Source organism: Clostridium aestuarii, assembly GCF_026735135.1.
Taxonomy (GTDB): Bacteria; Bacillota; Clostridia; order Clostridiales; family Clostridiaceae; genus Clostridium_H; species Clostridium_H aestuarii.
The window spans coordinates 230686-346028 of record NZ_JAPQER010000003.1 but is presented as its reverse complement, the minus strand read 5'-3'; the positions used below and the strand labels follow the sequence as shown (position 1 = coordinate 346028).

Annotated in this window: 96 protein-coding genes, 2 pseudogenes, 1 riboswitch and 1 other annotated feature (2 of these 100 only partly in view); of the genes and pseudogenes, 27 read left to right on the top strand and 71 right to left on the bottom strand. The window is 28.8% G+C overall.

The genetic code is table 11. From position 1 onward, the window contains the following. Together OW763_RS09815 and OW763_RS09810 are read right to left on the bottom strand one after the other, a co-directional pair. On the bottom strand, positions 1 to 1723 hold the 5' portion of the coding sequence (locus OW763_RS09815) for an ATP-binding protein (RefSeq protein WP_268040940.1). Its footprint begins 1136 nt before the window's first position; only the first 1723 of its 2859 coding nucleotides appear in the window; its start codon is at positions 1721 to 1723; the stop codon falls past the left edge of the window. Between the two features lie 2 nt (positions 1724 to 1725). After that, positions 1726 to 3084, bottom strand: a complete 1359-nt coding sequence (locus tag OW763_RS09810) for a metallophosphoesterase family protein (RefSeq protein ID WP_268040939.1) — start codon at positions 3082 to 3084, stop codon at positions 1726 to 1728. Positions 3085 to 3392: 308 nt separating this feature from the next. Here OW763_RS09810 and OW763_RS09805 point away from each other — a divergent pair, with 308 nt between their 5' ends. Beyond that, positions 3393 to 4025: a DUF4397 domain-containing protein gene (locus tag OW763_RS09805; RefSeq protein ID WP_268040938.1), complete on the top strand. Its 633-nt coding sequence runs from the start codon at positions 3393 to 3395 to the stop codon at positions 4023 to 4025. 61 nt (positions 4026 to 4086) lie between these two features. Here the strand turns inward: OW763_RS09805 and OW763_RS09800 are convergent, their stop codons facing one another. From OW763_RS09800 to gltX, 5 genes are all read right to left on the bottom strand, one after another. Next, positions 4087 to 4605, bottom strand: coding sequence for a folate family ECF transporter S component (locus OW763_RS09800; RefSeq protein WP_268040937.1), 519 nt, complete (start codon positions 4603 to 4605; stop codon positions 4087 to 4089). A gap of 234 nt (positions 4606 to 4839) precedes the next feature. Then, complete coding sequence (locus tag OW763_RS09795) at positions 4840 to 6006, bottom strand: UxaA family hydrolase (RefSeq protein WP_268040936.1); 1167 nt, start codon at positions 6004 to 6006, stop codon at positions 4840 to 4842. Further along, positions 6007 to 6321 (bottom strand): UxaA family hydrolase, encoded by a 315-nt coding sequence (locus OW763_RS09790; protein ID WP_268040935.1) that lies wholly within the window; start codon positions 6319 to 6321, stop codon positions 6007 to 6009. Between the two features lie 39 nt (positions 6322 to 6360). Continuing rightward, positions 6361 to 7632: a nickel-dependent lactate racemase gene (gene larA, locus OW763_RS09785; RefSeq protein ID WP_268040934.1), complete on the bottom strand. Its 1272-nt coding sequence runs from the start codon at positions 7630 to 7632 to the stop codon at positions 6361 to 6363. 391 nt (positions 7633 to 8023) lie between these two features. Next, positions 8024 to 9490, bottom strand: coding sequence for a glutamate--tRNA ligase (gene gltX, locus OW763_RS09780; protein WP_268040933.1), 1467 nt, complete (start codon positions 9488 to 9490; stop codon positions 8024 to 8026). A gap of 215 nt (positions 9491 to 9705) precedes the next feature. On the opposite strand from gltX, the gene OW763_RS09775 reads away from it, so the two are divergent. The 5 genes from OW763_RS09775 to OW763_RS09755 all read left to right on the top strand — a co-directional run bounded on the left by OW763_RS09775 (position 9706) and on the right by OW763_RS09755 (position 13356). Then, positions 9706 to 9894 (top strand): hypothetical protein, encoded by a 189-nt coding sequence (locus OW763_RS09775; protein WP_268040932.1) that lies wholly within the window; start codon positions 9706 to 9708, stop codon positions 9892 to 9894. A gap of 220 nt (positions 9895 to 10114) precedes the next feature. After that, the gene (locus OW763_RS09770; protein WP_268040931.1) at positions 10115 to 10576 is read left to right on the top strand and encodes a MarR family winged helix-turn-helix transcriptional regulator; all 462 of its coding nucleotides are present in this window, start codon (positions 10115 to 10117) and stop codon (positions 10574 to 10576) included. 125 nt (positions 10577 to 10701) lie between these two features. Continuing rightward, positions 10702 to 11514: a DUF169 domain-containing protein gene (locus tag OW763_RS09765; RefSeq protein WP_268040930.1), complete on the top strand. Its 813-nt coding sequence runs from the start codon at positions 10702 to 10704 to the stop codon at positions 11512 to 11514. 171 nt (positions 11515 to 11685) lie between these two features. Further along, positions 11686 to 12105: a hypothetical protein gene (locus tag OW763_RS09760; RefSeq protein WP_268040929.1), complete on the top strand. Its 420-nt coding sequence runs from the start codon at positions 11686 to 11688 to the stop codon at positions 12103 to 12105. 87 nt (positions 12106 to 12192) lie between these two features. Further along, on the top strand, positions 12193 to 13356 hold the full coding sequence (locus tag OW763_RS09755; protein ID WP_268040928.1) for an MFS transporter: 1164 nt from the start codon (positions 12193 to 12195) through the stop codon (positions 13354 to 13356). Here the strand turns inward: OW763_RS09755 and OW763_RS09750 are convergent, their stop codons facing one another. The 9 genes from OW763_RS09750 to OW763_RS09710 form a co-directional block, all read right to left on the bottom strand. Continuing rightward, entirely contained in the window at positions 13357 to 13593 is a 237-nt protein-coding gene (locus tag OW763_RS09750; RefSeq protein WP_268040927.1) for a hypothetical protein, read from the bottom strand. A gap of 400 nt (positions 13594 to 13993) precedes the next feature. Further along, positions 13994 to 14677 (bottom strand): urease accessory protein UreH domain-containing protein, encoded by a 684-nt coding sequence (locus tag OW763_RS09745; RefSeq protein ID WP_268040926.1) that lies wholly within the window; start codon positions 14675 to 14677, stop codon positions 13994 to 13996. Between the two features lie 2 nt (positions 14678 to 14679). Next, on the bottom strand, positions 14680 to 15471 hold the full coding sequence (locus OW763_RS09740; RefSeq protein ID WP_268040925.1) for an acyl-CoA dehydratase activase: 792 nt from the start codon (positions 15469 to 15471) through the stop codon (positions 14680 to 14682). A gap of 13 nt (positions 15472 to 15484) precedes the next feature. Then, positions 15485 to 16741: a 2-hydroxyacyl-CoA dehydratase family protein gene (locus OW763_RS09735; protein WP_268040924.1), complete on the bottom strand. Its 1257-nt coding sequence runs from the start codon at positions 16739 to 16741 to the stop codon at positions 15485 to 15487. A 36-nt stretch (positions 16742 to 16777) separates the two neighbouring features. Then, positions 16778 to 17647, bottom strand: a complete 870-nt coding sequence (locus tag OW763_RS09730) for a 4Fe-4S binding protein (protein ID WP_268040923.1) — start codon at positions 17645 to 17647, stop codon at positions 16778 to 16780. 19 nt (positions 17648 to 17666) lie between these two features. Beyond that, the gene (locus tag OW763_RS09725) at positions 17667 to 18050 is read right to left on the bottom strand and encodes a hypothetical protein (protein ID WP_268040922.1); all 384 of its coding nucleotides are present in this window, start codon (positions 18048 to 18050) and stop codon (positions 17667 to 17669) included. Positions 18051 to 18082: 32 nt separating this feature from the next. Beyond that, positions 18083 to 19285, bottom strand: coding sequence for a 2-hydroxyacyl-CoA dehydratase family protein (locus OW763_RS09720; protein WP_268040920.1), 1203 nt, complete (start codon positions 19283 to 19285; stop codon positions 18083 to 18085). A 313-nt stretch (positions 19286 to 19598) separates the two neighbouring features. Beyond that, positions 19599 to 20975 carry a sensor histidine kinase gene (locus OW763_RS09715; protein ID WP_268040919.1) on the bottom strand — a complete coding sequence of 459 codons (1377 nt, stop codon included), beginning with the start codon at positions 20973 to 20975 and terminating at the stop codon, positions 19599 to 19601. Beyond that, a complete protein-coding gene (locus OW763_RS09710; protein ID WP_418921801.1) occupies positions 20968 to 21654 on the bottom strand; it encodes a response regulator transcription factor in 687 nt (228 codons plus the stop codon). The genes OW763_RS09715 and OW763_RS09710 overlap by 8 nt, the downstream gene beginning before the upstream one ends. Before the next feature lie 319 nt (positions 21655 to 21973). Between OW763_RS09710 and OW763_RS09705 the strand changes: the two genes are divergently transcribed. The 3 genes from OW763_RS09705 (at position 21974) to ilvN (ending at position 25533) form a co-directional block, all read left to right on the top strand. Beyond that, on the top strand, positions 21974 to 23311 hold the full coding sequence (locus tag OW763_RS09705) for a M48 family metallopeptidase (protein ID WP_268040916.1): 1338 nt from the start codon (positions 21974 to 21976) through the stop codon (positions 23309 to 23311). A gap of 105 nt (positions 23312 to 23416) precedes the next feature. After that, the gene (ilvB, locus tag OW763_RS09700; protein WP_268040915.1) at positions 23417 to 25027 is read left to right on the top strand and encodes a biosynthetic-type acetolactate synthase large subunit; all 1611 of its coding nucleotides are present in this window, start codon (positions 23417 to 23419) and stop codon (positions 25025 to 25027) included. A 14-nt stretch (positions 25028 to 25041) separates the two neighbouring features. After that, the gene (gene ilvN, locus OW763_RS09695) at positions 25042 to 25533 is read left to right on the top strand and encodes an acetolactate synthase small subunit (RefSeq protein ID WP_268041076.1); all 492 of its coding nucleotides are present in this window, start codon (positions 25042 to 25044) and stop codon (positions 25531 to 25533) included. A gap of 43 nt (positions 25534 to 25576) precedes the next feature. On the opposite strand, the gene OW763_RS09690 is transcribed toward ilvN, so the two are convergent. The 35 genes and pseudogenes from OW763_RS09690 to OW763_RS09520 form a co-directional block, all read right to left on the bottom strand. Further along, positions 25577 to 26257: a GntR family transcriptional regulator gene (locus OW763_RS09690; protein WP_268040914.1), complete on the bottom strand. Its 681-nt coding sequence runs from the start codon at positions 26255 to 26257 to the stop codon at positions 25577 to 25579. Between the two features lie 116 nt (positions 26258 to 26373). Continuing rightward, positions 26374 to 27120: a nickel pincer cofactor biosynthesis protein LarB gene (gene larB / locus OW763_RS09685; RefSeq protein ID WP_268040913.1), complete on the bottom strand. Its 747-nt coding sequence runs from the start codon at positions 27118 to 27120 to the stop codon at positions 26374 to 26376. A 52-nt stretch (positions 27121 to 27172) separates the two neighbouring features. Next, complete coding sequence (larE, locus tag OW763_RS09680) at positions 27173 to 27985, bottom strand: ATP-dependent sacrificial sulfur transferase LarE (RefSeq protein ID WP_268040912.1); 813 nt, start codon at positions 27983 to 27985, stop codon at positions 27173 to 27175. Between the two features lie 8 nt (positions 27986 to 27993). Further along, positions 27994 to 29204, bottom strand: a pseudogene (gene larC, locus OW763_RS09675) (nickel pincer cofactor biosynthesis protein LarC). Positions 29205 to 29225: 21 nt separating this feature from the next. Then, positions 29226 to 29951 carry an energy-coupling factor ABC transporter ATP-binding protein gene (locus OW763_RS09670; RefSeq protein WP_268040911.1) on the bottom strand — a complete coding sequence of 242 codons (726 nt, stop codon included), beginning with the start codon at positions 29949 to 29951 and terminating at the stop codon, positions 29226 to 29228. Positions 29952 to 29972: 21 nt separating this feature from the next. Next, positions 29973 to 30770: an energy-coupling factor transporter transmembrane component T family protein gene (locus OW763_RS09665; protein ID WP_268040910.1), complete on the bottom strand. Its 798-nt coding sequence runs from the start codon at positions 30768 to 30770 to the stop codon at positions 29973 to 29975. 32 nt (positions 30771 to 30802) lie between these two features. Next, the gene (gene cbiM, locus OW763_RS09660) at positions 30803 to 31771 is read right to left on the bottom strand and encodes a cobalt transporter CbiM (RefSeq protein ID WP_268040909.1); all 969 of its coding nucleotides are present in this window, start codon (positions 31769 to 31771) and stop codon (positions 30803 to 30805) included. A gap of 289 nt (positions 31772 to 32060) precedes the next feature. Beyond that, positions 32061 to 33887, bottom strand: a complete 1827-nt coding sequence (locus tag OW763_RS09655) for an Ig-like domain-containing domain (RefSeq protein WP_268040908.1) — start codon at positions 33885 to 33887, stop codon at positions 32061 to 32063. A gap of 321 nt (positions 33888 to 34208) precedes the next feature. Then, entirely contained in the window at positions 34209 to 35867 is a 1659-nt protein-coding gene (locus OW763_RS09650; protein ID WP_268040907.1) for an L-lactate permease, read from the bottom strand. A 218-nt stretch (positions 35868 to 36085) separates the two neighbouring features. After that, positions 36086 to 37228 carry an acyl-CoA dehydrogenase gene (locus OW763_RS09645; protein ID WP_268040906.1) on the bottom strand — a complete coding sequence of 381 codons (1143 nt, stop codon included), beginning with the start codon at positions 37226 to 37228 and terminating at the stop codon, positions 36086 to 36088. A 72-nt stretch (positions 37229 to 37300) separates the two neighbouring features. Then, positions 37301 to 38734 carry an FAD-binding oxidoreductase gene (locus tag OW763_RS09640; protein WP_268040905.1) on the bottom strand — a complete coding sequence of 478 codons (1434 nt, stop codon included), beginning with the start codon at positions 38732 to 38734 and terminating at the stop codon, positions 37301 to 37303. Between the two features lie 110 nt (positions 38735 to 38844). Continuing rightward, a complete protein-coding gene (locus OW763_RS09635; RefSeq protein ID WP_268040904.1) occupies positions 38845 to 39783 on the bottom strand; it encodes an electron transfer flavoprotein subunit alpha/FixB family protein in 939 nt (312 codons plus the stop codon). 20 nt (positions 39784 to 39803) lie between these two features. Further along, positions 39804 to 40589 carry an electron transfer flavoprotein subunit beta/FixA family protein gene (locus OW763_RS09630; protein WP_268040903.1) on the bottom strand — a complete coding sequence of 262 codons (786 nt, stop codon included), beginning with the start codon at positions 40587 to 40589 and terminating at the stop codon, positions 39804 to 39806. A gap of 446 nt (positions 40590 to 41035) precedes the next feature. Then, positions 41036 to 41356 (bottom strand): annotated as a pseudogene (locus OW763_RS09625) (FAD-linked oxidase C-terminal domain-containing protein); the annotation flags it as partial. A 300-nt stretch (positions 41357 to 41656) separates the two neighbouring features. Further along, positions 41657 to 42799, bottom strand: coding sequence for an acyl-CoA dehydrogenase (locus tag OW763_RS09620; protein ID WP_268040902.1), 1143 nt, complete (start codon positions 42797 to 42799; stop codon positions 41657 to 41659). Positions 42800 to 42861: 62 nt separating this feature from the next. Next, a complete protein-coding gene (locus OW763_RS09615) occupies positions 42862 to 44295 on the bottom strand; it encodes an FAD-binding oxidoreductase (protein ID WP_268040901.1) in 1434 nt (477 codons plus the stop codon). Positions 44296 to 44370: 75 nt separating this feature from the next. Next, positions 44371 to 45309: an electron transfer flavoprotein subunit alpha/FixB family protein gene (locus OW763_RS09610; protein WP_268040900.1), complete on the bottom strand. Its 939-nt coding sequence runs from the start codon at positions 45307 to 45309 to the stop codon at positions 44371 to 44373. Between the two features lie 20 nt (positions 45310 to 45329). Beyond that, positions 45330 to 46115 (bottom strand): electron transfer flavoprotein subunit beta/FixA family protein, encoded by a 786-nt coding sequence (locus OW763_RS09605; RefSeq protein ID WP_268040899.1) that lies wholly within the window; start codon positions 46113 to 46115, stop codon positions 45330 to 45332. Positions 46116 to 46810: 695 nt separating this feature from the next. Next, a complete protein-coding gene (locus tag OW763_RS09600) occupies positions 46811 to 48211 on the bottom strand; it encodes an FAD-binding oxidoreductase (protein WP_268040898.1) in 1401 nt (466 codons plus the stop codon). Positions 48212 to 48302: 91 nt separating this feature from the next. Further along, the gene (locus OW763_RS09595; protein ID WP_268040897.1) at positions 48303 to 49526 is read right to left on the bottom strand and encodes an electron transfer flavoprotein subunit alpha/FixB family protein; all 1224 of its coding nucleotides are present in this window, start codon (positions 49524 to 49526) and stop codon (positions 48303 to 48305) included. Between the two features lie 63 nt (positions 49527 to 49589). Beyond that, positions 49590 to 50378, bottom strand: coding sequence for an electron transfer flavoprotein subunit beta/FixA family protein (locus OW763_RS09590; protein ID WP_268040896.1), 789 nt, complete (start codon positions 50376 to 50378; stop codon positions 49590 to 49592). Between the two features lie 879 nt (positions 50379 to 51257). Further along, positions 51258 to 52916, bottom strand: a complete 1659-nt coding sequence (locus tag OW763_RS09585) for an L-lactate permease (RefSeq protein ID WP_268040895.1) — start codon at positions 52914 to 52916, stop codon at positions 51258 to 51260. Positions 52917 to 53397: 481 nt separating this feature from the next. Continuing rightward, entirely contained in the window at positions 53398 to 54108 is a 711-nt protein-coding gene (locus tag OW763_RS09580; RefSeq protein ID WP_268040894.1) for a FadR/GntR family transcriptional regulator, read from the bottom strand. A 100-nt stretch (positions 54109 to 54208) separates the two neighbouring features. Beyond that, positions 54209 to 54967 carry a prepilin peptidase gene (locus OW763_RS09575; protein WP_268040893.1) on the bottom strand — a complete coding sequence of 253 codons (759 nt, stop codon included), beginning with the start codon at positions 54965 to 54967 and terminating at the stop codon, positions 54209 to 54211. 109 nt (positions 54968 to 55076) lie between these two features. Next, positions 55077 to 61013 (bottom strand): VWA domain-containing protein, encoded by a 5937-nt coding sequence (locus tag OW763_RS09570; protein WP_268040892.1) that lies wholly within the window; start codon positions 61011 to 61013, stop codon positions 55077 to 55079. Between the two features lie 20 nt (positions 61014 to 61033). Next, positions 61034 to 61567, bottom strand: coding sequence for a PilW family protein (locus tag OW763_RS09565; protein WP_268040891.1), 534 nt, complete (start codon positions 61565 to 61567; stop codon positions 61034 to 61036). Then, positions 61549 to 63825 (bottom strand): hypothetical protein, encoded by a 2277-nt coding sequence (locus OW763_RS09560; protein WP_268040890.1) that lies wholly within the window; start codon positions 63823 to 63825, stop codon positions 61549 to 61551. The genes OW763_RS09565 and OW763_RS09560 overlap by 19 nt, the downstream gene beginning before the upstream one ends. 11 nt (positions 63826 to 63836) lie before the next feature. Then, positions 63837 to 64649 carry a type II secretion system protein gene (locus OW763_RS09555; RefSeq protein ID WP_268040889.1) on the bottom strand — a complete coding sequence of 271 codons (813 nt, stop codon included), beginning with the start codon at positions 64647 to 64649 and terminating at the stop codon, positions 63837 to 63839. Between the two features lie 28 nt (positions 64650 to 64677). Continuing rightward, positions 64678 to 65925 carry a hypothetical protein gene (locus OW763_RS09550; RefSeq protein WP_268040888.1) on the bottom strand — a complete coding sequence of 416 codons (1248 nt, stop codon included), beginning with the start codon at positions 65923 to 65925 and terminating at the stop codon, positions 64678 to 64680. Continuing rightward, positions 65912 to 66499 (bottom strand): PilN domain-containing protein, encoded by a 588-nt coding sequence (locus OW763_RS09545; RefSeq protein ID WP_268040887.1) that lies wholly within the window; start codon positions 66497 to 66499, stop codon positions 65912 to 65914. The genes OW763_RS09550 and OW763_RS09545 overlap by 14 nt, the downstream gene beginning before the upstream one ends. Before the next feature lie 8 nt (positions 66500 to 66507). After that, positions 66508 to 67578, bottom strand: a complete 1071-nt coding sequence (gene pilM, locus OW763_RS09540; protein WP_268040886.1) for a type IV pilus assembly protein PilM — start codon at positions 67576 to 67578, stop codon at positions 66508 to 66510. 92 nt (positions 67579 to 67670) lie between these two features. Then, complete coding sequence (locus tag OW763_RS16820) at positions 67671 to 68027, bottom strand: type II secretion system protein (RefSeq protein WP_272507400.1); 357 nt, start codon at positions 68025 to 68027, stop codon at positions 67671 to 67673. 103 nt (positions 68028 to 68130) lie between these two features. Then, positions 68131 to 69339, bottom strand: a complete 1209-nt coding sequence (locus OW763_RS09530; protein WP_268040885.1) for a type II secretion system F family protein — start codon at positions 69337 to 69339, stop codon at positions 68131 to 68133. A 134-nt stretch (positions 69340 to 69473) separates the two neighbouring features. After that, positions 69474 to 69557, bottom strand: a riboswitch (cyclic di-GMP riboswitch). A gap of 7 nt (positions 69558 to 69564) precedes the next feature. Continuing rightward, positions 69565 to 71250, bottom strand: a complete 1686-nt coding sequence (locus OW763_RS09525) for a GspE/PulE family protein (protein ID WP_268040884.1) — start codon at positions 71248 to 71250, stop codon at positions 69565 to 69567. 177 nt (positions 71251 to 71427) lie between these two features. Further along, positions 71428 to 72102 carry a ribonuclease H-like domain-containing protein gene (locus OW763_RS09520; RefSeq protein ID WP_268040883.1) on the bottom strand — a complete coding sequence of 225 codons (675 nt, stop codon included), beginning with the start codon at positions 72100 to 72102 and terminating at the stop codon, positions 71428 to 71430. Positions 72103 to 72336: 234 nt separating this feature from the next. On the opposite strand from OW763_RS09520, the gene OW763_RS09515 reads away from it, so the two are divergent. From OW763_RS09515 to OW763_RS09485, 7 genes are all read left to right on the top strand, one after another. Further along, positions 72337 to 72579, top strand: coding sequence for a FeoA family protein (locus OW763_RS09515; RefSeq protein WP_268040882.1), 243 nt, complete (start codon positions 72337 to 72339; stop codon positions 72577 to 72579). A 21-nt stretch (positions 72580 to 72600) separates the two neighbouring features. Next, positions 72601 to 74364: a ferrous iron transport protein B gene (feoB, locus tag OW763_RS09510; protein WP_268040881.1), complete on the top strand. Its 1764-nt coding sequence runs from the start codon at positions 72601 to 72603 to the stop codon at positions 74362 to 74364. 82 nt (positions 74365 to 74446) lie between these two features. Beyond that, a complete protein-coding gene (locus OW763_RS09505) occupies positions 74447 to 74602 on the top strand; it encodes a FeoB-associated Cys-rich membrane protein (protein ID WP_268040880.1) in 156 nt (51 codons plus the stop codon). A 186-nt stretch (positions 74603 to 74788) separates the two neighbouring features. After that, positions 74789 to 75427, top strand: a complete 639-nt coding sequence (locus tag OW763_RS09500; protein ID WP_268040879.1) for an ABC transporter permease — start codon at positions 74789 to 74791, stop codon at positions 75425 to 75427. A gap of 7 nt (positions 75428 to 75434) precedes the next feature. Continuing rightward, complete coding sequence (locus OW763_RS09495; protein WP_268040878.1) at positions 75435 to 76334, top strand: glycine betaine ABC transporter substrate-binding protein; 900 nt, start codon at positions 75435 to 75437, stop codon at positions 76332 to 76334. Positions 76335 to 76387: 53 nt separating this feature from the next. Beyond that, a complete protein-coding gene (locus OW763_RS09490) occupies positions 76388 to 77164 on the top strand; it encodes an ABC transporter ATP-binding protein (protein WP_268040877.1) in 777 nt (258 codons plus the stop codon). Between the two features lie 108 nt (positions 77165 to 77272). After that, positions 77273 to 77902: an ABC transporter permease gene (locus tag OW763_RS09485; RefSeq protein ID WP_268040876.1), complete on the top strand. Its 630-nt coding sequence runs from the start codon at positions 77273 to 77275 to the stop codon at positions 77900 to 77902. Positions 77903 to 77925: 23 nt separating this feature from the next. On the opposite strand, the gene argS is transcribed toward OW763_RS09485, so the two are convergent. Beyond that, positions 77926 to 79617, bottom strand: a complete 1692-nt coding sequence (argS, locus tag OW763_RS09480; protein ID WP_268040875.1) for an arginine--tRNA ligase — start codon at positions 79615 to 79617, stop codon at positions 77926 to 77928. Between the two features lie 380 nt (positions 79618 to 79997). After that, positions 79998 to 80218: a binding site (T-box leader), on the bottom strand. Between the two features lie 279 nt (positions 80219 to 80497). Between argS and OW763_RS09475 the strand changes: the two genes are divergently transcribed. Together OW763_RS09475 and larAH10 are read left to right on the top strand one after the other, a co-directional pair. Then, positions 80498 to 82495: a methyl-accepting chemotaxis protein gene (locus OW763_RS09475; protein WP_268040874.1), complete on the top strand. Its 1998-nt coding sequence runs from the start codon at positions 80498 to 80500 to the stop codon at positions 82493 to 82495. A gap of 341 nt (positions 82496 to 82836) precedes the next feature. Next, positions 82837 to 84108 carry an NPN-dependent 2-hydroxyacid racemase, LarAH10 family gene (gene larAH10 / locus OW763_RS09470; protein WP_268040873.1) on the top strand — a complete coding sequence of 424 codons (1272 nt, stop codon included), beginning with the start codon at positions 82837 to 82839 and terminating at the stop codon, positions 84106 to 84108. A 155-nt stretch (positions 84109 to 84263) separates the two neighbouring features. Here larAH10 and OW763_RS09465 read toward each other — a convergent pair whose 3' ends face one another. After that, complete coding sequence (locus tag OW763_RS09465; protein ID WP_268040872.1) at positions 84264 to 86318, bottom strand: thioredoxin domain-containing protein; 2055 nt, start codon at positions 86316 to 86318, stop codon at positions 84264 to 84266. A gap of 167 nt (positions 86319 to 86485) precedes the next feature. On the opposite strand from OW763_RS09465, the gene OW763_RS09460 reads away from it, so the two are divergent. After that, positions 86486 to 86623 (top strand): zf-HC2 domain-containing protein, encoded by a 138-nt coding sequence (locus OW763_RS09460; protein WP_268040871.1) that lies wholly within the window; start codon positions 86486 to 86488, stop codon positions 86621 to 86623. Positions 86624 to 86686: 63 nt separating this feature from the next. Here the strand turns inward: OW763_RS09460 and OW763_RS09455 are convergent, their stop codons facing one another. Then, a complete protein-coding gene (locus OW763_RS09455; protein ID WP_268040870.1) occupies positions 86687 to 87853 on the bottom strand; it encodes an iron-containing alcohol dehydrogenase in 1167 nt (388 codons plus the stop codon). A gap of 257 nt (positions 87854 to 88110) precedes the next feature. On the opposite strand from OW763_RS09455, the gene OW763_RS09450 reads away from it, so the two are divergent. Both OW763_RS09450 and OW763_RS09445 read left to right on the top strand, forming a co-directional pair. Further along, positions 88111 to 88476: a winged helix-turn-helix transcriptional regulator gene (locus tag OW763_RS09450; protein ID WP_268040869.1), complete on the top strand. Its 366-nt coding sequence runs from the start codon at positions 88111 to 88113 to the stop codon at positions 88474 to 88476. 138 nt (positions 88477 to 88614) lie between these two features. Further along, positions 88615 to 89184: a non-canonical purine NTP pyrophosphatase gene (locus tag OW763_RS09445; RefSeq protein WP_268040868.1), complete on the top strand. Its 570-nt coding sequence runs from the start codon at positions 88615 to 88617 to the stop codon at positions 89182 to 89184. Between the two features lie 295 nt (positions 89185 to 89479). Here the strand turns inward: OW763_RS09445 and OW763_RS09440 are convergent, their stop codons facing one another. Further along, the gene (locus tag OW763_RS09440) at positions 89480 to 89941 is read right to left on the bottom strand and encodes a spore coat protein (protein WP_268040867.1); all 462 of its coding nucleotides are present in this window, start codon (positions 89939 to 89941) and stop codon (positions 89480 to 89482) included. Positions 89942 to 90119: 178 nt separating this feature from the next. On the opposite strand from OW763_RS09440, the gene OW763_RS09435 reads away from it, so the two are divergent. After that, entirely contained in the window at positions 90120 to 90440 is a 321-nt protein-coding gene (locus tag OW763_RS09435) for a hypothetical protein (RefSeq protein WP_268040866.1), read from the top strand. Between the two features lie 44 nt (positions 90441 to 90484). Here the strand turns inward: OW763_RS09435 and OW763_RS09430 are convergent, their stop codons facing one another. Genes OW763_RS09430 through rsxC form a run of 6 tightly spaced genes read right to left on the bottom strand, consistent with a single transcriptional unit; the run spans position 90485 to position 95414 of the window. Then, a complete protein-coding gene (locus OW763_RS09430; RefSeq protein ID WP_268040865.1) occupies positions 90485 to 91309 on the bottom strand; it encodes an RnfABCDGE type electron transport complex subunit B in 825 nt (274 codons plus the stop codon). A 12-nt stretch (positions 91310 to 91321) separates the two neighbouring features. Further along, on the bottom strand, positions 91322 to 91900 hold the full coding sequence (gene rsxA, locus OW763_RS09425; protein ID WP_268040864.1) for an electron transport complex subunit RsxA: 579 nt from the start codon (positions 91898 to 91900) through the stop codon (positions 91322 to 91324). A 29-nt stretch (positions 91901 to 91929) separates the two neighbouring features. Further along, positions 91930 to 92535: an electron transport complex subunit RsxE gene (gene rsxE, locus OW763_RS09420; protein ID WP_268040863.1), complete on the bottom strand. Its 606-nt coding sequence runs from the start codon at positions 92533 to 92535 to the stop codon at positions 91930 to 91932. Next, positions 92535 to 93122: an RnfABCDGE type electron transport complex subunit G gene (locus OW763_RS09415; protein ID WP_268040862.1), complete on the bottom strand. Its 588-nt coding sequence runs from the start codon at positions 93120 to 93122 to the stop codon at positions 92535 to 92537. Before OW763_RS09415 ends, rsxE begins: the two co-directional genes overlap by 1 nt. Further along, positions 93115 to 94077 (bottom strand): RnfABCDGE type electron transport complex subunit D, encoded by a 963-nt coding sequence (locus tag OW763_RS09410; protein WP_268040861.1) that lies wholly within the window; start codon positions 94075 to 94077, stop codon positions 93115 to 93117. The genes OW763_RS09415 and OW763_RS09410 overlap by 8 nt, the downstream gene beginning before the upstream one ends. Positions 94078 to 94094: 17 nt before the next feature. After that, positions 94095 to 95414 carry an electron transport complex subunit RsxC gene (gene rsxC / locus OW763_RS09405; RefSeq protein ID WP_268040860.1) on the bottom strand — a complete coding sequence of 440 codons (1320 nt, stop codon included), beginning with the start codon at positions 95412 to 95414 and terminating at the stop codon, positions 94095 to 94097. Between the two features lie 1092 nt (positions 95415 to 96506). Here rsxC and OW763_RS09400 point away from each other — a divergent pair. After that, on the top strand, positions 96507 to 97358 hold the full coding sequence (locus OW763_RS09400) for a YitT family protein (protein ID WP_268040859.1): 852 nt from the start codon (positions 96507 to 96509) through the stop codon (positions 97356 to 97358). 23 nt (positions 97359 to 97381) lie between these two features. Here OW763_RS09400 and OW763_RS09395 read toward each other — a convergent pair whose 3' ends face one another. Then, positions 97382 to 99067 (bottom strand): tetratricopeptide repeat protein, encoded by a 1686-nt coding sequence (locus OW763_RS09395; RefSeq protein ID WP_268040858.1) that lies wholly within the window; start codon positions 99065 to 99067, stop codon positions 97382 to 97384. A gap of 191 nt (positions 99068 to 99258) precedes the next feature. Between OW763_RS09395 and OW763_RS09390 the strand changes: the two genes are divergently transcribed. From OW763_RS09390 to OW763_RS09380, 3 genes are all read left to right on the top strand, one after another. Next, positions 99259 to 100455, top strand: a complete 1197-nt coding sequence (locus OW763_RS09390) for a CapA family protein (RefSeq protein ID WP_268040856.1) — start codon at positions 99259 to 99261, stop codon at positions 100453 to 100455. A 315-nt stretch (positions 100456 to 100770) separates the two neighbouring features. Next, entirely contained in the window at positions 100771 to 102075 is a 1305-nt protein-coding gene (locus OW763_RS09385; protein ID WP_268040854.1) for a MurT ligase domain-containing protein, read from the top strand. A 13-nt stretch (positions 102076 to 102088) separates the two neighbouring features. Further along, positions 102089 to 102829 carry a type 1 glutamine amidotransferase gene (locus OW763_RS09380; RefSeq protein ID WP_268040853.1) on the top strand — a complete coding sequence of 247 codons (741 nt, stop codon included), beginning with the start codon at positions 102089 to 102091 and terminating at the stop codon, positions 102827 to 102829. Positions 102830 to 102894: 65 nt separating this feature from the next. Here the strand turns inward: OW763_RS09380 and OW763_RS09375 are convergent, their stop codons facing one another. The 7 genes from OW763_RS09375 to OW763_RS09345 form a co-directional block, all read right to left on the bottom strand. Next, positions 102895 to 103704: a polysaccharide deacetylase family protein gene (locus OW763_RS09375; protein WP_268040852.1), complete on the bottom strand. Its 810-nt coding sequence runs from the start codon at positions 103702 to 103704 to the stop codon at positions 102895 to 102897. A gap of 117 nt (positions 103705 to 103821) precedes the next feature. Further along, positions 103822 to 106425 (bottom strand): ATP-dependent chaperone ClpB, encoded by a 2604-nt coding sequence (clpB, locus tag OW763_RS09370; RefSeq protein ID WP_268040851.1) that lies wholly within the window; start codon positions 106423 to 106425, stop codon positions 103822 to 103824. A 169-nt stretch (positions 106426 to 106594) separates the two neighbouring features. After that, positions 106595 to 107854: a helix-turn-helix domain-containing protein gene (locus OW763_RS09365; RefSeq protein ID WP_268040850.1), complete on the bottom strand. Its 1260-nt coding sequence runs from the start codon at positions 107852 to 107854 to the stop codon at positions 106595 to 106597. A 24-nt stretch (positions 107855 to 107878) separates the two neighbouring features. Next, positions 107879 to 109177, bottom strand: coding sequence for a helix-turn-helix transcriptional regulator (locus OW763_RS09360; protein ID WP_268040849.1), 1299 nt, complete (start codon positions 109175 to 109177; stop codon positions 107879 to 107881). A 189-nt stretch (positions 109178 to 109366) separates the two neighbouring features. Continuing rightward, positions 109367 to 109543, bottom strand: a complete 177-nt coding sequence (locus OW763_RS09355) for a YtxH domain-containing protein (protein ID WP_268040848.1) — start codon at positions 109541 to 109543, stop codon at positions 109367 to 109369. A gap of 102 nt (positions 109544 to 109645) precedes the next feature. Then, entirely contained in the window at positions 109646 to 110578 is a 933-nt protein-coding gene (locus OW763_RS09350; protein WP_268040847.1) for a ribonuclease H family protein, read from the bottom strand. Beyond that, positions 110554 to 111582 (bottom strand): YkvA family protein, encoded by a 1029-nt coding sequence (locus tag OW763_RS09345; RefSeq protein ID WP_268040845.1) that lies wholly within the window; start codon positions 111580 to 111582, stop codon positions 110554 to 110556. Before OW763_RS09345 ends, OW763_RS09350 begins: the two co-directional genes overlap by 25 nt. 218 nt (positions 111583 to 111800) lie before the next feature. On the opposite strand from OW763_RS09345, the gene OW763_RS09340 reads away from it, so the two are divergent. Next, the gene (locus OW763_RS09340) at positions 111801 to 113543 is read left to right on the top strand and encodes an ATP-dependent metallopeptidase FtsH/Yme1/Tma family protein (RefSeq protein WP_268040844.1); all 1743 of its coding nucleotides are present in this window, start codon (positions 111801 to 111803) and stop codon (positions 113541 to 113543) included. A gap of 66 nt (positions 113544 to 113609) precedes the next feature. Here OW763_RS09340 and OW763_RS09335 read toward each other — a convergent pair whose 3' ends face one another. Continuing rightward, entirely contained in the window at positions 113610 to 114584 is a 975-nt protein-coding gene (locus tag OW763_RS09335; RefSeq protein ID WP_268040843.1) for a rhomboid family intramembrane serine protease, read from the bottom strand. Positions 114585 to 114697: 113 nt separating this feature from the next. Continuing rightward, on the bottom strand, positions 114698 to 115343 hold the 3' portion of the coding sequence (locus OW763_RS09330) for an HD-GYP domain-containing protein (RefSeq protein ID WP_268040842.1). It continues 413 nt past the right edge of the window; only the last 646 of its 1059 coding nucleotides appear in the window; its start codon lies beyond the right edge, outside the window; its stop codon occupies positions 114698 to 114700.

Sequence of the window (115343 nt, the reverse complement as noted above, 5' to 3'; positions counted from 1 at the left end):
AATCATACATAAGAATTAACTTGCTTTGAATTTCTTTAAGCATGTTATTTGATTTTTTTACATCATATTCAAGCTCTGATATTCTATTTTTTAGTTCTCTGACATTTTTAAAGTAATCTTTAATTATTTCTCCTGAGACCATATCATCTAGTTTTAATATTTCTCTATACTTTTGTATTCTCTTTTCATTAGCTTCTAATTTTTTATTTATGCTTTCAATTGTTTTATTTTTTTCTTCTATTTGCATATTAGCTCTATTAAATTGTAATAATAAATCTTCCTTATCATTTGTCTTTTCATTTTGCAATAAATATTTTATTACTGTATATACTCCACCTAAAATTGCCCCAGATAATATAAAAACAACTCCATATTTGGAATAATTAATTATTGATAATAATATCCCACAAGCAATAATTACTAATGAAAAGTAAAAATACTTTTCTAGAATTTTATTAAAATTTGATGTATTATTTTTCAAAGCATTTTTTTCAAATACATCTTTATTTAATTTTAAATTTTCTAACTCACTATTTATCAATTTGCTTTCATGAAAAATTTCTTTATACTCATTTATAGTATTATTTAATTGTTCAAGCCTTATAGAATCTGTATTAATACTTAAAATCTTATTGATATCACCTTTCCACTCTTCATTAATATTGAACATTTCCTTAACTATTTCTTGTTTTTCCTTTATACAATTAGTTTTTAACTCTCTATAGTTATTTATCTTTTCAATAGTACCTGAAATATTATTATAACAATATTGCAGCTTGCTTTTTTGTTTAATAAGTTTATCTTTTATATCTTCGTTTTCTCCAACATTTTTTCTAAATTCATACCTTTGGTTATTATACTCCTGTAAAATATCTTCATATTCTTCTTTTAACCTAATTGCCTTTTCCATTAGTCCCTCATCATAAGTTTTTGCTGCATTTTTAAGTTCCTTATTATCTAATCTTATTTCTAAAGCTTTTAATTCTTCATGTAAATTAAAATTACTTTTTAATATTTCTAGAAATTCAGCTTTATTTTTTATACTATTTAATTTTTGTTTGTTTTTTTCTATACTATTTTCAATTTTTTCTAACTCATTATAGTTTTTATAATAAGTTTCTAACTGTTGACTAGCTCTTTCTCTACGGTAAATCCCTTCTTTTATTTCTTTATTATATTGTTTGAATTGTGAAGTTGATGGATTACCATTTTTTCCACCTATTTTTTTAGCTTCTTTTTCCATATCTTTTATTATTTTTGGTATTTCTATAATTTCTCTAAAACCTGCTCCTAAAAAGATTGCTTGTATGCTGTTAATTTCTTTTGAGTTTTTTAAGGATACATTATTTAATTCATCTAAACTTATTGTAAAAAGTTGCTTATACGTTAAGTAATCTATATTTCCATACAATTTTTCAATCTGAATATCTTTATCAATATTTAAGCCCTTTACAAGTGGTATTTTATTTCCACTTATACTTACATTAAATATATCTCCTTCTTTAGTTTCAATATCATAATCTACTGCATACTCAACATTAGGTGGTGGAATTTCTTTATCATTACCTTGAAATCCAAATCCCAAATGTCTTAAAAGTTTCATAAAAGTAGTTTTACCAGCTCTATTTTTTCCTCCTATTACTACTATTTGACTAAAAATATCATCTAATTTTTCGTCTCTAAAAATTCCAAAATCCTTTATATATATCCTTTTTAATTTCAAAATCACTCACCTTTTTCTAATAATTTTTCTATAACAAGAAGTTTTGCAGAATTTATTATTTCTTCAATCATATTTTCATCTAGTTGAATTTTTTCTTCATTCATCTCTTCTTGCTGCCACTTCTTTTCAAATACACTTCCAAAATTAATTACAACCTTTTTTCTTATCTCTTTATCGCTTAAAGTAGCCTGTACGATTTTATCAACTTCTTTAAACACTTCATTGTTTTCTTTTAAATAATCAAGGTTTGGAATTTTCTTTTGTGTATTGATATATACATAATCTGTATATAAAAATGGTTTTTCATTTAAAAAACGTCTATTCAAAATCTCTTTTAAATATTCTTGTACATTTTCTTCATCTTCTCTTAAAATTTCATCAATTTCACCTTTACCTTCTATATTCCATTGAATTGTATAGCCTTGAACTATTTGAGATGTTGGATATAAGCACTCTAATTTATCAGGTGACTTTAAGTTGTTTTTTTCTAAAAACTCTTCAGCCTTTTCTATAAAAAGTTCTTCTATATCACTTAAATTTCTAATATTAAATTTATCCTGACTAATATCAATATTAATTTTTTTCCACACAACAGAAGCTGTAGGTATAAATTTTATTGTTTCAAAAAAATCATTGTCAACTTCTACCAGCAAACAGCCTCTTATACCTTCTTCACCTATATCTCTACCTTGAGCATTTCCTGAATACACTATAACAGGATTTCTATGATTTACTATTTCACATTTATGAATATGCCCAAGTGCCCAATAATTAATATTTTTTTTAGATTTCAAATCTTCTACACTACATGGAACATAATTTTTATTTTTGGGTTCCAATTGTGTATGGAGCAACCCAATGTTATACACGGAATTATCAATTGCTTCATAATCTTTTGTAATGTTCCTTCCTTCAGCCTTTCTTCTATATGACTGTCCTAAAATTCTAGCTACTACCTTTTCCTTTTTTACCACTTCCAAAGCTTGTACTTTTTCACTATCTAAAGTAAAAACATTATCTGGCAAATAAAATAACTCCTTATCATTTCCTAATGGATCATGATTTCCTCTGATTACATATATATGTATATCTTCTTTTTCTAATCTTTTACACTGATTATAAAAAAAGCTTCTTGCTTTAACAGTTCTAAGCTCTTTATCATATACATCTCCAGACAAAATAATAAAGTCTACTTTATAACACAATGCAACCTCACAAATTTGCTGAAAAGAATTATATACAGCTTCTTTAAATAAATTATTAATTTCTTTTGTTCCTTCATTATTCACGTGCAAAACACTTCCTAAATGAATATCTGAGGCATGAATAAATCTAATTAATTTATTGCTCATATTCTCCATTTAACTTCTCCTTTTATATAAAATCAGATAGGTATATAGCCTTATACCTATCTGATTTTTATTTTATCTTAAATTAATAAATTTTTACTATTTTTTAATTAAGTTATACAATTATAATTTTAATCTTTTTGGATAACATTTACAAGTTCTACATTGATTTATTCTTTATGAAAACACCCTTTAAACCACATTCGTTAACTTTTAGTTTTTCTTCCTCTATGCAAAAATTTAACTATATTTTTTCACTCTTTCCTACCCAATTTCATATTCTATTTATGTAGAAAAATTTTTGAAAGGTGATTATATATATGTTTTCTCCTCTATTTTTTAGGACACCTATGACAGCATTTGTAAGAGTATTTCATGCTTCTCCAGATGCACCACCAGTAGATATTTATGCAAATGGAAAAATACTTGTAAAAAATCTTAAGTACAAATATTTTACTGAATATCTAAAAATACCAGCTGGTAATTATAATATAAAAGTTTTTCCTGCTGGCAAAACAACCAATCCGGTTATAGATACTTATCTAAGTATTAAACCTGAAACAATTTATACTGTAGCTGCTACTGGAATGCTTAAAGATATTAAGCTTCTTCCTTTTATAGATCCAATTCTTCCTATGGAAGATGGTAAAACTTACGTTAGATTTGGTCATTTATCACCTAATACCCCTCGAGTAGATATAACTCTTCCTGATGGAACAATTCTATTTGATGATGTAGGCTTTGAAGAAATAACAGATTATATACCTGTAGCCCCTAAAACTTACACTATACAAGCTCGAGAGGCTGGAACATCTAATATTGCACTAACAATACCTAATATAAAATTAAAACCTAATAGATTCTATACTATATATGCCGTAGGACTACTAGGTAAGAAACCTCCACTACAAGTTTTGATACCATTAGATGGAAATTCATATATAGACTTCTAAAAAAGCGGCTAATACCGCTTTTTTTCATTTATCTCATTCTATCATCACTTAAGAATCCTCTTTATGTAAATACCTCATTATTACTTAAATAATGTACTAGGGTTTTCATTACTATTAATTTTACAGGTATCATAATTAAATCCCTTGATACTCTTGGTATTAGAGCGACTATAAAAGCTTTATCCGTTAATAAACTTATCCAATATGTATTTATAATCAAATTAATCACAATAATTTTTAATATTATTGCCTTAAGAAGACTTTTAGAATTTATATCTTTTTCATAAAGAAACATTCCATAAATAATTCCTGCTATGGAAGCACTCATTGTAAAACCTGGGAAATAAGGACCTACTGGAAATATTATAGAACTAATAAAATCTATAGTTCCATTTATTAATGCTCCCATTAATGGACCAAATACAATAGCAGCCAACATACTTGGAACAAATCCAAATCCCATTTTTAAAATTGGAAGCTTAATAGTAAAAAAACAGTTAGCTATTATTCCTATACAAATAATTACACCACTATAAACTATTCTCTTAGTTCTATTTTCTTCCTTTATCTTAATTCTCAATTTATTACCCCCGTTTTGACTTTATTTTCCATATAATTCTTTATCTAATCACAAAGCCTATTATAATACTACATAAGTATAATGTAAAAATATATTTTATACTACCAATAATTCACTGTAAATTATTTTATCATATAAAAAAATAGATCCAAGTTTAAAGCTAAATACAACACAATATAGCTCTTTAAACCTGCATCTAAAAAATATTTATGAAAATCTTCCATCAGTTATCAACTAAATTACCGGACCTAATGTATATATTTCCATAGAACTTGTATATTTTATTTCTTCTCCTTTTGTAACTTCTCCTGAAAGCACCCTTAAAAGTTTAGTAAAAGCTTCTTCTCCTACCTCTTCTAAAGATTTTTCACCTGTTATAATTTTTCCAGCATTGATATCCATATCATTACACATTCTATCATAAGTTATTGGATTACCACAAATTTTAACTACTGGAACTACTGGAAATCCCTGTGGTGCTCCACGTCCAGTTGAAAAACAAATTGTTTGAGCTCCACCTATCGCCATAGCAGTTAATACTTCTATTTCTCTTCCTGGTGTGTCTTTCACCCATAATCCTTTTTCTTTTGGTTTTTCTACATAACTAAGAACGCCCTCAATGGTTTTAGTTCCTGATTTAACAATAGCTCCTAAAGATTTTTCTTCAATAGAACTTAATCCACCTTTTATATTACCTGGAGTAGGTTGTCCTTTTCTCATATCAACCCCAATAGCTTTTGCTCTATCTTCCATTTCCTTTACAATTCTATATATGTCTTCTGCAACTTCCGGAGTTTTAGCTCTTTTAGCAAGTATATGTTCTGCCCCTATAAACTCAGTAGTTTCACCAAAAATAACAGTACCACCAGCATCAACAACTTTATCAGCGATATAACCAATTACTGGATTAGATGAAAGTCCTGAAGTTGTATCTGAAGCTCCACATTTTATTCCAAGTGTAAAATGTGATAAATCCACCTGTTCTCTTTGAATTCCTGATATTTCAATAGCAAGCTTTTGAGCTAAGTCTATTCCATTTTGTATAGCTTTACTTGTCCCACCTATTTCTTGAATATTTACTCTTTCAACAGGCTTTCCTGACTTTCCTATTTCTTCAACTACTCTATCTGTATCTGTACCTTCACATCCTAGACTTACAACCAATACAGCTCCTATATTAGGATTTTGTCCAATTTTTATCAAAGCTTCAGTTGTAAGTTCAAGATCTGGAGGTAATTGGCAGCATCCTTTATGATGAAGTATTCCTGTTGTTCCTGTTGTTTGTCTTACTATACTCTCTACTACTTCATTAGCACAAACAACACTTGGCATTATTGCTACATAGTTTCTTGCACCAACATCTCCATTTTTTCTTACATAGCCATTAAAAAAATGTTTCATTTATTTTCCCTCCTTCTTTTTCCAATCACCTCTACCTCTTATACTTTCAAGATTATGAATATGTACATAATCTCCTATTTCTATATTTTGTGTGGCAACTCCAATTTCTTCACCATATTTAGTTATTTGCTCACCCTTTTTAGTAAATTTAACTGCAATTTTGTGTCCAAACGGAATATCTGCCAAAGTCTTAATTAGTTTCTTATTTCCCTTTTTATCAATAACTTCAACTATAGCTTCTTTTTTAGTATCCTGAAACACTGTAGCCACATTATCTAAGTCATTAACTTGAAGTCCAACTATTTTTTCTGACATATAATCATCCTCCTATTTTATTAATTGAACTAATGTTTATTAATGAACAATAACCGATACTCCATCAGGAATAACAGTTACTGATGCATTATTTCCTTTTATACTATATGCAATTTTCATTGCTTCATCTAAGTTTGAAGCTGGTATCATATTCATCTTTCTGATAAGTTCATGATCTAAATAATTTGTAACAAGTATTAACTTATACTCTTGTAATATATAAGCAAATTTTTGAACACACCACTGTTGAGATATTGTTTCTTTATCAGGTATTTTCAATAAAATATCTATCAGTTCATCAGGGCTACCTTTTAACATTAGTCGCTCAAAATTAGTACCACCTACACCGTCAATACATGATGCAACCATTACTATAACTCCATCTTTTCCTAAACATTCTACAGCGCTTGCAATAGCTTTAGGTGCTTGATACAAATTTTGATCAAGTGGATACCCTCCGTTACTTGTTATAACAATATCTGCTGTAACCCTTTCAGCTTTTGATAATTCATCTACAAATTTACATCCTTTTCTATGAGCATCGTTTACATCGCCCGCAAAAGCTGCTATTATGTCTTTTTCTTCATTAAGAGCAACATTCAATATAAAATCAACGCCTACTGCTTTAGCAGCATATATCATATCTTCATGTATAGGATTTCCATCTAATATTCCTGTTTTTGCTAGAGGATGTGCTATAGCCCTTGAGGAATGATTAGCATTTACCGTTTCTCTTGATGATATTCCTGGTAGTATACTTTTTCTTCCTCCAGAAAATCCAGCAAAAAAATGAGGTTCAATAAAACCTTCTGTTACTAACAAATCTGCTTCTACTGCTAAACGGTTAACTGAAAATTCTTCCCCTGACGGTAATTTACCAATATACTGCATTTCCTCTGTTTTATTAACATCATGAACTATAATATTTTCATTTTCTACTATATCTTTACCAAACATATTAACCATTTCTTCTTTAGTAGTAGATCTATGCAATCCTGTAGCTACTAATATTATAATCTTAGCTTGTGAGTTTCCCTCTCTTACTTCCTTTAAAATTAAAGGTAAAGTGATTTTACTAGGTACTGCTCTAGTATGGTCGCTGGTAACGATTACAACCTTTTCTTTGCCTTTAGCTAACTTTTTTAAAGATTCAGAATTTATAGGATTTTTCAATGCATTTATTACTAATTCTTTTTCACTGTATTTAGGTTTATAGCTTTTTCCATTAGATGTAAGAACAGCTTTAAGATTATTTTGTGAAACTTTTAAATCCAAATAATTTTTATAGTAAGGTATCTTTATATTTATCATTTTAACTATCCCCCCTATTTAAATAGTATCATGTATACATTATACAATTTCATTGTATCTTTTAAAACCATATTTTGTCAATACGCTTTTCAAATATTGTATACTGTATTAATAATACAATATATGTAATATACTTTATTATTATTTATATATTCTTTAACTTTATATTATTGTTGTATAAAAATATATATCCTTGCTATTAACAATTTTAATAAATTGGATAATTAAGAATTTTCTTATATGCTTTTAGAAAAAAGGTGATTTATGAATTAGAAATAAATTTTTTCTTATAACAAAGCTGCAAAATAAAAAATTGACCATAATATAGGCAACGCCTGTATTATGATCAATTTTTTATTTAAATTTTTATATTTTTTAAGTTTAAACATTATTATATTTCATTTTTTAACTTTTCAATTCCAACTCTAATTCTTCTTAATGATTCTTCTTTGCCTAAGATTTCAGCTAATTCAAAAGCTCCACCTGGAGTAGATTTTTCACCTGAAAGTACTGTTCTTATAGGCCATAAAACCACACCATTTTTAACTTCCATTTCTTTTATTAAATCAAATATTGTATTGTGTATTGAATCCAAAGACCAATCCTCTAATTTTTCAAGTACTGGTAAAACTCTTTCTAAAGTAGGCAATGAATTTTCAGGGTTAGTCTTCATTCTTTTATGAATATACAGTGAAATATCATACTCTGGTACTGATTCAAAGAAAGTAATTTTTTCTGGAATTTCATTTAAAACTTCAACTCTTGTTTGAAGAAGTTCACTTATTTTTAATAGATCAATTTTTTCCATAGTTTCTTTTGAAAAAACTTGTTCATAATAAGATAATGCTCTTTTATGAAAATCTTCAAGAGGAAGTTTTTTAATATATTCTCCATTCATCCATTTTAATTTAACATCATCAAAGATTGCAGGAGATTTATTTATATGTCTATAATCAAATTTTTCTATTAATTCTTCAAGAGTAAAAATTTCTTGATCTGTTCCTGAACTCCATCCAAGTAATGCTATAAAGTTTACTACAGCCTCTTTTAAATATCCTTTAGCTAATAAATCTTCAAAAGACGCGTCTCCATTTCTTTTACTTAACTTATTGTGAGCATCTTTCATTATTGGAGGACAATGTACATAAGTTGGTACAGGCCATCCAAAAGCACTATATAAACGATTGTATTTTGGTGCTGAAGACAGATATTCATTACCACGAACTATATGAGTAATTTCCATTAAATGATCATCAACAACATTAGCAAAATTATATGTTGGAAGACCATCAGATTTTATAAGTATCATATCTTCAAGTTCTAAATTATCAACTTTAATTGTTCCATAAATTTCATCTTCAAAAACAGTTACCCCTTCAGATGGATTTTTTTGTCTAATAACATAAGAAATCCCTGAAACTAGTTTTTCTTCTATTTCTTCTTTAGTCATTGAATGATATTGTGCATTATATTTATATGGTTTCTTTTCTTTTTCGCTTATTTCAGCTACCACATCAGGTTTATCGCTAAAAACGTAATAAGCTTCCCCTTTTTCTACTAATTGTTTAGCATAGCCAAGATATGTTCCTTTACGTTCACTTTGAATATAAGGACCTACAGGGCCTCCAACATCTGGACCTTCATCATGATTTAAGCCTGTCATTTTAAGCGTTCTATAAATAACATCAACTGCTCCTTCTACATATCTTTCTTGGTCAGTATCTTCAATTCTTAATATGAATTTTCCATCTTCATGCTTAGCTATTAAATAAGTATAAAGAGCCGTTCTTAAATTTCCTATATGCATGTAACCAGTTGGGCTAGGTGCAAATCTAGTTCTAACTTCTCTTTCTCCCATGTTTTTCACTCCTATTATGTAAATATTTTAAAATGCCTCTCATCCGCATCCTAGGATGAAAGGCATACTTTAGACACTATTTTTATCATATACCAAAGGAAAGATGGTGTCAATATATAATGATATTGCGAAATCAGTCTTATTATAGTTGACGTTCATATACCCTAAATGGGATAGGAGGTACAGGAAAAGAAAAAGAAAAGAGACACCCTAATATGGGGAATATTTATATATCTTCTAGAAGTAAAATTAGAGTTAATACAGTAGTATTAAAAGATACAGCTTATCATTCTACTGCTGTTAGAATTCCTGCTAGGATAATAAATAAAAAGCCTACAAGTATTATTGAAATAAAAGACTATAAAGGTGAAAAGAAAAATTTTTATAATGAAATGGTTATTTAATAAATTAGCAGAGATTGTAAGTTAAGCATTTATAATTTCTGCTGATTTAAGTTTAATATATTATTTAAAAGTACAAATTGTATTCAACCCTAAAAATAATCTACTTTTAACTAAAACAAATATATAAACTATTCTTGACACAACTTTTGTTTTTTTTACTATTATATTATAATAATTAATGACAATGACTCTATATAAAAGGATAAAGGAAGTGAATTAATTGGAAATTGATTTTATTACAGAACATGATTCTATCGGAAAATACATAGATATAATTTCTAGATATTTATTTTATTATATTTTTAAACAAGTAGAACCGTATAATTTACAAAAGCATCAATACAAAGTTTTAATAGAACTATATAATAATCAAGGAATATGTCAACAAGAGCTTGTAGACTTATTAAAACTTAGAAAAGCTGATGTTGCAAAGGCAATAAAAAAACTAATTGATATTGGATATATTTATAAAAAAAAGGATTCTAGAGATAAGAGAATTCATCATCTTTATGTTACAGAAAAAGGAATAGAAATTAAAAATGATATTATATTTATACTTAGTGAAAGTAGTAAAATACTTTCTCAAAACATATCAAAAAAAGAACTAGAAATAACAAAAAAGGTTATGAAACAAATGGCAGAAAATATATTCTCAGCCTCTAATAATTTGGAAAATAAATAATAATCATGGTGCTGTTGACAATAAATAATTGTTAACAGCTTTATTTTTATAATAAACCATTGATTTTTACTCTAAACTGATGTAATATAGTTTCATAATGAAACTATATTACAGGAGGTATTTTAATGAAAAGTTTAATTATCGAGTCCTTAAAACCACACTTAGAACCAATGGTTCTTTTAAGAAGTAATCAAAAACCAGAGGGTGCACTGCAACCTTTGCCTGATAAATATGTATGTATAATGTCTTTCTATGCACAAGTTGCTGCTAAAGGTAAAACTGCAGTTTTTGATAGAGAAACATATGGCTGTTCTGGTGCTAGAGCAGGTTTAGGATTTGGATCAGCTTATGGTGATGAAATGGGAGGATATGATACTTTTGCAGCCTTTTTCTCAAAAGGACTTAAAGAGGCAAAAGATAAAGAAAAATATAAAGAAATAGCTAATAAGGTAAACCCTCATGTTAGAAGAAAGCTTATTAAGGGTGAAAGATTTCATACTTCAAGAAAAAAAGCTTATAAATGGCTAACTAAAGATTTACCTATATACGATTTTCCTGAAAAATACGTTATTCTAAAACCACTAAAGGATTTAAAGGAAAATGAAATACCTCAATCAGTTATATTTAATGTGAATCCTCTTCAATTAACAGCACTTATGACTCTTGCAGGCTCTATAAGAGAAGGCATAAATGATACAGTTACTCCTCAAGGCGCAGCTTGTCAAATGATCGGTGCTTATGTTTTTCATGAAGCAGAATCAGACAACCCTAGAGCTGTTTTAGGAATGATAGATCTTGCAGCAAGAAAAAATATTAAAGGAATTCTACCTAATGACACTTTAACTTATGCTGTTCCATGGAAGTTATTTCTTGATCTTGAAGAGGAAGCAAAGGAAGGAATATTTAAATCACCTCTTTGGCTTGATATTGTTGAATAATAATTAAAAATATTTAATACACAATATGATTTAAAGTAAATCTAAGATTCAAATCTTAGCTATCAAAGTATATATTTTCTTAGAATATCAACATTTGTTAATTGTTAGATTAAATTTTTATTCATGTTATCTAGAAATTTAATATTATTTTATTTAAGGAGTGTTACAAAAATGGACTATTTGAACAACTTAGAAAAAATCCTAAATACAATTTGTAAAGATTGTAATGAACATTGTATACCTAACAAATGTCTAATAGGTTTTACTTTATCACTTATTAATAATTTTAAAAATGAATCTATATACGTAGTAGAAAACGGTAGAAATCTTATTCCTAATAAAGATACACATTATTACGAAAAAGAAATAGTAGCAGATGCTATCGCAAACATATGCAAATTATGCAAACAATGTAAAAGAAATCATACTAAAAATTGCATAATTTCATTAATTAAAGATTCATTAGAATTGACTCAACTAGCAAAACCTATTTCTTACGGCGGAAATATAATTACATATTTTAATAATATTTCTAACCAAGATACTGAACTTGCATCATTAATTCATTCTAAATATATACATTTAGAATGAATTATTTAATTCTAAAATAAATTATATAAATTAAAATACATTTTTAAAATTATAAAAAATCAAACTAAATATAGAAAGGATTAATTTATGAGAAAAAAAATTGCAATACTATCAATTTCTATTTTATTAATTATGTCTGGAGCAGCTATTTCTCCTGCTCTTGGAAGCATTAGTGAAACTTTTAATGATGTTAATGAATTACTTATAAAAATGATTCTAACATTATCTTCTATGTTAATAATTCCAGCTAGCATCATATCTGGGAAATTAGCAATGAAAGTAAAAAAACGTTCACTATTAATTACCGGAATGTGTATATATCTAATAGGTGGTGTTGGAGGCGGCTTTGCCACAAATATATATATTTTGTTAATGTTTAGAGCCTTATTGGGTATAGGTGTCGGTTTAATACTTCCTCTTTCTACAGGGCTAATAGTGGATTTTTTTAATGGTGAAGAAAGAAAAAAAATGATGGGATATTCAACAGCTGTAAACAATTTAGGAGCAGTAATAGCTATTGTATTATCTGGTATGCTTTCATCTATAAACTGGCATTTTGCTTTTGGTGTTTATTTAATAGGATTTGTGTCATTATTCTTAGTTATTTTTCTATTACCAGAACCAGAAAATAAGGTGTCAGTACAAAAATCTCATTCTCCATTAAATAAAGAAGTATATAAACTTATGTTATCTATAGCAGTAGTTAATATTGTGTTTTACTCTGTACCAACAAATATTGCTATACTTATTAAAACTCAACAATTAGGAAGTACTAGTATATCTGGATTTGTAATAGCTACATTAAATTTAACTTCCTTTATTGCTGGTATGTTTTTCAATAAAATCTCAGCTTTTTTTAAAAAATATACTTCCATTTTTGCATTATTGATGATGTTTGTTGGATATGCAATATTATCACTTTCAAAATCCTTAATACAAATGGAAATTGCGTTATTTTTCATTGGTCTAGGACTTGGAATAATTCTTCCACTAATATTTATAGCAACAGGCAAAAGTGTGCCTCTTAAGGATAGTACCTTTGCAATGGCTTTAGTAAACAGCAGTATGTACTTAGGTCAGTTCTTGTCTCCTATATTAGTTAGTTCTGCTGCTAGTTATTTGGGATCTACTTCAATAAAATTCCCATTTCAATTTTCTGCTGCATTAATGCTAATTTCATTATTAGTTACAGCCTATATTGTTAATGCTCAGAAAGTTAATACTACAACCTCTTTATACTTATATTTTTAGCTAAATATTAAATTTACTAATAATGTTTTGAAGTTCTAGTGCAAGCTGTGCTAAGCTCTCACTAGAAGCTGTAAGCTCTTCCATAGAAGCTGTTTGTTCTTCTGCTTCTAATGAAATATTCTGTATTTGCATGGATACATCTTTACTTGTTTCTTCTATTTTATTTGTAGAACAAACAAGCTCCTGACTTCCTTTTGCTACTTGATCAATAGATTCAGTAATAGTCTTAATTTGCATATTTACCTTACCAATTGAAGTAGCTATATTTCCAAAGGTTTTCTCTGATATTTTTACTACATCAATTTCCTTATCTACTTCTTTTGCTGCCTCTTTTAATAAAGCTAATTTATCCTCAATGCTATTTTCTTGATTAGTTATCCTGTCCCTACTAGCTATTCCTTATAAAAAAACAAACCTTGTTGCTACCGTTTTCTCTATTATTTCCCCAACATCCTCAGCCTTTTGTATTAAGACTTTTTATGCTTCACTACTTACAGCATTAGATGTTGTATTATATGAAAACATTCCAACTGCGGTGCATATTAATAAAATTAAAATAGAGAAATATATTATTAATTTACTTCCTATGCTTTTCAATTAAATTCCCCTGTGTCTATTAAATAAATATTTCCAAAAATCACCTAATGAATAATTTAATAACTGAATTTATGCCCAAATAAATCAGCATACCGCCAGCTAAAATAGAAACATAACGTACTTTATCTGATAAATCCTTTATCATTCGTGGTGCAATCATGCCAGCAATTATACTTTGTATAATAACTGGAGAAATACATGTCACAACTCCAAAGAATCCTAACAACATCATACCTTCCCAAACTGGAAGACCTACGGCTATTAAAAGCATACTCCCTAAAGGAACACATGGTGTCATACCATATATTATTCCAGTAACAAAGAGCATAATGTTTTCTTTATTTTTTAATGACTGATTTTTAGGTACTTCTATTGTAGGAGTTCCCTTACAATGACTTCCACAACTCCTACAAGATTTCTTTTTTCTCACATTCTTTATAATTATCATAGATCCTAATAAAACTGAAATAGCATTAAAAATAAGTTTTACATCTAAACCAAATAAATTTTTAGTTTCACTTATAAGAGCTTGACCAATATACGCTGATATTCCACCTAAAAGTATCATAATCAATATTTTACCAAGTGAGAATATTAAAGTTGCTTTTAAACTTTCTTTCAAATCTTTTCTTTTTCCTATTACATATGCTGTTAGAAAAGGAGTGGCTACACTACCACAACCAATTCCACATCCTAATCCCATTGCTAATGCTAAAGTATACATAATTACAGTCCTTTATTAGCCATGTATCTTGAATATACTGCCGCTCCTATGGCTCCATTAAATTGAGGATGATTAGCTACAAAAACATCTGTCATAAGTTCATCTTCAAAAGCTTCCACTAATCCTGAGTTTTTTGCTCCACCGCCAGTCATAACAATATCACTATCATATTCAAATTTACGTCCCATTTTACCAATTCTTTTTGCCATAGATTGGTGCATACCTGCCAAAATATCTTCTCTCTTTTTCTTTCGTGCAATCAATGAAATTACCTCAGTTTGAGCAAAAACCACACAAGTACTGTTAATGTCACAAGGTGATAAGCTTTCTTTTGACAATGGTCCAACCTTATCTATGGTTGTATCTAAAATTTGTGCAATAACTTCAATAAATTTACCTGTTCCAGCCGCACATTTATCATTCATTACAAAGTTTTTTACTAGTCCATCATTATTTAAGCAAATAACCTTACTATCTTGACCACCGATGTCAATTATTAAGCCTGGTTTAATCCCTTCTGGACTTGTTAGTTGAACTCCAAAAGCATGAGCAGTTATCTCTGATACATTATCCTTTGCAATATCTAAACTTCTCCTACTATATCCTGTAGACATAATACATCCAAGATCATCAATTTTTATTCTAGCTTTTTCACAAAGCATATTAATTAAATTTGTTGCATTTTCATTATTAGAAATCCCTGAATTCTCAACTCCAGTTGCAATAACCTCATTATCTTTAATAAGCGCTGCTTTCAAATAAGTTGACCCTGCGTCTAATCCTGCATAATACATAAATACATTCCTCCTATTTCATTTTTAACATTTCTACAAAAGCTTCCAAACGAATCTTTAATTGTTCAACATCCTCTGTATTATAATCCGTCTCTATTCTAACTACTGGAATTCCTAGACTTTCAGATAATTTTTCTACATTTCTTACCTCAAAGTCATAGGGCAAACAGCCTCTCAATACATTGTATATAATACCGTCAATTTCATAATCTTTTACCATCTGTTTTAACCTATACATACGTTCTTCATTATAAGCAAAGGTAGGGCAAGAACAAGGAAGTACATATTTAACAGCTAATGATCTCACCATACCTTCAACAGTTTCATCGCTAATATATACTGGATCAGCAAGCATTCTATCACCTGCACAAGTTTCATCAGCTGCAACTACTGCACCTAACTCTTCCAAAATAATTGGTAACTTTAAATTTGGGAAAATAACTGGAGACCCAGTCATTAAAATTCTTGGTGCCTTTTCAGAAATAAACTCTTTCCTTTTTACCTTTTCTTCTAATTCTTTATTTAAGGAAATTAGTTGATTAAGAAACTCTTCCCTTGTACTATATTGATAAGTATTCATTACTGATAATACATGACTTCCATAAATTACAGATGGTTTCATTTTTTTAAATGATATAAGTTTATATGCTTCTTTATTTATCTGTTGATTGATTTCAATTGCTTGTTTAAATTTTTTAGCAGTTAATTTTTCATCTGTTACTTTTTCTATTTCAGATATTAAACCATAAAATATTGGTGTTAAACTCTCAAAAGATTCCTCATCTTTAACAGCTGGTATATGTAGCGGTAAAGTAGGTGTATAATTAGCTAAAACTTCTGCCATTTTCTTCTTACCATCACAAGATGTTGGTACAATAGCTAATTGACACTCCTCATATATTGGTAGTAATTTCATATCAAAACTACCTACTACCGATTTAACAACAGGACAGCTATCTCTAGGTGCATTTTCATCACCTGCTAATTGAGCTGTGTAATTACCACCACATAACCTTATGGGCTGTGCACCACAGGCAGAAATGATTTCTTCAGGTACCATAGCACAAAAAGTGCCTATAATAGGTTTAGATGATATATCCCACATCTCTTGCTTTACAAACGATGATTCCAATCTATCAAAGAAAAAGTCCATACTCTCCACTTTGTGATCTAATTCTTTCAATTGTTCCAGACTTTTATTTGAAACTCTTTTAAAATTTCTATCAAATCTTTCTTTTCTCTTTCTTTTCCTAATATCTATCTTTCTCACCTCTTTTTACTTTAATTACTTCTTAGTTTGACTAATTTATTTTTTCATACGCTTAACATTATTTTTACAATAATTTTCTCTACTTGATCTATAAATTGTCTTACCTGCAAAAGTAAGTTTAAGTGCATCTTTTTCCGGACAATTATCAATACATTTATTACACATTATACATTCATCACAAGTTACATCATCTTTTTCACGTTCAGTGTAAATTTCCCTAATATCCATAGGACATGCTTCATAGCATATTCCACATTCTGTACAAGCAGTACAATCTTTTTTAATTTTTATAGGACTAAACTTGTGGAATAGCCCTATAAATGTACCTAAAGGACATATTCTACAGAAAAATCTTTCACTTCTAAAACTAATACCTAATACAATAATTGCAATTACAAGCCCAAATTCAAATCTAGTAGCAATTCCATTCAAAGGTGGTATTACAAATCGCACCGGACATATTTCACAGAATCCTACGCCTATTACAAATAATACTAGTAACCCCCATCTTAATAATTTTAAATTTTTACGAGTTTGTTGACTTAGAGTATATTTTCTTATGTTCAATTTCTCTTTAATTTTATAAAGTACATCCTGAACAAATCCAAAAGGACATACATACCCACACCACAATCTTCCTAACAATAGTATTGCAATAAAAGTTCCACCATATATCATCAATATTTTTCCCATTTGAGCAAAAGAAAAACCTTCTGCAAGATAATCAGTCCATTCAGTTATGTATAGACATGAACCTTCAATGAATGTTTTAGTATTATATGGACATGAAAATACAGGTAATTTTAATAATCCAACATTTAAATTAAACAACCTTCCACCATAAACTAACAATATAAAACTTAATATTAATATTGCCCATCGTATTTTAGGCCCAAGCTTCCTCATATTCACCCTCCATTTTTTATTATTTTTTCGCTTCTTCCTTATTTCCTAATATCACATGCTTCACTGACTTCATCTCTTTAGGCTTAATGCACACTGTAAGTACACCAATTCCTCCAACAACTATAGCAAGTTGTAATGCAGAACTAAAAAAATCCTCTCTCGCTCCATGTTTCCTAGTAAATCTGCCATTTGCACCTAAACCACCATCGGAGCCTTCACCATATCCATCAAATTCTCCATTATTAAATTTTCTTTCAACCTCATTTTCCCTTCTAAAATACTCCGTTCCATCACCTCTTCCATCAAAGAAACTATCCATTAAACCAAAGCTTAATACAGCTATAATCAATGCTGCTATTCCAAGCTTTTGTTTTTTATCTAACTGCTTTAATTTCTCCAACATCTTATCACCTCTCAATGCAAAATTTAATTAATCTAAGTTAATTTACTATGTCTCAACATTTCAATAAATGCTTCAATTCTAATTTTTAACTGTTCTTTATCTTCAGGGCTATAATCTGTTTCAATTCTAAATACTGGAATTTCTTTTTCCTTAAAAAGCTTTTCTAACTTTAATAATTCATAATCATATACAACTTCACCTTTTAATATGTGAAACAACACGCCTTGAGTACCTAATACTTCCATATTCAAACTTTTCTGCTCTATTATATTTAATGGCATATAATTCCGTTTATAATAACAATTACAAATTTCTTCTATCATATCATTCAAAGATTCTCCTCCTTGAATTTCATTAACCTCAAAGAACATTGAAATTTCGTTATTATAAAACTTCATTTCAGCGCCAAGTTCTTCAATCATAGATATAATCTTATTATTTGGAAAAAACATAGGTGATCCAATTACTAATAACTGAGGTTTATCCACAACTGCTTGATTTTGTCTTGCATACATCTCTTTAATAACCTTTTTTACCTGTTTCTCGTACTCTTTTAGATTTGGAGTTGAATAGTAGGCTGACATAATTAAAAATAGTACTTCTGCTGATAGTAAATTAGGTTTTTCATTATTTAACTGAATCAACTCAAATATAGCAGCTTTTGCACTATTTATTTCTCTTTGTGCAGCAAACAATTTATAAGCCTTTAACTCACGTTTATATGTATTTTCTAAATCTTTGATTAGTTTGTTAACATTATTTTTGTATACTTCTGATAAAACATTCATATCCTTAATAGATGGTAAATCAAATTCATGAACCACAGTACCTTCTGTTTTCATAATCCAGGATAGTTTTCTAAAACTATCGTTTTGATAAGGTATAATTGCATTTAAAGTATTTTTTGTTTCTTGAACTATTGCTTTATACATACCATAAGCTGAGCGTACAACAGGGTCTACATCTCTTGGCAGAGTATCACTTACACTAGTTCCCATATGAAAACTCCCCCCTAATACCCATAATGGATTTAAGTCCAGTGCTCTAATAAATTCCTCCGGTATACTTACTCCAAAAATACAAATATCATTTTTAGAAATGTTCTTAAATCTAACATGATGATCTATAAGTAGTTGAGTAAAATAATCAATATTCCTAGCAGCAGTTTTATCTAATTTTACTTTTTCAATGAACTTTTTTATATTTTCTTCATGTTTTATCATTGATATATCCATAAATCCTCCCCCTTTCCTTTCTTACATTAAAGCTATATTTAATTATAATAAATATTAAATTAGCTCTTTACTTTCAAGTTAATAACTGTCTTGTAATATTTATACCTAAATATTTTTTGACACTTTATGTTTTAATTATATATAACTAAAATTAATAACTACTTAAACAAAGATTAGAATTTGATTAAAATTCAATATATAAGTATTAAATAGTATTAAATAATAATTCACATCAAAAAAGAGCTTTAGATTATCTAAAGCTCTTTTTCTTAAATTCTAAACTTTCCATATAAATTTTTGTCAATAAAATACATCAATACATATTTATAGGTAATTTTATAATTATCTGTGTCCCTTTTCCAAGTTCACTTTCTACTTTTATAGCTCCCAAATGTTTTTTAACTATCCATTTTGCAATAGCTAAACCCACTCCGCTGCCTCCTGTATCTTTTGATCTCGATTTATCAACCCTGTAAAATCTATCAAATATATATGGCTGTTCTTCTTTTGGTATGCCTATACCTGTGTCTTTAACTCTAATTTCTACATAGTCATTTTGCTTTTCAGATTCAATAAAGATATCACCATGATCTGCTGTATATTTTATACTATTATCAATAATTATTCTTAATACTTGCTTTATAGCGTCAAAATCAGCATTAATTATTACTTTGCCATTCACATTATTAATTATAGTATGCTTATTATCTATCATTTTTGTTTCATTGACTATGTCGTCAATTAATTCATTTAGATAAAACTCACTATAGTTCAATTTATATTTTTTATTGTCTCCTCTAGCTAAAAATAAAAGTTGTTCTATAAGCTTTTTCATATTAAAAGTTTCGTTTTTAATTTCTAAAATAGATTCTTCCAAAACTTCTTTATCATCTTTACCCCATCTATCTAGTATATCAATATATCCTTGAATAACTGATATAGGTGTTCTTAGTTCGTGAGAAGCATCTGATACAAACTGTTTTTCTCTTTCAAATGACTCCTGTAATCGATCTATCATATCATTAAAGGTTTCACCAAGTTCCTTCAGTTCATCATCGGCACCATGTACATTAATTCTCTCATCCAAATCATGAATACTAATACTTTTAGCAGTATTTGTAATCCACTCTATTGGCTTTAATATTTTTCTACTTAAATAAATACCTGATATAACTGCAATTATAACTCCAAAAATATTCATTATTACCAAAATAACATATAAAGTTTCTAAAAACGCATCGTAAGCATCTAATTTTTTAGCCACTTGAACATAATATTTTTTATTTTCTTTAAATACTACCTTATTTAAGTATAGAATCTCCATTCTACTATCATCAGCTAAATCAATCAAGTCTAACTCATTATATTCCTTTATATTAATTTCAATTGTATCTAACTTATTTTGAAAAATAAGACTTTCATCTTCTCCAAAGATTTTCAAATGAATACCATCCTTCAGTGTTACTTCCTGCAGTATATCTTTATTTATTTCTTTTCCAGATTTAATGTATTTCTTAACGTCTTCAGTTACTTTTTTAATTTCACTTTTATACTCTTTCATTAAAACTCGCTCTACGATATTAATCGTTAGAATACTAATAATTAAAAGTATTATAGAAAGAATCACCGCATGTATAGCTGTTAATCTTAAAGAAATAGAAATTCTTCTGTTCTTATAAAATTTATTCATCTTTAATTACATACCCCACCCCTCTGACTGTATGAATGAGTTTTCCATCATAATTGGAATCAATTTTCATTCTTAGATATCTTATATAAACATCAACAATATTAGTATCTGCTATATAATCATATCCCCAAATTGACTGTAATATCTGATCTCTTGTTAAAACAATTTGTTTATTTTTAAGAAGATATTCTAATAGTTCATACTCACGTTTTGTTAAATCAACAATCTCATTATTAATTTTAACTTCATAAGTATCTGTATTCATTATTAAATTTTTGATAAAAATTATATTTGTATTTTTTACTGGTATTTCAGCCCTCCTAAAAACCCCTCTTACTCTAGCTAAGAGTTCCTCGATTGCAAATGGTTTTGTAACATAATCGTTTGCGCCTAAATCTAATCCCATTACTTTATCTGTTATATCATCTTTAGCTGTTAACATAATAATAGGGGTATCTGTAAATTGTCTTACCCTTCTACACACCTCCATACCATTAAGTCCAGGAAGCATAATATCTAATAAAACTAGATCATAATCTCCTGTCTCTATACTATTCAATCCGCTTCTCCCATCATATTCTATATCAACTTTATATCCTTCATGCTTTAAATCCAATTCAATAAATCTAGCTATCTTTTTTTCATCTTCTATAATGAGTATCTTCTTCTGATTATTCACCATCAATCCTCCTTATGTACATTCTAACATTAATCATTGTTTAAACAATTTACATCATTAAACTTATTTTATTATACTATTATTTTCTTAGAATAAACTAAGCATAAAATTAAAATTTGATTAAAATTATATTATTTAATCTTACTTCTAATAAGCATTTGTAGTTTTGCATTAGCAAAACCTCTACTTTTTAACTGCTCATATCAGTAGCTGATATAACACGTCAACTAAAAAAGCCTTTCTCACTTTTCTATAATTTTTTTATAAATTAAGAGTATAATTAACTATAGAAAAGTAATGATTAAGGGAGTTGTATTTATTGATATTAAAAAGAAAGTATAGTATAAAAATAATATTATTTACTCTTTTTTTTATGTTGGCATTTAACAATTTTGTAAAAGATAATATAGTATTTGGAACGCAAAATATTAGTCAAGTTAGTACACAAATTAGTAAAGAAAAAGTAACAACTCACATTCTAAATTTGGATAATGAAAATACCACTATAGGACAGGAGTATTATAAAAGCGATAGAATTTTACAGCTTTTGAAGGTAATATTTAGTTTCCTGATTCCAATCGTAATTTTATTCACAGGATTTTCTGCAAAACTTAGAGATTTATCTAGTAATATAGGAAAAAATTTATTTTTAACAGCTGGTATTTATGGTGTTCTATATAATCTCATTGATAGTGTTTTAAACTTTCCACTAAGGTATTATGGAGGATATCTACAAAGTCATATATTTGGATTATCTCATCAGCCTTTTATTTCTTGGCTTAAAAATTATTCTATTAGTTTAATTATGAGCAGTATAGAAATATTTCTAGTGCTTTTTATACCTTATGTTTTCATAAAAAAAAGTCCTAAAAAATGGTGGATATATACTGGTGTTATAACCATACCGATAACTCTCATTATGTATTTAGCACAACCTATATTTATTGATCCTTTATTTAATGAATTTAAACCTGTAGAAAACAAACAAGTTGAAAACAGTCTTATGGAATTAACAAAAAAAGCTAAGATAGAAAATTGCAAGATTCTTAAAGTTAATAAAAGTAAAGAAACTTCAATGATTAATGCATATATGACAGGAATAGGGAGTTCTAAAAGAATAGTTTTATGGGACACAGCTATAGATAAACTCAACATAAGAGAATTAAACTTTGTTATGGCTCATGAAATTGGACACTATGTATTACGGCATAATAAAAAATTCATTTTTATTGATATTTTAATTACATTTATTGTTTTATACATTATAAATGCACTGGCTCCTTCTATTATATATAAATTTAAGAAAAATTTTAAATTTACTAGCCTTAGTAATGTAGCTTCATTTCCACTAATAATACTAATACTAAATTTTTGCTTTTTATTTATAACACCATCTTTAAATGCTTATTCTTGTTATATTGAGCGTCAAGCAGATACTTTCGCAATAGAAATTACTAAAGATAATGAAGCAGCAGTTTCTTCTTTTGAGAAATTATCCAAAAATGGAATTGTAATTGAAAAACCAGATACATTATATAGAATATGGACATATGATCATCCTCCTATAAAAGACCGCATAACATTTTTTAAAACATATGCACCTTGGCAAAAAGGGGAAAAACTAAAATACAATAAGTATATAAATGAAAAAAAATAATTTTAGAATATTTTATATTGTTTGAAATTTAAGTCGATTTTTGTTATAATACTAAAAATATCATTAATTTAAAATGGGTTTTTCATGCAAGAAAGGGGCGTTTGTATGAAAGTAGGAGAAGTTATAATAAAATGCTTAGAAAAAGAAAATGTAGAAGTAATATTTGGCTATCCTGGTGGAGCTGTATTACCTATATATGAAGCATTAAGGAAATCTAAGATTAAACATGTATTAGTTAGACAAGAGCAGGCAGCAGCGCATAATGCAAATGGTTATGCAAGAGCAATGGGGGGCGTTGGTGTTTGCGTATCTACTTCAGGACCAGGAGCTACAAATTTAATTACAGGAATAGCTACTGCATATATGGACTCTATTCCTATGGTTATTTTTACTGGGCAAGTAGCAACAACAGTTATTGGGAAAGATGTATTCCAAGAGGCAGATATAACAGGAGCTACCGAACCTTTTACCAAACATAATTATTTGGTAAAAGATGCTGAGCAACTACCAAGAATAATTAAAGAAGCTTTTTATATTGCATCAACAGGAAGAAAAGGTCCAGTACTAATAGATATTCCAATGGACATACAAGATCAGGAAATTAAATTTAGATATCCTGATAAAATCGATATTCGAGGATACAAACCAACAACAACCGGTCACCCTGGACAGATAAAAAAAGCATTAAAGGAATTAAAAAACAGCAAAAGACCTTTAATCTTAGTTGGTGGTGGAATAATCTCATCTTGTGCTAAAGAGGAATTAAAAATTTTTTCAGAAAAATATAATATTCCCGTAGTACATACATTAATGGGAATAGGAGCTTTACCTGTAGATTCTCCTCAATATATTGGTATGGTGGGATTTCATGGTAAAAGTTATGCTAGTGAAGCTATTAAAAGATCAGATTTATTAATAGTTATAGGTTCAAGAATAGCAAATAGAGCCAAAGCAAACTATAACTTTGCAAATAAAAAAATTATACATCTTGATATTGATCCAGCAGAAATAGGAAAAAATATAGATACCACTATTCCTCTTGTTGGAGATGCAAAAATTATATTAAAACAATTTATAGAATATTCTCCACAGCTTAAGACAGCTGAATGGATAGATGAAATTAATTTAATAAAAAATTCTTATAAAGAAATTTGTTATGAATGTCAATATGTTAATCCTAAAAATGTGTTAAAAATCATTTCAGATATTGTTGATAATGATACCATAGTAACTGCTGATGTAGGACAAAATCAAATTTGGGCAGCTCATAATTATGAAATTAAAGGTAATAGGCAGTATTTTACTTCAGGAGGACTTGGAACAATGGGTTATAGTGTTCCAGCAGGAATAGGTGCTAAATTGGCATCACCAAAACAAAGAGTTATTTCTATTGTTGGAGATGGTGGAATACAAATGCATTTAGGTGAATTAGGAACATTATCCGAAAATAATCTTAATAACATTATTATACTTTTTAATAATTGTAAACTTGGTATGGTTAGAGAACTTCAAGATGGTTATGCCGGTAAAGGAAAATATTGTGGAATTGATTTTGGAGTAAATCCTGATTTTGTTAAAATAGCAGAAGCATATGGTATTTGGAGTAAAAAAGTTACTTCCGATATAGACTTTAAAGAGGTTTTTAAAGAAGCTTTAGATAGTAATAAACCATGCCTCATAGAATGTATAGTAGATTGGACGTTTGGGACTATGTAGAGGAGGGGATTAACATTAATACTCATGTATTATCTGTATTGGTTGAAAACAACTCAGGAGTTCTTAGTCGGATTGCAGGATTATTTAGCCGTAGAGGATATAATATAGACAGTTTGTCTGTTGGCGAAACTGAAAATCCAGCGATTTCTAGAATGACTATACGAATTACCTGTGATGAACAGATATTAGAACAAATAAAGAAGCAATTAAATAAGCTTATTCCTGTTATTAAAGTACTAGAATTAAAAGCTCAGAGATCAATTTATAGAGAATTAATACTAGTGAAAGTAAACGCAACTGAAAGCAATAGAACAGCAATTATTGAGCTAGTTAACTTATTTAGAGCCAAAATAATTGATGTTGCCACTAAAAGTGTTACCATAGAATTAACGGGAACCGAAGACAAGATTTCAGCTTTTGTTGATGTTTTAAAACAGTATGGAATAATAGAATTAGTTCGTACTGGATTCACAGGACTTGAAAGAGGAAGTTTTCAAGTAAGTTAATAAAATAATAGAAATAGCCAATAGAACCAAAAGTTCTATTGGCTTATTTATTATTTTCTTGCTCTTTTATATATTTTAAGATTTCATTTTTTGCAAGAGTTAAATGTGTTTTATTAAAACCCCATGCTTTTTCAAAATTTCGTTCTTTAATTCCATCAATTATACCTTTATGCTCTATTAATGATTCTTTAAATCTTTGTTCTCCTCTTAAAGATATAATTCTAAAAGGCTGCATCATTGAAAAAGTATTTTTATTAACCTTATAAGCAACCATATTATCACTTAAATAAAAAAACATATTATGAAGTTCTGTATCTACTTTACAATATTCACTGGCATTGTTATTAATGAAATTTTCTTCAAGTTTAGTGTAAATATCATCAAATACAGATAACTTTTCAGTAGTAATAAGTTCTATAGTTTTTTTTATAGCATATTTTTCTAAGGTTAATCTCAATTCAAAGATATCAATAATATCTTTTTTGCTTAAAGTTCTAACAAATACTCCTTTATTTGGTATATTCTCTAAAATCCCTTCTCCAACTAACTGTTTAAGTGCTTCTCTAACAGGTGATCTGCTAACATTTAATTCATTTGCAAGTTTTGTTTCTTGAAGCCACTCTCCCGGTTTTGCTTTTCCACTCAATATAAGTTCTTTTATAATATCATAAACCTGTTCTTTAATGGTTACTATCTTATTGGGATTGTTTAATGAGTCAAACATCTATAACTTCCTTTCTGTTATTACTAAAAACTTCAATTAGACACCCCTATACAGAATAATTATATTATAATAATACCTTTAATACAAACTAACTTACCTAAAAACAGAAGTTACTTTTAGAGCTTATTTATCATACTTGCAAGATATCCTGCTCCAAATCCATTATCTATATTAACTACACTTGTACCACTTGAACAGCTATTTAACATAGATAAAAGTGCCGAAAGCCCTCCAAAATTAGCTCCATATCCTACACTCGTAGGTACTGCTATTACAGGCTTATCTACAAGTCCACCAATTACGCTGGCAAGTGCCCCTTCCATACCTGCAACTGCAACTACCACCTTAGCTCCTGTGATTAAATCCAGTTTACTAAATAGTCTATGTATTCCCGCAACTCCTACATCACTAATTCTTTCCACCCTGTTTCCAAATATCTCTGCTGTTACAGCAACTTCCTCAGCTACAGGTAAATCCGATGTTCCTGCAGTAACTACAGCTATATATGTATCTGTAAGTTTCATATCATTTTTTCTTACAGTTATAGTACGTGCTAATTCATTATAATATGCATTAGGACATGTTTCTTTCACAGCCTCATACATCTCTCTTGCAGCTCTAGTAGCTAAAATATTGTTATCCCTAGTATTCATAAACTCTATAATACCCTTTACTTGTTCCACTGTTTTCCCTTCACAATATATAACTTCTGGATATCCAACCCTAATTTCTCTATGATTATCAATCAATGCATATCCTAAATCTTTAAAAGGCAAATCACTAAGCTTCTCAGCTCCTTCATCCACTGACACATTACCATTTTTCACTTCTTTTAATAGTTTTTTTACACTCTCTATATTCATTTCGTATCACCTCTTGCCTTAATCTTTTGTGCTACTCATAATCTCAAACTAGCTAAATTATAGGTTGCTTTTTAATACTCTCATTAAGACTTCCAATCCTATATCCTTCCATATCCAAAGATACATACTTAAATCCAAATTCTTTAAGCCTATATGAAATTTCATCTAATAAATTCTCTTGAAACAACTTACACCTTTCTTCTTTTGGCACTTCAACTCTTGCCAACTCTTTATGACATCTGACACGAACTGCTTTAAAGCCAATACTCATTAAATATTTTTCTGATTTCTCTATTCTTTCCAGTTCTTCTATTTTTATTTCATTGCCATATGGAACTCTTGAAAGCAAACAAGCATATGCTGGTTTATTCCAGCTTTCTAATTTTAGTTCCTTTGATAAATCTCTTATTTCTTGTTTTGTTAATTGATTTTCCAATAATGGACTTTTAATATTAAGTTCTTTTAATGCTTTTCTTCCTGGTCTATAGTCTCTAGTATCATCTAAATTAGTACCATCAACTACATACCTATACCCTTTTTTCAATGCAAAACCTTTTATTAAATTAAAAATAGATTTCTTACATAAATAGCATCTGTCCTCTGGATTAAATTTGATTTCATCTATAATAGGAACTTCTATAAATTCATGCTTTACTCCTAATTTATTTGTAATTGTTCTTGCCTCTTCTACTTCCCATTTGGGTATATATGGAGATATTACAGTAACAGCTAAAACTTTATCTCCTAATGCTTGCTTTGCTGCTTTTAATAAAAAAGTACTATCTACTCCTCCAGAAAAAGCAACAACTATACTATCTAACTCTTTTAAATAATTTAAAAGTTTTGTATACTTTTCATTCTTCATAAGTTTACCTACTCCTTTATATTTTTTAAAACTTCATTATACACTTCTCTAATTGGAACATCATTTTCTTCGGCTAATTTTTTACATTCATCATATTCTGGTTTACATTTAATTTTTTTACCTTCAAAATATGCATTTTTAACAGTAACTTCTCCAAAACGCGTATTAACTTCAGAAAAATCTCGTCTTAACATAGTTCTTTCAACTTTATATTCTCTTATTCCTAATGTAGTAGTTTCTTTTAAAAGTATTTTTTTTAAAGTATCTTTATTTTCCTTTTTACAAATAACACTTAATTTTACAGCCATCCTATCCTTTTTCATCATAATAGGTGTTTTATATACATCTAAAGCTTTACTTTTAAAGAGTTTTTCCATAATATAATTATATATTTCAGGATTCATATCATCTATATTACATTCTAAAACACAATTTTCTCCATGTAAGCAATCTTTAAAACTTACTTTTTTACTTTTTTTTTACCTATATATACTCTAAGTACATTAGGTATTTCTGTATCACGTCCACCTATACCATATCCTATTTTTTCTATAACAAACTCCTTCATATCTGTAAACTCCTCTACATTAGCCGCCAAAATTGCTGCACCTGTAGGAGTAGTTGTTTCAAAAGGTACTATTCCTGATTTTACTGGTATTCCCTTTAATATTTCTACAGTAGCTGGTGCTGGCACAGGAATTAAACCATGAGCACATTTTACAAAACCACCCCCAAGCTCTATAGAAGATGCCATTATCTTATCTACTTTTAAATAGTCTAAACATATAGCAGCTCCTACAATATCAACTATTGAATCCACAGCTCCAACTTCATGAAAATGAACTTCATATAAAGATTTTCCATGAACCTTAGCTTCAGCCTCACCAACCTTAATAAATATATCCAAGCTTATTTTCTTTACACTTTGACTTAAGTTACTTGTATTTATAATTTCTTCAATATTTTTTAGATTTCTATGATCATGCTCGTGCTTATGTTCATGTTTACATTCATTATTATGCTTTAAGATAACTTCTACTCTTGTTCCCTCAATTCCTTTTCTACTGTCTCTTCCTACTTTTATTGCATATTCATGTTCTAAATTCAATTTTGAAAGTTCCTTAGTTAAATAATCTTTATCTACTCCTAAATCAATCATAGCTCCTAAATTCATATCTCCACTTATTCCTGAAAAACAATCATAATAAAGTATTTTCATATATGTCACTCCTTTTAATTTTTACTTTATGTTATTTCTAATTAAAAATTCTTCATCTTGTATAACCTTTTCATATTCATCATCACGTATTATTTCATGGTCTTGGGAAAATACAATAGCTCTTTTAAAAATTCCTTTTATATATTCAAAATCATGAGTAGAACAAATAAGAGTTTTTCCAGAAGCATTAAGCTTTTTCATAAGTTCTCTTAAAAATTTTTTCCCCTTAGGATCAATTCCGTTCATAGGCTCATCTAAAGTTATAACTTCTGGATTTATAGAAAGTATACTGGCAATAGCCACCTTCTTTTTTTCTCCTCCACTTAAATTATAAGGAGCCTCATGCTTTAGTTTTTCTATGTTTAAAAGTTCTAAGCAATCATATACTCTTTTATTAACTTCTTCCTGCGAAAATCCCATTTGCCTAAGTCCAAAAGCTATTTCTTCATAAACTGTAGAACAAAAAAGTTGTGTATCAGAATTTTGAAATACAAATCCTATTTTTTTATGAAAAAGCTTTGAAAAAATATTATTATTTAGTTTTTGTTCTGTAATTTTTTCTCCATCAAAAATATACTCTCCCTTTTTATGAAAAACAATTCCATTTAAAAGCTTCAAAAAAGTAGACTTTCCACTTCCATTAGGACCAATCAGAGCAACTGATTCTCCTTCATTTATATTAATTGATATATTTTTAAGCGCATTTCTTTCTTTATAACTATAAGTTACATTTTTTACTTCAATCATCCGTTCTCCTTCCTAGAATTTTCACATCCTTGTTAGTATAAATATTGCTACAAAAATTAAATTAATTACACTATATAAAATATCATTTTTACTTAACTTAAAAATAATAGGTACAGTATATTCTCCAGTAAATCCTCTACATTCCATAGCAGAAAACATTTCTTCTCCCATTTCTTTAGATTTTAAAAATAAATTACCCATAATTCTAGATAAAGAATTATATTTCCTACTATTTTTCCCTACTGATCTCAGTTTTAAGGCATGTAATAATTCAATAGAGTATTCTCCTAAAAGAACAATATATTTAATGGTTATTTCCATAACCCATATAAACAAATCAGGAATAAATAAAAGCTTTAGAGCTTTTGTTACATTATCCCACTTAGTTGTATGGGATAATAAATTCACAGAAATTATGGTTGCCACTATCTTAATTAAAATAAGTAAACTGTTTTTTACATTACCAGTTAATAATGATGGAATTAACATTATTATTGTACATACAGGAACTACCATACTAATAATTAAAATATTTTTTCTTTCTTCACTCTCTAAAGTCAATACAACTATTAAAAGCCATAAGTCTACTAATAAAACATACATAAAACTTCTAGATAACGCTATTAAAACAATATTCAAAAATGTAAAAAGTACTTTTAGAGTTGAATTTAGTTTATATATGAATTTATCACTGTATATTCCTCTTCTTTTAATTCTAGAAAGTACCTTTAAAATAGAAATAATACTTTTATCCAAAAATCGCTGGTGATCCTTTTGGGGTATATATTCATCTTTTTTAAAAAGCCAATCTGCTGCCATTTGTACACCTACTTTATAATCTTTTAAAATCCCTAACCTATATTATTTTTCTTCTTTAATACAAATTTTAAAAAAATTAAGATAAATCCAACTCCAACTACTGCTGAAAAAATATACCCTAAAGCCTCTGGAACCCCAGAAATAGCATAATCAGGCATTAGCGTTTCAATTTTAAATCCATTTTTCATTCCCTTTGGAATAAATCCAATCATATTTTTTATCTCATTTTCTCCCCATTCTCCCCATGCTGTGCCCGTAGCTAACAATCCTATTGGTACTAGTAAAACCATCGCTACAATTAATCCATAAATAGGTTTCATTCTTGTTGAATCACCTTTATAAATTACAGATGATACAGTTTTTTTAACATAAGCATATACAGTTGTAGTAACTATTCCTTCAATTACTCCTGCTATCAATAAATGTGGTATTAACATAGCTGGTATTGATATTTCAAATCCATAAGGGCAATATAACGGCATACCTACTGCATCTTTGAATAAAACTGGTTGAATTCCAAACTCTAAAGCTGTAAAAAACGCTGCTATATTTAAAGATAAATATGCTCCAATAAAACTAGCAATATATTCACCTTTTTCTCCTTTTAATTTATCTCTTACAAATTTGTAAATATAATACCCTGTAAAAGGCATAATAAATGCCATATTAAAGCAATTAGCTCCAATAGCTAAAATACCACCATCCCCAAAAAATAATGCTTGAATAACAAGCGCAATAGTGACTGAAATAGCAGCTGCATAAGGGCCTAGAAGTATTGCTGCTAAGACAGCTCCTACTGCATGTCCTGTAGTTCCCCCTGGAAGTGGTACATTAAACATCATTATAAGAAATGAAAAAGCTGCACATATACCAAGAAGCGGTATCTTTTTCCTAGATAATTCTTGTTTTACTTTTACTGCTGCATTATTCCATATTGGAATCATAACTGCACCCATTACAGCACAAGTAGATGGACTTAAATAATTGTCTGGAATATGCATTATGTTTCCCCCCTTTTGATTAACTTTTTAAATCTTCTATTTTATTTATTATTATTTTAAAGCAATAATTATACCAATCTACAACTATCATAATTCGAGGATTTATGGGTATATAAAAACGTTTATTCTCATTTTGATATTATTTATTCTCAAAATGAGATAATCTTTTATATATTCTCATTTTGATATTTTACATTTCCTAAAATTCTTCATAAAAAAACAAATCCCTATGTTTTTACATAAGAATTTGTTCCATATAATTAAATATATTATAAAAATGCTACATTATTTATTTTTCTATTTTCCAAATTCCATCATATTTTTTTGCATTCAACTTAATATTTCTTGTATCTTTAATTACATTTTCATCTTTTTTATTTAATATTTCTGTACTAAATAATACATATGCTGTATCATCTTCAATTTTAAAATCTTTAATTGCAACTTTTGCAACTTTTGTAGTAACACCACTTATTTCAGCATCTTTTTCTACTGAATTTTTCCATTCATTGATTATAAAATCAATAAAACTCTTCTCTCTATTTTCTAAATTTTCGGGTTCCACTAGTTCAAACTTAACATTTAATTCAGAACTATCTACTATATTTTCATTTTTCTCCTCTACCGTATTTTCTTTTTTAGTATCTTCATTTTCATCTTTAATATTTTCTTGATTTTTATTTTCACTCTCATCTTCTTTTATATTTTCTTTATTTTTGTTTTCACCAGTTGTTTTTGTGCTGAATTTCACCAATACAGGCTTATCTAAATTGTTGCCTGCTAACGCTTTAACTGTTTCTTTTATAATTATATAATAGTCTTGTCCATTTTTATAATCTTCCTTTGGAACTATAATAATAGTACGGCTATCTCTTTCTAAATATATTTTAACATTCTGCTTTACCCCATATTCATCAATCACAAGAATATTATTTTCATTTACAGATTGACTATCTAATTCTGTATTAAATTTAATTTTCCATTTTTTATCAATTGAAACTTCTTTTTCAATTACGCTATTACTATTGTTTGATGGCATAGACGATGGTTCCTTTTGTAAATCTGTATTAGAATCTCTACTGCTGTCTTTGATACTATCATCATAACAAATAATCCCTTCATTATAAGTTCCTATGTATATTTTTCCATCAGCTCCTGTAATCATACTTGTAATATGGTCATTTGGTGCTACATCATAAGCACATTTAAAATATTCCTCACCTGCTTCTTTTATATAAAGCATATTAGATCCAATCCATAGAACTAACTTTCCAGCCTTAGTCTTTTTTAGTTCATTTATTGCGCTGTAAGCTTCCATCATACTTGAACCTTGATTATTAAATTTCATATCCTTTTCCATCATATTGTTTTCATCAAGTTTATATACCATATAATCATTTTCATCATCATAATATACAAATTCTAATTCATCATTTTCATTAAGAAATATATTTACTGGTTCCCTTCCATCCTTTAATCTGAAATTCACCTGTCTACAATTCTGATTATCTAATTTAAACAGCTTTACTTTTTTCTCCCAAGTTCTACTAACTAAATATATTATGCCACTATTATCTTTTAATAATTTATTGTTTCTTATTTCTTCATTCAAATTCATTTCTAGTATATTTATTCTATGTATATTTTTATCTGTATCTATAACATAAATAACATTATTACCTAAAATGTATAGATTACCATTATTATCAAATTTAATATCTATTAATTGTTTAATTCCATCGTCATAATCATTACTAGATATTTTCACATACTCTTCCAAATTATTATCTTTAAACTTATATACTGAGTTTTTACTTAAAAAATACAATTCATTATTGTATAATGCTGCTTCTTTATAGTTTCCAGCAATCCCATTATTAATAACCTTCAATTCTCCATCTTTTAATAAAGATTCAGAAACATGACCTTCTTTATTGCTAAATATTCTTACACCCTTATTATCATCCTTTAATAATAATACAGATTTTCTATCTTTCATAAAATAAGATACATTACTTTCAACAGCTTGTACTTTTTGCGCTAAAAAACTAAATGGGGATACTGGAACAGATAAAAAACAAATTAGCAACAAGCTAAAAATCTTCTTTTTATTCATCTTATTACCTCCGATACTAATATTTATACTACTTTTATTATACTATAACCCCCTAACTAATTTAAGTGTAAATAATAAACTCTTTATAATAAAAGAAAAGTGTATAGCACTTTTCTTAGTTTATATCAAATATTTTGCCTGGATTCATTATATTATATGGTAAATATTCACATGAAATTTTTACAGATAATTTATCCATGATTTCATCTATTAACGTAGCGTAATAGCTACTTTAACATTAATAAAACTTAATCTTAAAGTTTAATTTTAAGATTAAGTTTTATTTGAATGTTTAGACTATTTAAAATAAATTTATCGATTCTAGAACAATGTCGGCATAAATAGCTTTACAATTATAAATGCAAAAATTCCACATAATATTCCATAGCCCAATGCAATTTTTATATTATTTTTAATTACTTTACCTTCTTTACCAACCAGTCCCACCGTAGTTAAAGCTGCAACAACATTGTGTATACATATCATATTCCCTGCTGCTCCACCTATACCTTGTAAACCTAAACTTGCAATTACAGGTATACCAGCTTGCTGAGCTGCACTAAATTGTAATCCTCCAAACATAATATCCGACACTGTACAACTTCCAGAAATAAATGCACCCAATATACCAACTATTGGAGCAACTAAATACCATCCAGCACCAACTGCTCCTGCTGCTGTCTTAGCTATAACTATTAACATTGAATCACTACCTGCTGCTGCACCTGAATTCATCATTATATAAGTTAACCCTAATGCAAAAAACAATGCTATTGCAGTAGCTTTAATTTGTTTTAATGTAGCTCCCCAAACTTTAAAAGCTTCTTTTCTATTAAGTCCATGCATTGAAGGAATTATTAATGCAACTAGCATAAATGGAATAACCCCTGGATTATATAGTGGCTTTATTCCTCTGCTTATAGAAGTACCTAAAATATTATTCCATGATATATCCCACATTTTAAGAATTGGTGTTACATGCAACCACTTCAAACGTCCGATTAATAATAAAATTCCTATTAATACATATGGTGCCCATGCTTTAGCAGCACTCATTAAAGGTTTATTTTCATCTCTATTACTACTACCAGCCTTTATAGAACCTTCCCAATCTTCTTCCCACTCATCATGTGGCTTAAAGTCCCAATTATTTTTTGGTACCAAATGCCCTCTTTTTATTACACTAACAAATATTGGTATAGAAATTAAAGAGCCTAGTAATGATGGAAGTTCTGGTCCAACAAAATTTGCAATCAAAACTTCTGGAACTGTAAATACTAGTCCTCCAAATAATGCTAGTTTCCATACTTCTAGCCCTTTTTTTATACTGTGATCAATTAGCAATGTCATACTACAAACCATTGCTAGTGGTACAAAAGTCCCAACTAAAAAATGTAGTATTCCTGCGAATGCACCAATTTGACTCAAAAACATTGATAAATCTCCCGTATATCCACCTGCTATAGCTATATCCTTTAAATTTGAAAATCCTCCTATAATAGGTGTTCCAACTCCACCAAATGTAACTGGTGCACTATTACCAATTAATGCAATTGTTGCTGATACTAACGGTGGAAAACCTAACCCTACCAACAATGGTGCTGCTACCGCTGCTGGAGTTCCAAATCCTGCTGCTCCTTCAAAAAAAGCTTCCATTAAGAAACCTATTACAATCACTTGAACTCTTCTATCAGTAGATACGGTAGCCATAGAATGAGATATTCCATCAACTCCACCACTTTTTCTTATTGTTCCTAGAATAAGCAATGCACCATATATAATTAATAAAATATCAATAGTATTTATTGCTCCACATATTGTTGCTGCAGCAATCCATTTTCCTGGCATTTTCCAAAACACAGCAGCTACTATCAATGTACTAATAAAACCCACTGGCATAGCCTTTGTTGATGGCCATTCTTTAGCTATCATTAAAATTCCAACAATAAGAATAGGCAAAAAAGCTATTAAAGCTAACATTTGTTGATCCCCCCTCATATTTTAATATTACATTACTACTTTTATTTAATATTATTGTTATTATTTTAAGATTATTCCTGCAAGTACAAATAAAAGTATAAACAAAATTTGTTTATACTTTTATTTGTATAGCACTTATAGATATAATACCTATAAATATAGCACCTATTTAAATAATAGGTGCTATTAAAACTAATATATTTAATTTTAGGTGCCTATTATTTAACACCCATCCATCCAGAAATTACCATCATTTGAACTTCTGATGTTCCTTCATAAATTTCTGTTATTTTTGCATCACGCATCATTCTTTCAATTGGATAATCATTTACAAATCCATAACCACCAAATAATTGTAAACAACGTCTTGTTACATCGCTAGCATTTCTAGCAGCAACCAATTTTGCCATAGCAGCTAAATGTGTAAATCTTTGATGATCATCCTTTGCACATGCAGCTTGATATACTAAAAGTTTTGCAGCTTCTGTATTTGCACGCATTTGAGCAAGTTCAAATTGTGTATTTTGGAATTTTGAAATAGAACGTCCAAACTGAACACGTTCCTTAACATATTTTAAAGTCTCTTCTATTGCACCTTCTGCAATACCAAGAGCTTGTGCAGCAACACCAATACGTCCTCCATCAAGAGTTGCCATTGCAATGTTAAATCCTCTACCTTCTTCTCCTAAAAGATTTTCCTTTGGAACTATACAATTATCAAAGAATAATTCACATGTAGAAGATGCACGGATTCCCATCTTTATTTCATGACTTCCAACAGAAAAACCAGGGAAATCTTTTTCAACGATAAATGCTGAAATACCCTTTGTTCCCTTACTCTTATCTGTCATAGCTAAAATAATATATACGTCTGCATATCCTGCATTAGTAATAAATATCTTGCTACCATTTAATACATAATGGTCTCCTTCTAATACAGCTGTTGTCTTTTGCATAGAAGCATCAGTTCCAGCAGAAGGTTCTGTTAATCCAAAGGCACCTAACTTTTCACCTGAAGCAAGTGGTTTTAAATATTTTATTTTTTGTTCATCTGTACCATATGTGTAAATTGGTGTTGCACAAAGACTTGTATGTGCTGAAACAATAACACCTGTTGTTGCACAACATTTAGATAATTCTTCTACACATTGTATATAACTTAATGTATCCATTCCAGCTCCACCATATTCTTCTGGGAATGGAATTCCAAGTAAACCCATTTCAGCCATTTTCGCTACATTTTCTTCTGGGAAACGCATGCTTTCATCAATTTCTTTTGCAATTGGTTTTACCTCATTTTCTGCAAAATCACGATACATTTCTTGTAATTGTTGATGATTTTCATTTAGTTTAAAATCCATATCAATTTCCTACCTTTCTTTTTTTATATTTGTATTTTATTTGTATTTTAATTATATTTTAATTGTGTTTTATTAGTTGTTGCCATCTAATAAGCAACATACTTTACCTGGATTCATAATAGAATTCGGGTCAAACACTTCTTTAATGCCTTTCATTAAGTTTATGTTTACTTCTCCAACACTATCTACTAAATATTTAATCTTTCCACTACCAATTCCATGTTCTCCTGAAACAAGTCCACCACATTTTGTTGCTTCTGGGTAAATAAGATTGAAGAACTTACCAACTCTAGTTTTAAATTCTGCTTCTTCTAAATCATTACTGCATTGGTATATATGAAGATTTCCATCTCCTGCATGTCCAAAACTCTTAACAGTAAGTCCACATTCTTCACCAGCTTTATTTACAAATTCAAGATAAGAAGGAATCTTATTTACAGGAACTACGACATCACATTCATCAAATAATTTTGTTTCTGCTATAATTGCCTCTAAGAAGCTAGAACGAGCTGCCCATGCATCTTTCATCTTTGAAGGTGTATCAGCTATAAGAACATCAATTGCTCCTGCTTCCAATACTAGTTCACTAGCTTGCTCGATAAGGTCATCTAACTCATTTTCACTACTTGCATCTAAAGTAACAAGCAAATAAGCATTTGCAGTTGTTCCATCAATTACTTGTGGGAATACACTTTTTCCAAGATATCTTTCACTAGAAAGAACAATTTCTCTTTCCATAAATTCCAATGCTTGTGGATTTATGTTTGCCATTTTAAGTTTAGGAACAGTAGAAATACAATCATTCAAATTTTCGAAAGGAACAATCAAACTAGCAACTACCTTTGGTGCTGGTATAATTTTTAAAGTAAGTTCTGTGATAATTCCAAGTGTACCTTCAGATCCAATCATCAAATTCAAAAGGCTATAACCTGAACTTGTTTTTGATACTGTAGCTCCAAATTGAGTAATTTCTCCTGTTGGAAGAACAACTTTCATTTCACGTACATAATCACGTGTTGCACCATATTTAACAGCTCTCATTCCACCAGCATTTGTTGAAACATTTCCACCTAAGCAAGCAAACTTTTCACCTGGATCTGGGGCATATAATAACCCTTGTTTTATACAATCCTCTGCAAGATCATTTAACAAAACACCAGATTGAACATGAACAACAAAATTTTCTAAATCATAAGAAAGTATTTTATTCATCTTTGTAATATCAATTAAAACGCCACCTAAAAGTGGAACTGCTCCACCTGCAAGTCCTGTTCCTGCTCCTCTTGGAGTTACTGGTATCTTATGTTCATTACATATTTTTACTACTGCAGCAACTTCTTCTGTAGAATGTGCCATAAATACAACTTTTGGAGCTGATTTTCCATAAATAGGCATTTCATCGTGAGAATAATCTTCATTGATATCATTACCTGTTAAAATATGTCCTGGAGCTGCCTCCTGTAATTTTGAGATCAGTTCTTCTGTCAATTTATTATACTCAGCCATAATACTCATTCCTTTCTATTTTTTTATTAACTTCATTACAAATATACATAAAATTAAATTAAATTATACATAATTTTGTTTTGATTCCTAACCTAAAGAACAGAAAACTTTTACTCTGCTTTTACTTTCTTCATTTCTTCAATCATAACTGGAAGAACCTCAGTTACATTTCCAACAATACCTATATCGGCGATTTCAAAAATTGGAGCCTCTTCATCTTTATTAATTGCCACAATATAATTAGAACCTGACATTCCAGATGTATGTTGTGTTGCTCCAGAAATACCACATGCAATATAAAGTTTTGGTGCTACAATCTTTCCTGATTGTCCAACTTGATGTGCACGAGAAATCCATTTATCTTCAATTGGTGGTCTTGTTGCACCTACTACACCACCAAGTACACGTGCTAATTCTTCAACAAGTTTGAAATTTTCTACATTTCCCATTCCACGTCCACCAGAAACAATAACTTGTGCTTCTTCTAAATTAACAGATTCAGAAATTTCTTTTACTGTATCAACAATTTTTGCCTTAACAGCACCAGCTGGAATTTCTACTTTTTTCTCTGTAACACCTGCATTTGAAGCAAGCTCTGGCTTTGAAAAACTTCCGTTTCTAACTGTAACTACGGCTGTGCCTTCTACTTCGATATTTTCTAAAATTGTACCACCATAAGCTGGTCTAGTATATATAACTTTATCATCAGTTTTACTCATTCCTATTACATCACTTACACATCCTAAACACATACGTCCTGCAATACGTGGTGCAATATCTTTAACCAATGTTGTATTAGCTAATAAAATCATATCTGGATTTTGTTCCTTAACAGTTTCTGATAATACTTCTGTCAAAGTATCACAGTCTGTAGCAGCATCTGCAAAAATAACTGGAATTCCTAAAGCAGCTACTGTATCTGCAGCAACCCTGTTACCTACTACAAGAGCTGTTCCTTCTGCATCTAATGATTTTACTGCACTAACCAATTCAAGGCTTCCGCCTAAAACTTTTTCTCCATCTGTTTCAATAAACAATAATGCTTTCATACTCTTGTTTTCCCCCTTAATTAGATTGCTTTATCTTTTTTCATTTGCTCCATAGCAACATTTACTGCCAATGCAACATCTTTTTCTTGAATTTTGATACCAGCCTCTTTCTTAGGAGGTTCAACATATTCAATGCAACATACTTTTGCTTGTTTTACCTCTCCAATTTCTGCTGCTGAATAAGTTGGAATCACTGCCTTACGGCTTTTCATCTTAGTTCTAATAGTAGGATAACGTGGATCATAATTTGGTTTACTTACTGTTACTACAGCTGGAGATTCTAAAGAAACTATATTATATCCTTCTTCAGTTTCTTGATGAACTTCCATAGCATCATCTTTTAAATTGATTTCAATCGCACTACTAACAAAGCCTGTCCCCAATTTTTCAGCAAGCATTGCTCCTACTTGACCAGTAATTTCATCTGTGGATTCCTTTCCACAAAGAATTAAATCAAATTTTTCACCTTTGTCTTTTTCAATTTTATGAATAGCATCTGCCAAAACATCAGTTGTTCCAATAGCATCTAAATCTGTATATAAATCATCTTTTACCAAAAATGCTTCTTTAGCTCCTACAGCAAGACAATTTTTTAATGTGTTTAAAGAATCATCTGCTCCAACATTTAATACACTAACATTTCCTCCATTAGCTTCCATAAAACGAACTGCTAACTCTAATGCATATGTATCAAATGCATTAGCTACCGAACTGACTCCATTCAAATTAGGTTTTTTCTTATTCTTATCCAAATGGATTTCAATAGAATCATCTGGAACCTGTTTTACACATATAAGAATCTGCATACTTTCCCTCTCCTTTACACTTTTGCATTATTGTATATGTTTACATTGTTAAACTTTTTAATAGAACCATTTTATAACTATTGTTTCTATTTAATTTCTAGCAAAGTATTATTTATTGGTCATACCAAAGTATCATTCATTGGCCCTACCAATTTGTATATCATAATTTTAGCATAGTATGTTAAATATTTCTATAATAGTTATTTTATTAACATATCCTTTACGTACATTAAAATGTAATCGATTGTAGCTATATAAACCTTCTGTTGAATATTTTTTGAAAGAAATTTTTTTCAATTTTTTTGTTCAGCATACTTTTTACATTAAAGTTAGTTAAATGTAAAACTTACATATAACTAACTTTAAAAATCATAATTGTATAATATCACAAAATTTTACTTCCATGACTTATCCCTATAGTAAGTAACTATGCTATCATATCCAATTTATTGACAAATTTTTCCTGAGTTCAAAATATTTTTAGGATCGAATACTGTCTTTATTCCTCTCATAATAGTCATATATGATTCTCCATATTATTCAAACATATATTCTCTTTTAGCATACCCTATTCCATGTTCTTCAGATACTAATCCATTTAATTCTACTGACTTATTATACATACAATGAAATATTTCTTTTAATTTATTTTCCCATTCTTCATCATTTAACTCATCTTTACAAATATAAACCTGTAATTTACCATCTCCATCATGTCCAAAGCTTGGTATTCTAACATTAAATTCTTTTGCTAATTGATAAGTATACATGTGGGAGATACATTAAAAGAAGAGTTTAGAGATACATTTATGTTAGACAATAAAAAAGAAGCACTGAAAGCTTTTCAGTGTTAGTATGCAAAGGTAAAAGAAACCAAAATCAAGTTAATAAAAAGAACTGGTTTTTGAAGTTATCATTGAAAAAGCATTAAATGTAGCTATAACTAAATGCTATGAAAATTCAGATAAAAACTCAACTAGGGGTAAATTTAATATTCCAATAAAAAAATAGATGTTCAGGAAATCATCTTCCTAAACATCTATTTTTTATTTAATTTTAGTTATCTATTATTTAACACCCATCCATCCAGAAATTACCATCTTTTGAACTTCTGATGTTCCTTCATAAATTTCTGTTATTTTTGCATCACGCATCATTCTTTCAATTGGATAATCACTTACAAATCCATAGCCACCAAATAATTGTAAACAACGTCTTGTTACATCGCTGGCATTTTCAGCAGCAACCAATTTTGCCATAGCAGCTAAATGTGAAAATCTTTGATTATCATCCACTGCACATGCAGCTTGATATACTAAAAGTTTTGCAGCTTCTGTATTTGCACGCATTTGAGCAAGTTCAAATTGTGTATTTTGGAATTTTGAAATAGAACGTCCAAATTGAACACGTTCATTAACATATTTTACAGTTTCTTCTATTGCACCTTCTGCAATACCAAGAGCTTGTGCAGCAACCCCAATACGTCCTCCATCAAGAGTTGCCATTGCAATCCTAAATCCTTTACCTTCTTCTCCTAAAAGATTTTCCTTTGGAACTATGCAATTATCAAAGACTAATTCACATGTAGCAGATGCACGAATTCCCATCTTTAATTCATGAGTTCCAACAGAAAAACCAGGGAAATCTTTTTCAACGATAAATGCTGACATACCCTTTGTTCCCTTACTCTTATCTGTCATAGCAAGAATAACATATACATCTGCATGTCCTGAATTAGTAATAAATATCTTGCTACCATTTAATACATAATGGTCTCCTTCTAATGTAGCTGTTGTCTTTCCCATAGAAGCATCAGTTCCAGCAGAAGGTTCTGTTAATGCAAAGGCACCTAACATTTCACCTGAAGCAAGTGGTTTTAAATATTTCTCTTTTTGTTCATCTGTACCATAGTTGTAAATTGGTGTTGCACAAAGACTTGTATGCACTGAAACAATAATACCTGTTGATGCACAACATTTAGATAATTCTTCTACACAGTGTACATAACTTAATGTATCCATTCCAGCTCCACCATATTGTTCTGGGAATGGAATTCCCATCAAGCCCATTTCAGCCATTTTCTCTACATTTTCTTTTGGGAAGCGCATGCTTTCATCAATTTCTTTTGCAATTGGTTTTACCTCATTTTCTGCAAATTCACGATACATTTCTTGTAATTGTTGGTGATTTTCAGTTTGTTTAAAATCCATATTAATTTCCTACCTTTCTTTTTTTTATATTTGTATTTCAATTGTATTTCAATTGTGTTTTATTAGTTGTTATTATCTAATAGATAACATACTTTACCTGGGTTCATAATAGAATTCGGGTCAAAGGCTTTTTTAATACCTTTCATTAATTTTATATTTATTTCTCCAACACTATCTACTAAATAGCTGATTTTTCCACTACCAATTCCATGTTCTCCTGAAACAAGGCCTCCACATTTTGTTGCTTCTGGATAAATAAGATCGAAAAACTTATCAACTCTTGCTTTAAATTCTTCTTCTTCTAAATCATTACTGCATTGGTATATGTGAAGATTTCCATCTCCTGCATGTCCAAAACTTCTAATAGTAAGTCCACATTCTTCACCAGCTTTATTTACAAATTCAAGATAAGAAGGAATCTTATTTACAGGAACTACGACATCACATTCATCTAATAATTTTGTTTCTGCCATAATTGCCTCTAAGAAGCTAGAACGAGCTGCCCATGTATCCTTCATCTTTGCAGGTGTATCAGCTACAAGAACGTCAATTGCTCCTTCTTCCAATGCTATTTCACTAGCTTTCTCAATAAGGTTATCTAACTCATCTTCACTACTTGCATCTAAAGTAACAAGCAAATAAGCATTTGCTGTTGTTCCATCAAGTTCTTGTGGAAATACACTTTTTCCAATATATCTTTCACTAGCAAGAACAATTTCTCTTTCCATAAATTCCAATGCTTGTGGCTCTATGTTTCCCATTTTAATTTTAGGAACAGTAGAAATACAGTCATTTAAATTTTCAAAAGGAATAATCAAACTAGCAAGTACCTTTGGTGCTGGCATGACTTTCAAAGTAAGTTCTGTAATAACTCCAAGTGTACCTTCGGAACCAACCATTAAATCCACAAGACTATAACCTGAACTTGTTTTTGATACTGTAGCTCCAAAGTGAGTAGTTTCTCCTGTTGGAAGAACAACTGTCATTGCACGTACATAATCACGTGTTGCACCATATTTAACTGCTCTCATTCCACCAGCATTTGTCGAAACGTTTCCAGCTAAACAAGCGAACTTTTCACCAGGATCTGGAGCGTATAATAACCCTTGTTTTGCACAATCCTCTGCAAGATCATTTAACGTAACACCAGGTTGAACATGAACAACAAAATTTTCTAAATCATAAGAAAGTATTTTATTCATCTTTGTAATATCAATTAAAACACCACCTAAAAGTGGAACTGCTCCACCTACAAGTCCTGATCCTGCTCCTCTTGGAGTTACTGGTATCTTATGTTCATTACATATTTTTACTACTGCAGCAACTTCCTCCGTAGAATGTGCCATAAATACAACTTCCGGAGCTGATTTTCCATAAATAGGCATTTCATCATGAGAATAATCTTCATTGATATCATCACCTGTTAAAATATGTCCTGGAGCTGCCTGCTGTAATTTTGAGATTATTTCTTCTGTTAATTTATTGTACTCTGCCATAATAATCATTCCTTTCTAATTTATTATGAAATCCATCTTTTGTTTTCATTCTTAAGCTAAGAAGCAGAGAAACCTTTACTCTGCTTTTGCTTTCTTCATTTCTTCAATCATAACTGGAAGAATGTCATTTACATTTCCAACAATACCTAAATTAGCCATTTCAAAAATTGGAGCTTCTTCATCTTTATTAATTGCCACAATATAATTAGAACCTGATATTCCAGATGTATGTTGTGTTGCTCCAGAAATACCACATGCAATATAAAGTTTTGGTGCTACAATCTTTCCTGATTGTCCAACTTGGTGTGCACGAGAAATCCATCCATCTTCAATTGGTGGTCTTGTTGCACCTACTACACCACCAAGTACACGTGCTAATTCTTCAACAAGTTTGAAATTTTCTACATTTCCCATTCCACGTCCACCAGCAACAATAACTTCTGCTTCTTCTAAATTAACAGATTCAGAAATTTCTTTTACTGTATCAACAATTTTTGCCTTAACAGCATCAGCTGGAATTTCTACTTTTTTCTCTGTAACACCTGCATTTGAAGCAGCCTCTGGTTTTGGGAAACTTCCATTTCTAACTGTAACTACGGCTGTGCCTTCTACTTCGATATTTTCTAAAATTGTACCACCATAAGCCGGTCTAGTATATATAACTTTATCATCAGTTTTACTCATTCCTATTACATCACTTACACATCCTAAACTCATACGTCCTGAAATACGTGGTGCAATATCTTTAGCCAATGCTGTATTGGCTAATAGAACCATATCTGGATTTTGTTCCTTAACAGTTTCTGATAATACTTCTGTCAAAGTATCACAGTCTGTAGCAGCATCTGCAAAAATAACTGGAATTCCTAAAGCAGCTACTGTATCTGCAGCAGCCCTATTACCTACTACAAGAGCTGTTCCTTCTGCATCTAATGCTTTTACTGCACTAACCACTTCAAGGCTTCCGCCTAAAACTTTTTCTCCATCTGTTTCAATAAACAATAATGCTTTCATACTCTTGTTTTCCCCCTTAATTAGATTGCCTTATCTTTTTTCATTTGCTCCATAGCAGCACTTATTGCCAATGTAACATCTTTCTCTTGAATTTTGATACCAGCCTCTCTCTTAGGAGGTTCAACATATTCAATGCAACGTACTTTTGCTTGTTTTACCTCTCCAATTTCTGCTGCTGAATAAGTTGGAATCACTGCCTTACGGCTTTTCATCTTAGTTTTAATAGTAGGATAACGTGGATCATAATCTGGTTTACTTACTGTTATTACAGCTGGAGATTCTAAAGAAACTATATTATATCCTTCTTCAGTTTCTTGATGAACTTCCATAGCATCATCTTTTAAATTAATTTCAATCGCACTACTAACAAAGCCTGTACCTAATTTTTCAGCAAGCATTGCTCCTACTTGACCAGTAATTTCATCTGTGGATTCCTTTCCACAAAGAATTAAATCAAATTTTTCACCTTTGTCTTTTTCAATTTTATGAATAGCATCTACCAAAACATCAGCTGTTCCAACAGCATCTAAATCTGTATATAAATCATCTTTTACCAAAAATGCTTCTTTAGCTCCTACAGCAAGACAATTTTTTAATGTGTTTAAAGAATCATCTGCTCCAACATTTAATACACTAACATTTCCTCCATTAGCTTCCATAAAACGAACTGCTAACTCTAATGCATATGTATCAAATGCATTAGCTACCAAACTTGCTCCATTCAAATTAGGTTTTTTCTTATCCTTAGCCAAATGGATTTCAATAGAATCATCTGGAACCTGTTTTACACATATAAGAATCTGCATACTTTTCCTCTCCTTTATACTTTTCTTTTGTATTATTGTATATGTTTACATTTTATATATTTACATTATTAAACTGTTTTTTGATAGAACCATTGTGTATTTTAATTTTTATAAAATACCATTTTATGACTATTGTTTCGATTTAACTTCTACAAAAGCATTTTTATTGGTCCTACCAATTTATTGGTCCTACCAATTTGTATGTTATGAGTTTAGCACAGTATGTTCAATATTTCTATAATAGTTATTTTATTAACATATCCTTTACGTACATTAAAATGTAATCGGTTGTAGCTGTATAAGCCTTCTGTTGAATATTTTTCGAAAAAATTTTTTTCAATTATTTTGTTCAGCCTACTTTTCACATTAAAGTTAGTTAAATGTCAAACTTGCATGTAAATAACCACCAAAAAGCATAATTGTTTTAAATATATAAATTTAATACGTAAAATTACCAAACAATCAATGCTTTTAATATATTTTTTTATTTTTATTGTTATTTTTAAGAATTTCTTAATACTCTATAATATTTTTATTACTTTCATTTTTTAATATTTGAAATCGAGTATCCTTAATTAAAAATCTTTTACATTAATCCTAATTGTATAAGGTCAAAAAATAATTTTGGGACAAGTTACAAAATTTTACTTTCACGACTTGTCCCTATAGCGAGTAAATATGCTATCACATCTAGTTTATTGACAAACTTTTCCTGGATTTAAAATATTTTTTGGGTCAAATGCTGCTTTTATTCCTCTCATAATAGTCATATATGCTTCTCCATATTGTTCAAACATATATTCTCTCTTAGCATATCCTATTCCATGTTCTCCAGATACTAATCCATTTAATTCTACTGACTTATTATACATACAATTAAATACTTCTTTTAATTTATTTTCCCACTCTTCATCATTTAAATCGTCTTTACAAACATACACATGTAAGTTTCCATCTCCAGCATGTCCAAAACTTGGTATTCTAACATTAAATTTTTTTGACAATTGATGAGTATATTTAATAAATTCAGCAACTTTATTTCTTGGTACAACAACATCACACTCATCCATCTCTGGTGTTGATGCACTAACTGCTTCAAGAAATGCTCCTCTTGCTGACCATACCGATTCTTTTCTTTCATCTGTATCTACTATAAATACATCTAATGCGCCTTCACTCAAACATAAATCTGCAACAACTGAATAATCTTTTTCAACTTGTTCTGGAGTATTTCCATCAAATGTTAGTAGAAGATATGCATCTGATGAATTATCTGGGAATTTCTTACCTAAAAAATCTTCTGCCGCTAATATAACATCTCTTTCCATAAACTCTATAGCAGTTGGTACTGCTTTTGATTTTATTATTTTAGGTACCATTTCTATAGATTTATCTAAATTAGGGAATGGGATAAGCAAGCTTATTGATTTCTTAGGTAATGGTAATAATTTCAATACAGCTTTAGTAATTATTCCCAAAGTACCTTCAGAACCTATAACTAAGTCTTTTATACTGTATCCCGAACTATTTTTAACTACTTTTCCTCCTAATTGTAACACTTCCCCACTTGGAAGAACCACTTCAAATCCTCTTACATAATCTCTTGTAACTCCATATTTAACAGCTCTCATTCCACCTGCATTTGTACTGATATTACCGCCTATTGTAGCACTCTTTTCACCTGGATCTGGTGGATAGAAAAGATCATTTTCTTCTACATATTTTCCTATTTCCATTAATAGAACACCTGGTTCTACTGTTAATGTCAAGTTTTCTTCATCTAATTCTAAAATTCTATTCATTTCAGTTAAGTCTATCATTATTCCGCCATGTAATGGAACTGAAGCTCCAACAAGCCCTGTACCTGAACCTCTTGCTACAACTGAGATAGTATTTTCATGTGCATGTTTCATTATCTTTGAAACTTCTTCAGTTGAATGTATTTTTACTAAAGCATCTGGGTAATTGCTTATTCCTCCCAATTCATCATGGCTATAATCTTCACTTATTTCATTTCCAACAAATATGTTATCTTGTCCAACTACTGATTTTAAAAATTCAATATCCTTATCATCTATTTTTCTATATTCATTCATTGTTAAACCTCCCTATTATAATTCAGTTTACAGTTGAGAATTGAAAGTTGATAGTTGTTGATAACATGTCAACTCTTCTAATTTTCAAACTCTATTTTACTGTTGCTGCTGCTTCTGCAAATCCTTTTCCACCTTTTAAGTTTTCAATTAATTGTGGAACTATTTCATACATATCTCCTATTACTGCATAGTTTGCAACCTTAATTACTGAAGCATTTTCATCTTTATTAATAGCAAATATGCACTCTGAATTATCCATACCAGCTACAAACTGAATAGCTCCTGAAATTCCTAATGTAATTATTAATTTCGGTTTAACAGTTCTTCCACTTAACCCTATTTGCTGTCTAGCATCTATCCATCCCGCTTCAACAAGCGGTCTTGTTCCTGCTACCTTTGCCTCTAAAAGATCAGCAAGTTCTTGAACCATTGCCATATCTTTTTGTGTCTTTAATCCTCTTCCTACTGCTACAATCACTTCTGCTTCTGAAATACTTTCTTCTTTTTCTTTTTCAATTACATCACATACTGTTATGTTTGATATAAATTTAGCTGTATCCATTTCACAAACAGTTATTTTTCCTGCTTTTTCTTTACTTTTTTCTGGAGCATCAAATATTTTGTATCTAACTGTTGCTAATTGTGGTCTATTATTTGGAGTATGAATATGAGCCATTATATTTCCACCAAATGCAGGTCTTATTTGATCTAAATCTGTATTTGGTTTGACATCTAATATTGTACAATCTGCTGTAAGTCCTGTTCTAAATCTTGCAGCCATTCTTGGTGCAAGAGATCTTCCTACAGTTGTAGCTCCAACTAAAATTGATGATGGTTTGACCTTATTTACAAAGTCTTCAAAAGCTGCTGCATATGGTTCTATTCTAAAGTTCTTTAGTTCTTCATAATCATAAACAAAAACTTCATCAACACCATAACGTAATAAATCTTCTGCCTTATCTTTAATATTATGTCCTATAAATACACAGTACACCGGATGATTTATCTTAGCTGCTAGTTCTTTTCCCTTTCCTATAAGCTCCATAGTTACTGGATGTATATTTCCATCTACATGGTCAACATAAACAGCAATTCCTCTCCATTTACTCTTATCTACTGCAGGCTTTGCTTTATCTTCAACAAATTCCACTACACCTTTTGGTCCTTTTTTAACACAGAGTCTACACATTTTACATCCTGCTGTTATATCTATTTTCCCATCTTTTTCTTCCATCGCATTAAATGGGCATATATTCATTAATTGATCTATTATTTTTTTATTTAATTTTTCTTGATGTACTAATAATCTTCCCATTTCTATACCTCCTTAAAATTAAAATAATTCAAATTAATTACTATAACTCATATATTTTTCTTCCTATGCAAACTTAAGTTCTCTTAACTTATTTCCTATCTTAATAGTTAATTCTTCACCGCTTCCCTTCCATTTTTCTTGTTTCTTATCATGTGATGGTGGGAATATTCTTTCAACTTGTGTTGGCGAACCATTTAATCCATATTTATTTTCATCCTGATCTTCAAAATCTTTTAAACTTATTACATTAATTTTCTTATCTTTTGTTTCAAGTTTTTTCTTATAAGATGGTAGTCTTGGCTGCATAATGTCTTTTTCAACTGTTATAAGGCAAGGATACTTGATATCTACGATTTCTATTGCATTTGGCATATCCATTTTTACAACTACTGAATCCTGTTTAATCTCAAGTATTTCTAAAACATTAGCTACATGAGGAATCTTTAAATATTCTGCCATTTCTGGACCTACCTGAGCTGTATCTCCATCTGTTGTTTGTTTTCCACATATTATAAGATCATATTTTCCTAACTTTCTTACTCCTTGTGATATAGTGTACGATGTTGCTAAAACATCTGCTCCTGCAAATTTTCTATCTGAAAGTAACGTACCTTCATCTGCTCCCATCATATATGCTTCTTTTATAACATCCATTGATTGAGGAGGTCCCATGCTTATTACTTTTACTATTCCTCCTCTTTCCTCTTTAATTTTTAATGCTGTTTCAAGAGCAAATAAATCATATGGGTTCATCTTAGACTCAACACCATCTCTTTTTAACACCCCTGTTACTGGGTCAACTTGTACATTTGAACTTCCTGGAACTTGTTTAATACAAACTATCATTTCCATATTTATTTCCTCCATTTCTAAAATATATATTTATTTAAGGTAAGGTCGTCATACCGTAATATGCTTTTATATGAATCAATAATACAAAATAATTTATATAAATTTTTCACATGTAAACCTTTAAATTTTTCACAATCTGTATCCAGATAAAAACTAAATATTAAACAGTTATTATAATTAGATTTTTTAAAATTAGAAAGTAACTACTTTTTAATTTTATATCACTTACTGGTCAGACAATCGGTTTATTTATTTAGATACTATCATATATTTTTAATTATCTCTACAATTGTTATATCATTAACACTTGTATTTTAGGGGATTTTAAATAGGTTAATAAATTAAAAACGTATGATTTATCCCTAATTGTATTCAAATTAATCATTATAATATTTTTTTAATATTTTCGTTTTTTATATGATTTATGAAGTAGTTAGTTATTTATCAAACTTATGTCACAATTATAAATATTTTACATATTTATAAATAAATATATACTGTATGATTTGATATAATTAATAAAACACCCTTGTATTCATGTAATCCTTTACATGAATACAAGGGTGTTCACATATTGTTAACAAGTTAACAGTATACTAATTTATTAATTAATAAATTCAAATATAATGATTGTATGCAGCTACTATAGATTTAAAACATATAGTTTGTTTTTTATCGATTAATAAAACAGAGAAAATAGATTTTAATATAGATAAGAATATTAAAGATTATTGTATGATTTTAAGAAAAGTAGTTATTTAAAAATATACTATTATATATAAGCCTTTAAAATTAAAAGACCACTGTACCAATATACAAACTTAATATACTGATACAGTGGAAATTATTAAAAACGCATCAATTAAAACTCAAGTTATTCTAAAATATATTTGGCATAAAAATCTTAACAATAATAACTGCAAAAATCCCACTTGCTACACAATAACATAATGCAATTTTTATATTATTTCTTAAAATTTTTCCTTCTTTACCTATTAATCCAACTGTTGTCAATGCTGCAACAACATTATGCACACAAATCATATTTCCTGCTGCTCCTCCTATTGCCTGCAAACTTAGTATTGGTATAATAGGAAGCCCAATTTCTTTAGCTGCGCTTAATTGCAATCCCCCAAACATAATATCTGAAACTGTAGCACTACCTGAAATAAATGATCCTAATGCTCCTACAATTGGTGCTATTATATACCATCCACTACCAGCCAATACTGCTGCAGTTTTAGCCATAACAATTAGCATTGAATCTGCACCTGTAGCAGCGCCTGAATTCATCAATATATATGTCATTCCTAAAGCAAAGAATAGTGCTATTGCAGCTGATTTAATCTGCTTCAACGTCTCTCCCCATGCTTTAAAAGCTTCTTTTCTATCAAGCCCATGCATAAATGGAATTACTAGTGCTACCAACATAAATGGAATAATTCCTGGATTATACAATGGTGTAATTCCTCTGCTTATTGATGTTCCAAGAATATTATGCCAAGTTATATCCCATGACTTAAGTATAGGAGTAATTCCAATCCATTTTAGACGTCCTAGTAATAACAATATACCAATTAATACATATGGTGCCCACGCTTTACCTGCACTCATAGCTTGTCCATTATTACTTTTATCACAAGATGCTGCAACTTCTCCTTGCCAATCTTCTTCCCATTCTTCAACAGGCTTGAAATCCCAGTTGTTTTTAGGTACAAATAGTCCTTTTTTTATTATTGAAACAAATATTGGTATTGCAATTAATGAACCTAGTAATGACGGAAGTTCTGGTCCAACAACATTTGCAATTACTACCTCTGGTACTGTAAATACTAATCCCCCAAATAGTGCCAATGGCCACACTTCTAATCCTTTTTTTATACTTTTATCGGCTATTAAAGTCATAGTACAAACCATAGCTAATGGAATAAACGAGCCTACAAGAAAATGTAAAATAGCTGTAAACCCACCTACACTTGCTAACAAAGCATGGAATTCTCCATTATATCCTACATTTTTAACTATGGTTTCTAAATTAGCAAATCCACCAATCAACGGTGTACCAGCAGCTCCATAAGAAACAGGTGCACTATTACCAATCAATGCCACCATCGCTGCTATTAATGGTGGAAAACCTAATCCTACTAACAATGGTGCTGCTACTGCTGCTGGAGTTCCAAACCCTGCTGCACCTTCAAAGAAAGCTTCCATAAGGAAACCGATTACAATAACTTGAACCCTTCTATCAGTGGACACATTCGCCATTGATTGAGCTATTCCATTAATTCCTCCACTCTTCCTCATTATTTGTAGTATTAACAACGCACCGTATACTATTAGCAATATATCTATAGTATTAATTGCTCCACAAATTGTAGCTGCAGCTATCCACTTGCCTGGCATTTTCCAAAATATAGTTGCTATTATACCTGCTAAAATAAATCCTACTGGCATCGCCTTTGTTGATGGCCAGTTAAATCCTATCATTAATACACCTACAAAAATGATAGGTATTAAAGCTATTAGTGCTAATCCCATAAACTCACCCCTTTAAAAATAATAATTAAGTATTTACTTTTAATTCATTCTGGTCAGACAATCAGATTGTCTATTTAAGATATTATCACATTTTATTAAATTTTTCCAGAATTGTTATACAATTAACACTTGTATTTTTAAGTACCTATGGGTGTTAAATTTTTTCAAACCTATGATTTATCTATAATCATATTGAAATCAATTATTATAATATTTTTCAATATTTTTTAATAATATAGTCATTTATGTAATATATATATAAGTTAGTTATATATCAAACTTATGTTATTATTGGAAAAATAAATAAAAATATGCATATTATATTTGTATTTATTTCATATAATTAATAAAACGAACATTTATTTATATATTTTTTACATATTATACATTTATATACTGTTAACTTATTAACACTATACAAATGTATAAATTACATAACTCATATAATAAGCTTTTTTTAATAAATAAAGAAGACTGTTGTTTAATCAACAGTCTTCTTTGAACTTATTAAATTCTCATCAATCAATTCCATGTGCTTTCTCATAACCGTTGCAGCTTCTCCTGGATTATGTTCTTTTAAAGCATTATATATTGCTTCATGCTGAGTATTAATAGTATTTTTATTTTTATCTTTCCTTAATATTTCTTTTCTTGCATCCTTTATGAATGCATCTATTAATGTAGATAAAGTATTAAGTATGTTAAATATTACAAAATTACCAGATGCATGTGCTATTGTATAGTGAAATTTTTTATCTATTTTAACTTTAATTTCCTCATCATTTGAGTTTTCCATTTTATTAACTAAATCTTTTAATACTTCTAATTCGCTTTCACTTATTCGTTTTGCTGCTAATGCTGCAGTCTCTATTTCCATGACCTTTCTAAGTTCAAATATTTCTTTTGGTTTGCTTTCATTTAACATGAACATAATAGAAAGTGGTTCAACTAATCCATTTTCAAAACTTTCTCTAATAAAGTTTCCCTCACCTTGTCTTGATTCTATAAGTCCTATTATATCAAGAGCTCTTAAAGCTTCTCTTATAGATGCTCTACTAACTCCTAACTGCTGAACTAAATCTCTTTCAGATGGCAATTTATCTCCACGTTTAAGTGTACCATCTGAAATCATTCCTTTTATTTGTTCAATTACTTGTTCGTACACCTTAGTATTCTTTATAGGTATAAACATTTTTTCAGTTCTCCCCCCACTATACTACTGATATTATTTTAATTATATAGTTTATTCATGTTTTTTACAACGTTATACTCATAAGTAGTACATTTTAAATTTATGCTAAATAAAAGCTGTTAAAATACCATAATAATATTTTATATCCCCACAACACAGAAATCATTGCACCAATAGCTATATACGGACCAAAAGGTATATAATCCTTAGAAGATTTTTTCTTTGTAAGTATAAGCACGATTCCTACCACAGCACCTAAAATTACAGACAAAAACATTGCTAATATTGTAAGCTTCCACCCTAAATACAAACCAATAAGAGCACAAATTTCTGCGTCTCCCCAACCCATACCATGCGTAGTCAATATTATAACTGAAATGAATCCTCCTCCAATCAATGCTCCTAATATATAACTATTAATATTATACGTATAATAATAAGAATAAACACATAAAAATATTACACCAATTAAAATTCCGCTCATAGTTACTTTAAAATACACATCCGTTGTATCAAAATCTATAATTCCAATAACTATTAAAAAACAACCTAAAATTGTAAACTTTAAGAGTTCAATAGAAAAACCATAGTTACTATATATTAATAGAAATACTATTCCTGTAAACAATTCTATAATTGGATATCTTATTGATATTTTCATTCCACAATGTCTGCACTTACCTTTTAAAACCATATAACTTATAACAGGTATTAAGTCATATGGTTTTATCATCTGACCGCAATTTGTACAATGAGACGGTGGATAAGATATTGATTCTTCTCTTGGAATTCTATATATACAAACATTCAGAAAACTTCCAATTAATAAACCTAGTAAAACAATAACTATATAATCCATTTTTCTTTACCTCACTTTACTATCAATCATTATAACTTAAACATAGCAAAAGGACAACCATAGTTATCCTTTTGCTTAGAATTTATAAACTCACCTAAGATTTTGCTTACTAATCTAATTTAGGCAATTCTTTAATTATCATTGTTAATTTTGCTGCCTTAATACCATCAACTTTTACTTCACTAGTTATTTTAGTACCCTTTTTTTCATTACCTGCAAATGTATATTCAATAATATAAGTTTTTCCATTTTCAAATCCACACTCTAAAATTTTATCACTTATTTCATTTAATTTACATGCTGCAGTAAATACTGGTATCTTTTTAAGCACACCATTATTAATCTCATATATACTTAATTTAGTGTTTTTGTCTGGATTAGGAGTACCCACATCGATTCCAAATTTAGATTTATTATTATTAACTTTAACCTTAACTCCAATATGCTGTACCATTGTTTTTATAATATTAATATTCCCTTGTGCTCCTTCTCCTCCAACAATGTACCCTTCAGCTGAATTATTTTTTACAAATATGCCCTGCTTAACAACATTATTTTTTTCTGTATTTATTTGAAATTTTCTTCGTGATATATTGCCCTCACTATTTCTAACTTGTATTTCCAACATATTTGAACCTTTAGCTAATGTTACATATTTTTGTATGTGTCTACCAGAAACCGGATTTGTTTTTGGATGAATTGTTTCTATTATATATTCAGTTCTATTTGCCTTAAATTCATCTATCCAAATATCTGGTTGTGATTCTATTTCAATATTATTTTGATCTTTAACAAACTCTTTAGTAATTAATTTAATTATTGGTATTGTTATTGTTACAGTTCTACCTTTTTTGTCCCTTCCAACAACTTTAATATTATTTCCTGTCAAAAAGCTTTCATCTATTTTATGAGTAAAGCTTTTAGTTCCATCTACAGCAGTTACATTTGAATCATAAATATTTTCTTCAATATCTGCAGTATTTTTAATTTTGAGTTCCGTTAAATGAATTATACTACCATTAACCCCAGGTTCTGTAACATCAACATTTAAATCATATTTACTTAAATTGCTTGAATTTGATACTAAACTAGCTTGAATTAATAAATTAGTTACCTCTTCAACATTAATATCTTTAAATTCTAAAGAAGACATAGTAAATACTTTTTTACCTTGTTCATCATCATAATCATTATAAGTTACAAATGAACTGTTATTTTCACCTAAAATATATGATCCTGCACTAATACATTTAAATTGCACTTCAAAACTTATAGAGTTAGCTACAAGTTTATCCTTAGCTTCATTCAATGTATAAATAATATTTGGTATTGTTCCTGTTACCTTACCATTATTAAATGTAAATTTATTATCATCAGTTATCCTCAAACCATTTGATACAGTTTCTTGAAATTGAGTATTGTTAATAACAAAATCCTCTAAAAGCTTATTGCCATTTACATCTATAGCATTTTCGCCTTGAGATTGTATTAACGCAATTTGGTCATTATCAAAGTAATCATCAAGATATAATTCTAATGGAGTTATTGTATATTTTGATTTAAATGTTTCTCCACGTTTAAAATTATCATCATCAGCTAATATATTTTTTGTTGACTGCAATTGAGCTTTAAATGGATTGACTACTAAATCCATATTAGTAAAAGGACTAATAACTTTATTGTCTTTAAAATCTGTATATTCTAAATAAGATACATTATTTAACCCTAATTTGTAAGTTCCTTTTTGTTTTACTCTTAACTTAACTTTTATCTCAAAAGGCTGTGCTTTATAGCTTCCATCACTTTGTTTACTATAGTTAATATTAGCTAATGTTCCTGTTATAACCCCTTTATTAATTAAATTATTTTGTAATCCTTCAACTCCTAAAACCTCAAATTTATCAGCTTCTGGGAATGTTTCTTTAAATTTAACATTAGCAACTTCTAAAACATTATCAACTGATTTATTACCAAAAACTTCAATTATATCTTCTGGAGTAATAGTTTGAGGAGTTATTGTATATACTAATTCAAAATTTCTATCCTCTATTACTGAAGTTTTATTATTGAAAATTTTTCGTGTTACTACAATATTTGTTACTAATTTTTTAGTGTTTTTTTCAATTTTCTTTATGACTTTTTTAGATGTATTTCCTGCTTCATCCGTTGCTTCTACAGTTATTGTTAGTTCTCCATCTTCAAACCCACTTACATTTAATCCACTTACACTATATTCTCCATTATCATCTGCTGTAACAGTTCTTTCTATTATCTTATTTCCATCAGTAATAGTTATTTTGACTTTAGCTTTGACTTCCGTTTCACCACTTACTATCACATTATTTTGTTCTTCGCTATTTACTTTATTATCTTCCATTATTGTATCTGATATTGTTATTATAGGTGGTGTCTTATCAAATTTAACATAACTATTATTCGTTGAACTTGTAACTCTTTCTGCTTTATTACCCTCAATATCTTCAAAGTCTAATGTAAATTCTACAATTCCTTCTTTATCACCACTCTGCATTGTATAAGTTGCAATCCAATCACTTCCATTTCCAATCACATTAGCAACTTTTCCTGCTATAATTACTATTGGTTTTTTTATATCTTCATCCGTTTTTATTGTTAATGTTATTTTATCTCCTACTTTTGCTAATGTATGTTCATTTGCATTATTTGAATTTATTGTTACTATTGTTGCTGAAGGTGGTTGATTATCAGTAACTTCTTCATTGAATTTCAAAGTAGAAATATTGTTAAATTGATTTTTCACAGTAATCTCAATTTCATTATTACCTTCTTTTAAATTAATCAATTGTGTATATTCACCTATATTGGTTAATTTATTCTCAGCAACTATATTTCCATTAACTTTTATACATGTAATTGTAGAGTTTTCTTCTGTTTCAAAATCTAATATTCCTTTTATATCTTCATCATTTTGAGCGCTATCTTGAACTCTTATTGGCTTTAAAATAATTAAAGGAACTGTTTCTTCTGACATATTTTTAAATTTATCTTCTGCTTTAATAATCATATATTTTCTGCTTAAGTCAGATTTATTAATATCTATTGGAAAAGTCTTAGGATATTGGTCAGCATTTTCTTCTGTTTTATCCGATAACCAAATACTATACTTATCAGCATTAAAAATTTCTATTTTCGCAGGCTCATCTATTGTTAAAGTTAATTTATATTTTTCTCCATTTGTTTCATGCTCTATCAAACTTGCTGTTATCTCTGGTGATTTATTTTCAGATACTGATATATCTATTCCTGGGAAATCTTTATGCCCATCAGTTCCATCAATATCTTTATAATCTATATATGATGTACTATCATCATTTCCAGTTCTTCCTAATTTATACTCTCCTACTTCTGAAGCATTTAAAGTAACTGTAAATTTAAACGGCTCAGCCTCAAATTGGTTTGTTTCCTTATTTAATGTATATGAAATACTTCCTATATCTCCTGTTACAGTTTGACCATTAACTTCTAAACCATCGGATACACCTACTATATTTATTCCTTGAGGCAATATTTCTTTAAAATTTATACCATGAATAGGTAAATCACTTTGTATCTGAGCAGCTAATTTTTGATATACTTCATCTAAAACATTTCCATCTACTGCTTCTTTATAGTATCCATCAGCACTATTTGCAATATTTTTAAGTTCACTTTTGTCTGCATCATTACTAAATGCAATCATGAAAGATTCAATTTTTTTCCCACCGTTTAATATAAGGTCTTTTGCTACTTTATTAGCGTATAGTTTATCATCAGGGGTAGTACTAGATCCACCACCAAAATAATCATACTCATTAGGGAAATTTCCATTTTCAAAATATTGTTGACCCTCCTTTTCTACTTCTTTCCATTCCCAGTGCCAATTTGTATGCCAAAAATTCCAAACCTTATATCGCTCCTGTACTATTTCTGTGGTACTACTATGGAAAGTAGGCTCTCCATCTGTCATTAATATTACATATTTACGTGAATTCTGACTTGAATTAGAAAATTTATAATATGCTTTTCTTAATCCATCTCCAATATTAGTTCCACCATCAGCACTCAAACTTTCAATTTTATCTGTTAAACTTTCATATTGAGTAGAATCTGATAAATCTGCAAAATTTTCATTATTAAAAGTATTATCTCTCGCATAATCTGAATAAGGAACTAATGCAACTTTCACTCTATTATTTTTGTCTGTTTTAAGTTTCTCAAGGAAATTTTTAGCAACTTCCTTCATTACATCTATTTTTTTCTTAGTTCCTTCAACGCCCACTTTGCTCCCAGCTTTTGACAAACCCACAACCTTACAATTATATTGCGTTGAATCTTTAATTGTTGCTATATATAAATTATACGATTTATTTTGCTTGAAATAATTTCCGTCAATATCTTTAAATCCCCAATTAGAATTTGCTTTTTTACGAAGTGGAAAATCAAAACTTTTTTCATACCAATCCCAATATGCATTATAATTTGTATGAAGCTGTCTCAAATCATTATACCCCAAGTTTTTTAACCAATTTTCTACTTCATCTATTTTTTTTTCAGAATAAAACACTAAATACGTTTGATTATTTTCTTCCCCAGCAGATGGTTCATCAAAATCTATTTGAAAGAAATAATTTCCACGTGTTTTCTGAAGACTTGCTTGTATATTCCTAGGCGCATACTTTTCTTCAAATATAGATTGTCCATTATTTTCTATGTTATATTTTATATTCTCTTTCATACTCCCGGATGTATCCATAACTAAAACAATTTCCTTATCCTTTAAATAGGATTCAGGCAATATACCTTCTGCTGATATTGGTTGCGGCTGAATTTTATAATTAACTTTAAAATCAGTGTTTAATAAAATTTGATTTTTTTCTACTTGTTTTGCAAGATTTATAGGTGCTTTAGGTGATATTTTAAAAGGTCCATAAATCCCTTTGTTACTTCCACTTTTAATTCCAATATAATACATACCCGTTTCTTTTGGAATTTCTGCCCTATAATCAATAATAAAAGTACTTTCTGGAACTGTACCTGGAGTATCTGTTCTTGATGGATAGAACCAATTTTGCGGAACTTTGGTTTTGTTATTCTCATTTACTATTGAATCTTTATTATAAAAAAACTCAAATTTTGCACCGCCACCCCAGTTAAAATATTCTAAATATATTGGGTAGTGCTTTCCTGCTGTTAATTTTACAGGTGTATTTTTAGTACTAAAAAATGCTCCATGTGGATAAAAATATCCATCATTAGGATATCTATTGTCTATTGTTGAAGTTCTACTTACTATCTCTTTCTGCTCTCCATCATCGTCAATTATATATCCATAACTTCCATCATCTGAAGAAATTCCAAAATAATAAGTTCCTGTTTGGTTTGGCTTAATATATCCCCAAAATTTTGAAGCTTCCTTATATCTTGGATAAGGTCCCCCATTAGCGCCAATATTCATACCAGTCAAAAATACTGATTTTGTTACTTCTCCCCTAGGAATATATTCTTCCACATTTGTTGAAGTTTTTGTACTTTGAAATTGAATCTGGTTATGAGGATTTTTATAAACATTTGTTCTGCTAGACCATTTTCCATTATTGTTACTCAAAGTACTCATATGACTGACATCATAACTTCTCCAAGTTAAATACCCTGGCTTATTTTCTATAACATCATTACTTATAAATTCTTCATAATCTACTTGTTTCCAATCTGTTAAACTATTGAAATCAGTTTCATTAGGCTGTACTGCTTGTTTAAAAAATTTATACTTAACATTCTTTAAATCTGTTGAAGTTCCTTCTGCTTTAAAAGTCACATAAGAATCACCATTTAATTTTATGTCATTTTCATTTGTTAATATTTTATTGCTTCCTGTATATTCTGGCTTATCACCTTTTATATCAGTAACTTTCATTTTAATATTTGGTGTTCCATTTATACCTGATAATGCATAAGCAGACACAGCCGCCATCTGACTTAATAAAAATATAAAGACAAGAGCAAAACTAAATATCCTTTTTTTTCTCATACCTTCTCCCCCCTAAAATTTTATTCTTTATTCCTAAAATACACCTCACCTTTTACCTTTTTTGATACTTTATTGTTTTTGCCAGTTTCTAAATAAACTATTATAGAAATTCCTTTAGCCTCATCAATTTTAGCAGCTTTATATTCAATTTTAATATGTTTAACATTTTTCGCTTTAGCTTGTTTTGTACTAGACCCTTTTTTACAGTAAAGCTGATTACTCTCAACACTAAATTTAATTTCACTATTATTAAGAGCTGTAAAAGTTATATCATTTATAAATTCGTCGCCATCACTAGTATATACATTAATTTGTTTTATCCCTTTTGAACTCACAGCCTCATTTACAATAGAATTAATAGCTTTTTCACCTTCTCTTTGTAAATCCAATTCACCACTTATTTCATTCAATGTTCTGTAATTACTGAAGAAAAATGATGAAACAGGTATCATTACCATTCCCATTATACCTAACACTATTAAAAGTTCTAAAAGCGTATATCCTTTATTTTTCATGCAGCACACCTTCATCAATCTTATTTTATCAACTCCCATTTTTTTCTCTTTATATACTTATCTCTCAACACATCTGTTCCTATATCATCTGTAGAAATATTTAAATCGCTTTCAATTTTTATAGAATCATCTAAATTATTTTTAAATACATTTTTAAATTTGCTATAATTATAAGCTATCATTTTTGATACATACATTTCATCATAATTTATTGTCTTTTCTTCACTATCAACAAATTCTAAATTCCCACCACATATTATAGTTCCTTTAAAATTTAATTTCCCACATAAATATATAGTACCTTTCACTACAATAATCCCTTTAAATTCACCATTACTATTTATTTTAATTTGCTCTGCATCATTAGGAATACCACTCTTATCCGTAACATTCTTATTTACAAAAGCATAATCTTTATCACTTCCATCTAAAACAAGAATGTTATCATCGCTTGCAATATCAGAATTTACAGAATCACCATTTGTATTTTTTATTTTTGTTTTTACTATATTGTTAAATTGAACCTTACCGCTAGCATTTGAATTGCCATTTACTTGAACTTTTAATTCATTTGTATTAAAAACATGTTCTTCATTTTGCTCATATCCCATATAATAAATCTTTCTTTTAAGTTCTTCATTTACCTCTCTATGTTTAGATGCATTAATAGGATTACTTCCTTGTATTACATTATTAATAATATCTGAATTGTTTAAGTTTTTAATTATTGCTCCTGCATTATAAATAACATTTCCTTTTATATTTAATCCATCACTAGCTAAATTAAGTTTATTATTTTCATCACTACTATAATCAGTGTCTTCTGCATAAGCTTTGAAATAATCACTTTTATCTAAAACATTTAATTTTGATCCATCTTTAAATCGTTCTACAAGTGATAATGGTTCTATATATTCAAATTGTATATTCTCTTCTTTTAAACTCTTAGACATGCTTCCATTTCTAGGTGTAGTTTTAGGATTCCCATTTATTAACGGCATAGTATACGCTTTATAATTACCTTTAATAGAAACAGATTCACCAGTTTGATATTTATTGCCATTATATAGATTTATATATGAAGAACCTGCTATAACCAATTCGCCACCTATAGTAAGTGAAGATTCCGTTCCTATATCATCAGCATTTATTATTATAGAGCTTGAATGATCTGGTTCTGGATTATCTGAACCATCACTAACTCCAAAATATCCTCCAGATATATTAATTTGAGATTGTTTTGAATTTAATTCTAAATCATCTAAAGTATATAATTTTCCCTTTAATGAATTGCCAGAACCAATTTTGTTTATATTAACAACACTTCCTGCTGAAATATTTTCATCTTCCCCACCATCTATTATTGTATTTCTCGTATAAGCATTACCATTTATATTAACTGTACTATTAGATGAAGCAATATATATATTTTCAGCAGTAATCACATCTCCATTAACAGTAAGTCTTGAAGAATCATTACTTAAATTAATTCCACTATCTTTTATACTTTCATCCATTGGTATTCTTTTTCCATCTTTCAATCCTATATTAGAACCTTTTACAAAAACATCTCCATTTATATTAACTGAGCCTTTTTTTACATTCATATCTCCATCTATAGATATAGAATTAGTCCATACAGAATTCTTTTTTAGATTCATCATGCTGCTTTCAAGATAATAAACTGAATTATATTCTTCTGGTACACTTATTTCATACGTAACTTGTATTTCTTTTTGTATTCCTTCATGAGTAAAAGAAGATTTTATCACTGCATCCAGTTTATCATTTACAAACTTTAAATCTTTGTTTGATGTAATCACTTCAACTATAGGTTTTTCACCATTATCAGAATATTTATATTCACTTTTATTTTCAACTTTATCTCTTATATTACTTTCTATATAACTCATATAAGTAGTTTTAAAAACTTGATCCTGAAACTTCTTTATTTCATCCTCATTTATTGAACCATCTTCATTTATATAATTACTTTCTTCACCATTAAGTACTTTTAATTTTTCTTCTTCTAAATTCAAATTATTCATAGCTGTTTTTACACTATCTTTTGCATTAAACATGGCTTGTTCCATATCTTTACCAATTATAGCGTAAGCTTCATCTATACCTGCTTCAGAAGCATAAAAATTTCTTTTAGTTGTACTATTTATTTTTCTAATTTTATACCCACTTAATGATAAAGAGAGCATACTCATTCCTATAATACTAATTATGCTCGTAAAAATTAATAACATTAAAAGTGAAGACCCTTTTTTCTTTTTTAATTTATTAACCATAATATCATTCCTTATTCATAAAATGATTTATAACTTTTATTTGTAATTAATGTTTTTCCACCTTTTTTTACCGTAACTGTAATCAAATATATTCTTGTATTTGCAGTACTTTTATCAGAATCATCAGAAGATAAAATATTATAATAGCTTTTTATTTGACCTGAACTTTTAATAAGATTTATATTAGGCTTATTGTTTACAGTACTGGATTTGATAAAGTAAAAAATCAAAGTTGAATTTTCTTGATTATTCTCTGCGGTAACTTTTAATTCATCTGAATTATCTATTTCACGATTTATATCTACTCTAATTTTCACTTCTTTTTTATTTAATGAATCTTCAATATTTAATCCGTTACCATCATTAAAACTTATATTACTATCTGTTTTGGTAACTATAATAGGTGGCAAAACATTTATTGTTTCACCTTTTTTTATATCTACATTACTATCATATTTGTAAAACTCAGTAATACTATCATTAACTTTAATTCTATAATCGTAATTAATACTTTTTGTGTTATTACCTGATGAATTTATATCTGTAAATTCATAATCACTAATGTTATTTACTGCACATTCAATTTCAAAACCATCTTCTAAAAAAGTTTGGGTTGTATCTATAGTACTTGCGTCTTCACTCTTCATCTTTTCCATATATTTCTGTGCCAAATTTGCAGATTTTTGTTCATTAGAGGACATTATTGAGATTTTAAGAGAAGTTATAACCATATTGGAAAGAGGCATAATAACCATCCCCAATATTGCAAGAGTTATTAGTAATTCTAGTAAGGTTACACCTTTTTTCCTTTTTATATTAACCAATTTATATAGCCTCCTGTTTTACTGTATATTACTTATTATTAACTCTTATACTTCCTTTTCCTTTTACTATAGTTACTCTCTTTCTCTCTTTGTCATCACCAATTATATCTACATTTACTGTTTTATCTGTATCATTATAAAGCTTAATATTAGCACCTGATAAATCTTCTTTAGCATTTCTTGCTACAGAAAAAACTGAGATATTTATTTCTTCCTCTTTTAAATTAAAAACTGTACCATCTGTACCAAACTCTTTTGGATATGATTGTTTTTGATTTCTATATTTGTAATAATATTTTCCATCTTTCTTCTTAAAATGTATTTCTATATTTTCTATTCCTTCATTATCTGCAAACAAATAACTCTTTAGAGTTGTATCACTATCTTTACCAATCATTACTGTAGGTAAATCTGAACTTATTGGTTTTACATTTATTGAAAAATCATATTTTTTTATAGTTTTAGCACTATTTACTTTTCCCACTGAATTAGCCTTAAATGGATTTATTTTTCCGTAATTTCTACTAAAGTCCCATTTTAAATATTCTTTATCTGCTTCATTAGAAAATTTAGGAACAGCATAAAACTCTAAAATCATATTTCCTGTAATTTCTGATAATATTTCTTCTTCATTTTCTGTTGTTGTAAAACTTAAACTACTAATAATTATTCTTTTATTAAATTTTGTTGTTTCATCAATAAATTTTATAACTTGATCATAATTAGCTTCAAAATTTAATCCTAGTGTCATTTTTTCTACTTCTGAGGATACTTGTTCTGATTTATCCTTATCACTTTTTACTTCTTTTTTATCATTGAACTCTTTATTTTCTTGAATATTTTTATCTTCTTCAACAGCTTTATATTGTGATACTAATTCTTTAAGTTTTGAAGATTTTTTATTATCTGATTGAGCTTTAGGTGATATTTCTTCAAAACTAGATTTTGAAAAACTTATTGAAGAACACTTTACTCCTGTTTTTTTCATCATTTCATCAAGTATAATTATTATTTTTTCCTCATTTATTTCGGGAAAGAGCTCATTTGTACTTTCATAGATTTTTGCATTTGTAATCTTTATATCTTTTTCAAGATTTTTCTGTATTACTATGTTATTATTTAATTTTTGTATTTCATTTTTATTTTTTTCATTTTTATCTTTTAATTCGTTTACTTTGCTAACATTTACACTATATACAAATTTATAATACCCTGCAAAGAGTGCAACTAATAACAATATCATAAGCATTAGTTTTTCACGATTACTCACCTTCACTGCTGCACTCCCCCTTTAATTCAAATGTTATATTAAAAGAATATCCTTGCTGTTTTATTTCATTTTCTTCTTTTTCTAAATTAGAAATACCTCCAACATATACCTCATTAAATTCATCTGTACTTTTTAAATTATGTATCAATTCCGCTATAGCTGTCCTGTTTTGGGATGTTCCCTGTATAGATATATTATTATCTTTAATAATCATACTCTGAAAAGAAATTTCTGTAGGTAATTTATTTGAAATGCTTTTTATTAATAAAGTATTTATGTTATCTTCTTCTATGGTTATCTTATTAGTGTTTTCAACTTGATTAGAATATTTCTTAAGTATATCAAGCTTCTTTTGAGTTTTATTTCTTTTTATAGCAATCTCTTTAAGCTTGGGAGAATTAATAGTTTGTTTTTGAACTTTTATATCATTCTCTAGTCCTCTTATTTCAAATATCTGATATAAATATGTCACTGCCATAATTCCAACTATTAACGAAGCTACTATTCCACCATAAATCAATTTCAATCCTGTATTTTTTCTTTCTTTTAAAAAAGGTTCAAAGAAGTTATAATCTCTCATTTATTCACCTACTTACGTCTTATAACTGCACCAATTGCATTTAAATAATTTTCTATGGTTATATTCGAAGCTTGTTCTTGTAAAACTATATTATCCATACTCTCAATTTTATCAATTGGAGTATTTAATGCAGATTCCATATATTCACACAAACCTTTTAGATTACTGCTACCTCCATGTAAATATATTTTCTTTATTGTTTCATCTTTGTTTAAGTTTCTATAATATTCTAACATTCTATGTATTTCACTTATCCATCTATCAACCACTAATTTTACACTATTGTTAATAATTTCAGCTTCAGGATGCTCAGAATGTTCATCCAAACTTAAATCACACATATTTATCTTCTTGTTTTCCGCTTCTTCTTCCTGAATAAACAACTCACTTGCAATATTAGCATCAAGATAGCTTCCACCACCAGATAAGATTCTTGTAAATTTAAGTTGTCCATTTAAAATAAAGTTTAATTCTAAGTAATCAGCTCCTATGTCTATAATTACAACAGTTTCCTTCGAACTGATATTTTCGTCATTAATCATTGTATTATTTCTATAGAATAATTTAGCAACACTATTTGAACTAATCTGCAAAGCCACTGGATTAAGTTTTAATTCAGTTACCAAATCCCAATATGCCTTTGCTACAATTTTAGGATACACTGCAACTCTCACTCTAGTCATTTTAACTTCATCTTTTTCAAAATCTTCTAATTTTATATATTTGGTTATATAATCTTCAAAGTTTATCGGTAAATACTGTTGAATTTCATAATTTATTAATGAATTGAATTCTTTATCTTTTTTTTGAAAAGGCACTTCAATTACTCTTGTTATTAAAGATGTGCTTTTAGAAGTAACTACTACTCTTTTACTTTTTAAATTTTCTTTTTTTAAAACCTCTTCTATTTTTTGCTTCATAGTAATCATGTTAACTATATTACCATCATCAAAGCAATTCTCTGGTGTTTTTACAGTAAAAGCTTTATCTACAATTATTTTTTCACCATTTTGTTTTGCTTCTATTATTTTTATGTTTTTTGTTCCTATGTCTATGGAAAGTAGTTTTGAATTGAACATATTAAACACCTCGTTTTTTAAGGTAACACAATGTACCTAACAGTACATTGTGTTTAAAAACACTTAGTAATACTTAAAACTCTATAATTTAATTATCTTGCTACTATAACTGTAATTTTCCCTTTTGAATCTTTATAAGCTTTAACTGAAGTAACTCCCGATGGTTTAGCATCAAGCACTGTTTTTAGCTCCTCATCTGTTAACGTATCTGCATGAGCCTCGTCAACAGCTGTACCATCTATAGTTATATCTTCATTTAGTATTCCTACTGTAACTGCATTAATTATCGTTTTGTTATTAGCTTCGTTTGCAACTGTTTGTGCTTTATCTTTTACGTTGGTAAACTTAGGTACAGCAATTGCCGCCAATATACCCAGAATAGCAATAACAATAACAAGTTCAATAAGTGTAAACCCTTTTTTCTTTTTTAATTTTTTAATTTTGTTCATAAAAATTCCTCCTCTAATCTTATTATTTAAAATTTATAGATTATATTTTTAAGGCTGTGCCTTTTATTAACAAATTTTGTAAGTTTACGATTTTTAACTGCTTTTATCCTACAGTTTTAAACATATCAAACATTGGAAGCATCATAGATATAACTATAAATCCTACAATTGCACCCATAATCAATATCATTAAAGGTTCTATCATTGTAGTAAGTTTTTGCAGTGCTTCTTCTACTTCTCCATCATAAAAATCAGCTGTTTTTTCCAATATATCATCCAGTGCTCCAGATTCTTCTCCTATTTTTACCATAGCTACAAGCATAGGTGGAAAAGATTCTATATCTTTAATGGCTTCTGCAAGTGGCATACCTTTTGTTATTTTTTCTCTAGCTGTCAATAATTTTTTTTCTACTAATTTATTTCCTACAACTCTTGATACTACCTCAACAGCATTTATAATAGATACTCCACTAATTAAAGTAGTTGATAAACTTCTTGCAAATCTTGAAGTTATTATTTTTTTATTTGTATTTTTAATTAATGGGAAATTCAATTTTACTGTTTCTATAATCCTTTCACCTGAAACAGTTTTAGCCAAAACCTTTAAAATTGTAATGCTCAATACAACAAATAAGATTATTATGTACCAATAGTTTTTTATATAATTACTTATATTTAGCATTGTTTTGGTTATCGGCGGAAGTTCTACTCCACTTCCTTGAAACATACTTACAAACTGAGGCATTACAAAAGTTAAAAGGAATATAATAACTCCTACAGAAACTACACTTAATATTATTGGATATACCATCGCACCTCTTATTTTTCTGTTTATATTATTTTCTTTTTCGTAATGCTCACTCATTCTTTCTATTACAGTACTTAAATTACCAGTATCTTCACCTGATTGAATCATATTAATTAAAAGTTCTGGATAAACATCTTGGTATTTCTTAAAAGCAGATGATAGTGTAGAACCTTTTTGAATTTCTTCATATATATCCTCTAAACTAGCTTTCATTCTTTTATTTTGCGTTTGCTGTTTAAGAATTTGTATAGAATTCAATATATCAGCACCTGCATTAAGCAGTGTATAAAACTGTCTACAAAAAACTGCTAAATCTTTTGCTTTTATCTTTGAAAAAATAGCTGCTAAGTCTATTTCTTTTGTTTCTTCAACTTCCTGTATCGCTACTGGATAATAACTATTTTCTCTTATCATTGCTAAAACTTCATTTTTACTATTTGCACTAAACCTACCATCTACTTTTTTGCCCTGTTTATTAACTGCTTTATATTTGAATAAAGGCATGCTTTCACCTCTTTTTTCGTACATTATTTATTTAAAGTTTATATAAAAGTTATTGTTATATAATAAAAAGGCCCTTATCTAAAACTAATTCTAACTAAATTACCAAAATATTAAAAATAAATTGTTTTTATTTATTCGGCAACTCAGCCGCCGTAGTCTTAAACTTTAGGCCTGTTGTTTTGCGTCCTTATCTTTCAATAAGTTTGCCATTGTCAATATTATATTTTATTCTTTTATAAAAGTTATTTTAGCCAGTTCATCTATGGTTGTAACACCTTGAAGTACCAATTTCTTGCAAGCTTCTTCCAAAGTTTTTATTTCATTTTTCAAGTTAAGCTTTCTAATTTCCTCTGAATTACAATTAATTTGTATAATCTCTTTATGGGACTTTGTTACTTCCATAATTTCATATGTTCCAATTCTCCCCATGTATCCTGTATTACCACAACTAGTACAACCTTTCCCTTTATAAAGCTTTATATCTTGAAACTTATCCATCCCTAAAATTCTTTTCTCATATTCAGTAGCATAATACTCTTCTATACATTTAGGACAAATTTTTCTAACAAGTCTTTGTGCAATAACTCCAGTCATCGCCGCTGATATAAGATAAGGCTCTATCCCCATATCTCTCAATCTTGCAACAGCCGAAGCTGCATCATTAGTGTGAATAGTACTTAAGACCAAATGTCCTGTAATAGCTGCCCTTATTGCTATCTCTGCTGTTTCTTGATCTCTTATTTCTCCTATCATTATTATATCTGGATCCTGCCTTAACATGGATCTTAATCCTGCTGCAAAAGTAAGCCCAGCTTTATTATTAACATTAACTTGATTAATTCCTTCCATCCTATATTCAACAGGATCTTCTATAGTAATGATATTATTTTCAGGCTTGTTTATTTCTTCAAGCATCGTATATAAAGTAGTTGTTTTTCCACTTCCAGTAGGACCTGTAACCAAAATTATACCGTATGGACTTTTTATCATTTTTTCTATTTCTTTAACTTGAGCTTCATCCATACCGAGCTTGTCCTTTTTAACTAAAAAATTATTCTTTTTCAAAACCCTTATAACAACTTTTTCACCATACACCGTTGGCAAAACAGATATTCTTAAATCAACATCTTCATTATCTACTTTGGTTATAATTCTTCCATCTTGAGGTATTCTTTTTTCTGATATATCTAAATTAGATAATATCTTTATACGGGTTATAAGAGAACCTATTGTATCTTTTGATACTCTTAAAACCTCTTTAAGCATTCCATCTATTCTATATCTTATTTTTATGTAGTCTGCAAAAGGCTCTATGTGTATGTCACTTGCTTTAGATTTAACTGAATTTTTTATTATAGAATCAATCAATTTTACAACTGGTGCATTTTTAACCTCGTCTAATTCTTCTACTTCTTCTTTGATTTCTATCTTTGTACTCGATATACTTAGTTCCTTTGCTGCCTTTTCTACGTATTCACTAGAATAATACCTATCTATAGCATTTTCTATATTACCTTTAGTATCAATTACAGGAATAACTTCTTTTCCTGTAGCAATATGCACATCATCAACAGCAAATAAATTAAGAGGATCTGACATGGCAACCTTAATTTTATTTCCCTCAAAAGAAAAGCCAATTAATAAGTATTTTTTAGCTAGCGACTCTGGTATAGCTTTTACAGTCTCTCTATCAACATTAATCATATCTAAATGGACTCTTTCTAAATCCAACTGTACTTTAAGCGCATCTATTATATCTTCTTCACTAAGTATTTTATCCTTAATTAAAAGTTCTCCTAATTTAATACCTTTTTCTCTTTGTTTTTCAAGTTCAACCTGCAGCTGTTTTTTAGTTATCTTTCCAGCCTGAACTAATAAATCCCCTAATCTCTTTTTATTTAATCTACCCATCGCATTTCTCCTGTTAGTTGCTATGGTTACCAAAATATAAATAACTCTTTATCCCATTATACAACATTTTTCTACTTATATAAACATTTTTTGTTAATTTCTCACAAAATAAAAAAAAAGAATTAAATTTAGAATTTTTTCTAATTTAATTCTTTTTTTTATAAAATTAATATTTTCTTATTCTTTTTCTTTTAAATATTCTTTTTCATTTAAATATTTTTTCCAATCTACATATATACGGAAAAGACTCACCACATCTTGCTCATTATATAAAAGTATCCTTTGTCTTTTTTCTTCTGGCATTCTATTGATGTAATCAGGATCTTTCATAACCTTACAAAATGTTTTTGATAAATTAGAACCACTTATAAGTTCACTCTCACGATGTATATCGAATTTTTTTTCTAGATTTTTAAGCCCTATATTTTCTCCTGTTAACTTCTCATATTCTCTTTGTAAATCAATTTTTTTATAACAATCATCTATTTTTAAATCAATCTTATTCTTTTCAAATAAATAATCAATTACCATAAAATCATTATTTCCTGAAAAAGTAACTATATATTTTTTATTATGTTTTTCACACATCTCAATAAGATATTCCTTTGCTAAGTCCAATATTGGAAGCGCATCTTTTTTGTTCTCTATCATATATTGAGTTACTTTTAATTCGTTTGTTTTATTATCAAAATAACAGCAGCCAAATACACCTATACATATTGGCTTCTTATAAAGGTAATGTTCTAAATCTAAAAACACAGAATCCTTAAAGAAATCTTTTTGTCCACCAATTTCTAATATAAATTCTTCAAAAAATTCTTTTACTTTTATTGTATTCTCTCTTTTTATCACTTTATCACTCTTTTCTAGAAACATAAATAACAATTAATAGTTGTCAACTTTTTCATTATCTCACATTTTACTATTTTTGTGAACCATAAAATAAATCTAATATGTATTTTCCCTGAAATTCACATTAGATAATTGAAAATATTTTTCAATTAGATATTGACTTTCACCTGTTTTAATGATATAATGTTTTAAATGAGAATGGTTTTCACAGCTTTGAAAATGGGGGGATACCTAATGAATATTAGTGATTTAAAACCTGGACAAGAAGGATTTATAGATACAGTATTTGGTAATGAAAAACTCGCAAAAAGATTATTAGCTTTAGGATGTATAGAAGGTACTAAAATAACATTAAAAACCTCAGCACCTTTTGGAGATCCACTCATAATAAAGGTAAGAGGCTTTAATTTAGCAATACGAAAAAAGGATGCTCAAAACATAAAACTTAAGATGAATGTGCAGGCCAAAACTGCATAATAAGGAGGCACGATATACAATATGATTACCGCAGCATTAGTAGGAAATCCTAATGTAGGTAAAACTACTCTTTTTAATTCTTTAACAGGCTCTAATCAATATGTAGGAAACTGGGCAGGAGTTACTGTTGAAAAAAAAGAAGGATACATAAAAGACTCTATAAAAGTAGTTGATCTCCCTGGAATTTATGCTATGGATACATATTCAAACGAAGAAAAAGTAGCAAAACATTTTTTACTACAGGAAGATGTCGATATAATAGTAAACATAGTTGACGCTTCCAATTTAGATAGAAATTTATATTTAACTACTCAACTAAAACAATTTAATAAACCTATAATACTTGTTCTTAATATGCTCGATGTAGCAGAAGCTAAAGGAATAGCAATCGACTTTGATGCCCTTTCTGAAAAACTAGGAGTTAATGTAATTCCTATAGTAGCTTCTAAAAACAACGGAATTGATGCTATAAAACAAGAATTGTTTGAAAGAAACTTTAAATTTTCATTTGTTAATAAACATAAAGAACTAAATGAAAAAGAAACTTATAATTATATTGAAAATATTCTAAAAGACTGTATTACCTACTCTAATTATAATAAAGTAACTATTACTGAAAAAATAGATGAAATAGTTTTAAACAAATTTGCAGCTTATCCAATTTTCTTTGGTATTCTATTCTTGATATTTAAGTTCACATTCAATTGGGTAGGACAACCTTTAGCAGACGTTTTAGATAGAGCTTTAAATAAAGGTTTAGTTCCACTATTAGAAAATCTATTATATACCAGTAGCCCTTGGTTTAAATCTTTAATAATCGATGGGATAGTTGGCGGAGTTGGTTCTGTAGTTGTATTTTTACCAGTTATTTTAGCTTTATTTTTAGGAATTTCTTTTCTTGAAGACAGCGGCTACATGGCTCGTGGAGCCTTTATTATGGATAATATAATGAGAAAAATGGGATTATCAGGTAAAGCTTTTATTCCATTGATAGTTGGTTTTGGATGTTCTGTTCCAGGAATAATGTCAGCAAGAACCTTAGAAAGCGAAAAGGATAGAAAGTTAACAGCACTACTTGTACCTTTAATGTCCTGTAATGCTAGAATACCTGTATATGCACTTTTTGCAGCTGCCTTCTTTAAAGGTAAACAAGACATGGTAGTTTTTTTACTTTATTTATTAGGAATATTAATGGCTTTTATAATAGGATTACTATTTAAAAATACTATATTTAAAAAAGATGAAGAACCTTTTATTATAGAATTACCTGAATATAAATTACCTGAACCCAGAAGCTTATTACTTCACACTTGGGAAAAAGGTAAAAGCTTTTTAAAAAAAGCTGGTACACTTATATTTTCAGCTTCAGTTATAATTTGGTTACTACAAAACTTTAACTGGTCTGGAATGACAGATATAAACAACAGTTTTCTTGCAAGTATAGGAACTATAATTAGTCCTATTTTTAAACCTTTAGGCTTTGCTTCTTGGCAAAACTCTGTTGCACTACTTACAGGACTTATGGCAAAAGAAGTTGTTGTTTCAACATTAGGAGTTGTTTACAGCGGTGATTTATCTAATGCTATAGCTTCTCATTTTACAACAATATCAGCTTGTAGCTTTTTAGTTTTTACTCTACTTTATACACCATGTGTATCTGTAATTGCAACAATGAAAAAAGAATATGGTAGTAAAATGGCTATATTTTCTGTACTTTATCAATTAGTTTTAGCTTGGGTAATATCTTTCTTAACATACAATATAGGTACTCTTATTTTCACTTAGTTTTTCTTTAGTAAAGCAACCTCAATTGTCAATTGTCAATCACATTAAATTTTTAAGTTTAATGTCTAATGGGGTGATATAAATGATAATAGAAATAATCTTAACAATTATAATTGCGTCCTTATCAGTATTTACATTAGTTAAAAGTGCTAAGAAAAAAATATCTGGTAAATGTGATTGTGACAGCTGTTCATCACACTGTCCACAATATAATAATAAAAACAAAGAAAAAAAGTGATAACTAACTTAGTTCCCTTTAAATAAAAAATAAAATTCAAGTAAAATTCAAGTAAAAACCAAGTTTTTACTTGAATTTTATTTTTTTGACTGAAAATTTATAAAAGTAATATATATTTATTATTTTTAATATATTTAATAGGAGAGTTTTTCAATAAACAACTAAATATTAGAAAGGATTTTTAACATGCTGATAAAACAAATTTGGGGATACATTAATAAACACCCTTATGAATTTTTAAGTAGATTATGTACTCAACTTAAACTTAGCTATCTCTCTTTATTAATTGCTACTTTAATTTGTATTCCCTTAGGAATATGGTGTTATAAAAATAAAAAAGTATCAGTACTAGTAATAAATTTTGTTAACTCTTTAAGAGTAATTCCTAGTCTTGCAATACTTGCTATTATGATACCTGTTTTAGGAACTGGATTTATTCCTTCTCTTATTGCTTTAATATTCCTTGCTTGTCCTCCTATACTTTTTAATACCTTTGCAGGTTTAAAAAATGTAGATAAAGCTATTATAGAATCTTCAACAGCTATGGGAATGAATAATTTTCAAACCTTATTTAAAATAGAATTTCCTCTTGCAATGCCAATAATTATTGCAGGTTGTAAAACTTCAGCTATTGAAGTTATCGCTAGTTCAACTCTAGCAGCCTTTATAGGTGGTGGTGGACTTGGTGAATACATTATTAGCGGAGTTAATATGATAGATATCCCTCTAATATTAATAGGCACAATTCCAATTGCTTTAATAGCATTAATTACTGAACTACTTTTAGAAATATTAGATAAAATTTTTTTTATTTGGAAAGGATGATTTAATTATGAAAAAGAGTATCTTTATTATGCTTCTACTTCTTCCATGTTTTTTATTTTTTAATGGATGTACTTCCAGTTCGTCAAAGAAAGTAATTTCTATAGGTTCTAAAAATTTCACTGAATCTTTTCTCACTTCTGAAATGTATGCACTTGTATTAGAAAATGAAGGTTTCAAAGTGGAAAGAAAATTTAATCTTGGAGCTACCGCAATAGCACATCAAGCTCTCTTAAATGGTGATATTGATTTATATCCAGAATATACAGGAAATGCACTTACAAACATACTAAAAAAAGAGTCTATTTCTAATAAAGATAACGTATTTAATATTATAAAAAAAGAATATAAAAAAAAGTTCAAATTAGATATTTTAAATCAAACTCCACTCAACAACACTCAGGCTATAGCAGTAACTAAGAAAATTGCTGAAAAATACAACTTAAAAACTCTTTCGAATCTTTCTAGTACAGCGGATAATATAATTTTAGGTTGTCCTCCCGAATTTCAACAAAGACCAGATGGAATAGTCGGTTTGAAAAATATTTACGGCGACTTTAATTTTAAATCTGTAAATTCCTATGATATAGGTCTTAGATATGTAGCTCTTAATAACAACGAAATTGATGCTACTGTAGCATTTACAACTGATGGTCAAATCAAAGCTTATGATCTTGTAGTTTTAGAAGACGATAAAAACTTGTGGCCTGCTTACCATATAATACCTGTAATCAGACAATCCGCACTAAAACAATATCCCGAAATAGAAAACCTCTTAAATAAACTGAATTCATTGCTTACAGATGAAACTATGCAAGAACTAAATTGGAAAGTAGATGGAAATAAACGTGAATATGAAGATGTTGCTAAAGAATTTTTAATAAAAAACAAATTACTTGATAACAAATAATATAATAATATTGCGACGTAATATTATCAAAATAAGTAGTGAGGTATTTTATTATGAATTATGCTATAGAATTTAAAAATGTGAGTAAAAAATTTAAAAATTCAAAAGAACTCGCAGTAAACAATGTGAATCTTAACATTGAAAAAGGAAGTTTTGTGGTTCTGCTCGGCAGCTCAGGTTCTGGCAAAACCACATTACTTAAAATGATAAATGGTCTTTATATTAAAAACGAGGGAGAAATATATATAAATGGTAAAGAAATAAATTCTTTAAATAGAACCTCATTAAGACGTAAAATAGGATATGTTATTCAGCAAAATGGTCTATTCCCTCATATGAACGTTTATCAAAACATAGCTACTGTACCTAAAATATTCAAATGGTCAAAAGATGAAATAGATATCAGAATCAATAATTTACTTCAACTTGTAGACTTGCCTGATGAATATAAACACAAATATCCTAATGAACTTTCAGGTGGTCAACAACAGCGTGTAGGTATAGCACGCGCTCTTGCTGGCAATCCTTCTATTCTACTTATGGATGAGCCCTTTGCTTCCCTAGATGCTTTAACTAGAACTAATCTTCAAGATGAACTCCTAAGAATACAAAAACAACAAAAAAAGACTATCCTTTTTGTTTCTCATGATATAGGTGAAGCTATAAAATTAGCAGATAAAATAGTAATCATGAATAATGGTAAAATCATACAATACGATACTCCTTATAATATAATTAAAAACCCAGCAGATACTTTTGTATTAAACCTCATATATGCTTTCAAGAGCTTTACCGAACCTTTTTCAAATATATATTATAACAAAGTTTAAAAACTAAACTTTATTATAACTAACAATTAATAAATCAAATCATCTATTTAAGGAAATTGCATAATTAAAATTTTATTTTTTATTATATTAATGGAAGGATTTTATATAATGGAGTATTTAATCAATCATTATCCTAAAATATTAAATTTATTATGTGAACACATTTTTCTTACTTTCACATCACTTTTTATTTCAATGCTGATAGCCTTTCCTATTGGGATTTTTGCATCTACTCATAAAAAATTCAGAAAAATAACAACTAAACTTTTAGGCTTATGTTATATAATACCCAGCATGGCACTTTTCGCCCTTCTTATACCCTTTACTGGATTAGGCTTTAAATCCGCAATAATAACTCTTGTTATGTACTCACAATTTATACTAGTAAGAAACATAACCAAAGGACTCAATGAAGTACCTAATTCCATAATAGATGCTGGCTACGGTATGGGCTATAGTAATATTCAATTGTTATTTAAAATCAAGCTTCCAATTTCACTTCCTGTAATTTTAGCTGGAATCAGAGTAGCTACAGTTTCAATAATAAGTCTTACAACTCTAGCTGCATGGATAAACGCTGGCGGTCTTGGCGTTTTAATATTTGAAGGTATATATCAACAAAACTCAATAAAAATATTAACTGGAACTACCCTAATAACAATACTTTCTATAACATCCAATCAACTAATTACTTATTTAGAGAAAAAATATGTAAAAGAAAAATCAACCACCGCATAAAAGCGGTAGTTGATTTAATAATTCTACATTCTTTCAACTACTTTAATTCCTAATAAATTAAGTCCATTTTTAATAACTTGGCAAGTAGCTTCTACCATCTTAAGTCTAGCATTTTTAACTTTTTCATCTTCTGTATTCATTATATTATGAGCATTATAAAATTTATTAAATGCTTTTGCAATATCAACTACATGTCTTGTTAAAATAGATGGTTCTAATTTATCTATTGCATCTAAAATAGCTTCATTAAATCCAGCAAGTGTCTTAATAAGTTCAAACTCTTCTTTTGAAGTAAGCTTGCTAAAATCCGCTTCTCCTGAAACTTCACCTGCACGTCTTAATATACTCTTTCCTCTTGCATAAGTATATTGAACATAAGGTCCTGTCTCTCCTTCAAAATTTAACATTTCTTCCCACTTAAACACTATGTCTTTTTCTCTTCTATTTTTTAAGTAAGTAAATATTACTGCACCAACACCAATTTTTTCTGCAACTTCTTCTTTATTATCAAGCCCAGGATTTTTTTCATTTATTACTTCTAAAGTTTTTGAAACTGCTTGATTTAATAAGTCATCAAGAAAAATAACCTGACCTTTTCTTGTTGATAGCTTTTTATCTGCAAATCTAACCAATCCAAAGGCTACATGTTTACAATTATTAGCCCATTCATACCCCATTTTTTCTATTACTTTAAATACTTGTTTAAAATGAAGAGATTGGTCACCACCAACTACATATATACCTTTAGAAAAATCATATGTTTTCTTTCTGTACATCGCAGCAGCTAAATCACGAGTAGCATAAATAGTTGCTCCATCAGCTTTTTTAATAATGCATGGAGGCATATTTTCCTCTTCCATCATTACAACCTTAGCTCCATTGCTTTCAACAAGTATTCCTTTGTTTTCTAATTCTTCAATTACAGTATCCATTTTATCATTATAGAAGCTTTCACCTGCATAGGAATCAAATTCAACACCAAGTCTGTCATATACTTTTTGGAATTTTTTTAAACTTAAATCCTTAAATTTTTTCCATAGTTTAACTTCTTCTTCACTACCTTCTTCAAGCTTTTTAAAATACATTCTTCCTTCATCTACAAGCTCTGGATTTTTTTCTGCCTCATCATGGAATTTAACATATATTCTTAAAAGCTCTTTTATTGGATCTTTTTCTAATGCATCTTCATCTACCCATCTTTTATAAGCTGAAATTAGTTTACCAAATTGAGTTCCCCAATCTCCAAGGTGATTTATACCAATAGAATTATATCCTTCAAAACTCAACATTTTATAAAGCGCATTACCTATTGATGTACTAAATAAATGCCCTACATGGAAAGGTTTTGCAATATTAGGTGAAGAATAATCTATAGTAATATTCTTACCTTTACCTACTTCTGAAGAACCATATTTATCTCCTTCATTCATAACAGCTTCTATTATTGATTGTCCAAAGCTTCCCTTATCCATGAAAAAATTCAAATAAGGTCCCATACACTCAACTTTTTCAAAACCTTCTTTATTAATTTTTTCTTGGAGTTCTTGCGAAATCATATTTGGTGCTTTTCTAAATGTTTTAGCTAATTGGAAACACGGGAATGCAAAATCTCCCATTTCTGATTTTGGTGGTATCTCTATAAGACTTTCTACAACATCAACTTCTAAATCAACATGTTCTTTAATTCTTTCAGCAACAATCTTTTTATAATCCACGTTAATTCCTCCCTATATTATTTATTATTAACAAAATAATTACAAAATTACACAACATAAGAAAAGTGCGCAGCACTTTTTTAGTTGACGTGCATATGACAAAACTATTCATATGCAGTTGACGTTCATATGCTAAAAACCAGCATATGAAGTTGACGTGATTTGGCAGAAAACTGCAAATCAGTTGACGTGCTGACTGCGTCAGCAGTTAAAAATTGTAGTTTTGCATTAGCAAAACATCCTTAACTCTCAACTACCCATCAGCTAGCTGATGGGCACGTCAACTGCGTCTGCCAGCTTGCTGGCACAGCACGTCAACTAAGAATATTGTGCACAATATTCTTATATTGTGTCTAAACTAAAAAAACCGTCTCTGAAAAAACAGAGACGGATATATCCGCGGTACCACTCTAGTTGACTAAGAATTAGTCCACTTAAAACTTTAACGCAGTTAACGTCCTACTTAATTATATTAATAATTAATATAACTTTAGCAGTTTCTCCAAGGTTCTATTCTCCAATTTAAATTCTTACAGGACTCACACCTTCTCCTGCTCGCTTAAAGATTTTAAAAGGTTACTCTCCTCTTCACCGAATAAATATGTAATTTGTTTACTCTTAATTATATTATTAGCTTTTTCAATTTGTCAATATGTATAATTACATATTTAAAACTTCAAACTTATTTTTTAAATTTTTACAATTTTTCTTTATTATTTAGGGTTATATTTAAAAAAATCAAGCAAAAGTCTAAAGGCAAGTTACTTTCGTGTCGATATTTTATATGAGATACTTATTAATTACATCTTACTACTTAGGTATAAAATATCTATTTTAGAAAATTGTAATTTCTTAATTCAATAAAAAAGGAGCGAACTTTATGAAACTAGGCATAAAATACAAATTAATGATTATGTTTATCCTATTAATCTCTATTCCATTATTTACATTAGGTACAATGACACATATAAAATCTAAAAAAGTTCTAAAATCAGATCTTGAAAAATCTACTCTTGAAATTATCACTCAAAGTAAATCATCAATAAACAATTATCTTAAAGGCTACGAAAACTCATTAAAACAGATGTCTTATGAGCCTAATATACAACAGATTTTAAATCGTTCTGAATCCTTACCATGGATGATAAAAGATCTTGAGGGTTTTTCTAAAGGTCATAAAAACATCCTTAATATTTATTTAGGAACTAAAGATAAAAAATTTATTTCATGGCCTCAAGTAGAACCAGATTCAAACTATGATCCAACTTCTAGACTTTGGTATCAAGAAGCTGTTAAGCAAAATGGTTTAATCTGGACTGACATCTATGAAGATGCATTTAAAGATTGCTTAGTTATAACTGCAGCTATTCCTGTTTACAATAGCTATAATAACAATGAATTTGTTGGTGTATTAGGCTTGGATATACCATTAGATATTTTATCAGAAGAAATCAACTCTATTAAAATTGGTAAACAAGGCTATGTATTTTTATTAGATAAAAATAATACAGTAATAACACATAAAAATAAAGACCTTATATCAACTGATTTTACTCAAAACGAAATTATAAATGCTGTAAACATAAAAAGTGAAGGTTATGTAGAATATGAATGGGAAGAAAATGGAGTAATAATAGATAAATTTGCTTCATTTACAAAGCTTGATAAAGTTGGTTGGAGTATCATTGGAAGTATGTATATTACAGAAATTGATGAAAGTATTAATGGAATATTTAAAATCAACCTAACCATTGGAATATTATCTTTAATTATAGCTATTTTAATATCAATACTTTTTGCTAATAGAACAACACGACCACTTAAATATCTTTTAGAAGATATGGAAAAAGTAAAAAAAGGAGACTTTACCGTAAGATGTAATATAAAGTCTAAAGATGAAGTAGGCACTTTAGGTGACGGCTTTAATATTATGTTGGAATCTGTGGGGAATTTGATAAATAATGTACAAAACGTATCAAAAGGATTGAATTCTTCAGCACAAAATTTAGCTGCTAATTCTGCAGAAACCAGTGCTTCTGCAGAAGGTATAACACGAGCCATTGAAGAAATATCCACAGGTGCTGTTGAACAAGCTGGTGATGCTGAAACCTGTGCTCAGCTTACCTATAATATATCAGAAAAATTTAATGATCTATCCAATAATGCGAACCAAATTTCAGATGTTACCAATAAAGCAACTAATGCAAATTCAGATGGATTTAAAGCTGTAGAAGAATTGCATGTTAAAACAGATTCCAATACAAAAGCTATCCAAAAAATTGAAGTTGCTATAATTGCATTAAATAACAACGCCAGTAATATAAGCTCTATACTTGATACAATAAATTCTATTTCAGACCAAACTAACTTATTAGCATTAAATGCATCTATTGAAGCTGCAAGAGCTGGTGAAGCTGGTAAAGGCTTTGCAGTAGTTGCAGATGAAATAAGAAAACTTGCAGAAGGTTCTCAATATGCTACAGATGAAATCAAACAAATAATCACAAATATTCAAAGTGATAGTAGTAACACTGTAAATATAATGAACGAAGTTAAAGCTATTTCTAATGAACAATCTACGGCTGTGGATGAAGTAAATACTTCCTTCGATAAAATCTCTAATTCCATAGAAAATATTACAGCAAAAATTGAACTTATGACTCAATTTGTTAATCTATTAAATGGAGATAAAGAATCATTAGTATCCTCTATTCAAAACATATCATCAATATCTCAAGAAACAGCTGCTTCATCAGAAGAAGTAACTGCTTCAATTGAACAACAAAGTAGTGCTATTGAAGAAGTAGCAAATGCTGCTGACAGTTTAAATGAGCTTGCTGCAAAACTTAACGAGGAATTAAGCAAATTTAAGATATGAAAATAAGGGAATGAAACCATTCATTCCCTCTTTCATATTAACTTAAAATTAAAACTCGATTTAAAACCTTTAAAATTATTGATATTTTAAGAATACTGTAATTATTTTATTTTTTTAACAGTATAGAAAAACTTTTTATATTTGACTTACTCTATTTTTACCTATATACTTATTTAAAAATATTTTATAATAATAAAATTTTAAAGGTATCTTTTTTATTTTTTAATATAAAAGATGGTATAGCGAATTAAAATTCATCCTTTCTTGGACGAATTTTTTTTATAACATGGGGCACTATACACATCAAATTATTAATATACAACTACAAGGGGGTTATATCAATGAAAAAACACTATCTCAAATATGGTGAAAAAACTTTCGAAATAAATTTATCTGAAAAAAACGTACTTCAAGAGCTTCATTCAAAACAAGTCTCTCCCATCAGTAATTTAGAAAAAGAACTTAATAACCTTTTAGACAATCCTATTGACTCTAAACCTTTTAATGAAATATTTATGAAAAACGACAAAATAGTTATAGTTGTCAGCGATATTACACGATTATGGTTACAAACAATTAAGTTCTTACCTATAGTAGTAAAAAGATTAAATAACATAGGAATAAGCGATAAAAACATCACAATTTTAATAGCTAATGGAACACATCGTACACAAACCGATGAAGAATTAATTAAGATAGTAAGTAAAGATTTGTTTGAAAGATTAGAAATAGTAGAGCATAGCAGTAATACTAGCACAATTGTACTTGGTAAAACTTCAAGAAATACTGAGGTATCAATAAATAAATTATTACTAGATAGAAAGGTTATATTGACAGGTGGAATTGTTCATCATCTTATGGCTGGCTTTGGTGGCGGTAGAAAATCTATACTTCCAGGTGTAGTTAGCAAAAAAACCATCTTCCAAAATCATCTTCATGCTCTAGATCCTAAAAATGATAGATCAAATCCTTTAATTGGAGTTGGTGTTACAAAGGAAAACCCTATAAATTTAGATATGATAGAAGCTGCGCAAATGATTAACCCAGATTTTTTAATAAATAGCATTGTAGATACCAAAGGCAATATCTTAAAATTAGCAGTTGGAAATTGGTTATCTGCCTGGGAACAAGGGTGCAATTGGGCCAATGAAATATTTGGAGTCCCAATTAATGAAAAAGCAGATCTTGTAATAACAAGCTGTGGAGGATATCCTAAAGATATTTCACTATACCAATCTACTAAATCTTTATTCAATGCAGCATTAGCTGTAAAACCAGGTGGAACAATACTTTTATTTGCTGAATGTAGAGATGGTGCTGGAGCTGATACATTTTTCAACTGGATTAATCCACTAAAAGAAAATAAGTTATATGAAGAATTAAAAAGTAATTTTACAATAGCAGGTTATATCTTTTATGCTGCTGTAGAAATTGCTAAAAAACTTAATATTATTTTAGTTTCGTCTATAAAACCCGAACTAGTTAAACCAATGGGAATAAAATCTACTAATAATATAGATGAAGCTTTATCTTTAGCTGGTATACACGATAAAGATAAAAAAGTAATCGTTATGCCTTATGGAGGCAATACTATACCCCTTTATAAAAAATAAATTTATTTTCTATAAAAGCTGTTTATATATTTAAATATATAAACAGCCTTTTCTTTTAACTTCTTTCAAGATGATCAAAATCTCCCCTTAAATATCTAAGTGATGCAATTTCTTCATGTATCTCAGAAGTCGTTCTAACTCCAATTTTTCTTGAATTACGTAGTAATTTCATTAATGGCTTTATCAATATCAGTAATAGGTTCTTTACATGCAAAGTTTTCACAAAGATATACAGTAGATTTATTATCAATTGTTTTTTTTGATTTTATAATAGGTAGAATTTCATATAATTTATCATTTCCATCATTTAAAACTACTGTGGAAAATGGCATAAATGATTTATTTATCTCATTCAATATTCTTTTAACATCTTTATCTTTTTTATTTCCAGCTATAACAATTTCTTTTGTACTTATATTTTTAAACATAACTGCAATCATAAAATAGGCATGAGCATTTGGAATACTTCTTACTCTACTACCAAATACATTAAATATTGTATTTAATTTTTCTTCTAAATCCATATTGCCTGTAATTCTAGAAAGTTTTAGCATATTTAAAGCAGCTACAGAATTCCCAGAAGGAATAGCTCCATCATACACTTCTTTGGGTCTTACTATTAGTTCTTCACTATCATTTCCGTATAAAAAAAATCCTCCTTGGTTATTGTCCCAAAAATAATTTATCATATTTTTATTTAGCTCAATAGCTTTTTGTAAATATTCAGCGTCAAAAGTTGCTTCATATAATTCTATTAATCCCCAAATCAAAAATGCATAATCATCTAAATATCCAAGATGTGCTGCCTCTCCTTCTCTATATCTTGCTAACACCCTTCCATCATCTCTTACTAAGTTTTTAAATATAAATTCTACACTTCGTTTAGCAGCTTCTATATAAATAGAATTATCAAATATTCTACCGCCATAGGAAAGAGCTACAATCATAAGAGCATTCCACGAAGTTAAGATTTTATCGTCCTTATGAGGATGTATTCTTTTTTCTCTGTAAACAAAAAGTTTTTCCTTCATAGATTTTAATCTATCTTTTAACTCTTTATCATTTTCTATTTCTGATATATCTTTATCTATTAAATTAGGTATATTCTTTCCTTCAAAATTTCCATTTTTGCTTATATCATAATACTTACAAAATATTTCAGCATCAGTATTTCCTAGCACATTATATACTTCATCATAATCCCATAAATAAAATTTTCCTTCTGCCCCTTCAGAATCTGCGTCTTCAGCACAATAAAAGCCCCCTTCTTTATCTGTCATATCTCTAATAACATAAGCAAATATTTTTTCTGCTACTTCTTTGTACAACTTTTTACCCGTAACCAAATATCCTTCTGTATATGCAATAGCCAGTAATGCATTATCATATAACATTTTTTCAAAATGCGGTACTAACCACCTTGAATCTGTAGAATACCTAGAAAAGCCAAAACCTATATGATCGAAAATCCCACCTTTATACATTGATTCTAAAGTTTTAGTTACCATCTCCAAAGCTCTCTTTGATTTTTTCTCTTTATAATACCTTAATAAAAAATATAAGTTTTGTGGTGTTGGAAATTTAGGTGCAGGATTAAATCCCCCATAATCAGATTGAAAAGAACTATCAAATTCTTCAAAAGCTTTATCTATAGTATCTTCTCCAATATATTCTTCAGTTTGGTCTTCTTTAAACTCATTTATGTGATCAACAATTACATTACTACTTTCTAAAATTTCTTCTTTTCTACTTTTCCATGCTTCACTTATACTGCTTAATATTTCAATAACTCCTACCATACCATATCTACTATATTTAGGGAAATATGTACCAGCAAAAAAGGGTTTCTTATCTGGTGTCATAATTATAGTTAAAGGCCATCCACCATTACCATTTATAGCTTGACAAACACTCATATAAACACTATCAACATCTGGTCTTTCCTCTCTATCTACCTTAACTGAAATAAAGTTATCATTAAGTATTTTTGCTACTTCCTCATCCTCAAAAGATTCTTTTTCCATTACATGACACCAATGACAAGTTGAGTATCCTATACTTAAAAATATAGGTTTATCTTCAGCCTTTGCCTTTTCAAAAGCTTCCTCACACCAAGAATACCAATCGACAGGATTGTGTGCATGCTGCAATAAATAAGGGGATTTTTCATCTATTAATCTATTAGTTTTTTGCACCATAACTGTAGACATTTTATCAACTTCCTTCTTGTTGTTTTTGTAATAGTTTAACACTGTGAGAGTTGGACTATTCATTGTACAAATAAGTCAGCTTTTTGGGAAAACGTAGAATTGGGCACGAGTCACATTTTACCATGCGGAACTGAAAATAAAAGATATGCTGAAGGAGGAAAAGGAAGATGAGTAATATTTGGTGTGATATTATCAAAGATTTGTTACCATTATATTATGACGAGGTATGCAGTAGTCAAAGCAGGAAAATAGTTGAGGAGCATCTTGCTGGATGCATCAGCTGTCAAAGAGATTTTAAAAAATAAAGGAAGTAAATAAATTTACTTCCTCAATCTTTGATATATTTCTTAAATGTTATTAATCTATTATTAAAAACCAACTTTCTCACCATAATAAGTGCATTCAAATAACTTTTTCATTTCTTCTACTGATATTTGTCTTGGATTTGTACCTGTACATGGATCTGTTACTGCATTTAAAGCAATATCTTCAAGCTTATCTTTGAAATCTTGCTCACTTATCCCAAACTCTTTTAATGTAGATGGTATATTCATATTCTTATTAAAATCTCTTACCATTTCTACTAATGAATTTACTAATTCATCTTCACTGTTTCCTGCTAGACCTAATCTTCTTGCTATATCAGCATAAGCTTTACCCGCAGTTTTTTTGTTGAATTCAATTACATAGGGTAAGTATATTGCATTTGCACATCCATGAGGAATATTAAATATTTTCCCAGTTTTATGTGCCATACTATGCACTATTCCTAAAATTGCATTTGAAAATGACATTCCTGCAAGACATTGAGCTAAGTGCATTTCACTTCTTGCTTCTTTATCTCCATTAAATGATTTTACTAGGTTGTGTTTCATCATTTCAATAGATTTCATTGCTAGTGCATCTGTGAATACTGTTCTTACTGTTGAAACGTATGCTTCAAAAGCATGTGTTAATGCATCCATTCCTGTATGTGCAACAAGTTTTGGTGACATTGTTTGTGCTAAATCAGTATCTACTATTGCTATATCTGGTGTTATGTTGTAATCAGCTATTGGATATTTTATTCCAGTTTTATTATCTGTTATAACTGAGAAAGATGTAACTTCTGTACCCGTTCCACTAGTTGTTGATATTGCTGCAAATTTTGCTTTTGTTCTTAACTGTGGTAGTGAAAATGGTTTTGCAGCTTCTTCAAATGTAAACTCTGGGTATTCATAGAATATCCACATAGCCTTTGCTGCATCAATAGGTGATCCTCCACCTACTCCAATTATCCAATCTGGTTGAAATTCTTGCATTACTTTTACACCATTCATTACTGTATCAACTGATGGATCTGATTCTACTCCCTCAATAACCTTAGTTTCCATTCCAGCTTGTTTTAAATTTGCTTCTATTTTATCTAATGCTCCACTTCTCTTTATTGAGCCACCACCAATTACTATAATAGCTCTTTTACCTTTTAGATTTTTTAATTCCTGAATGGCTCCTTCTCCAAAATAAACATCCCTTGGTATTGTAAATCTTGACATGTTACTTCCTCCTATTTTTATGATATAATTAATTTTGTTATTTTTTGAATTTATCTTTTTTTAATATATTTTTTACTTGTGTTTCATCACATAACTTATTATATAAACGTAATAAACATCTGTGAAGAAGGCACTTTTTCGTAAGGTAGTTACAAAAAGGAAAATCCTTAAAATATTTAGTAGTAAAAATACTGGTTTATATATAGTCATAATACTTACTATAGAAAATTTTAAAAGAGGATGGTGAACATAAAGATATGCCTAAGGATAGAACTAATAAAATAAGTTGTAGTAATTATAGATGTGAAATAGAGATAACTTTAGAATTAATAAGTGGAAAATGGAAAGGTCTTATATTATGGAATTTAGGTAATTATGAAGTCATAAGATTTAATGAGTTTAGAAGAATAATTCCTGCTATTACTCAGAAAATGCTAACACAGCAATTGAGAAATTTAGAAGAAAACGGATTAATAAAAAGAAAAATTTATAATCAAATTCCTCCAATAGTAGAATATTCTTTATCTGAAGAAGGTAAAAGACTAATACCTATATTAGATGAAATGGATAAATGGGGAAAAATCCATGTGGATAATTATAAAAAAAAACTACACAATAGTTAATTAAAATGTTGTTTTGAATTTTGGATAATGTATATCTAATTTAAAAGAAAATGAATAAAGAATTATTCAGATTTTGATTTCTAAAAAAATTTTAAGTATACTGTAATAAACACATAATTGAAAGGAATGTTCTTAAATATGAAAGAGGTTGTTTTTGTTACAACAAATAAAGGTAAAATTGCTTCTGCCCAAAGATATTTAAAAGATATAAAAGTTATTCCGTATAATGCTGAATTGATTGAACCTAGAAGTGATGATATAAAAGAAATTGCTAGAAAAAAAGTTTTGCAAGCATTCAAAATAGTAAATAAGCCCTGTATGGCACTAGATTCAGGCTTTTTTATAGAAGAATTAAATGGTTTTCCTAAAGCGTATGTAAATCATACACTTGATACTATTGGCGTTGAAGGAATATTAAAATTAATGATTGATGTAAAGAATAGATATTGTGAATTTAAATCTTGTTTAGCATATTTTGATGGAACTAACATTACTTATTTTGAAAGTAAATCACCTGGAATAATTTCAGAAGGTATTAGAGGAAAAGATACCAAGGACAAATGGTCTGATTTATGGTACATATTTATTCCTGAAACTTTTAATAAAACCTTAGCAGAATTCAATGAAGAAGATTTTAATGAACTTGATAGAATTAAAAATGAATCATATATAATGAAATTTGGAAATTGGTATAAAAATAATAGCTGATAATATTAAGCACACGTTCACAATGAATGAAATTATTATTAAAGAAAATAATAGGAAAATTGGACTATTCATTTTTGTAGTATGGGATTGCTCTCTTTTAATATAAAGATTCAAACCTTCATTTAACTGGTTCTATAACTGGCTACCTTTCCAAACTGTCATCAATGACAAGTTGACAAGGTAACCAGTTGTGAACCCCCTATTGATAGGGAATTATTCTATCAATCTATTTTAACTTCATTAATAAGTTTAAAAAATATTGAACTTATCTTAATTTACTTTTTTACCTTACGTTTTATTTTACATTATACATTCCGTGACTATTCATATAATTAAAAAGTTCTTCACCATGTCTTTGTTCATCTTGTTGAATATGCTGCATAGCCTGCCTAACTGCGGGATTAGCAGATTCAAAAACATCAATTCCATATGTACCCGCAACATACTTTTCTGTAGATAATAAATCGGTACAAAGAACTTTATCACTTTGATTATTCATAGTTCCTTGAAAATTATTTTGAATTGAAGCTTGTTGGGATTGTTGACCATGACTTAAATTTGGTTGTTGTCCTTGAAGCATTTGATTAATAGTATCATAGTGCTGTTGTTCTTCTCCAGCAAGTTTATTAAAAAGTTGTTTTAACTCCTCATCTTGAGCCTGGCTTGCATAATTTTGATATTTTTGAATACAAATTTCCTCTTGAATTTTTCCATCCTCTAAAAACATTTTTTCTTTTTGACTAAGTTGTATTTGCATAATATTTCACCTCATAAGATAGTTTTATCAAAACACACAATATTATGTATTTTCATTTAATTTATGATATACTAAATAAAATTTTGTCATCTTAAATAAATTTATTAATCAGGTTCACAATACTTTAGCTCATCATAATATATATTATCCAATATTATTTTTTAGGAGGCTATTATATTTGAATATTAGCCCAGCTATATTTGAATTATTTGTAAGCGCCACAATAGTAGATGTTCTAGTTGATTTCATAAAAATAATATTTAATAGGTATTTTAAAAGGAAAGATCCAAAATATAAGGATGTTTTTTCTAGAGTTGTGAGTATACTAATCGGACTAATCTTTTGTATTTTCTATAACTTAGATTTTCCTGATATGTGTGGATTAACCAGTACTATAAATTATGTGGGTGAAATTATAACAGGAATATTAATTTCTAGAGGTTCTAATGTTATTCATGATAATTTTAAAAAATTTTGTATATATAATACTAAAATATAAAAAAGTGTGCATTTAATAAATGCACACTTTTTACTATTAACTTATTAGTTTTCTTTTGCTTTTGGTTGTGGTTTTTGACGGAAGTTAAGTATAGCATTAACTGGACATTTTTTCTCACAAAGTCCACAATTTACACATAAACTATAATCTATAACTGGTAGATTATTTTCCATCTTAATAGCATCTTTTGGACAAGCTTTTGCACAAAGTCCACATCCAATACAACCAGTTGAACAGATATTTTTAACGTCTAACCCTCTATCATGTGAATTACATGATATAAATACTAATTGTGATTCTGGTACTAATTCTATAACATTCTTAGGACACGCTTGTACACAAGCTCCACATCCAACACAGTTTTCTTTGTTTACTTTAGCTATGCCATCTTCTATAGTTATAGCATCAAACTTACATGCATCTACACAGCTTCCATATCCTAAGCATCCAAATGAACAAGCTTTTCCACCCGCTCCTGGAACATTCATTGCTTGTTGACAATCTGTTATACCATTGTACACAGCCTTGTCTTTTGCATTATTGCAAGTACCTTGACATTTAACATAAGCTACATTAGGTTCTGCAGCTCCTACTTCTAATCCCATTATTCCACCTATCTTTTCAGCAGCTGCCGCTCCACCTATTGGACAACAATTAGGTGCAGCTTCTCCCTTTACAACTGCTTCTGCATAAGCATCACATCCTGCATATCCACATCCACCACAGTTTGCGCCTGGAAGAGCATCTCTAACAAGAGGCATTTTTGGGTCAACTTCTACAGCAAATTTTTTTGATGAATATCCTAAAACTAAACCAAATAATAATCCTAGTCCACCTAAGGCAAGTATAGGAAATAATATTTCATTCATGCTTTCCCCTCCTTACACTAATCCAGAGAATCCAAGGAATGCTATAGCCATTAATCCAGCTGTGATTAATGCAATTGGTACTCCCTTAAATGCTTCTGGCATCTTATCGTTTGCTTCCATTCTTTCTCTTATTCCTGCAAGTAACACTATTGCAAGCATAAATCCAAGTCCTGAAGCTATACCGAATATTAATGACTCTATTAAATTATAGTTTTCATTTGTATTAATGATAACCGCACCTAATATAGCACAGTTAGTTGTTATTAATGGTAAGAAAACTCCTAACGCCTTATAAAGTTCTGGCATAGTCTTCTTCATAACTATTTCAACGAATTGAACTAATGACGCAATAACTAATATAAAAGCTATCGTATATAAATATCCTATACCAAGAGGTATAAGTATAAATTTATAAACTAAGTATGACATAACTGATGCTAACGCCATAACAAAAGTAACTGCTGCACCCATTCCCTTTGCAGTCTCTATTTTCTTTGAAACTCCAAAGAAAGGACAAATACCAAGGAATCTAGATAATATCATGTTGTTTACTAGTAAAGCAGAAACAACCATAATAAATATACTCTTCATTCTTCACCCAACCTTTCTTTTAAGCATTGTTAGTTTGATTTTTTAGAGCTTTTTAGCTTTCTATGGTTAATAATTCCCATCATAATTCCAAGAGTTATAAATGCTCCTGGTGCAAGTACAAATATCAATGCTGGGAAAGTGCTTGGTATAATTTGATTTCCAAATATTTTACCACTTCCTAATAATTCTCTAACTAAACCTATAACTGTTAATGATAATGTAAATCCTAATCCTTGACCAACTGCATCAAATATAGAAGAGATTGGACCATTTTTTGAAGCAAATGCTTCTGCACGTCCAAGTATCATACAGTTAACAACAATAAGTGGTATAAATATACCTAGTGACTTATTCAATGCTGGTACAAAACCTGCTAATATAAATTGAAGCAACGTAACAAATGATGCAATAATAACTATAAATGCTGGTATACGAATTTTATCTGGTATAACTTTTCTAAGTAAGGATACAACAAAGTTGGCTCCTATAAGAACTACTGTAGAAGAAAGTCCCATACCTAATCCATTTATAGCACTTGATGTTACTGCTAAGGTAGGACACATTGCTAAAACTTGTACAAATGTTACATTTTCTTTAAATATACCATTTTTTAATCTTTCTATAGCAACACTCATTATTTTTGTCCTCCCTTCAATTTTTCATTATAAAATTCTATTGCTGAATTAACTCCACGAGTTACAGCACTTGATGTAATAGTAGCTCCAGTAATTGCTTTTATTTCATTATCATTCGCTGGTGCTGTTTTAACTACAACAAGATTTTTTTCAATTGATTTTCCTGCATATTGACCTGAGAACTCTTTTTCTGGTGCTTTAGCTCCAAGACCAGGAGTTTCTCCATGGGCAAGTATCTTTATACCTTCAATTTTACCTTCTGATGAAATACCAACCATCATTTCTATTAATCCAGCATAACCTTTTGGTGCAACCTTAATAGCATATCCAGCTACATCGCTTCCTGCTATTCCTTGGTTAACGCTTAAGATAATACCATCTTTTGGTAATTGCTTTTTGTCTTGTTCTTCAAAACTTTCAGCTTTTGGTAAAACTTCCTGCATCGCTGCATCGTTTTCTTTCTTCTGCTGAATTGCAATTGGTTCTGCAGTAATTTTATGTGCTCCTCCTAATATAATTCCAGCAATAGCTGTAATTAATAATAGTGTAAGCCCTAAACTTATAATTTCCTTTGTACCCTTATCCATTTTTTTTCACCCCCCAAGTTCCAAATACTCTTGGTTTTACGTATTTATCTATTAGAGGTACGAATAAGTTCATTATTAAAATTGAATAAGAACATCCTTCTGGGTATCCACCCCATTTACGGATAATTATAGCTAATGCACCTGCTATAACAGCAAATATGATTTGTCCTTTTTTAGTCATTGGTGATGTTGTATAATCAGTAGCCATAAAGATACCACCTAGCATTACACCACCAACCATGATTTCATAAAGTCCAGCCATTCCGCCTAAGTTGCCTCTTCCAAATATAGTTCCTAGTACTAATATAGTTCCAAGATAACATACAGGTATATGCCAAGTTATTACTCTTCTATATAATAGATAAGCAAATCCTATAAGCAATGCTAACGCAGAAGTTTCTCCTATACATCCTCCTACTTGTCCAATAAAAGCTTGTCCTAAGCTAGGTAATTGTGCTCCACCAGCTTCTACTCCCTTTAATATTGCAAGTGGTGTTGCTCCTGTTGCTCCATCTACGGGATTTGTCCAAGCTGTCATAGCAACTGGATAAGACGCAAGTAAAAATGCACGTCCAGCAAGTGCTGGGTTAACTATATTTTGTCCAATTCCACCAAATAAACATTTAACAACTATGATTGTAAATACTGAACCAATAACTACCATCCATAGTGGTAATGATGGTGGAACGTTAAATGCAAGTAAAAGTCCTGTTACAACTGCACTTAAATCATTTGCAGTATTTGTGCTATTAGTTGCTTTACACCATATCCATTCTGAAAGAATACAAGACACAACTGCTGTTATTATTACTGCTAATGCTTGTAATTTAAAGAAATATATTCCTGCTATTGTAGCTGGAAGTAATGCAATAATAACATCTCTCATAATTGTTTGCACAGTATTGTTTGCGCGAATATGAGGAGATGAAGACACTGTAAACATTGTCTCAGCCATTATAGTTCACTCCTTACTTATTTTTTTCTTTTATTTGCTAAAACGGTTCTTTTTGCTGTACGTATAGATTGAAGTAAATGACGTTTTGCTGGGCATACAAATGTACAAGATCCACATTCTATACAATCTAAACCATTACTTTCTTCAAAACCGTCAAGTTCTTTTCTTCTACCAAGTGAATCAAGTGCTGATGGTATTAAGAACATAGGGCATGCTTGAACACATTTTCCACATCTAATACAGCTTGATTCTTCTGGTAATACAGCTTGTTTTGATGTTAAACAAAGAATTCCTGATGATCCCTTAATAACTGGTACATCTAATGAGGATATAGTCATTCCCATCATTGGACCACCTGATATTACTTTGATTGGATCTTCTTTAAATCCATCACAAGCTTCTATCAATTCTTTAAATGACATACCATTTCTTACTCTTAAATTTTTTGGTTCTTTAACTGCTTCACCAGTTATAGTAACAATTCTAGTAGTTGAAGGTCTTCCAAGTACTACAGCTTGATAAATTTCATGAAGTGTAGTAACGTTTTGAACTATACATCCTGCATCAGCTGGAAGCTTTCCTGATGGAACTTCTCTCTTAGTTGTTGCATAAATTAATTGTTTTTCAGCTCCCTGAGGATATTTAGTTTGTAAAGCTTTCACTTCTGCATTAGGAATATCTTTAACTGCTTTTGCCATTACATCTATAGCATCTTTTTTATTATCTTCTATTCCTATATATGCTTTTGCTTGTGGATGCATGTGAAGCACTACTTTTAATCCTTCAACAACTTTATTTGCTTCTTCTAACATTAGTCTGTGGTCACAAGTTAAATATGGCTCACATTCAGCTGCATTGATTATTATATAATCAATTTTTTTGTCTGGTGGTGGTATTAACTTTACGTTTGTTGGGAAACAAGCTCCTCCCATACCAACTACCCCTGCTTCTTTAATAATTGTAGCAATTTCTTCTTTTGACATGTCGTGATAGTCTTTTGGCTTAGTGAATTCTACTTCTTCATATTGCCCATCGTTTTCAACAATTACTGAAAGAGATTTTGTTCCACCAGCTGTTAAAACTGGTTTAACATCTTTAACAGTACCTGAAACACTACTGTGAATATTGGCAGATATAAATCCACTAGCTTGACCTATTTTTTGTCCAACTAGCACTTTATCTCCCTTTTTCACAAGGCATTCAGCAGGTGCCCCTATATGTTGGGACATAGGAAACACTAAAATTTCTTTTGGCTGCAAATCCTCAATAGCCTTTTTCTCAGTGAGATGTTTGCCATGAGGTGGATGTATGCCTCTTTTAAAAGTTAAAACTTCCATATGAATCCTCCTCTTCTTTGTTTAAATATACGCAGCATAATAATAGCACGCAAAAATATAATTTATAAGCAATTATATTCGCTATAAATTTATATACATAATAAGATATTTTTGGCAAATATAGATAAGCATAAAACGAACCATTGTTTTTACAATTTTCTACTTATGCTATACTGCTCAATTTTTTATTTCATCTTATATAATAACATATTATATTGCATTTGTTAATATAACAATATAATATACATTTTTATATAAAATTAGTTATAACTCACATAAAAATTTCAACAAATATTTTTTCTACATTAAATATACTATCAAAACATTTGTCTTTTAACATTATTAATACATATTTGGTGAAATTTTTGTATGCTTTATATAATGTACACTAAACTTTGTATTTTTAAACATTAAATCTATTATAGAATACCATATTATATGTTATAATAGCTAATTTGCGAAATATTAAAATAAGTCTGACTTTTCAATCGTCATACCTATCATAAGAATATCCAAAACAATATTTTTCTAATTAAAGTTATCCTCAAATTAAAAATTTTATGATTTTTTACGAAAAAAAAGAATTTTTTTTTAATAAAAGCTTCAAAACCATCTGGATTTCACTTAATAATTCAACTAAAATATTGTAATAATACTCAATATATATTTCTATAAAGAACCATATACCTCAAATTAATTAACTTTACATGCAAGTTTAATTATCCATCATTTCGAAAGTTCATCTTTTAAAAATAATAATAAGCTTAAAATGCAATATAATATATTTTTTAAGAAGTTGTTTGCAATAAAACTTGCATTTTGTATTTAAAATTTTTAATTACACAATTTTTATATCCTCATCAATTAAGTAAAAATGAGTTTTTATAACTTTTGACTATATTTAAAATATAAATTTCAAGGACATATTATTTTTAAGCATTTTATATTAATCTGTCCTATAGTCACACTAAATATTATAGTTCACCATTGAAGGCTTAAAACATCTATAAATGTTGAAAAACCCACTTTGAGCAATACTATATTTTATGCTACTATTAAATCAAATTTTTAGGATGTAATGGGAGAAATATTATGAAAAAGAAATTATTTAAAGAACTAGTATTTTTATCGATAGGTTGTGTCTTATTTTCACTATACGTTTCTGTACTATTGGTACCTAACAAAATAGGTACAGGTGGCATAACTGGCGTTTGTATTGCATTAAATCATCTCTTTAATTTTCCAATTGGATTAACAACTATAATTTTGAATATTCCTCTTTTTATATTTGGTTATAATATTCTTGGTAAAAACTTTGCTATTAAAAGCGGTATAATCGTAATTACTTCTTCTTTACTAATAGATTTTCTTAAATTACATTTTTACTTCAAACCTTTAGGTGATATGCTTACCTCTACAATATTTTGTGGTGTGGTTTCCGGAATTGCAATGGCATTGCTTTTTATGTCCGGTGCCTCAACAGGTGGATTTGATATATCAGGAAAAATTATAAAAAATAAGTTTCCTTCTCTTCAACTAGCTAAAATACTTCTGATACAAGATGTATTTGTATATATTTTCATAGCAATGTCATTAGGACCTCGTTCAGTAATGTATGCAATTATTATGAGTTTTATTAGATCTAAAACTATAGATACTTTTCAAGAATATATAGCATCATCAAAGCAATGCATCATTATCTGTGAAAATTCAGATTTAATTACCGAGCAAATTAAGTATAAACTCGGCAGAGGGGTAACCCGTTTAAATGCCGAGGGCTGCTATTCACATACTAATAAAAAGTTTTTATACGTTGTTATTCAAAAAATCCAACTTAATGAATTAAAATCAATTGTTAATACCATTGAACCTACTTCTTTCTTAACAATTTCATCGGTAAATGACATACAAGGAAATTTCAAACAAAAATCCTATTCAATCTAAAAAAAAGTGCAAAGCACTTTTTTTTAATATAGCAGTCTAAAATCTGGTATTTTTATTGATTCATTTGCCTTTCCCTTTTCAATTTTTTCGATTATATTTTTTACTTTATTAAAATTATCCTTAATTACTTTCTTAGTATATTCATTAGTATCTTCTGATATCCCATCAACAGCTTTTTTTAAATTATAATATCCTCTATGAAAATCGTTTGTATACATTATATAATAACATCCAGCATTATTTAGAGTTAAAATATCAAATTGATTTTGTTTATATGCCCTCCTTATTTCCTCTATTCCTTCATCCGATTTTCCCATCATAAGATACACAGTTCCTAAAGTCCTGTGATATTTAATAGAATCTTCTTTAAGATTTATACATTGTTTTAACATCTCTACTGTTTCTTCATTTTTTTCTTCATTAAAATATATTAAAGCAATATTATATTTGATTTCAGGTATAGAAGGTTTTATACTACTTACTAACTTGAAATATTCTAAAGCCTTCTCTGAACTATAGGTTCCATACCAATAATAACTAGCCGCATTACCTAGAATGTTATAATTATAGGGTTCTTTTAACATTCCTGTTCTAAAATAAGCTTCTGCAGCATGTGTTTGATCTTTTCTTTTTAATATCTCTGGCATAAGGAATGCATAATTATCAGGATAATCCTTGTTTTTTTCAATAGATTTATTACAATACTCTACTGCTTTATCTAATTCATTTTCTTTTAAATAATGCCACCCGGCAGTATGCATCACTCTATAATCATCCTTATTGTCATTTATGACTTCATTAATTAATTTATCTGCTTCATCATTATTATCAAGATTCTGAAGCACAGCAGCTTTTATTAATTTTATTTCTATCTTTCCAACATCCTTTTGTTCAACCTCTTTTACCAGCTTTTGTGCTTCCTCACACGTTTTCAAATTTAAAGAATATATCTTAGCAAGCCACATCTTATATGAAGCTTCTTGTGGATTTTGCTCTTGCAATTTTTTTATGCTTTCTATAATGTTATCCTTGTTATAAACTACCTCTTGAGCAAGAACATCATAAATTTTATATTCATCTTTATCGATTTCCCAAGCTGTCTTTAGTTTAGCAAACCCTTCATCCATATCTCCTATTAGCATAAGCAATCTAGCATACTCAGCAGTCTCATATGCTGATGTTTCATCTATTTTATAATTTCTTATTAGTTTTTCAGCTTCATCTTTTTTATCATTAGCCATATATACAGCAATCATCGTTTTTATTAAATTTTTATTTTCATAATTATCTTTTAAGTATAATTGTCCCTCCTGCAAAGCTTTGTCTATATTTCCATTTATAAATTCAGAGAATATTATGTAATTTAAAATTTCACCATCTTTATTAGCAGTATTCTTTGCTAACTGTATGTACTTATTAAAATTATCAATATCACCTTTAACAGAATACATTTCTGCAATCTTTATATTCTTCCATGCTAATGTCTTGTTATTATCTTTAAGCTCATCAGTTTTTATTTTTTCATACTCTTTTATAGCCTTATCATAATCTCCTTGGTAAAAGTACTCAGCACCTTTTTTATATGATTTGCTATTTTCACTAACAATTCTACTTTTATTAGTTACAAAAAATACAACAATTATCCCTAATAATATTGCTGCAATAACACCAACCGTTTTTTTATTGATGTTTTCCATTTTAAAATCCATAAATTTTCTCCTCTCATCAGCACTATAAATATAATTTTAACAAAATTAATAAAAAAAAGCCACTTAATAATAATATTGCAAAACAATATTATTGTTTGTCAATTGTCCTCTATCATCTATCAACTGAAAAGTGCGTTGCACTTTTCTTATGAGTATTATAAAATATCTTTATACTTAGGGGAGGTAAAAGAATGCGAAATAATCGAAAAAAAAGGATGTTAAAAAAACACAAAAAAAGAAAATTTTATATTAAAATAATAATTTTAATATTTATCTTAATTATTATAGGCATTAGTGCATATAAAATTTCATCAAAAAATACCTTACATAACCCAACTGAAAATCAAGAAAATAATCTAAAGGTAGAATCACCTAAAAATAAAGAAATAAAAAAAGAAGTTACAGAACCAGAAATAAAACCTGAACCAGTAAAAGAAACTAAATCCGAAGTATTATTAACATTTGCTGGAGATTGTACTTTGGGTCGTGATGACAAGTACGCTTATGAAAATTCATTACCATATATTTTTAAAAAGAATAATAAAGATTACTCTTATTTTTTCAAAAATGTATATGATATATTTAGCACTGACGATTTAACAATAGCAAACTTAGAAGGTACTTTTACAAGTGCAACTAAGAAGGCAAGTAAAAGTTTTACCTTTAAAGGACCTAGTGATTATGCCAAAATACTAACTAGTGGCAGCATTGAAGGCGTTAATTTATCAAATAATCATATATATGATTACTTGGAAAAAGGCTATAAAGATACTAAAGCTGCTTTAGTATCTGAAAAAGTAAATTACTTTGGTGAAGGAGACATTTGGACAACAGAAATTAATGGAATAAAACTAGCATTTTTAGGATATAGAGGATTTCATAACAGCAAAGATTTTCAAAATAAATTACAAAATGATATTAAATCATTAAAAAATCAAAATTATATTGTTATAGTTACTCTTCACTGGGGACAAGAATCTCATTATTCACCCAACAGCACCCAGAAAAACATAGCTCACTTTTCAATAGATAATGGAGCTGATTTAATAATTGGTCATCATCCTCACGTTGTTCAAGGAATAGAAAAATATAAAAATAAGATCATATGCTATAGTCTTGGAAATTTCTGCTTTGGAGGGAATAGAAATCCTAGCGATAAAAACACTATGATTGTACAAACAAAATTCAAATGTACCAATAACACTTTAACTTCTTATGAAGTTAAAATAATACCATGCAGCATTTCATCAGTAAATTATATGAACGACTATTGTCCTACACCATTAACTGGTGATAAATATAAAGCTCTTATAAAAAAACTTAATGAACTTTCAATAAATTTAGATTTCAAAATTGATGGAAACTTCCATACTGTAACTTTAAATTAAAGTATATGCTAGAAAAATAATTTTTATTAAAAAACTTAACGTCATATCAAGAGTTAAAAAGCCAAAATTCTTATATTTTTAAATAAGAGTTTACGGCTTTTTTGTTTTTTGTTCTTTAATTATAAGGAAAAATCAAAAATTATATATAAAAACGACTAAAAGTAAAATATTTCCATTTAACTAAATACATGATAAAATTTTATTATTAACTATTGTATAAACTTATATATTTTAGAAAATAATATATTTATAGGATGGAGGTGCTTTAACATAAATATTAAATCATTTTTAGCAATAACTGTTTCAAAATGTATTATGTATCTGTCCAAAATTCTCTATAAAGGCGGTACAAATTTCCCGGGTAAAATAGCTTTAAAATTTGATAAAAATATTTTAAAGAAAGTCGCTCATAATTATACCGTTATATTAATTACAGGAACAAACGGTAAAACTACAACCACTAATATGATATACACAACAATAAAAAACAACGGTGAATTTGTTATTACAAACGATACTGGCGCAAATTTATTTACTGGAATAATAACTTGCTTTATAAAAAATTACATTTTTTTTGACAAACGGAATAATAAGTACGCAGTAATAGAGGTTGATGAAGCTAATGTAAAATATATTACACAACATATTAACCCTAAAATAATCACAATTACAAATATTTTTAGAGATCAACTAGATAGATACGGAGAAGTCTATTCAACTTTAAATAAAATTTTAGAAGGTATAAAAGGCGTTCCTGATTCTACTTTAATTCTAAATGGTGATGAATCACTTTTTGGTAACTTAAATCTTCCAAATAAAACTTTATATTATGGTTTTAGTACTCCAATAGTAGAGAATAAAGAGCTTCCTATAAACGCAGACGCTAAATTCTGTAAATTTTGCAAACATGAATACAAATATAATTTTATCACATATAACCATTTAGGAGATTTTTATTGTGAAAATTGTGGTTACAAAAGACCTTCACTAAATTATTATGTTGATAAAATAATTTCTTTATCTTCTATTGGATCTGTGTTTAATATCAACAATAAAGAATATTTAATAAACCAATTTGGTACATACAATATATATAATGCACTATGTGCTTTTAGTGTATCCAAAACTCTAGGAATTAAGGATTCTGTAATCCAATACTCCTTTAGAAGCCTACACTCAAGCTTTGGTCGTCAAGAAGTAGTAAAAATAAAAGATAAAAATATAAAGATAATATTAGTTAAAAATCCAGCTGGATTCGATGAAGCTTTAAATTCCATAAGCTTGGATAAAAGAGACATAAGTCTAGCCTTACTTTTAAATGATAATTATGCTGATGGTAAAGATATTTCATGGATTTGGGATGTTGATTTTGAAAACCTAAAAAATCCTAAAATAAATGATATTCTAGTATCCGGAATACGTATGTATGATATGGGTATACGCCTTAAAGTAGCTGGATTTGAGCAGAAAATTTTCTCTATATGTGATAATTACGATTCACTTTTAACCAATATTCAAACTTGTAATAATTCAACTATATATTTATTAGCAACTTATACTGCTATGACTGGTTTTAGAAAATTTTTAAATAATAAAGGATATATAAGAAAACTATGGTGATGGGGGTGATTTTTTGGAACTTAACATATGTCACATGTATCCAGACTTATTAAATGTTTATGGTGATATTGGTAACATATTAATTCTAAAGTATAGAGCTGAAAAACGTGGAATTAAAACCAACATACTTAACTTATCAATAAACGATAAATTTGATTCTTCTAAATATGACATAGTGTTTTTTGGAGGAGGACAGGACTATGAACAATCTATTGTATCTGATGACCTTAAAAAACACAAAAAAGATGAAATAGTTAAATATATAGAAAGCAATAAAGTATTCTTATCCATCTGTGGTGGATATCAGCTGCTTGGAAAATATTATGTAACACCTGAAGGTAAAGAACTCGAAGGACTAAATATTCTTGATATATATACAAAATCAAGTGAAAAAAGATTTATAGGTAATACTATAATTTACAATAAAGACTTCAATGAAACTTACGTTGGATTTGAAAATCATTCTGGCAAAACATATATAGGCTCATTAAAACCTCTTGGAAGAGTTATTACTGGGTATGGAAACAATGGTGAAGATGGACATGAAGGATGTATATATAAAAATACATTTTGTACTTATTTTCATGGTTCTTTACTATCAAAAAATCCTGAACTTGCAGATAGACTATTAAATTATGCTCTTAAAAACAAATATGGGAAGTTCATACTTCCTCCTATAGATGATACATTTGAAATTAAGGCAAAAGAATTTATCATTACTCGGGAAAAAAATGCTGCAAAACAATTTTCATAATCGTACATCGTCCTCTGTCAACTATGAGGAATTTTAATTTTTAAAATTCCTCATCTACAAATATATCATTTATTAATAATTTTCTGTTTAACAAGCTCTTGATATTCACATGGACTAATTTCATCAAAAGTTTTAAACAAATAGCCTTCTTCTTTATAAAATTTTATTATATCTGGTAGTGCATCTACTGTTGTCTTTTTATAATATGAATCATGCATTAACAGAACTATTATATCTGTATTTTTACTTATTTTTTTAGTTTGGTCCATAACGTTATTTTTAATTTTGTATGCAGGAACATTCTTTCCTAAAGCATCATTAGCACAAACATTCCATCCTACATAATTTATATTTTTTCGTCTTAATGTGTCTCTTATTTTTTCCATAGTATACTGACTAGAAACTTTATTATATGCCCCACCTGGAATTCTTATATATGGAACCGCTTTTTTACTTGTAGCATTTTGAATCAGCTTATTACATTTTTGTAAATCCTCTATATAGCTTTCGGGATTTTTATATATTGTTTTATAGTCATGAGAATATGTATGGCAAGCTATACACATATTACTTTTTTTTAATTTTTCAAACACCTGTGAATTTTCCTCTGCTAATGTCCCTATTATAAAAAACGTAGCTTTTACTCCATTTTCATTTAATATATTAACTATTTTCTTTGTATTATTAATTGAAGGACCATCATCAAATGTTAAATAAACTTCTTTAGGATATGTTGGAGGAGTATGAAGTGTTTTCACTTCTTTATTCTCATCTATAAATACAGGCATAGCTAAAACATTTTTCACATTAAAAAAAATAATATTTATAATAGTTATAACGCTTAAAAAAAATAATATCTTTTTATATTTTTTCACTATAGTACCTCCTTTAAAACATTCCATCTATTATTTAGGATATACTTTTTTTATTTAAATAACTCAATGTAATTTAATCAATATAATTAAATTATTACCAATACAACTACAACAAAATTAATTTTCAATATTTAATTGTAATTCTTCGTTTTGTTTTATAATTTTTATTTTAGAGCCATCGTAAACTTCACCCTTTATAATCATTTTTGCTATTTGAGTCTCCAAAGTTCTTGCTATATATCTTTTTAACGGTCTTGCTCCATAAATAGGATCATATCCTTCTTGTGCCATTAATTTTTTCGCTTCTTTTGATATCTCAAGTTCAATATTCTTTTCTTTTAACCTATTTTTTATTTCATCAACAAATATATCAATTATTTGCTCTATTTCTTCCATAGTAAGAGGTTTAAACATTATAACATCATCTAGTCTATTTAAAAATTCTGGTTTAAATCGCCTCTTCATTGCATTCATAACTTTTTTACGCACATCTTCATCAACATTAGTTAAATCAGCATTTTCTAAAAGATAATCACTTCCAATGTTAGAAGTCATAATGATTATACAATTTTTAAAATCTATTGTTTTTCCTTTATTATCGGTAAGTCTACCATCATCAAATATTTGAAGAAAAATATTAAAAACATCATCATGTGCTTTTTCAATTTCATCAAACAACACTACACTATAAGGCCGTCTTCTGATTGCTTCTGTTAATTGCCCACCTTCTTCATAGCCAACATATCCTGGAGGCGCTCCAATAAGTTTAGATACAGAGTATTTCTCCATATATTCAGACATATCTATTCTTATTATATTTTCCTCACTATCAAATAAAGTTCTAGCAAGAGTTTTAGCAAGTTCTGTTTTTCCAACCCCAGTAGGTCCTAAGAATATAAATGAACCTATAGGTCTATTTATATCTTTCAATCCAGCTCTTGCTCTTAAAACAGCATTAGCAACAGATGTAATAGCTTCTTTTTGTCCTATAACTCTTTTTTGTAGCTCATCTTCTAACTTCAAAAGCTTTTTACGTTCTCCTTCTACAATCCTCATTACAGGTATTCCAGTCCATTTTGAAATAATTTGAGAAATTTCAACTTCAGTAACCTCTTCCTTTAAAAAAGCTCGTTCTCCATGTTCCTTAAGTACCTCTTCCTTTTCCTTTATCTTTTTTTCTAAATCTGGAATAATTCCATACTTTAGTTCTGCAACTTTATTTAAATCGTATTCCCTTTCAAATTGTTCTAATCGTCCTCTAGCTTGATCTAATTTTTCTTTTAAATCACGAACTCCTGTAATATATCCTTTTTCCTTCTCATACTTAGCTGTCATTTCTTTATCTTTTTCTTTTAATTCACTCAATTGTTTTTCTAAAGATTTAAATCTTTCAATGGAAGCATTATCTTTTTCCTTAGATAATACTTCTTTTTCAATTTCAATCTGAAAAACTCTACGTCTTACTTCATCAAGTTCTTCTGGAAGACTATCTATTTCAGTTCTTATCATAGCTCCTGCTTCGTCTATCAAATCTATAGCCTTATCAGGTAAAAATCTGTCTGTAATATACCTATCTGATAATTTAGCTGCTGCAATAATAGCCGAATCATGTATTCTAACTCCATGATGTATTTCAAATCTTTCTTTTAATCCTCTAAGAATTGAAATGCTATCTACAACAGTAGGTTCATTTACTATAACAGGTTGAAATCTTCTTTCAAGAGCTTTATCTTTTTCTATATATTTTCTATATTCGTCAAAGGTTGTGGCACCTATACAATGGAGTTCTCCCCTTGCCAACATTGGTTTTATAAGGTTACCCGCATCCATAGCACCTTCTGTCTTACCTGCTCCAACAATAGTATGAATTTCATCTATAAATAATATAATTTTACCTTCACTACTTTGAACTTCTTTTAAAACAGCCTTTAATCTTTCTTCAAATTCTCCTCTAAATTTAGCACCTGCAATTAATGCACCCATATCCAAAGAAAAAATTATTTTATTTTTAAGTCCTTCTGGTATATCCCCTCTAACTATTCTGCCTGCAAGGCCTTCAACTATTGCAGTTTTCCCTACTCCAGGCTCTCCTATCAATACTGGATTATTTTTAGTTCTTCTTGATAAAATTCTAACTATTCTTCTAATTTCTTCATCTCTTCCTATAACAGGGTCTAACTTATGTTTTTTTGCTTCTTCAACCAAATTTCTACCATATTTTTTCAAAGCATCATACGTACCTTCAGGGTCCTGTGTTTCAACTCTTTGATTTCCTCTAGCTAAAGATAAAATTTTCAAAAAAGCTTCCTTGGTAATATTAAATTTTTTTAATATTTTACCGACCTCATGATTTTGATTAATATCCATAATGCTCAGCATTATATGTTCTACACTTACATAAGAATCTTTAAAGTTATCAGCATATTTTTCTGATTTTATAAACACTTCTTCAATTCTTCTCGTTATATGCATACTCGCATTTTGAGCTCCTTTTCCTAAAACTTTAGGCATTCTATCAAGCTCATTATGTGTTGTTTGTATAAGATTATTTATATTAACGCCCATTCTGCTAAAAATATTAGGAATCAAGCCGTCTTCTTGTGATATCAACGCCATAAACCAATGTATGGTATCTATCTGTTGATGATTATATTTTATAGCCATAGCTTGAGCATCATCTAATGACTTTTGAACCTTTACAGTCATTTTTTCAATATTCATAACCGTCATCCTTTCTTATTACAAAATTGTTATTATTTTGTATCACTTGTAATATTATAACTCTTTATACTACAAATAACTATACGAAGAAATTACATAATTAAAAATTCCATTCACTCTTAGTTGTTAATTTTTAATAAAAATAAAAAGCCTTTCGGCTTTTTTACTTTTATAACTTTTTGTGAAGAGATATAGCTAAAGAAAAATATCTTAAAGCTTCTCTGATTGAACCCATGTTATTGTACATCTCTCCCATTTCCATATATCTATTATAGATTTCTTTTTTAGTTCCAAATTTCACAAGTGAATCTAAAGATAAATTCATATACATTTCTGATGAAATATAATTTTTTTCTATTTGTAATATCTTAGATTTTAAATAATAAGCTTTTTCAATAAACTTAATATTATCTAACGTTATTGCATGATCTAGCGCATCTTCAGACAATTCTTTAGCAACATCAATAGCATTATAATCTATAAGCGTTTTTATACATTTAAGTATAAAATCAACAAATTTTTCTTTATCTGCTTTAGGATAAATTTTTAATGCTTTTTTTACACGTTCTACAGCACCTTCACTCAAGCCTACCTCAAACATAACAGAGCCACATTCAGATAATGCTTCTGCCTCACGCTTTAAATTATCATCATACATACTATATGACAGTTGTTCATATTCTTTAAATTTCTCTTCATCTGCTCTTAAGTAAACCATCGCCATTACATGGTACATTTCTGCTTTTTTAAAATTACTTTCTACGCATTGAAGTAACTCATCTAATGTTATAGCCAATTTATATGCCTTATTATAATTATGTGTCATTAAGTAACACTGAGCTTCCAAACATATAGCTTCTGAGAGAATAATACATTTTTTCTTTTTTTCACCTATAACTTTTTTTCTTATATTTCTAAAATAATTAGCAGCTTGAGAATATTCATTGTTTTTATACAAAAACTTTGCTACATCCATAAAATATATAATTCTTTTATCTTTAGATGAACCACTATTACATAAATCAAAATATTTTCCCAATCTTTCTTGTATACCACTTAATTGATCATTTTTTAATAAATATTCAATTATTAAGTGCATAATATCAAAAGCCAGATCATAATAACCATAACGGCTTGATAATTCTAAATTATATTGAAGTTTTTCTTTATAATCTTCTATTTCATTATCATCTAATAGCTTTTTTATATTAGTATCAATTTGTTCTTTAACATCTTTTTTTAAATAATTAATATCTAATTCCAATTTTGAAGCTATAAATTCCAATACCCAATCTTCTGGATCTATTTTCCCGTTTTCTATACAGCTAAGCTTTGAAACAGAAATTTCACCATTACATACCTCTTTTAAAGTAAACCCTTTATATATCCTAGCTCTTTTTATTTTTTCCCCTACTGATAAAACTTCCATATATATCACCTATCCAGTATCACACTATTTCAAAATACCTAATTTTTTAAATACCTCAACACCTTCATTTAAATATTTTGCAGCTTCGGTATCTCTTCCAATATCCACATAAAATTTACCAATTAAAATAGATATTTCCGCATATTTATTAGTAAACTCCATATTCTCTGCATAATTCAATGCCATTATTAATGTATTTTCAGCTTCATTTATATTATCTTCTATCATATCCACTCTATATTTGAGCAAATAGTATTTTAATAATATTGATTTGCTGCTATTTTCTATATTTTTCATTACTTCCCATAAAATTTCTTTAGATTTTCCAATGTCCTTTAATTTAATATAATTTTCACATATATTAATAAGAGTTTCTATATACTCTTCATTATTATACTTACTCCTTATATCTTTTGCTTTATTATAGTGAATAAATGATTCTTCTAAGTTATCAAATTCATAAAATAGCTTTCCTAAATTATTTTCAATTTTTGATACATATTTAGTATCATCAATTTCTTTAAATAAATTCAAAGCTTCCTTAGAATACTTGATAGCCTTGTCCATGTTACCATTTTTACTATATTCCTCTGATAATAGCAATAATGATTTTGCATATTTTTCTTTATCATCAATTTTCTTAAATTTTGTACTAGCTAAATAAGAATAGTTAATTGCTGTTTCAATTTGTTCCAGCTTAAAATATGTACTAGCAATATAATAATAAATCTGGCCAATTAAAAAATCATTTACTATGCTGCTATCATTATATACTTTTTCAGCTTGTTGAAAATAACTACATGCTGCATGGTAAGCTTGCATTTCTAATGTTATAATTCCAAGTTTTAAAAATGTATTAATAACATCTTGATATCTATTAAATTTAATAAATATAACATTGGCAGATAGAAAAAACTGCTGTGCTAATGCTAATTCATTTTTTAACACACACATTTTTCCTCTTAAATAAAGATTTTTAGCTTTTCTATACTCTAGCCCATATTTTTCTGCATAATATATGGCTCTTTCTATATATTGTTCAGATATATTTACTTCATTATTTAATATATGTGCTTCTGCAATATTCTCAAAATAAACAGATATTTTTTCCGCTTGAGTTTCTTCTGATTCCATTAAATACTCTATAGAAATATTTAATGTATTTGCCAAGTATTCTAATAAATCCATACTCGGATTTGATTTACCAGATTCTACTAAACTTATTTGTCCCGGAGTTATCCTATCACCAGCTAAATCCTTTAAAGTCATATTTAATTCTTTTCTTCTTCTTTTAATTTTTTCTCCTAAAGACAGTATCTCCATAAATGCCTCTCTTCCTTCAATCGAACAAATAATAATATTTAATATCATTTAATAAATTTATTAAATACCTATTATATTATATCACATATCATTTAAGCACTGCAAAAAAAAAATGTATTTATTGTAAATATTAATAAAAAAAGAAAGAAATCCAAGTTATATGTTCCCTTGAATTTCTTCATTTTTTATCTATCTAATCATATTCATAACAATATCATAGGCATTTTCTGCTGTATCCATCATATTTCTAGTCCTTTTTTTCATTTTTTTTCTAGTACCTCTGCTTAACTGTGGAGCCATTAACATACCCGCAGCTGCTCCAAGCATTGCAGCAGTAGTCATACCTCTAACAACTCTTCTATTCACATCTAACACCCCTTCATTAAATTGGCAGTTTTATTTTAACATTAACTACTCTTATATATTTAGGGTATGCAAATTTAAAAATATTATTTATAAAGTATATAATCACATACTGGTGAAATTTTTTATCATAAAATAAATTAATTCATTTTTTTTCACATTTTTCATATTATTTATATATTTTTTCGCATAATCATTATCTTCTTTTACAATTTTTTTTAATTTTTCAATTTCACCATGAATACTGGTTTCAGTTTCATTCTTATTTTCTTTATCATCGACAACTACTATATTATTAGATACAGATTGATCAGTTATCTCCATTATTTTTTCTTTTAATTTTTTATTCTTAACTTTTATCATATTATTTTTTAAATATTTAATAGTCTCACCTTTAACCGGAATTCCAATTGCATCTTTTGCAAATTCGTCAACTAGCTCATTAAATAAATCTCCCGTATGACTATCAACTTTTACAAAAGTAACCTCTATTTTGTTATCCTTTATTAATTTATTAAATTCTTCATAATATTTTTTAGATGATTCTTCTTTTCTCTCCCAAAATCCTGTGGCATGATAACATACTCCTACATAATCATGCAGCAAAACAATATCATTTAATTTATTTTCCACAGCATAATTCAGTGATTTTATAGCACCTTCAAGTTCACCAGCAATTTGTCTTATTGACTTATTATTATTATCTTTTGCTGCTCCATTTTCAATATGAATAACTATTTCATCTTTAACAGCAACAACTGCATAAGAGTATCTTTCAGTAGCTTGATTATAGCTTCCATCTACATAAAATTGTATCTTATCCAATGGATATTCATCTACTCCTTTTTTTAAAAATCCATTTCCCTTATTAAAATATTCTTCTACTTCTTCTTTTGATGTAAAACTCTTATACTTAGCTCCCTTTACCCCTTTAACATATTTTAAACATTCACTCCATGAATGAACCATTTTATTTTCAATTTTAATATTATTTTCAAAATCAAAGCCTTCTTTTATAGCATAAATCTTTTTCGCCATGATTTACCTCCACTTTTTAATTTCTTCTTACTCATAACTTTTTTAGCAAATATAAAAGTTCCACTTAAAATGCTTAGAGTATTCTTTCTTCCAAGTATGCTAAACAAAAGTTCGTTTATTTCTTTAACTTTTGCTATGATATCTTCATCACCCTGCCAGTGTTCTCTAATGATATCTTCTGGAATATTACTTATGATTTTATCCAAAACTAAAAAAGCTATTCCTACATCATCTATCTTACCCAAAACTGGTATAAAATCAGGTATAATATCCAATGGTATTACTAAATACCCAACAGCAGCACCTATTAAAATCTTTGTTTTTTTATCTACTCTATCATCTTTCATAAGCCTATATAAAAGAACTGTTATATCAGGTATTATCATGAAAACTTCATTTATATTTTTATATTTTTCAGGTATTTTATTTTCCTCACTCTTTCTAATTTCAGAATAACTATCCTTCGTTTTTTTTATACCCACAATTTTTTCATTTTTTTCAATTTCTTCATTGGTTTTTATTTTATCCTTAAATTCATCAAATGATAAAGCTTCTTTACTCTCTGAATACATTAAATTTTTAACATCAACTTGAATTTCTCCATTTAATATAGTAATATGTCTAAGAGTAAAATCCACAGCAGGTATATACTTACACATTAGTGTCAAATCAAGAAATATAGTACCTTTACTTATGCTTATTCCCTTATTTTCAAATCCTTTTATCCCTCTTTTTAATGCAAAGTTCACAAATTTTGTCCATATAGGAATTTTTCCTAACTTCAAACTGAAAATCTTGAGTTTAAGAATATTATTCTCAATTTTTCCGAGTCCTAACGATATTTCAAAATATATCTTAACTCCCTTGGTAAATGACCCCTTAATTCTAAATAATTCTTTTATGCTAATTTCCTCTATATTAAGTCCTTCAACTTGTACATTTTCTTTTATCATTCCAAGTAAATCTTTTTCATTTAATCTAACTTTTATACCTGAAATATTCATAGTTTTTCCCCCTATAACAAGCATATTTTTACACCTAAACTAAAGTATACACAATAACTTAAATTTATACAACCAGCTCTAAATTAACATAAATTACATTAACAAATTTTATGATTTTCATTAGACACACTTAATAAATTTTATTATAATAGAATCTAGGTTGACATAATATTTTGAATATACATTTAAATTTATACTATTTTAGGAAGGATGATGTAATGAATAAGCTTAAAAACAAATATATTTTTATACCTATAATTACTTGTGTTTTATCTATCATTATCATTATAATCACGAACTCAACTCATGCAAATCAAGGCTTTAAACCTTATGTAGAGTTTTTAAATGATGTAAACCAAAAAAACATCTCTACAGTATACTATACAAATTCCCCTAAATTAAAAGTAAGACTTAAAGATGAAACTATATATGAAACTGATAATCCAAGAAATGATAAATTTAAAGAAAACCTTTTAAAACAAGGAATTAAAGTTTCTGAACAGTCTTATGTTTCCCCATTTGAAGCAATACCTTTTGTAGTTTTAGGAGGTTCAATAATCTCACTTATTATAATGGCACTAAAATCTTCTAAAATAACATCTAAAGGGCTGCGTTCTGTAGACTCCCTAGATGCTTCTGCTGTAGAAGATTCTAAATATACCTTTGAAAGTATTGCTGGAAATGAAGAGGCAAAAGAAAGTGTCAATGATATAGTTGATTTTTTAAAGAACCCTCAAAAGTATAGCGCTTATGGGGCTCGAATGCCTAAAGGTATAATACTTTATGGTGAACCTGGAACTGGTAAAACCTTGCTTGCAAAATCTGTTGCAGGTGAAGCTGGTGTTCCTTTTTATGCAGTATCTGGATCAGATTTTATACAAGTATACGTAGGGGTAGGAGCTAGTAGAATAAGACAATTATTTAAAAAAGCTAAATCTCACGGTAGAGCTGTTATTTTTATTGATGAAATAGATGCTATCGGCAAAAAAAGAGATGGTAAAGCAAACGGTGGTGGTTCTGATGAAAGAGACCAGACTCTAAACGCACTTCTTACTGAAATGTCTGGATTTAATGAAGATGAAGGTATTGTAGTAATGGCTGCTACAAACAGATTAGACATGCTTGATCCTGCTCTTTTAAGACCTGGAAGATTCGATAGGCATATTGAAGTTTCTCTTCCAGATATAGCTGCAAGAGAAAAAATATTATCTTTACATTTAAAAAATAAACCAGTTCAAAATATTAACGTAAAAGAATTAGCTCAAAAAACATCTCTTTTTTCTGGAGCTAAACTTGAATATCTGGTTAATGAAGCTGCTATACTTGCTTGTAAATCAAACAGTAAATTTATAGATAATCAGCACTTTGATAAAGCATATTCTATAGTTTTAGCAGGCTATGAAAAATTAAATAGAGATCATATAAAAGAAATGGATAAAACAATTACTGCTTACCATGAAGCTGGACATGCTCTTATATCAGCAAAAGTGCTTCCACAAGAAAAAATCTCAAAAGTTACTATTATTCCAAGTACAAATGGTGCCGGTGGATATACAATAAGTATTCCACAAGAGCAAATGTATCAAAACAAAGATTATTTAGAAAAACGAATAATGGTCCTTTTAGGTGGAAGAGCAGCAGAAGAAATCATATTCGGAAAAGAAAACATAACAACTGGTGCATACAGTGACTTAAAACACACTACAAATATCGTTAAAAATATGGTTACTTCATATGGAATGGGAAAATCTTTAGGTCTATTAACCCTTACAGAACTAGCAAACTTATCCACAGATGACAACCAAGACATTGTAAAAGAATGTAAAAACATTGTGGATAATCTTTATTTAAAAGTTAAAGATATCTTGCTCAACGATAAAGAAGTTTTACAAAAATTATCAAACAATCTTTTAGAAAAAGAAACATTGTTTGATACTGATATTGAAGAAATAGTACATTAAAAAATTGACGTGCCATATCAGCTTGCTGATACCGCACGTCAACTTTCTTAAATTTCAGCAAAACATCTAAACTAATAAAAGTATTCCTGAAATCAAAAGTCCACCCACAAGTCCACCTAAATGTCCGAAATTATCAATATTAGGTAAAGCAACTCCTATGAATACATTCATTGCTATTACAGAAAGTACATTTTTCACCATACCTTTTCCAACTTTATCCCTTCTTTTAAAAGCAAATACTAAAATTGCTCCTAGAAGGCCAAAGATTGCTCCTGAAGCTCCAATAGAAACACTTTCCGAAAAAAGATAACTAAAAACTGAAGATACTAAAGCTGCTGAAAAATAAATTACTAGATATTTTATTTTTCCATAAACCGTCTCAACTAAAGGACCCAAAACATACAATGCATACATATTTACTAATAAATGTATTAATCCTCCATGTAAGAAAGCACAAGTTATAAGCCTATAATATTGCCCTTGTGCAATAAGTTCATTTACTTTTGCACCTAAAACTATCAAAACACGTATATCACTCTCTAGTATACTACCTAATATATTCCCTGAAAGTAATATTGTTATAATATACATAACTACATTGATAGCTATTATTGAAATAGTTATTACTGGTTTTTTTGCCCTTGCTTTTTCCTCTTTTAACTTTTCTCTATAATTCAAAACACTTTGTATTTGTGCTACTGTTTCTTCCACTCCAAAAGAATGATATAAAAGCTCATTATTATCTTTATTAACAATAATTAGCCTTTCTCCTTCTACAGTTTCTTTTATTTTTTCTATATCGGTAATTGGGTTTTTACTATCTATTACAATTATTTTTATAACTTCATCATATAAACTTATATCCATATCATTAAAATTATCCAAATATAAGAAAACAACATTCTGCCTTCTGTTATTCAATTCCTTAGTTATTCCCCAAAAACTTGTTTTTCCACTCTTTGAATTAAATTCACCAATATTATAATTATAATATTGGTTAAATATCTCTATTGTAATCTTTTCAAATTCATTCTTCTTCATATCACTTCTCCAACTATATAAATAACGAACTTTAAAACTTAATAATTAAAGCTTTCTTTGCTAGAAGAAAGGTATCCTAAATTCTTCATTGTTAATTCTTAAGCATCTATAGTCTATACTACACTTTTAATAGTTATATGATTGTACTTTATTAAATCCACTTCATAAAAAGACACTGGTTTCTTAGTTTTGGAATCATATAAAATCCTTATAATTGGTCTGTCAGGAAATCCTTTGTTTTGCTTTATAACATAGCCCTCTATATCATTAGAAAGTCTAACACAACACCCTAAAGGGTATATAGCAAATGTCTTCTTAAAGCTTTTAACCATATTATCGTCAAATATAGTTCCACTTCCTGCTAAAATCAATTCATATGCATCATTAGGACTAAATCTTTTTCTATAACTCCTATTGTTGCTTACAGCATCATACACATCACAAATAGAAACTACTTTACCAAATTTAGAAATTTGATTTCCTGCTAATCCATATGGATATCCATTTCCATCTATCCTTTCATGATGCTGCTCTATAGCCTTCAATATAAAATCAGAAAAACGCACATTCTTCTCTATTATTTCCCTTCCATATATAGGATGTCTTTTTATCTCACTAAACTCTTCATCTGTTAATTTTCCCTGTTTATTAATTATTTTATTTGAAATTTTAGTCTTACCTATATCATGGAGTATAGCTCCTATTCCCAAATCTTTCAAATCACTCTCACTAAAATTCATTGACATTCCTAGAAAAGCC

What these genes read in the sequence shown, in the direction of transcription:
- OW763_RS09810 (WP_268040939.1), bottom strand. Translation starts at nt 3,084, where the DNA reads ATGGAGAATATGAGCAATAAATTAATTAGATTTATTCATGCCTCAGAT.
- OW763_RS09805 (WP_268040938.1), top strand. Translation starts at nt 3,393, where the DNA reads ATGTTTTCTCCTCTATTTTTTAGGACACCTATGACAGCATTTGTAAGA.
- OW763_RS09795 (WP_268040936.1), bottom strand. Translation starts at nt 6,006, where the DNA reads ATGAAACATTTTTTTAATGGCTATGTAAGAAAAAATGGAGATGTTGGT.
- OW763_RS09790 (WP_268040935.1), bottom strand. Translation starts at nt 6,321, where the DNA reads ATGTCAGAAAAAATAGTTGGACTTCAAGTTAATGACTTAGATAATGTG.
- larA (WP_268040934.1), bottom strand. Translation starts at nt 7,632, where the DNA reads ATGATAAATATAAAGATACCTTACTATAAAAATTATTTGGATTTAAAA.
- gltX (WP_268040933.1), bottom strand. Translation starts at nt 9,490, where the DNA reads ATGGGAGAAAGAGAAGTTAGAACTAGATTTGCACCTAGCCCAACTGGT.
- OW763_RS09775 (WP_268040932.1), top strand. Translation starts at nt 9,706, where the DNA reads ATGGGGAATATTTATATATCTTCTAGAAGTAAAATTAGAGTTAATACA.
- OW763_RS09765 (WP_268040930.1), top strand. Translation starts at nt 10,702, where the DNA reads ATGAAAAGTTTAATTATCGAGTCCTTAAAACCACACTTAGAACCAATG.
- OW763_RS09760 (WP_268040929.1), top strand. Translation starts at nt 11,686, where the DNA reads ATGGACTATTTGAACAACTTAGAAAAAATCCTAAATACAATTTGTAAA.
- OW763_RS09755 (WP_268040928.1), top strand. Translation starts at nt 12,193, where the DNA reads ATGAGAAAAAAAATTGCAATACTATCAATTTCTATTTTATTAATTATG.
- OW763_RS09750 (WP_268040927.1), bottom strand. Translation starts at nt 13,593, where the DNA reads ATGCAAATTAAGACTATTACTGAATCTATTGATCAAGTAGCAAAAGGA.
- OW763_RS09745 (WP_268040926.1), bottom strand. Translation starts at nt 14,677, where the DNA reads ATGTATACTTTAGCATTAGCAATGGGATTAGGATGTGGAATTGGTTGT.
- OW763_RS09740 (WP_268040925.1), bottom strand. Translation starts at nt 15,471, where the DNA reads ATGTATTATGCAGGATTAGACGCAGGGTCAACTTATTTGAAAGCAGCG.
- OW763_RS09730 (WP_268040923.1), bottom strand. Translation starts at nt 17,647, where the DNA reads ATGAGGAAGCTTGGGCCTAAAATACGATGGGCAATATTAATATTAAGT.
- OW763_RS09725 (WP_268040922.1), bottom strand. Translation starts at nt 18,050, where the DNA reads ATGTTGGAGAAATTAAAGCAGTTAGATAAAAAACAAAAGCTTGGAATA.
- OW763_RS09720 (WP_268040920.1), bottom strand. Translation starts at nt 19,285, where the DNA reads ATGGATATATCAATGATAAAACATGAAGAAAATATAAAAAAGTTCATT.
- OW763_RS09715 (WP_268040919.1), bottom strand. Translation starts at nt 20,975, where the DNA reads ATGAATAAATTTTATAAGAACAGAAGAATTTCTATTTCTTTAAGATTA.
- ilvB (WP_268040915.1), top strand. Translation starts at nt 23,417, where the DNA reads ATGAAAGTAGGAGAAGTTATAATAAAATGCTTAGAAAAAGAAAATGTA.
- OW763_RS09690 (WP_268040914.1), bottom strand. Translation starts at nt 26,257, where the DNA reads ATGTTTGACTCATTAAACAATCCCAATAAGATAGTAACCATTAAAGAA.
- larB (WP_268040913.1), bottom strand. Translation starts at nt 27,120, where the DNA reads ATGAATATAGAGAGTGTAAAAAAACTATTAAAAGAAGTGAAAAATGGT.
- larE (WP_268040912.1), bottom strand. Translation starts at nt 27,985, where the DNA reads ATGAAGAATGAAAAGTATACAAAACTTTTAAATTATTTAAAAGAGTTA.
- OW763_RS09670 (WP_268040911.1), bottom strand. Translation starts at nt 29,951, where the DNA reads ATGATTGAAGTAAAAAATGTAACTTATAGTTATAAAGAAAGAAATGCG.
- OW763_RS09665 (WP_268040910.1), bottom strand. Translation starts at nt 30,770, where the DNA reads ATGGCAGCAGATTGGCTTTTTAAAAAAGATGAATATATACCCCAAAAG.
- cbiM (WP_268040909.1), bottom strand. Translation starts at nt 31,771, where the DNA reads ATGCATATTCCAGACAATTATTTAAGTCCATCTACTTGTGCTGTAATG.
- OW763_RS09655 (WP_268040908.1), bottom strand. Translation starts at nt 33,887, where the DNA reads ATGAATAAAAAGAAGATTTTTAGCTTGTTGCTAATTTGTTTTTTATCT.
- OW763_RS09650 (WP_268040907.1), bottom strand. Translation starts at nt 35,867, where the DNA reads ATGTTAGCTTTAATAGCTTTTTTGCCTATTCTTATTGTTGGAATTTTA.
- OW763_RS09645 (WP_268040906.1), bottom strand. Translation starts at nt 37,228, where the DNA reads ATGGATTTTAAACTAAATGAAAATCATCAACAATTACAAGAAATGTAT.
- OW763_RS09640 (WP_268040905.1), bottom strand. Translation starts at nt 38,734, where the DNA reads ATGGCTGAGTATAATAAATTGACAGAAGAACTGATCTCAAAATTACAG.
- OW763_RS09635 (WP_268040904.1), bottom strand. Translation starts at nt 39,783, where the DNA reads ATGAAAGCATTATTGTTTATTGAAACAGATGGAGAAAAAGTTTTAGGC.
- OW763_RS09630 (WP_268040903.1), bottom strand. Translation starts at nt 40,589, where the DNA reads ATGCAGATTCTTATATGTGTAAAACAGGTTCCAGATGATTCTATTGAA.
- OW763_RS09620 (WP_268040902.1), bottom strand. Translation starts at nt 42,799, where the DNA reads ATGGATTTTAAACAAACTGAAAATCACCAACAATTACAAGAAATGTAT.
- OW763_RS09615 (WP_268040901.1), bottom strand. Translation starts at nt 44,295, where the DNA reads ATGGCAGAGTACAATAAATTAACAGAAGAAATAATCTCAAAATTACAG.
- OW763_RS09610 (WP_268040900.1), bottom strand. Translation starts at nt 45,309, where the DNA reads ATGAAAGCATTATTGTTTATTGAAACAGATGGAGAAAAAGTTTTAGGC.
- OW763_RS09605 (WP_268040899.1), bottom strand. Translation starts at nt 46,115, where the DNA reads ATGCAGATTCTTATATGTGTAAAACAGGTTCCAGATGATTCTATTGAA.
- OW763_RS09600 (WP_268040898.1), bottom strand. Translation starts at nt 48,211, where the DNA reads ATGAATGAATATAGAAAAATAGATGATAAGGATATTGAATTTTTAAAA.
- OW763_RS09595 (WP_268040897.1), bottom strand. Translation starts at nt 49,526, where the DNA reads ATGGGAAGATTATTAGTACATCAAGAAAAATTAAATAAAAAAATAATA.
- OW763_RS09590 (WP_268040896.1), bottom strand. Translation starts at nt 50,378, where the DNA reads ATGGAAATGATAGTTTGTATTAAACAAGTTCCAGGAAGTTCAAATGTA.
- OW763_RS09585 (WP_268040895.1), bottom strand. Translation starts at nt 52,916, where the DNA reads ATGGGATTAGCACTAATAGCTTTAATACCTATCATTTTTGTAGGTGTA.
- OW763_RS09580 (WP_268040894.1), bottom strand. Translation starts at nt 54,108, where the DNA reads ATGTTTATACCTATAAAGAATACTAAGGTGTACGAACAAGTAATTGAA.
- OW763_RS09575 (WP_268040893.1), bottom strand. Translation starts at nt 54,967, where the DNA reads ATGGATTATATAGTTATTGTTTTACTAGGTTTATTAATTGGAAGTTTT.
- OW763_RS09570 (WP_268040892.1), bottom strand. Translation starts at nt 61,013, where the DNA reads ATGAGAAAAAAAAGGATATTTAGTTTTGCTCTTGTCTTTATATTTTTA.
- OW763_RS09565 (WP_268040891.1), bottom strand. Translation starts at nt 61,567, where the DNA reads ATGGGAGTTGATAAAATAAGATTGATGAAGGTGTGCTGCATGAAAAAT.
- OW763_RS09560 (WP_268040890.1), bottom strand. Translation starts at nt 63,825, where the DNA reads ATGGTTAATAAATTAAAAAAGAAAAAAGGGTCTTCACTTTTAATGTTA.
- OW763_RS09545 (WP_268040887.1), bottom strand. Translation starts at nt 66,499, where the DNA reads ATGAGAGATTATAACTTCTTTGAACCTTTTTTAAAAGAAAGAAAAAAT.
- pilM (WP_268040886.1), bottom strand. Translation starts at nt 67,578, where the DNA reads ATGTTCAATTCAAAACTACTTTCCATAGACATAGGAACAAAAAACATA.
- OW763_RS16820 (WP_272507400.1), bottom strand. Translation starts at nt 68,027, where the DNA reads ATGAACAAAATTAAAAAATTAAAAAAGAAAAAAGGGTTTACACTTATT.
- OW763_RS09530 (WP_268040885.1), bottom strand. Translation starts at nt 69,339, where the DNA reads ATGCCTTTATTCAAATATAAAGCAGTTAATAAACAGGGCAAAAAAGTA.
- OW763_RS09525 (WP_268040884.1), bottom strand. Translation starts at nt 71,250, where the DNA reads ATGGGTAGATTAAATAAAAAGAGATTAGGGGATTTATTAGTTCAGGCT.
- OW763_RS09515 (WP_268040882.1), top strand. Translation starts at nt 72,337, where the DNA reads ATGAATATTAGTGATTTAAAACCTGGACAAGAAGGATTTATAGATACA.
- feoB (WP_268040881.1), top strand. Translation starts at nt 72,601, where the DNA reads ATGATTACCGCAGCATTAGTAGGAAATCCTAATGTAGGTAAAACTACT.
- OW763_RS09505 (WP_268040880.1), top strand. Translation starts at nt 74,447, where the DNA reads ATGATAATAGAAATAATCTTAACAATTATAATTGCGTCCTTATCAGTA.
- OW763_RS09500 (WP_268040879.1), top strand. Translation starts at nt 74,789, where the DNA reads ATGCTGATAAAACAAATTTGGGGATACATTAATAAACACCCTTATGAA.
- OW763_RS09495 (WP_268040878.1), top strand. Translation starts at nt 75,435, where the DNA reads ATGAAAAAGAGTATCTTTATTATGCTTCTACTTCTTCCATGTTTTTTA.
- OW763_RS09490 (WP_268040877.1), top strand. Translation starts at nt 76,388, where the DNA reads ATGAATTATGCTATAGAATTTAAAAATGTGAGTAAAAAATTTAAAAAT.
- OW763_RS09485 (WP_268040876.1), top strand. Translation starts at nt 77,273, where the DNA reads ATGGAGTATTTAATCAATCATTATCCTAAAATATTAAATTTATTATGT.
- OW763_RS09475 (WP_268040874.1), top strand. Translation starts at nt 80,498, where the DNA reads ATGAAACTAGGCATAAAATACAAATTAATGATTATGTTTATCCTATTA.
- larAH10 (WP_268040873.1), top strand. Translation starts at nt 82,837, where the DNA reads ATGAAAAAACACTATCTCAAATATGGTGAAAAAACTTTCGAAATAAAT.
- OW763_RS09465 (WP_268040872.1), bottom strand. Translation starts at nt 86,318, where the DNA reads ATGTCTACAGTTATGGTGCAAAAAACTAATAGATTAATAGATGAAAAA.
- OW763_RS09460 (WP_268040871.1), top strand. Translation starts at nt 86,486, where the DNA reads ATGAGTAATATTTGGTGTGATATTATCAAAGATTTGTTACCATTATAT.
- OW763_RS09455 (WP_268040870.1), bottom strand. Translation starts at nt 87,853, where the DNA reads ATGTCAAGATTTACAATACCAAGGGATGTTTATTTTGGAGAAGGAGCC.
- OW763_RS09450 (WP_268040869.1), top strand. Translation starts at nt 88,111, where the DNA reads ATGCCTAAGGATAGAACTAATAAAATAAGTTGTAGTAATTATAGATGT.
- OW763_RS09445 (WP_268040868.1), top strand. Translation starts at nt 88,615, where the DNA reads ATGAAAGAGGTTGTTTTTGTTACAACAAATAAAGGTAAAATTGCTTCT.
- OW763_RS09440 (WP_268040867.1), bottom strand. Translation starts at nt 89,941, where the DNA reads ATGCAAATACAACTTAGTCAAAAAGAAAAAATGTTTTTAGAGGATGGA.
- OW763_RS09430 (WP_268040865.1), bottom strand. Translation starts at nt 91,309, where the DNA reads ATGAATGAAATATTATTTCCTATACTTGCCTTAGGTGGACTAGGATTA.
- rsxA (WP_268040864.1), bottom strand. Translation starts at nt 91,900, where the DNA reads ATGAAGAGTATATTTATTATGGTTGTTTCTGCTTTACTAGTAAACAAC.
- rsxE (WP_268040863.1), bottom strand. Translation starts at nt 92,535, where the DNA reads ATGAGTGTTGCTATAGAAAGATTAAAAAATGGTATATTTAAAGAAAAT.
- OW763_RS09415 (WP_268040862.1), bottom strand. Translation starts at nt 93,122, where the DNA reads ATGGATAAGGGTACAAAGGAAATTATAAGTTTAGGGCTTACACTATTA.
- OW763_RS09410 (WP_268040861.1), bottom strand. Translation starts at nt 94,077, where the DNA reads ATGGCTGAGACAATGTTTACAGTGTCTTCATCTCCTCATATTCGCGCA.
- rsxC (WP_268040860.1), bottom strand. Translation starts at nt 95,414, where the DNA reads ATGGAAGTTTTAACTTTTAAAAGAGGCATACATCCACCTCATGGCAAA.
- OW763_RS09400 (WP_268040859.1), top strand. Translation starts at nt 96,507, where the DNA reads ATGAAAAAGAAATTATTTAAAGAACTAGTATTTTTATCGATAGGTTGT.
- OW763_RS09395 (WP_268040858.1), bottom strand. Translation starts at nt 99,067, where the DNA reads ATGGATTTTAAAATGGAAAACATCAATAAAAAAACGGTTGGTGTTATT.
- OW763_RS09390 (WP_268040856.1), top strand. Translation starts at nt 99,259, where the DNA reads ATGCGAAATAATCGAAAAAAAAGGATGTTAAAAAAACACAAAAAAAGA.
- OW763_RS09385 (WP_268040854.1), top strand. Translation starts at nt 100,771, where the DNA reads ATGTATCTGTCCAAAATTCTCTATAAAGGCGGTACAAATTTCCCGGGT.
- clpB (WP_268040851.1), bottom strand. Translation starts at nt 106,425, where the DNA reads ATGAATATTGAAAAAATGACTGTAAAGGTTCAAAAGTCATTAGATGAT.
- OW763_RS09365 (WP_268040850.1), bottom strand. Translation starts at nt 107,854, where the DNA reads ATGGAAGTTTTATCAGTAGGGGAAAAAATAAAAAGAGCTAGGATATAT.
- OW763_RS09360 (WP_268040849.1), bottom strand. Translation starts at nt 109,177, where the DNA reads ATGGAGATACTGTCTTTAGGAGAAAAAATTAAAAGAAGAAGAAAAGAA.
- OW763_RS09350 (WP_268040847.1), bottom strand. Translation starts at nt 110,578, where the DNA reads ATGGCGAAAAAGATTTATGCTATAAAAGAAGGCTTTGATTTTGAAAAT.
- OW763_RS09345 (WP_268040845.1), bottom strand. Translation starts at nt 111,582, where the DNA reads ATGAATATTTCAGGTATAAAAGTTAGATTAAATGAAAAAGATTTACTT.
- OW763_RS09340 (WP_268040844.1), top strand. Translation starts at nt 111,801, where the DNA reads ATGAATAAGCTTAAAAACAAATATATTTTTATACCTATAATTACTTGT.
- OW763_RS09335 (WP_268040843.1), bottom strand. Translation starts at nt 114,584, where the DNA reads ATGAAGAAGAATGAATTTGAAAAGATTACAATAGAGATATTTAACCAA.